Origin of the sequence: Gallibacter intestinalis, from assembly GCF_014982745.1 — a bacterium.
Taxonomy (GTDB): Bacteria; Bacillota; Clostridia; order Peptostreptococcales; family Anaerovoracaceae; genus Gallibacter; species Gallibacter intestinalis.
In genome coordinates, this window is the sequence record NZ_JADCKA010000001.1 from 115,344 (window position 1) to 230,686 (window position 115,343).

Here is a 115,343-nt window from a genome sequence, read left to right on the forward strand (position 1 = left end):
GCCCAGGTGTCCATTACAACGGTACGAATCTGCACTTCCACAGGAACCTTTTCCACTCTGTCGGAAAGGAACACCGGCACAAGCACTACTATGTGCAGGCTTCGGTAGCCGCTTTCCTTAGGGTTTTGGATATAGTCCTTTTCCTTTATAAGCTCAATATCGTTTTGCTTAAGGAGCATATCTCTCACTCTGTAGATATCCTGAGAGTATTTACAAATTACACGGATACCGGCGATGTCCATGATTTTAGTAAAGGCATCGTCTTCCATATCGTAGCCCTTTCGTATTATCTTGTCGAAAATGCTTTTTATGGACTTAACACGGCATTCCATGTGATGTATAGGGTTATAATCGTGATTTACATGAAATTCATCATCGAGGATTTCAAGTTTAGTACTTACCTCTTTGATGGCTGCATGGTACAGGTTTCTCACTTCCAGAAAACGCTGCGCCTGCATTGCCATCGGCTTAAACTCCTCCGGCATCTTATCTAAATCGATTTTGAGACTTTCTTTCTTTTCAATTATCATTTTGTTTGTTGCCCTCCCGGCATCATTGTTTTGCTGTAAAATTACTGTCCTGTACAGTATACAGCAAATCAGGACTAAAAGACAGTTTCAAAACAGTCACAAATCATTCAACTATATTTTCATAACTTAGCCCTCATTTCTTATTTCTTTAATAAGAGCCATGACAGCATCTTCGGTTTCGAGATTGGCTTCTTTAGCTGCGCCTTTCATTTCTTTTTGAAGAACTTCCATTGCATAAACAGCGGAATTAACGATACGCACATTTTTGCCATCAACAATAAAGGTTACTCTGTCACCGCTGGATATGCCTAATCTTTCTCGCACATCCTTTGGTATGGTGACCTGACCCTTTGACATGACTTTTGCGTTTTCAATGAAAGTATCAGCCATTATACTCGCCTCCTTTCAGTAGGATAAGTAGGGAATTCCCTACTTATATTTTATTATATTATCCTACGCTGTCAACTAATAACTGTCTTATTATTCAATGATTCATCACAAATCAGTCGCAGAGGCATCTTAAATACTTTCCAAGCCATATTTCGTTATCGATGGCGTGGTCGTACTCGCCGCCTTCGAGCTTCATTGCAAGCTGAGTTTCATACCAGAACTTTCTTGCTTCTCTTCCGTCGATCATGTCCATTATTTCATTTATGTAAGTCATTTTATCTTCCTCCTTTTCAGGTGCTGATGTTGTTATCTCTTTGTTATGTGCAGAGTATATGATATTTTACCCTGGGTACTTGTCATAAATTTGTGACATGTTAAAATATTTTTGAAAAAATTTTAAAAAACTTATGCGAGAGGAAAAGTTCATGAGCGACAATAAAAAAGCTCTTATATACACAGGGCAAATTTTAAAGAGAACGGATGCCCGTCACCCGATAACAGCAGGGCGCATATGCGACATTTTGGAAAATGAATATGGCATAATAACTGAGCGCCGCACTGTGGGCAGGAATATAAAGACACTTATGGATGCGGGAATGAAAATTAAATACTGCAAGGATAACAGGCTCGGCTGCTATCTGGCGGAAAGAACATTTAGCGATGTTGAGCTAAAATTCCTTTTAGATAGCGTCGATAAAAGTGAAATTCTCAGCAAAAGCGAAGAGGAACAGCTGAAAACAAAAATACTATCCCTTGCTTCAGAGAGCATGAAAAAAATTCTATCCGATGCTACAAGGGGTGGGGCATCTAGTAAGCGTTCCGAAAAAAGCGGTGAGAATTCGGTCCTGGACACGATGAAGCTTATAATAAATTGCATGGAGGAAAGAAAAAGACTTTCCTTTATGTACGGAGACAGAGATCGAAAGCTGCAGCTTAAGCCTCGCCGAGGTGGAGCTGTTTACACCGTTGATCCCTATGCCCTAACGCAGATGGACGGTAGATATTATATTGTATGCCGCTACAGCGATATGCAGGATTTATCATATTATCGTTTAGACAGAATGATGCAGCCACAGATTTCAGAGGAAGCGATTACCAATCCAAAGGAACTGTTAGGAGAAAACTGGAGAGAGCGTATCGCGGATTTCATCGAGGGCTCTGTACGAAATTACGGCGGAAGCAAAAAGACGATAATAGTACTGAGAGCAGCAGCTTCCATGATTGGTTACATGTACGATGAGTTTGGAACCAACATACTAAGAACCCAGGAAGTGAAATCAGAACAAGAGAAACTACTGGATATATACATCAGCACTGCGGAAAATGACGGCTTGTATTATTTGCTGTTTCAGTACGGCAGCAACATACAGGTGATGTCGCCTGAGCATATCAGAGAAAAGTATGTAAATATGCTTCAAAAGATGATAAGTAAGTATGATAAAATGGGATAAAGTGAGTAAGGAGAAAAAGTCAAATGAGAATAAGAGAGAAAGATAAAGATAAAGGTGCAATAAAGGTTTATCAAACATCGGAGCATCGCATTACTGCGGCTACCCTTGCTTTAGTGGGAGGCTTTTTAGATGTTTATACATTTCTGTGCAGAGGATATGTTTTTGCAAATGCACAGACAGGTAATATAGTGCTTATGGCTGCGTCATTGGCAACCTTAAATTTTAATATGGTGCTGACATATTTCACACCGATTATATCCTTTGTTGTTGGAATAATAATATGTGAAATCATAAGAAGTAAAATAAAGAATCGTGCTGATATTAAATCCCACTGGAGACAAATTATAATCGCCATTGAAATAATAGCGCTTGCAGCAGTTGCATTTATACCAATCGGTAGTGGGAATTTCGCAGCAAATATAATAGTTTCCTTTGTATGTGCGATGCAGATGGAAGCTTTCAGAAAAGTGCAAGGGATTACATATGTATCGACTATGTGCACCGGCAATTTGAGAAGTGCAACCGCATATATTTATACATGGAAGAAAACAGGAGATAAAAAAATACTTGAAAACGGTTTGAGATATTTTAAAGTAATTTTATGGTTTGTAATCGGTGCAGCGGCAGGAGCGTTATTGGTGCCTTTGATAGGCGAAAAGGCGGTGCTGGTGGCAGCCGCCCTTTTGGTTGGAATTCTTTTACTGATGAGAAAAGAATACATAAGTTAGATTAGTATATAAGGCCCGCCCGGCGCGGGGAAAGATGTTAGCATATATAAAGCCAGGCGGGATTGGAAATATTTGACAATTAAAAAATAACCTTTTATTTCCAAAAGGTCAATAGATAAAAGAACTTAAGACATATAAAGACAATTTAAATACATTTGATGTGAATAAAGGGTCAAATTATGAAAGGAGCTGACATTAGACCGAAGAAAACTGAAGAAAATATAAAATAAAATAATAATTGTTCGCAATATAACGAAATATTATTTGCTAAAATCCAAAAAACAGAGGTAACAGGTAAAGTTTTATGATATTATATTTTGAGACGCGAAAAGATGGACAGCTAAGTGTTTGTTTTTGTATCAAATTTGTATAAGATTAAGTCAAATTAAGGAGTATAAAAATGGTAAGAAGGATATTTGTCGAAAAGAAAAAAGGCTTTGATGTGGAAGCTCAGGGACTTTTTGAAGACATAAAGACAAACCTTCACATCGCAGGTCTCACAGGGGTGAGAGTAATCAACAGATACGATGTGCAGGGTGTTGACGAAAAGACCTACGAAATGGCAAAGTATTCAGTATTTGCAGAACCGGCAATCGACAGCGTATACGAGGAAAAACTGGACGATGCCATGGTTTCTGCTAATTTTTTTGCTGTGGAATTTTTGCCGGGCCAGTACGATCAGAGAGCCGATTCGGCGGCTACATGTATAAGGCTTATTGAGCCTTCTGCAACACCTGTTGTTAAATTTGCAAGGGTTATCATGCTGGAAGGTGAGCTTTCCGAAAGCGAAGTTGAAGAAATTAAAAAATACTGCGTAAACCCTGTGGACAGCCAGCAGGCTTCCATGGAAAAGCCGGAAAGCCTGGATATGGAAACTACGATTCCTGATGATGTAGCAGTAATCGAAGGCTTTACGGAAATGAACGAAGAAGAACTGGAACAGTTCAGAAAAGATATGGAATTTGCCATGAGTGCCGATGATATCAAGTGCATTCAGGATTATTTCCGCGACGATGAAAAGAGAAATCCTACAGTGACGGAGCTTAAGGTTATCGACACCTACTGGTCCGACCACTGCAGACATACTACCTTTAACACAGAGCTGACTGACATCTACTTTGAAGACGGAAGATACGGCGATATGATAAAGGAAGCCTTCAACGAATACCTTGAAATGAGAAAGGAAGTTTACGGAAATCGTCAGAAGGACATTTGCCTTATGGACATGGCCTGCATAGGCGCTAAGTACCTTAAGAAAGAAGGAAAGGCAGACGACCTGGACGAGTCTGAAGAAATCAACGCATGCTCAATTAAGGTTAAGGCTGAAATAGATGGAAAGGAAGAAGACTGGCTTGTGATGTTTAAAAACGAAACTCACAACCATCCTACTGAAATCGAGCCTTTTGGCGGTGCTGCCACATGTCTTGGCGGAGCCATCAGAGACCCATTATCGGGAAGAGTTTATGTTTATCAGGCAATGAGGGTTACCGGTGCGGCGGATCCGAGAAAGCCAATCAGCGAAACTCACGAAGGTAAACTGCCTCAGAGAAAGATTACAAGAGAGGCTGCTGCGGGATATTCTTCCTACGGAAACCAGATTGGTCTTGCTACAGGTCAGGTTGACGAAGTTTACGACGAAGACTATGTAGCAAAGAGAATGGAAGTAGGTGCGGTTATAGGTGCTGCCCCTGCCGACCATGTTATAAGAAAGAGACCGGAACCGGGCGATGTAATTATCCTGGTTGGCGGCAGAACAGGCCGTGACGGCTGCGGCGGAGCTACAGGTTCTTCCAAGGAACACGACCTTGATTCCATAAACGAATGCGGCGCAGAGGTACAGAAGGGTAATCCTCCTGTGGAAAGAAATATCCAGAGACTTTTCAGAAGAAAGGATGCCGCAAACCTCATCAAGAGATGTAACGACTTTGGAGCCGGCGGCGTTTCCGTTGCCATAGGCGAGCTTGCCGAAGGTCTTGACATCAACCTCGATTTGGTACCTAAGAAATACGAAGGCCTTGATGGAACTGAGCTTGCCATTTCCGAATCCCAGGAAAGAATGGCAGTTGTGGTTGCCGCAGAGGACGAAGATACATTCAAAAAATACGCAACAGAGGAAAATCTGGAAGCCACTACAGTTGCCGTTGTAACTGACAAGGGCAGAGTGTGCATGAAGTGGAGAGGTAAGACAATCCTCGACCTTTCCAGAGCATTCCTTGATACTAACGGAGCTAAGCAGACTGCCACAGTAAAGGTAAAGAGCATTGGTGCTGTGGAAGACGCCCTGATGACAGGAGATGCAGATCAGTGCTTAAAGGATCTCAACTGCTGCTCCAAGAAAGGACTTATAGAAAGATTTGACAGCACCATAGGTGCAGCTACAGTGCTTATGCCTCTTGGCGGAAAGTATCAGCTGACACCAGAAGCCGGAATGGCTGCAAAGCTTCCTGTAAGAAACGGCGAAACAAATACAGCAACTCTTATGGCATACGGCTTTGACCCTAAGCTGGCAAAGGCTTCTCCTTATCACGGAGCGGCGTATGCAGTTGTGGATTCCGTAACAAAGATTGCTGCCATGGGCGGAAACATAAGAAAGATAAGACTTACTTTCCAGGAATACTTTGAAAAACTTGCAAGCGACGAAGCATGGGGTAAGCCAATGGCTGCTCTGCTTGGAGCTTTGAAAGTTCAGAAGGAACTGGAGATACCTGCCATTGGAGGTAAGGATTCCATGTCCGGAACATTTATGGATATCCATGTTCCGCCTGCACTGATTTCCTTTGCCGTTGACACATGTCAGGCTGACAAGGTAATGAGTGCGGCATTTAAGAAGGCAGGAAGCACTCTGGTTTACCTGGAAATGAATAAGGATGCGGATCTTATGCCTGAATTTGCTTCTTACAGAAAGACCATGGATAAGGTTTACGAACTCATCCACGCAGGCAAAGTGCTGGCAGCTGAGCCTGTAGGCAAGGGCGGAGTATTTATGGCAGCCGTAAAGATGGCAGTAGGTAATATGATTGGTGCTGAAATCACAGGTATTACAGAAAAGCAGATGCTGGCATCAGGCTACGGCTCAATGATACTGGAAATTCCTGCAGGAGAAGATGCGGCGTCACTCTTTGGAGATATTCCTTACATGGTAATCGGTAAGACTGCCGGCGAAGGGGAAAAGGCTAAGATAAGCATCGCAACTGAGGATGGCAAGGGCTTTGAAAAGAGCCTTGGCGAAATCGTAAAAGAATGGGAAGAACCTTTGGAAGGAGTATTCCCAACAAGAACAGCTGATGCTAAGGATAAAATAGAAGAGACTGTTCCTGCGGTAAATTATGCAGATAGAAACACTGCAAAGCCTAAGGTGAAGGTTGAAAAACCACAGGTTGTAATTCCGGTATTCCCTGGAACAAACTGCGAAGTTGATTCTGCTAGAGCCTTTGAAAGAGCAGGAGCGATTGCGGATATACATATAATAAATACACTTTCTGAGGAAAGTCTCAACGCTTCCATAAGAGAGCTGGCAGAAAAGATTAAGAAGGCAAACATCATATTTATACCGGGTGGCTTCTCCGGCGGTGACGAGCCTGACGGTTCTGCTAAGTTTATCACAGCGGTATTCAGAAACCCTCTGGTAAGCGAGGCGGTAACAGACCTTCTGGACAACAGAGACGGACTTATAATAGGTATCTGTAACGGATTCCAGGCCCTTATAAAGCTTGGTCTTGTGCCTTACGGAAAGATTACAGAGCCTGATGAAAACAGCCCTACACTGACATACAACAGAATCGGAAGACATGCTTCATGCCTTGTAAGAACAAGGGTTGGCTCAGTTAAGAGCCCATGGCTTTCCGAAAGCGAAGTCGGTGATATATACACAATTCCTGTTTCCCACGGAGAAGGTAACTTCATCTGCGACGAAAAGCTGTTAAATCAGCTCATTGAAAACGGTCAGGTTGTAACTCAGTATGTGGACTTTGACGGAAATCCGTCCATGGACATCAAGTACAACCCTAACCATTCTGTAATGGCAGTTGAAGGTATCTGCTCACCGGACGGTAGAGTGTTCGGTAAGATGGGACATTCCGAGAGAATCGGAAAGAGCGTGTTTGTAAATGTGCCGGGTGAAAAGGACATGAAGCTCTTTGAAGCGGCCGTGAAATATTTCAGAGACTGATGACTGGAGGATTTTATGAAAGTTGGAGTAGTGATGGGAAGCAAATCAGACCTTCCTGTCGTTGAAAAAGGTATACAAATTTTAAAGGACTTTGGTGTTGAGCCGGTGGTAAGAATACTGTCGGCCCACAGAACACCTTCTCAGGCAGAGGCTTTTTCAAAGGAAGCTGAAGCTAATGGCATCGAGGTTATAATCGCCGCTGCGGGAAAGGCTGCCCATCTTGGCGGAGTGCTTGCAGCAAACACACCTCTTCCGGTAATAGGAATTCCTATGAAGACTAGCGATCTTGGCGGCATGGATTCACTTCTTAGCACAGTTCAGATGCCAAAGGGAGTGCCTGTTGCAACGGTTGCCATAGGCGGTGCGGAAAATGCGGCTCTTTTGGCAATACAGATGTTGGGACTGAAGTATCCGGAGATGAGAGAAAAATTTAGAGATTATAAAAAGCAGCAGGAGGAAGATATCCTCAAAGCTGACAGCGAAATAGAATATTGATAGGTTAGATATCAATCGAAAACAGTAACAGGAGGAGATATAGAATGGGAAAACTAACTTATAAAGACGCGGGCGTCGATACAAAAGAAGGCGAACGCGCAGTATCCCTCATGAAGGAGCATGTTAAAAAGACATTTAACGATAATGTGCTCACAGGGCTGGGCAGCTTTGGCGGACTGTTCAGACTCCCTGTAGAAGGAATGAAGGAGCCTGTGCTTGTCAGCGGTACAGACGGCGTAGGTACAAAACTGCAGATTGCCTTTATGATGGACAGACATAATACTGTTGGTATAGACTGCGTTGCAATGTGTGTAAATGATGTGCTCTGTCAGGGAGCGACACCTCTGTTCTTTCTGGACTACATTGCAACCGGTAAAGTTACAGCTGAAAAAATCGCTGATATCGTAAGCGGTATCGCAGAAGGATGTGCACAGGGCAGAAGTGCTCTTATCGGTGGTGAAACAGCGGAGATGCCGGGATTTTACGGTGAAGACGAATATGATATGGCAGGGTTTTCCGTTGGTATCGTAGATAAGGAAAAAATCATAACAGGTGATGCTATCGGTGAAGGGAACGCAATCATAGGTATTCCTTCCAGCGGTATACACAGTAACGGATATTCTCTGGTTAGAAAGATATTCTTTGAAAAGATGGGATATACCGTTGATACTGAGATTGAAGAGCTTGGTGAAACTTTAGGAGATGCTCTTCTGAGACCTACAAGAATTTATGCAAACGCTTGCGATGCTGTAGTTCCGAATTTTGATGTAAAGGGTATCGTTCACATCACAGGCGGCGGATTTTTTGAAAACATTCCGAGAGTTCTTCCTGAAGACATAGCCGTAAGCATCGACAGAGGCACATGGAATGAGCTTCCTATTTTCGGGCTCATCCAGAAGTGCGGAGAAATTGAGGACATGGAAATGTTCAGCACATTTAACATGGGCATAGGCATGATGATGTTCGTAGATGAAAAGGATGCTGACGCAGTTGTCAGCGCTCTTAAAGACGCCGGTGAAGAAGCGTCTGTTATAGGCAGAACTGTAAGATTTGAAAAGGAAAAGGTGATTATAAATGGGTAAGAAAAAAGTTATAAGAATTTCAGTGCTGGTATCCGGTAACGGTTCAAACCTTCAGGCTCTCATCGACGCCATAGAAGAAGGTTCTATTGAAAACGCTAAAATCGTGCAGGTTATCTCATCTAATGCTTCTGCATATGCTGTTGAAAGAGCTCAGGAACACGATATTCCTGTAAACATCATAACAAAGCATGACTATGCTGATATCAGAGACAGAATGGATGCAATTCTGGAAGCTCTCAATAACGAATCAACAGATCTGGTTGTTCTGGCAGGATATCTGTCTATACTTCCAAAGAAAGTTATCGATGCATATGAAGACAGAATTATAAATGTGCATCCTGCACTGCTTCCTAAGCACGGCGGAAAGGAATGCTACGGCATTAAAGTTCATGAAAAGGTTATTGCAGCCGGAGAAACAGAATCCGGTGCGACAGTGCATTATGTAGATGAAGGAATAGACACAGGAAGAATAATCATACAGGGTATCGTTCCGGTAAAATCAAGCGATACTCCTGAACTGCTCCAGGCCAGAGTTCTTAAAAAAGAACATCAGATACTGCCTGAAGCGGTAAGAATGGTTATGAGAGAGAAAGGCTGGTAAAAAGAAGCATGGGTGGAGTATTTGGAGTAGTATCTAAAAATGACTGCGTTATGGATATATTCTTCGGTACCGACTATCATTCACATCTGGGTACTAAAAACGGAGGAATGTGCATACTGCAGGAAGACGGATTTCACAGGACTATCAGAAGCATAGCAAACAGCCCTTTCAGAGGCAAATTTGAGGACGAACTGGATTCGATGGTAGGAAATTACGGTATAGGAGCAATTTCTGATGGAGACCCTCAGCCTCTGACGGTAAAAAACAAGTTCGGCAACTGGGCCATTACAACAGTCGGCCGCATCAATAATAAAGATGAACTTGTCGACTGGCTCATAAATGAAAGCAACGCTCATTTCATGTCAAAGAGCGGCGGCGATGTGAATAATACCGAGCTAGTAGGAGCGATAGTTTCCACAGGAAAGGACATTACAGACGGAATCAGAATCGCTCAGGAAAAAGTGGACGGCTCAGTCACAATGCTTGTGCTTACGGAAGACGGAATGTATGCTGCAAGAGACCGATACGGCAGAACACCTCTGATACTCGGTAAAAAGGAAGGAGCATACTGCGCAGCTTCCGAAAGCTTCGCATTCATCAATATCGGTTATGAATATGACAGAGAACTTGGACCAGGAGAAATAGCATTTCTGACTCCTGACAGCGAAAAAACTGTAAAACCGGCAAACGATAAAATGAGAATATGCACTTTCCTCTGGTCATACTTCGGTTACACAACTTCCATTTACGAAGGACAGAATGTGGAACTGATGAGAAACAGAAACGGCGGACTTATGGCAAAGGCCGATAAGGAAGCCGGAATGCCGGAAGTTGACTATGTGGCAGGAGTACCTGATTCTGGTACAGCCCACGCTTTGGGATATGCCAACGAATCCAATATCCCATATTCAAGACCGCTTATAAAATACACACCGACATGGTCAAGAAGCTTTATGCCGACAAACCAGAAGGCAAGATCTCTGGTGGCTCAGATGAAGCTTATACCGGTGTTCAACATCATAAAAGACAAAAAGTTCGTGCTGATTGACGACTCCATCGTAAGGGGCACACAGCTTTCCGAAACCGTTGCCTACCTTATAGATAACGGAGCTAAGGAGATTCATGTAAGGTCAGCTTGTCCGCCGATTATGTACGGCTGCAAGTATCTTAACTTCTCAAGAACAATCAGCGAAATGGAGCTTATAACAAGACGTACCATCAAGGATCTTGAGGGAATCGATGCAGAAGCGGAAGTTCCTCAGGATGTACTCGACAGATACGCCGATCCAAATACAAAGGAACATGAAAACATGGTTGATTCCATAAGAAAACAGCTGCATTTTGACAGCTTGAGATTCCAGAAGCTTGACGATCTGCTGGAAGCCACAGGCGTGGATAAATGCAATCTGTGTACTTACTGCTGGGACGGAAAGGAGTAAAAGATGAGAGCGCTTATAAGTGTTTCGGACAAGACAGGTATAGTTGAATTCGCAAAGGGACTTGCGGATATGGGTGTTGAGATTATCTCCACAGGAGGTACCCACAAAAAACTTGAAGAAGCAGGTATAAAGGTTACAGGAGTTTCCGATATTACAGGATTTCCTGAATGCCTAGACGGAAGAGTGAAGACTCTGCATCCGGCTGTGCATGGCGGACTTCTGGCAAGAAGAGATGTGCCTGCACACATGGAGCAGCTGAAAGAACTGGGCATCACACCGATTGATATCGTTGCTATCAATCTCTATCCGTTCAAGGAAACGATAATGAAGCCGGACGTTACTCTGGCAGATGCTATCGAAAATATTGATATAGGCGGACCTACAATGCTCAGATCCGCAGCGAAAAATCACAAGGATGTTATGGTAATCTGTGATCCTGCAGACTATGACAGAGCTCTGGAAGAACTCAAAAAAGGTGAAGTGCCTTATGAATTTAAGTATGAACTGGCTCTCAAAGTATTCCAGCACACAGCTGCCTACGATGCGATGATTTCAGACTACCTGAGAAAGCAGATAGACGCTCCGCTGCCTGACAACCTGACTCTTACATTTGAAAAGGTTCAGGAACTCAGATACGGAGAAAATTCCCATCAGAAGGGACTTTACTATAAAGAAATTCAGCCGTTTAGCGGTGCTCTTGTTAACGCAAAACAGCTTCACGGTAAAGAACTTTCCTTTAACAACATCAACGATACTCAGGGAGCCCTGGGATGCCTCAAGGAATTTGAAGAACCTGCAGTTGTGGCAGTTAAGCACGCAAATCCATGTGGTGTTGCTGTCGGAGAAACTATTGCAGAAGCATATAAAAAAGCGTATGCCTGCGACCCTACATCCATATTCGGCGGCATAATCGCATGCAACAGAGAAGTGGATAAGGAAACGGCAGAGGAAATTGCAAAGATTTTCGTTGAAATCGTAATCGCACCTTCTTTCTCTAAGGAAGCTATGGATGTGCTGACTCAGAAAAAGAATGTAAGACTTCTTGAGCTGCCTGATATCTTAGGTCAGCCGGACAAGCACACCATCGACATCAAGAAGGTTAGCGGCGGATTGTTGGTACAGGATGCTGATAACACTCTCTTTGATGAGCTTAAGGTGGTAACAAAGAAGGCTCCTACAGACAAGGAAATGAAGGATCTTGAAATCGCCATGAAGGTTGTGAAACATACAAGAAGCAACGCTATCGTATTTGTTAAGGACGGCATGACTATCGGTATCGGACCTGGACAGACAAACAGAATCTGGGCTGTTGAAAATGCCATCAGACAGTCAAACTTTGATACAAAGGGCAGTGTAATGGCATCGGATGCGTTCTTCCCGTTTAATGACTGTGTGACAGCTGCGGCAGAAGCCGGTGTAACTGCAATCATACAGCCGGGAGGTTCAATCAGAGACCAGGAAAGCATCGATAAAGCAGATGAAACAGGTATCGCTATGATATTCAGCGGATACAGACATTTTAAACACTAAAATACAAAAGGGCGGAGCCGGGCATAAAGTCCGGCTTTCGGCCTGTAATTTTACGGGAGAAACAAACTATGAAAATACTGGTTGTAGGAAGCGGCGGCAGAGAACATGCCATTGCCTGGAAACTGGCACAGAGCCCGAAGGTAGATGAGCTCTATTGCGCGCCTGGAAATGCCGGCATAGCTCAGGTGGCTCAGTGTGTGGACATAAAAGCAGAAGATATTGACGGTATCAGAGATTTTGCAGTGGAAAACAGGATAGATATGGCAGTAATCGGTCCTGAAGTGCCGCTTGCAATGGGCATTACCGATGAACTGGAATCTGCCGGATTAAAGGTATTCGGCCCTAATAAAAAGTGTTCGCAGCTGGAAGCCAGCAAGGCATTTACAAAAAGCTTTTTAGCAAGACACGATATACCTACCGCAAAATATAAAGAATATACGGACAAGGAAGCGCTTAAGGCAGATATAGGAATATACGGATATCCTATGGTTATCAAAGCGGATGGACTTGCTGCCGGCAAGGGTGTGATTCTTGCAGAAAACGCTGAAGATGCGGAAAAAGCCATTGAAGAAATGATGGGCGAAAAGGTGTTCGGCGATGCCGGAGACAAAATAGTCGTAGAAGAATGTCTTAAAGGCATTGAGGCTTCATGCCTGTGCTTCGTAGATGAAAATACAATAGTTCCTATGGAATCTGCTCAGGATTACAAGAGAATATTTGATGGAGATCGAGGACCTAACACAGGCGGAATGGGCACATATTCTCCTTCTCTTATATTCACACCGGAACTGGAAAAGAGAATAATGGACGAAATCCTCGCACCGACACTTGAAGGTTTCAAGGCGGATGGCCTGGATTTTAAAGGAGTTCTTTTTGTAGGCCTGATGATTACAGAAGATGGACCAAAGGTGATTGAGTTCAACAACCGATTCGGTGACCCTGAAACACAGTCTGTACTTATGAGGCTTGAAACAGATCTGTACGATATATTTGAAGCTGTCTGCGACAACAGACTGGATGAAATAGAAATTGAATGGAGCGACAGAAAAGCTGTCTGCGTGGTTATGGCTTCCGGAGGATATCCGGGAGATTATGAAAAAGGTAAAGTCATAACTGGCCTTGATGATGTAGATGATGATGTTGTGGTATTCCATGCCGGAACTAAAGCTGGAGAAAACGGCGAAATTCTCACGGCGGGAGGTCGTGTGCTCGGTGTTACTGCGACTGGGGAAACACATGATGAGGCAAGAGCGAAAGCCTTTGCAAATGTTAAGAGGATTTCTTTTGAGGGTGCGCAGTATAGAAATGATATAGGAATTATTGTAAATAAAGATAAATAGCAAAAGGGAGGAAATAAACATGCTGGATAAAAAAGTCACAGAACTGCTGGTGGATCAGGTGAATAAAGAGTTTTATTCGTCATATCTGTATCTTGCTTTTTCAAATTATTATACTGATGAAGGTCTGGACGGATATGCAAACTGGTATATGATTCAGGCACAGGAAGAAAGAGATCACGCTCTGCTGTTTATGAAGTATCTTCAGAATAACGGAGAAAGTGTTGAACTGGAAGCTATCGCAAAACCTGATATAAAACTTGAAAAACATATTGATCCTCTTGAAGAAGGATATAAGCACGAGCAGTATGTTACATCGCTTGTTCACAATATATATGAGGCTGCAGCAGGATGCAAGGATTACAGAACAATGCAGTTTTTAGACTGGTTTGTTCAGGAGCAGGGAGAAGAAGAGAGAAATGCCGAAGATATGATTAAGAAATATCAGCTTTTCGGAACAGATGCAAAAGGTCTCTATGCTCTTAACGAGGAATATAAGGCGAGAGTTTATTCTGCACCTTCGTTGGTATTGGACTAGTAACTTAGAAGTTTATGAAATAAGTGGAGATATGTGACGAGCATATCTCCTTTTTATTTTCTCGTCATTTGTTTGTCAATAATTGACGAGATTGACGAGAAAGGATATGATTAGAGCATAAAATGATAATTGTGAAAAGAAAGAGAAAGAGGTAAGATATGAATTTCAGAGAAAGCGAAGTTGTCGAGTTAAAAGAAATAGATACTGAAGATATAAAAAAAGAATTGATTAGAAGAATGATAAAAGAAACAGATGGCGATAGATTTGAGGGAATGCGTTCCGTGGAGCAGGAACTCACATTTAATGCAACAGAGCAGGAGTTTGCTTTAAGAGGTATAGAATTTGGAAAAAGTCAAGAGAAGACATTGGGCATCATAAATAGCGATGGCATTTATACAAATCTGGGACTACTGATGTCAGATCAATGTAATTACACCATAAAAACAGCAATATTTCAGGGAAACGACCAAATGGTGTTTAAGGACAGACAGGAGTTTTCCGGATCTTTGCTAAAACAGATGAACGATGTTTACAGATACCTGGAACTCTACAATAAAACTCGCGGAGAGATAAACGGCTTAGTTAGAGTAGATACAAGGGATTATCCGCCGGTGGCTTTAAGAGAGGCTCTTCTTAATATGTTGGTACACAGAGATTATTCTTTCAGTGCCAGTGCAATGATTAAAATCTTTGATAACAGAGTTGAGTTTATTTCCATAGGCGGCTTGGCAACTGGAGCTGAGCTTAGCGATATAATGACAGGGGCATCTTTTTGCAGAAATCAAAATCTTGCCAATGTATTTTTCAGATTAGAGCTTATAGAAGCTTACGGTACCGGCATACAGAAAATGATGCAGTCTTATGAAGAATATGGCATGAAGCCTAAAATAGAAATCACAAGTAATACTTTTAAAGTAACATTGCCAAATGTAAATGCTTTTGAAGATGAAATAAAACAACTTCAAAATGTTTCCGAGGAAGAAGCATTAGTTCTTTCGTATCTAAAAGAACATTATAGGATAACAAGAGCGGATGTCGAAAAAATCTTTGATGTGAGTCCATCTACGGCATCAAGGCTGCTTAGACGTATGTCGGAAGAAAATTTGCTGCAACAGCAAGGCAAGGGAAGAAGTGTTCGCTATATATTGCCGAGAGAAAAGTAAATAAGATATAATATAAATGTCAGCAGGCGGAAAATCGCCTGCTCAGACCACAAAGGTCCAATCTCAAAATTGAGATTGGACCTTTGTCTACAGTCTGAAGCGGGGACAATAAGTCTCCGCTTCTTGCATTGTGTGCATTGATATCTATCGAATCTTAACAAAACTACCCTTTTGTTAAGCCAATGTAAAGTGGCAGTAAATTGTTTGTTAAATAAGCGCAAAACTTGTGACAGAATAGAGCCTTTTGATTATAATCGTGAAGGAAGTGTAAATTAGTAAAGTTTATGTTAAGAGAGGTCAAAGTATGACGATTTCGTTTTTATCGTTTTTTGAGCAGGTTATAAGCAATCCTGTTCTGGCCATAACCGTACTGCTGACTCTGGCGGTAATATTGGTAAATGGATGGACCGATGCGCCTAACGCCATCGCCACATGCGTTTCCACCAGAGCCATAGGAGTGCGTAAAGCCATTATAATGGCGGCGGTATTTAATTTCCTGGGCGTATTTGTAATGACCATGATAAACGCCAGCGTAGCCGCTACCATCTACAACATGGTTGACTTTGGAGGCAACAGCAGGGAAGCGCTGATAGCCCTCTGTGCGGCTCTATTTGCCATCGTATCATGGGCAACTGCCGCATGGTGGTTTGGTATACCGACCAGCGAAAGCCACGCCCTTATAGCCGGAATTTCCGGTGCTGCCATCGCTCTGCACAGCGGTCTTGACGGCATCAATGGAGCTGAGTGGATAAAGGTTATATACGGTCTTGTGCTTTCCACAATACTGGGATTTGCCTTCGGATGGATATGCTCCAAGGTTATCAACACCATATGCAAAAATATGGACAGAAATAAGACTACGGGATTTTTCGGAGGAGCTCAGATTGCCGGCGGAGCCACCATGGCATTTATGCACGGCGCTCAGGACGGACAGAAGTTTATGGGCGTGTTCATGCTGGGAGTTTTCCTGGCCAACGGACAGAGCAATGTTGAGACATTCCAGATTCCTATATGGCTTATGCTCCTGTGCAGTGCTGTAATGGGTCTTGGAACTTCCATAGGCGGATACCGCATCATCAAATCCGTAGGTATGGACATGGTAAAGCTTGAAAAGCATCAGGGCTTTGCGGCGGATGCGGCAGGCGCAGGATGTCTGCTTCTTTCATCCCTTACGGGTATTCCGGTATCTACAACCCATACAAAGACAACTGCTATTATGGGTGTAGGAGCCGCTAAAAGACTTTCCAGCGTAAACTGGGGCGTTGTAAAGGATATGGTGCTCACTTGGGTGCTGACATTCCCGGGATGCGGAATCATCGGATTCCTTATGGCTAAACTGTTTATGTGGTTATTTTAACGGAGGATAAATACAATGGGACGCAAAAAAGATCACGATTATTTTGCTATGCTGGTGGAAGGCGTTAACTATGCCTGCGAAGCGGCAACAATGCTTAAGACAACATTTGAAAATTTTGAGCCTGAAAAGCTTCAGGAAAATATAAACAAGGTGCATCATGTGGAGCATACGGCTGATATGGCTAAGCATGATATGATGGAAAAATTGGTAAAGGAATTTATAACTCCAATCGACAGAGAGGACATTTTAGAACTGGCAGATGTTATCGACGATGTAACAGATGATTTGGAGGAAATCCTGCTTAAACTGTACATGTACAATATTAAAGAACTTAAGGAAGAAGCCGTAGAATTTGTAGACATCATCGTAAGATGCTGTGGAGAAATCAAGGTTATGATGGAGGAATTTCCAAACTTCAGAAAATCCAAATCCATCGGTGCTACAATCGTTTCCATCAACGATATGGAAGAAGAAGGAGACAAACTGTACTTTAAGGCTATGCACAGACTCTACGCAAACAGCAGCGACTCTGTGGAGCTGATGAAGTGGACGCCGATGTACGAGCACCTGGAACTTTGCTGCGACTCCTGCGAGAAGGTGGCAAAGGTAGTGGAAAGAGTTATACTGTCAAACAGCTAATCCATAAAAAAACACTCAACCAAAGGCCCGGAAATTATTTTCCGGGCTTTTGCATGCATTGAAAAATACCGTCTTTTGTGATATTCTTAAACCATTCACACAACCTATTATTTTGTAGCCGGGTCTCATTAGCCCGGGAAAGGAAGGTAAGATAATGACAGAGAAAAAAGGAACTTTTTACATCACCACGCCAATTTATTATCCGAGTGCTAACCTTCATATAGGTCACACTTACTGTACGGTAATGGCGGATGCCATGGCAAGATTTAAAAGAGCCACAGGCTACGATGTTCGTTTCCAGACGGGAACAGACGAGCACGGTCAGAAAATCCAGACCATAGCCATCGAAAAGGGCGTTACACCTCAGGAATACGTGGACGAAGTGGTTGCCGGCATAAAGGATTTATGGGCAACAATGGAAATCTCCTACGATGATTTCATCAGAACCACCGAGCCTCGCCACAAGGAAAGAGTACAGAAGATATTTATGGAGATGTACGAAAAGGGCGATATATACAAGGGCGTATACGAGGGACTTTACTGTACGCCATGCGAATCCTTCTGGACAGAAAGCCAGCTGGACGAAAACGGCTGCTGCCCTGACTGCGGCAGACCTGTACAGTACGCCAAGGAAGAAGCCTACTTCTTTAAGCTCAGCAAGTATCAGGACAAGCTGTTAGATCTGTTTAAGAACAATCCTGAATTCCTGCAGCCTGAGTCCAGAAGAAATGAAATGATCGCCTTTGTGGAACAGGGCCTTGATGACCTTTGTATTTCCAGATCATCCTTTGACTGGGGTATTCAGGTGCCTATTGACGAAAAGCACGTAATATATGTATGGCTCGATGCCCTTGCCAACTATATCACAACCTTAGGTTATCCTGATAACAGAGAGGAATACGACAAATACTGGCCTGCGGATTATCATCTGGTAGGTAAGGAAATCGTAAGATTCCATACGGTAATTTGGCCTGCAATGCTTATGTCTTTGGGTCTGCCTTTGCCTAAGCATGTGCTCGGTCATGGCTGGCTGCTTATAGACGGCGGCAAGATGAGTAAATCCAAGGGCAATGTGGTTGACCCTGTAAAGCTCATCGAAAGATACGGAGTTGACGCTCTTAAATACTTCCTGCTCAGAGAATACACCTTCGGTCAGGATGGTAACTTCACCAGCGAGGTTATGCTCAAGAGACTTAACTACGATCTGGCCAATGACCTGGGTAACCTAGTAAGCAGAACTGTTTCAATGATTGAAAAATACTGTGGCGGCAAGGTGCCTGCCCAGGGAACCGAAGAGGAAGTTGATAAGGAACTTAAGGAAATAGCCACAGGCGCAGCTGCCAAGGTTGAAGAGGAAATGGATAAGTTCAGATTCAACTATGCTCTGGAGGAAATCTGGGTACTGGTAAGAAGAGCCAATAAGTACATCGACGAAACTACACCTTGGGTACTTGCCAAGGATGAAGCAAACAAGGCAAGACTTGATGTTGTAATGCACAATCTGGCAGAAGCTCTCAGAACTGTTTCCGTGCTGATTCATCCGTTTATGCATGAGACTGCAACAAAGATCAGAAATCAGATTGGTCTTGAAGGGGTTGAAGCTAAATGGGATGATGCTTCCGTATTTGACATGATGAACGGCGAAACAGTTTGCAAAGGTGATCCTATATTCCCTAGAATGGACATCGAAAAGGAACTGGAAGAGCTGGAAGCTATGAAGGGCGGAAAGAAGGAAGACGAAAACATTCCTTTGGAGCTTAAGGATACAATCCAGTACGAGGACTTCGATAAAATCGATTTCAGAGTAGGAACGATTGTAGCTGCCGAAAAGCATCCTAAGGCTGATAAGCTTTTGGTATTCCAAGTTAAGATGGGAACAGAGACAAGACAGATTATCTCCGGCGTTGCGGAAAGATTTACTCCGGAGGAAACAATCGGAAAGAAAGTCGTAGTTGTTGCAAATCTGGCCCCAAGAAAGCTGAGAGGTCTTGAGTCCAAGGGTATGTTGCTCTTTGCAGATAACGAAATCGACGGCAAGATGAGCTTTGAATTCGTTACAACGGAAGCCGACGACGGCAATGTAGTTTGCTAAAAGATTTATAAGTAAATAAGGTAATAAAAAGAAAACAATCCATGCATTTGGGTTGTTTTCTTGATTTTTAACTATTTATGTCATTTTAGCTATTTAAGTTATTTAAGCTTACCGAGTTTTCGCGCATAATGGGCACAGGATTCTTGGAAAATCTTTCTGGCTGCATAGGTTGATGCCAGTGAAGGGTCCAAGTCCGGAGCCATTTCCACTATATCCATTCCTATAATATTTAGATTTCTGAACAGCTCGTGGAGTATATTTAAAAGCTGCCTTCCGTAAAGCCCTGCAAACTGTGGATGGGAAACCCCTGCGGCATAGGCAGGATCGAGGCAGTCAACATCCAAAGTAAGGTATACCTTGTTGTAATCCTTAAGTTTCTTTGCGGCCATGGTTCCGATACGGTCGCTTTCTATGCGGTGGCACAATACGGAGTTAAAGCAGTTCAGCTCGCGGGAGGTCATAAAAGCATGTTCCTCTCTGTCCACCGTCCTCGTTCCGATAAATACGATGTTTTCAGGTCCGGAAATATTTTTAAGCTCAAGGGCTCTCCTGGCAACGGAGGTTGCTGCAAATTTATCACCTCGTACCTCATCGTGGAGGTCAAAGTGGGCGTCGATATATATGATGCCGAAGTCTTCATCAAGGGCATCGTCGATTCCCTTAAGAACAGGAATGCTTGCACTATGGTCACCGCCAGTCATAATAAAGAAATGGCCGCCACTGACAAGTTCTTTTGTGAAGCTTTCGATGGAAGCAAAGTATTCGTCTATGCCGCCGGAAGGAACAAAATCTCCTGCATCAAATATGGTCAAATCTTCAAAGCTCAAAAATTCCTCATTAAAGGGCGAGGACTGAGCGCTGACTTCCCTTAATACCTCAGGAGCCTTTGCGGTTCCTGACCTTCCTGATATATCGCTGTCGTATGGAATTCCAAATACAGTGAGATCCGCTGTTTCGCAGCTTAAATCCGGTCTGTTTAAGCCGCACCATATGGAACTGTCAGATGATAACTTTCCCGGTTTGAGCATTTTATGCCACCTGCCTTTCGGTGATTGTATATACTTACAGTTTAGCAAACATGACGGTAAATTCAAGTTTAATATGTATCCTCTTTGTGGTAAAATATATTCTGGGTACGCAGTATTAAAAGTCGTATCCAAAAGGAGAAAAAACAATGCTTTTTGATTCACATACACACCTCACCAGTGACGGGTATCTCCAAGAGGTGAGGGAAAAACTGATAAGCGATATAGAAGCTTCCGATGTGGCCTATGTTATGGATGTGGGCTGCGATCTTGAGACATCGGTGATGGCGGTGCAAAATGCCAAGAAATACGACTGGTGCTATGCGGCGGTGGGAGTGCATCCTCACGATGCCAGACTGATGGACGAAACATATCTCATGAGGATAAGGGAGCTTGCCGGAGAGGAAAAGGTTAAGGCCATCGGTGAGATAGGCCTTGATTTTCATTATGACTATTCGCCGAGGGATGTTCAGGAGTATTGGTTTAGAAGGCAGATACAGCTGGCAAATGAGCTTAAGATGCCGATAATAATCCACAGCAGAGAAGCAGATCAGCTGACCATGGATATTCTTAAGGAGGAAGATGCTTTTTCCGAAAGGCGAAAGGACTGGTTTGAAAGAAGGCCTGACGGCAGCGCCGATGCAAAGGTTTTGCTTCACTGCTATAGCGGCAGCGCCGAAATGGCAACAGAATACATAAAGCTGGGAGCGACAATTTCCATAGCAGGCCCTGTGACATACAAAAACAACAGAAAGACACAGAAGGTTGTGCAGACGGTGCCTATGGAGCATCTGCTTGCGGAAACCGATGCGCCGTATTTGACGCCGGAGCCTTTCCGCGGCAAGACTAACAAGTCGCCATATGTGGAGCATACCGTAAGAAGGATAGCCCTTTTAAAGGAAATGGAATACGAGGATGCGGCAAAGGCAACATACGAAAATGCCAGAAGATTTTTCGGTATATGATAAAACCGAATGTTTAAAGTTTTAGAGAGAAGGTAATTATATGAGCAGTGACATTGTACGAGAAGCTGTCAAAAATACCATAGAAAAATATAACCTGATAGAACCGGGCGATGTGGTAATACTGGGACTTTCCGGGGGACCGGACTCAGTATGCCTTTTTAATGTGCTAGTTGAGCTTTCCGGAGAAATGGATTTTACCCTTCACGGAGCCCATCTTAATCATATGTTTAGACCCGGTGCCGCAGAAGAGGATCAGCTCTATGCGGAAAACATGTGCGAGTCGGCAGGAGTGTGCTGCTGGTCCACGGCGGTAGACTGTCCGCAGATGGCAGAGGAACTGGGAATGACATCGGAGGAAGCCGGAAGAAAGGCAAGATACGATTTCTTTGCGGAAATTACCGAATCTCTCGTATTTGACGGAGCTGACAGGGATAAAATAAAGGTTGCCGTGGCTCAAAACCTGGACGACCATGTTGAGACCGTTCTCTTTAGAATGATAAGAGGAACAGGTACCGATGGACTTGCAGGAATTGACTATATAAGAGTAAACGAAAACGGCAATACGGTAATAAGACCGCTTCTTGATGTAAAGAAAAAGGATATACTGGCTTACTGCGATGAAAACAGGTTGGAGCCGAGAATGGACCACACCAATGAGCTTCCCGTATATTCCAGAAACAAGATAAGGCTGGAGCTTATCCCGTATCTTGAAGAAAACTTTAACGCAAATATAAAGGATATGGTTAACAGATTAAGCCAGATTTCAAGGGATGACAGGGACTTTATCTGGGAGCAGGTCAACAGGGATTATGAAAAGCTTCTTGTAAGAAAGGAAGACAACGAAATTTGGCTTGATAAAAACGGACTCATGGACAGGCTGCCTTCCGTAAGGCACAGGATAATCATGAAAGCCTTTTCAGAGGTGGGACTGCCAAGCGATATAACAAATGCCCACCTAAAGCAGGCCGATGAGCTTATAATGAACGGTGTGACACCTCAAAGGGCGGACTTTCCAAAGGGATATCTTATGAGGATTTCCTACGACAATGTCATATGCGGCAAAAACCCATTTGAAAAAGGTGAAAATGAGCACAGAGCGATGCCTAAGCTCATAGTCAACGAACTGGATATAGATCAGTACGAAAAAAGACCGGGTACTGCAGCCTTTGACCTAGATCAGATGGAAGCGGCCTACGGCAGAGCAGGCATGAAGGAGATGATTGAAATTCGCACTAGGATGCCAGGTGACTACATCAGACTTGCTGGCGTTCAAGGAAGAAAAAAGATACAGGACCTGTTTGTGGATATGAAGATTCCAGCTCAGGAAAGGGATATGATTCCACTTGTGGGAATCGGCAACGAAATACTGTGGATACCGGCTGTTTCTCAGAGGGGAAGATACAGCGCCAGCTACAGGATGAATCAAGACACTAAAAGAGTTATTACTGTTGAAATCAGCGATTTCCTGTGATAAAATTTTAATTTACAGGGCGCCTTATTTGTGCCCTGCAACAAATGTATATACAAGGAGAATAAGAATTGAAAAAAATATTTAAAGGTTTCGGTATTTATATACTGATTCTGGCTATTGTGCTGGCCATGGCGCTGTTCTATGATATGACGCCAAAAGAGCAGGTTAAGGATATTTCCTACTCAACTCTTGTGGATTACATCGCCAAGGAGGAAGTAAAGGATATAGAATTCCAGGAGTACGAAATAAATGCGACCCTTGACAATGGAGATAAGGTACATACATACATCCATAACAGCCTCGATGTTGAAAGACTCCACGAGCAGTATCTGGATGCCCAGAGTGCTGAGGGCAAGGTAAAGGTTTCCAACGCAAAGCCTGAAGAGCAGCCTTGGATAGTATCTCTGATACCTACCCTTATTATGATAGGTGTATTGATATTCTTCTGGGTAATGATAATGCGTCAGCAGGGTGGCGGCGGCAAGGCAATGTCTTTTGGCCGAAGCAGAGCCAAGATGCAGACGAATTTGGGCAAGCTGACATTTAAGGATGTTGCAGGTCTTGACGAGGAAAAGGAAGAACTTCAGGAAATAGTTGATTTCCTTAAAAATCCGAGAAAATACCATAATCTCGGTGCAAGAATTCCTAAGGGTGTGCTTTTGGTGGGCCCTCCGGGAACAGGTAAAACATATATTTCCAAGGCAACAGCCGGTGAAGCGGGAGTACCGTTCTTTACGATTTCCGGTTCCGACTTTGTGGAAATGTTTGTAGGTGTCGGCGCTTCCAGAGTCCGAGACCTCTTTGAGCAGGCCAAGAAAAATGCTCCATGTATCATCTTTATCGATGAAATCGATGCGGTTGGTCGTAAGAGAGGCGCCGGAATGGGCGGCGGCCACGACGAAAGAGAACAGACATTAAACCAGTTGCTGGTGGAAATGGACGGATTTGCAGAGCATATGGGTATCATCATCCTGGCTGCAACAAACAGACCTGACATACTTGACCCTGCACTTTTGAGACCGGGCAGATTTGATAGACAGATTGTTATCGGTGTGCCGGACATCAAGGGCAGAGAGGAAATCTTTAGAGTTCATAGCAAAAATAAGCCGCTGGGCGAAGATGTGGATCCGAAGGTGCTGGCGAGAAGAACACCGGGATTCACTCCGGCGGATATAGAAAATATGCTCAATGAAGCGGCTCTTTTGACTGCAAGAAGAAACGGCCGCAAGATCAGGATGGAAGAAATTGAAGAGGCCATAACCAAGGTTATAGCAGGTCCTGAAAAGAAGAGCAGAGTAATTAGCGAAAAGGAAAAGAGACTTACGGCCATCCACGAAGCAGGACATGCTGTTGTGGCTCATTCCATTCCAGATACTGACCCAGTACATCAGATTACAATTGTGCCAAGGGGCAGAGCCGGCGGATTTACCATGATACTTCCAAGGGAAGACAGATACTACAACACTAAAAAGAGCATGGAAGATCAGATTGTTCATCTGCTTGGTGGCCGTGTTGCGGAAATGCTGGTGCTTTCCGATATTTCCACAGGAGCCAGCAACGATATTCAGAGGGCAACGGAGCTTGCCAGGGATATGGTTACAAAATATGGCTTCAGTGAAAAACTTGGTCCTATAAATTATGCATCCTCAGAGGAAGTGTTCCTGGGAAGAGATTTTGGAGCTAAACAGGCTTATTCCGAGGAAACTGCCAACGAGATAGATGAAGAAGTAAAGAGAATAGTTCACGACGGCTACGAAAAGGCTCAGGCTATTATAAATGAGCATATGGACAAGCTGCTGGCTGTTACAGATGCCCTTATGGAACTTGAGACTATAGACGGAGCTCAGTTCGAAAAGCTTTATAGCGGTGAGATGACTGCAGAGGAGCTTATAGCCGAAACGAGGGCTGAAGATGAAAAACGAGCAGCCGAAAACAGACAGGAGGCTCAGGAAACAGAAGAGGAACTTAAAATCCTCGAAAGAGATCTGGCAAGATACGACGAAGACTACCTGAATGACGATAAGGATGGCGATAATGCCGATGATGAGTCACAGGACAACGCATCAGACAGCGTTGAGGAAAACGGGGAAACAGAAACAGACGACAGGGGAGAAAATGAAAACAACATTAAGTGATTGTCTCAGTTTGCCGGTATTTGCAGATGCAAAGGTACTGGCCGGAGAGGACATGACCGACAGACCGATAAGATATATATCGGTACTGGAAGCTGCCGGTGTCGATGATATCGATATGGAAGGCGATAATCCGGGAACCTTGGAAGGCTATATGCTGGTGACAGGGTTTTACGGAATAAGAGATGATGAAAAGGCACAGTGTCAACTGGCGGAGAAGCTGGCTGAGGTCGGGCTCTCCGCCCTTGTGCTGCACGGTGTCGGCAAGATAATAAAGAAGGTTTCGGACGCTCTTATCAATACATGCAAAGAGAAGGGTATAACCCTTATAGCTGTAAAGAGCTCCGGTGGCAGCGTTGCTGCGGAAATGATAGAGCAGGTATCCCATAAGCTCTTTTACGGAGCAGGGGATAAGTTTGACGACAATCTTTTGACAAGCAGCATATATCATCTGCTGAACTTTGAAAAATATCCTGACTTTCCTACTGCGGTAAGGGCTGCAGCAGAGGCAAATGCCTTTCAGCTGGTGCTTTTGAGCAGCGACTTAAATCCGGTGCTTTCCATAGAAACCCAGTGGAAAACAACGGTGGATAGGGCCGTTATGAAAGCCAGGGAAAAGGCAGTGGAAAAGAGAAGGTCCATCTACACCATGATAAATGTTGACGGTGTGGTAACATACTGGGGCTCTGCTACAATTAACGGACAGGAATACTATATGTTCGTGGCAGATAACAATGACTCATATTCCATAGACGAGATAATAAAGCTAGCGGACATAATAGAGCTTTCCATAGGAATGTGGAAATACACACCGGCTTCCGACAGCCGCTCTGAATTTGTCAAAGCTCTGCGCCGAGGCAATGTAAGCACTGCATATTCTAGGAAGGAAGATGCGGGCATAGAAGAGGTTAAGATAATAAGCGTTTTTGTGGGTAAGAGTCAGTATCCAGAAGAGATACTGGTAGCCATGGACAGATACTGTGCGGAAAACAGATTCGTAAATGTTCAGGTTATCGAAAGAGATGAGATATTCGGTATTCTCATGGCAGGTCATGAAAACTGCTCTGTATCCATGTGCGCTAAGCTCTATGATGAAATTAAGTCCATAGGCGGCGTCAAAATATCCCATGTAACGGGAATCGACGGCGTTGAAGGTGCATGCGATGCATTTAGACTTATAAACGAAAATACAAAGGCTGCAAGCACTGTATTCCCTTTCAAGAGAAAGTTTTCAAAATACGATCTTTCTCTGGTGGCCGGATGCAATCGCATTCAGTCCGAGGGAGGATTTATTAAAAAGATGTATCTTAAGCTGCTGGATCCTTTCTTGGCGGACAAAAGCCAAAAGGGCAGAATGCTTTTGGACACATTGGAAACCTTTGTGCTTGATGCGGGAATGAACGGAAGCAAAACCTCGGAGATTATGGAGATTCATGCAAATACCGTTCAGTATAGACTTAAAAAGATAAATGAGATGCTGGGAGTTGAAATCACGGGAAACAGAGTTATACCGGGACTTACTGTAGCTCTGGCTCTTAACAGACTGGAAAAAAGAGACGATGAAAGGAGAACGCGATAGATGCTTCTTGCCTTCGATGTGGGAAATACAAATATAGTTCTTGGTGTTTTTAAAGACGGAAAGCTTCTTGAAAACTGGAGAATGGAAACCGACGCCCGTAAAAGCGCGGACGAATACGGTATGATAATAAATCAGCTTTTTGATTATGCAGGACTTAAGACAACCGATGTAAAGGATATAATCATAGCTACCGTTGTACCTTCGGTGCTTTATACTTTGCAGCATATGTCCATGAAGTACTTTAACAGAAAGGCCATGGTAATCGAGTCCGGCGTAAAAACAGGACTTCTTATAAAATACGATAATCCTAAGCAGGTTGGCTCAGACAGAATCGTAAATGCGGTGGCAGCCTATGCCAAATACGGCGGACCACTGATACTCATAGACTTTGGTACGGCTACAACCTTTTGTGCAGTAACCCATAAGGCTGAATATCTTGGAGGAGCCATAGCTCCTGGACTGAAGATTTCCAGTGAGGCTCTTTTCTCCATGACATCCCAGTTGCCTAAGGTAGAACTGGAAGCGCCTGACACAGTCATCTGTAAAAACACAATTCAGTCCATTCAGTCCGGTCTTATTTACGGGCACATGGGAATGGTGGAATTTGTGGTAAGACACATGAAAAAAGAGCTTGCGGAAATGGGTGAAGACGAAAGTCAGATTAAGGTCATAGCCACAGGCGGCCTTGCTAACCTTATAGACGAAGGTGTGGATTGCATCGACGAGGTGGATAAGCTTCTCACCCTGGAAGGTCTTGAAATTCTTTATGAAAAGAATCGTAGAGATAAAAGGTCTAAAAAATAGCGGATAATTTATAACAGCGACAAATGTGCCATCGGCCGGAGGTTCCGTCCGGTGGCTCAGTTGATTTAAGATAAAAGTGAGGTAATTATGCCACAGATTGGCGGAGTAAAACTTGATAATCCTTTTCTCGCGGCACCTCTTGCAGGAGTGACCGATGCCCCTACGAGGCTTTTGGCAAAGGAAATGGGGGCGGCTTTAGTTTATTCGGAAATGATAAGCGGCAAGGGCCTTATATATAAAAACAAGAACACTGAGGACCTTCTCAGAATATATGAGGAGGAAAAGCCGGTTGCTTTTCAGATATTTGGCTCAGAGCCGGAAGTCATGGCTACAACTGCAAAGCTGCTTAAGGATAGGGAAAATGCAATACTTGATATAAACATGGGATGTCCTGTGCCTAAGGTTGTAAAAAACGGTGAAGGGTCGGCTCTTATGAAGACTCCTGAACTTATCTATGATATTGTAAAGGCGGTTGTATCAGAAGCGGGAAAGCCAGTTACCGTTAAAATAAGAACGGGCTGGGATGAAAACAGCATCAACTGCGTTCAGGTTGCTAAGACTGCCGAAAAAGCTGGCGCTGCTGCTGTGGCGGTTCACGGCAGGACAAGGATGCAGTATTATTCGGGCAAGGCGGATTGGAATGCAATTAAAGAGGTTAGAGAAGCTTTAGATATTCCTGTAATCGGTAATGGTGATATATTTTCCGGTGAGGATGCCATGAGAATGATGGAATACACGGGCTGTGAAATGGTTATGATAGGTAGAGGAATGCTTGGAAATCCGTGGATCTTCCGAGAATGTCTAGCGCTGTGGGAAGGCCGTGAAAAGCCTGCCAAGGTTACAGCCGATGATAGAAAAGCAATGATGATAAGGCATCTGAATATGCTTATGGACATTAAAGGTGAGCGTACCGCTGTAAAGGAAATGAGAAAACATGTGGGCTGGTATACAAAGGGAATGCTAGGCAGTGCTTCCTTCAGAAGAGAAATAAATCAGATTGATGAAGCAGCTCCGCTTATAGAGAAAATAGAGGGGCTTGGAAAATAACAGGAGAACGGAAAATGAGCGTAAGAAGTACATGTAAAGCAATAGTTATACATGAAGGAAAGGTACTTTTAAACAGGTGTCACGATGCGCATAACGGTGAGTATTATTCGCTTCCAGGAGGCGGCCAGGAAACTGAGGAATTTTTAGAGGAAGCCATAATTCGTGAGGTCAGAGAGGAAACCGGGTATACGGTAATTCCTGAAATGTTTGTGGGCATCGGCGAAGAGATATGCGATGATCCTGTTGTTCACGAAAAGTGGCCTGATTACATTCATAAGATGTACCACATATACCGTTGCTCTCTTGACACCGATGTGCCGAGGATTGAGCCCACGGAAGTTGACGATATGCAGGATGACTGCCAGTGGGTTGACCTCGAAAGGATACATGAAGTCGCATTGCTTCCCCAGATGGTTAAGGACAAGTGGGATGAAATGGTAAAAGGACAGCATCCGGTATTTTTGGATTCTGTGCGTTTAGAGTATCATCATGGGTAATATATATAGATAAATTACATTTTTATGTACATTTAAATGCCATAAAAATTGCAATGTTAATGCACATGTGATACTATCAAGAAAAAGGAGGTGCAGTATGTCCAGAATAATACCGATAAAAGATTTGCGAGATACAAGCAATATTTCCAAGATGTGTCATGAAGAAAATGAACCGGTTTTTGTAACTAAACATGGTTACAGTGACTTGGTAATTATGAGTATAGATACATATGATAAAATAGTTAAAATCGCGCAGACTGATCATGCCATAGCATCTGCAGAAGCTGAAATGGCTGCAGGTGGTGAGCCGATAGAAGCAAAAGAAGCCTTTAATGAATTGAGGAGGAAGCATTTTGAACAGGTATAAGGTATTAATATCTCCTCAGGCATATAGGGAGCTTGATTACATATTTGCATATATAAAAAATGAATTTAAGTCAATAGATACAGCGGCAAGCATATTCCTTTCTTTAGAAGAAGCAATTTTGAGCCTTTCGGAAATGCCGCAAAGGGGAGCGGAAAGGAAAAGCGGTGCATATGCTTACCGAGGATATCGTCAATTGTTTGTAAAAAATTACACTATAATATACAGGATAGATGAAGAGATAAAGGAAGTGCTTATAGTGACTATACGGTATGCACATAGCAAGTTTTAGACCGATGAACAGTAGTATTGATATTGTTCAATCGGTCTTTTTTTTTTATTGTTTCAATTTTGAAATTGTCATTGACATATTATAAGCACAAGTATATTATATGAAATATAATATTGCTAATCACATAATGTTATATATAACATAGAAAGAAAGCTCAGGTATATGAAATGAAGATTCAGGAGGTGAACAGGCATGGGTTTTAAAATAGAATCCGCCTTGCTTGAAGCATGCGTGCTTTCCGTAGTTATGAAAGAGGATACCTACGGATATATGCTCACCCAGTCCATGAAAAATGTATTGGATATTTCCGAATCCACCCTGTATCCGGTGCTTAGAAGGCTGCAAAAGGAAGAATACCTAGCAACCTACGACGAGCCTTTTCAGGGAAGGAACAGAAGGTACTACACCATAACGGACAAGGGAAGAGCAAAATATGCAGAGTATGTGCAAGAATGGAAGGAGTATAAAGGTAAGATAGACAAAATGCTTGCCGGAGGTGGAAATGATGAATAGGAATCAGTTTTTAAGCAAACTTGCCGCGGAACTGTCTTCCCTTCCGAAGGAAGAAATTGAAGCGGCAATGGAATTTTACACAGAATTTCTCGATGATGTGGGAAAGGAAAACGAGGAGGAAGCAATAAAAAGCCTTGGAGATCCGAAAAAGATTGCTTCTCAGATAAAGGCAGACTATGCGGTAAGACAGATGGATGAGGAAGCAGAAGAAAAGTCGTATTCTCCAAAGAGAGGGCTTTCAGCGGTCAAGTGGACCCTTTTGGGAATCTTTTCGGCTCCAATCGTGGCGCCATTGGCAATAGCCGCCGGATGCGTAGCAATAGCGCTGCTTATAGCCTTTCTGGCTATTATCGTATCGGCTGGTATATGCGTAGTGGCTCTTGGCATTTGTGCAGTGGTGCTTATAGTAGTCGGCATAATGTCCGTTCCCGTATCGGTACCTGCGGCGTTGCTTTTGGCAGGTGTTGGATTGGCAGCCTTAGGTATGACGGTTTTGGCTCTGTCAGGAGTGTTTGCAGCGGCGAGAGCCATATTTAGAAAAACCGTTATGAGTATGAATAAAACCAGTGAAAAGAGAAGAAAGAGAAAAATCGAAAAGGAAAAAGCCAGACTGATGGCGGAAGGAGGTGCCGACAGTGAACAGTAAGTTTAAGAAGCTGATATGCGTATGCGGTGTAATGATACTGATCGGCATTGTGATGACCGTTGCAGGAATTGCTTCGGGAGGTGCCACAGATGGTCTGAAAAAGGTTGACGAGAGATATGATTTTATTTCCCTGGGCTATGACCATCTAAATCAGGAAACATATAATCTCAGTGATATAAAAAGCATCGATATAAATTATGCCTATTGCGATATAAGATTTGTGGAAGGAGATTCCTTTAGAGTAGATGTGACATATACCGATGACATGCCGACACCGGATGTAACGACAGCAAATGGAACTCTTTCCATAACAGAGGGCAATAGCGGCAAAACTGGAAGCCTTTTAAATATGGAAATGTTCGGGGCAAGGACAAGGTGGCCGGAAATTTTAGTTACATGTCCAAGGGATGCAAAGCTGGACAGTGTATCAATTAACTCTGATTATTCATCGGTAATTCTTTCCGGTACAGTGTCGTCAAAAACAGAAATCAGAAGTGAAAGCGGTGACATAACCCTTAACGGTACACAGCCGGGAGAACTTTCCGTGACAAGTGTAAGCGGCGATATTAATCTTCTTAATCTGACTACAACAGGGCTTAATATAAACTCGGATAACGGAGATGTGGTTTTAAGCGGTACATTTGCGGGTAACAATGTTATAAGCAGTCAGAACGGAGATGTGGAAATGGACAGTGCTCTTTCCATGGAAGAGTATACAATTAACATCGACGGCTTTTATGACCTGGAAGTAAACGGAAGCGATTTCGATTATGATGATAATATAATGAGCGGAATCTATGAGTATGTCGGTCAAAAGGCGACAAATTCCCTAACCATTAATGGCGGTGGCATAGATGCAGAGTTGAGATTTGCTTACTAAAGCAGTATCATATATAGCAGATGGTTAATATAAGTTAGATAAAAGTTGGATGAATTTCCCAAATAGTGAAAAGGAGAGAAAAAATGAGCAAAAACAAGAAAATAGTAACTGGCGCAGTAGCGGCAATAGTGGTATTGGCACTTGCCGGAGGAATATGGTGGTACATTGATGAAAGACCAAAAACGCCGGATATAACTGATCAGGAAGCTCAGCAGATTGCCCTGGAGGATGCCGGTCTGACAGCTGAAAATGCCATGATTACGGTTTCATATGATAATGAGGATAATGAATATGAAGTGGATGTAATAAGCGCTGACGGTTCTCAGGAGTACGAATACACCATAAACGGCAAAAACGGTAAGATAAAGGATAAGGAAATGACAACAAGGTCAATTCCAAGCACACAGAGCGGTAATGCTGGAACTTCACAGAATGGCACTGCAAATTCTGGAAATTCCGCAGCAAATGCTAACGGAGCAGCCTCTGCAGCCACATTAACCTTGGAGGATGCAAAAAATGCGGCTCTAAAGGATGGCGGATTTTCTGCTTCCGATGTTAACTTCGTGAAGCAGGAATTTGATGCCGACAGCAACGAATATGACGTCGAATATATAGCCACAGATAAGAACGATGGCAAGCAGTACAAGTATGAATATGAAATCAACGCTTCCAATGGCAACATCAACAATAAGAGCAAAGATGCGGACATTTACTAAGGCAGATTTAATTGAATATTGATAATTTTGCGAAAACGGGCATACATTGCCCGTTTTTTGATATATAATATATTTATAAAGCGCGTAACTGTGAAAGGAGGAAGACAATATGGCTAAGAAAAAGACGATCCTCGATCTTTATGAAATGAAAGAAAGAGGCGAACAGGCAGTATGGATGGTACTGTATGATTCCATATTTGCAGGATATGCAGAGGCAGCCGGAATGGATATGGTGCTGTGCGGAGATTCACTGGGCATGATGGTTTACGGTAACGAAGGAACGGTTCCAGTAACCATGGACCAGTGCATCGCCCATTGTCAGGGCGTGAGAAAGGGAGCACCGAACACCTACCTTATTGGAGATATGCCTTTTGGAGCATACCATATTAGCTGTGAGGACGCTGTTAAAAATGCGTTGAGATTTTATAAGGAAGCGGATGTTGACGCCATTAAACTTGAAGGCGGAGTTACCGTTGCCGACAAGATTAGAGCTATCACAGATGCGGGCATGGTAGTATTCGGACACATAGGACTTACTCCACAGAGCTCTGCTTCCATGGGCGGATTTAAGGCTCAGGGCAGAACAGTGGAAAGTGCTAAGGCAATTATAGAAGACGCTATCGCTGTATATAAGGCAGGAGCCAGAACACTTCTCCTTGAAGGCGTGCCGGAAGAAGTATGCGCATATGTTCATAAGATGCTTCCGATTCCTGTATATGGCATCGGTGCCGGAGCTGACTGCGATGGTCAGGTTATTCTTGCTGCGGATGCTCTGGGAATGTTCAAGAACTTCACTCCTAAATTTGCTAAAAAGTATGCGGCTATAGCAGAAGTAGCTACAAAGGGTATGGAAGAATACATTAAGGAAGTTAAGGGAAGAGTTTTCCCTGCACCTGAACACAAGTATAAAGTATCCGGCGATCAGGCTGAATTTGATAAGCTGTTTGCCGAAATGGAAGAAAAGTTTAAATAAAAGTAGGGTCTTGTAAAGACCGAAAGGAGGGACAATTATGCCGAAAATGGCTGATAGAATGCTGTATATGGAAGATACGGCCAAGATAATAAGAGGTCTCTTCAATGCCATGGGGGACCCTGAAACAATCTCCTTCGGAGGCGGTGCACCTGCCAGCGAAGGATTGCCTGTAGACCAGGTGAGAGAAATCTGTAACGATGTTATGACCTGGGATAAGAGAGGCGTGGAAGCGCTGCAGTACGGCTCCGTGCTGGGAGTTCCTGATTTGAGGAAAGCAGTATGCGATGTGCTTCTCAAACCGAAGGGAATCGATGCAGATCCCGATGAAGTTATGATTGTAAACGGCGGACTTGAAACTATGAACCTGCTGTGCCAGGTATATATAAATCCGGGGGATGTTATTCTCGTGGAATCCCCTACATTTGTTCACTGCGTGGAGATATTTGAGATGTTCCAGGCAAAGTGCGTTGCAGTTGAGTGTGACGACCAGGGCTTTGTAATGGAAGATCTGGAAAACAAAATTAAAGAGTACAATCCTAAATTCGTATATGTAATTCCGACCTTCCAAAATCCTACTGGCAAGACGCTTCCTGCGGACAGAAGAGAAAAGCTAGCAGAATTGGGAAGCAAATACGATGTTATAGTTCTTGAGGATGATCCTTACAGAGAACTGCGATACAGCGGTGAGGATTTGCCTCCGATTAAAAAGTTTGATAAGACAGGAAATACCGTATATGCCAACAGCTTTTCCAAAGTATTTTCACCGGGCAGCAGACTGGGCTTTGTATATGCGGACAAGAACATTATAGCAAGACTCTTTGATGCAAAGACTGCAACCAACTCTCATACATCAAACTTCGCTCAGGTGGTTTGTGCAGAGTTCTTTAACAGAGGTTACTTCCATGAAAACCTCAAAAAACTCATCGCAATCCATAAGGAAAGAAGAGATGCTATGATAGCTGCCATCGACAAATATCTGCCGGAAGGTACAAAGAGAGTATTCCCTGACGGCGGACTGTTCACTTGGGTTGAACTGCCGGGCGGCATCAATACTACGGAGCTTCTCGAAAAGGCTGCGGATTATCATGTGGCATACATCGCTGGTGCAGGATTCTTTACAGATAAGGATGGAAAGGGTAGCAATGCCATGAGAATTAGTTTCGGTAATGTAAGTCCTGAAAAGATCGACGAGGGTATGAGAAGACTCGGTGAGCTGATTAAGGCGGAAATGAAATAAAGTAATTTTATATATTCCTCGACAAAAAAGGACAGGCGTAAAACCTGTCCTTTAAAGTGCGTATTTGCGTGTTATTTATTTTCCGAAGTATCTCTGGAGAAGTCCTGCAAAAGCTCTTCCATGTCTTGCTTCGTCCTTAGCCATTTCATGAACTGTGTCATGGATAGCATCAAGGTTGAGCTGCTTAGCCTTTGTAGCGAGGACTTTCTTTCCTTCGCAAGCACCGCATTCAGCGTCAACTCTCATCTGCAGGTTCTTTTCTGTGGAGTCTGTAACAACTTCGCCGAGAAGTTCAGCAAATTTTGCAGCATGTTCAGCTTCTTCGTAAGCAGCCTTTTCCCAGTAAAGACCGATTTCAGGGTAGCCTTCTCTGTGAGCTACTCTTGCCATTGCCAGATACATACCTACTTCTGTGCATTCGCCCATGAAGTTGTCTCTAAGGCCCTGAACGATTTCAGGATCAACGTCCTTGGCAACGCCTACAACATGCTCGTCGGCCCAAACCATTTCTCCTTCAACCTTCTTGAATTTATCTGCCGGTACACCGCACTGTGGGCATTTTTCCGGTGGATTGTCGCCTTCATAAGTATATCCGCAAACTGTGCAAACCCATTTCATAATTATTACCTCCTGTTTGTCTTTTCTTATCATTTGTATGCTCATATAAAACAAAATCTACGATATTTATTATACCATTGAGGCGACCATATTAAACATAAAAAATATGTTAATTTACGCTTTTTTGTGGTAATATTTTATGTAGATGTTTGAAAAATACGGAGGTAAGATAAATGGAAGCTAAAATCAAAGAAGTACTTGATCAGATTAGACCGATTCTGCAGAGAGACGGAGGAGATCTGGAATTTGTTGAATACACTGAAGATAAGGTGGTTCGCGTAAGACTTCAGGGAGCATGCGCAGGTTGCATGGGAGCACAGATGACCCTTAAGGGTATCGTTGAAAACATCCTTAAGGAAGCATATCCTGAAGATGTTGCTTACGTTGAAGCTGTACAGTAAAGACAGGAAAGCAGTCTAAAGGCTGCGGATAACGGAGGTAAAAGTGGACGAAATCGGAGCTATAAAGCAGAGATTAAGGGAAAGCCAGGATGAAATGCTTTCCACACTGCAACAGCTGATTGGCATAAACAGTGAAGCTGCGGAGCCCGAAAAGGACTGTCCGTTTGGGAAAGGCGTTTCGGACGCCTTTCTTTATATGCTGAAAAAAGCAGAAGAGGACGGGTTTAAAACGGTGAACACCGATAATTACGGCGGGCATATAGAGCTTTCTGCTGGAGAAAATGCTGACGGCTTAACAATGGGTATCTTGGGTCATCTTGATGTGGTGCCTGCGGGAAGCGGATGGGACTTTGATCCCTTCGGCGGAGAAATAAAAGACGGCCGCATATACGGTCGCGGTGCAGAGGATGATAAGGGTCCTACCCTAGCAGCATATTATGCCATGAAAGCCATAAAGGATTGCGGCATAGAGCTTAAAAAGAATGTAAGGCTGATTCTCGGCCTTGATGAGGAAACCGAGTGGGAAGGTATAAAATACTATTTAGAGCATGAGGAGGCACCGGATTTTGGATTTACACCGGATGCTGATTTTCCTGTGGTGCACGGAGAAAAGGGAATCCTTATCTTTGACCTGGCTCAGAAATTTAAAAAGACAGGAACCACCGGCATCGAATTGCGTAAGTTCACCGGAGGAAATGCTCCGAACATGGTGGCAGACAGCGCAAGGATGGTTATCTACTCTAAGGACCAGAGCCTTTACGATGGCATTAAGGATAAGGTTAAAGATTATCGTGAAGAAACTGGTTATGATGTAAAGGCAAAAGGTGCAGGAAAGAGTCTGGAGATAACGGCGACAGGCATTTCTTCCCACGGGGCAGAGCCGCAGAAGGGGCTTAATGCAATTTCGATTCTTATGGGGTTTGCTGAAAACATTGAATTTGATAACGAAGGAGTTAATGACTTTATTGGCTTTTATAACGAAAGACTTGCCTTTGAAACCGATGGAACAAGACTTGGGATAAATCTTAAGGACGAAGTATCCGGCGGCACAGTTGTAAATGTAGGAATGATTGAAGCGGATAAATATTCTGCAAGGCTTTCAATCAATGTGAGATTTCCTGTAACCCTTGACGACGAAATGGTTTACTCAGCTTTGGGAAAGACCTTGGAAAACTATGATATCGGTGTGGTAAAGAAAAAATATCAGGAACCGCTGTTTGTGGAAAAGGATGACCCTATGGTGGTAACCCTGATGGATGTATATAAAAATGTAACCGGAGATACTGCAGCAGAGCCTATGATAATTGGAGGAGGCACCTATGCAAGGGCTGCAGAGGGCTTTGTGGCTTTCGGTGCTAAATTCCCAGATGAAGAGGAAAAGGCACACCAGAAAAATGAAAGCGCATCTATTGAAAATCTTATGAAGGCGGCGGAAATCTATGCCGAAGCCATTTACAGACTATGCGTCTAGTAGGAGAAAAAATAAAAAATTCATTTAAAATGTCAGATTTTCCTTTCTTGATTCGTATTATCTGTAGAAGACAACAAAAGGAGGATACGAAGATGAAGGGAAATATGAATAAAGTGAAGAAAACCCTGGCGGTAACATGTACGCTGGCTCTGATGTTTGGAGGAGGAATGGCATACGGCATATATGGAACGGTAAGCGCAGATGCGGCCGATAGCGGAGCCGTAAAGGAGATAGTGACTGAGGCGGTAGTTCAGGCTGATTGCCCCTATGACGGTGAATGTCCTTATAATGGGGATTGTCCTAGATATGAAAATTGTCCGAACAACGCAGATTGTCCATATGACGGAAATGGACCGCAGGATGGCACCGGAATGCAGTATTGTAAGGCAGATATAAACGGACATCATGGCGAAGGTAATGGCAATGGATATGGTGCCGCTAATGGAAACGGACACCATGGTAATGGTGCCGGCAACGGCAGGCATATGAACTGCAGATAAAAAAATTCAATTGGCAGATACGAAGTTAAAGAAGTATGAGATCGGAAGAAGATGTAAAAAAAGCGATATACACATATTCGGATTCCATAAAGAGAATATGCATTCTCTATCTTAAAAGTCCTCAGGACACAGAGGATATTATGCAAAATGTTTTTCTTAAGTATGCCATGCATGATAAACCTTTTGAAACCGAAGAACATAGAAAGGCATGGCTTATGAAGGTGGCGGTGAATGCCTGCAGGGATCTTTTGAAAAGCTTTTATCGCAAAAAGATAGCTTTGACGGATGTAATTCCTGAAATGGCTGCTGATGAGGACTCTCAGGACGGATATGTGCTGGAAGCGGTCTTATCACTTCCCGCTAAATACAAGGAAGTAATTTACCTTAAATATTTTGAGGGCTATGATGGCGGAGAAATAGCCCAAATAACCGGAAGAAAACTAAACAGCGTATACAAGCTACTGGACAGAGGCCGCGATATGTTGGCTCAAAGGCTTGGAGGTGATGATCTTGAATAAAATAGAAAAAGCCTTCGGAAATATAAAAGCCGATGATGCCCTCAAAGAAGCGACATTTGAAAAGGTTGCAGCTCAGATGAGAACGCGACCTGAAAAAAGTAAGGTCGTAAAACAGAGAAAAAATGCTCGCAGATTTGCTGCGGTGGCAGCAGTGCTAGTAGTAGCTCTTGTGTTTGCAGGCGGTGGATACCATGTATACGCAAAACCTGTGTCATATATAACCATGAATGTAAATCCATCCGTTGAACTGGGAATTAACCGTTGGGATAAAGTGGTTGAATGTACGGGCCTTAATGACGATGGAAGTGAACTTTTGAATCGAGTTGATGTGAAAGGCCTTAACTACAAGAATGCCATGGAAGAACTGATAGGCGATGAACAGATACAAAGCTGTATAAATAAAGGTGATGAATTTGCTTTTTCTGTGACTTCTGAGGATGACAGCATGGTAAATGAAGTGGAAAGCATCTGCAGCGGCCATGGAATGAAGTATCATTGTAACAGAGAAGGTAATGGAACCGGAGAGCATCATGGACAAAATTCCGAAATAAACTCAAATGGCGGAAATGGACAAAATGGCGGTCACGGGCACAGACATGGCAGATAAAATTTAATTTGGAAATATAAAAGGATGCGCGGCGTTGCGCATCCTCTTTAAGTGGCAATGATATGCTTATTTTTTCATTTCTTTAAATTCTTCTCTGAGTTCTTCCTTGAGCTCCTGCTTCATTTCTTCCATTGATGAAGCGATTGCATCTTTAACGATGGAAGCGATTATGGAAGGATGAGGAGCTGAAGTCTCTCCGTAAAGCTCGCTGGCGTTATTTGCAGCGGAAGGAGCCATTTCGATATTGCTGTCGAAAATGTTCTGAAGCTCTGCCTCTTCTCCCGGATAACGACCTGGATCGTTCTTAAGAGCGATATGTTCTGTGTTCTTAATCTGTTCAAGAACTTCCTTTTCCTCTTTGAGAACATCTTCCAACATTTCATGAGGTACATTATTCAGCAGGAAGAGTTCTTCTAGTTCACGACGTACTTCATAGTTTGTATGGATGATTTCCAAAAACAGCTTGAAGTTGGAGCTCTTTGATGCGTTTTCAAACTGCTCAACGTCCTTTTTAATAAACGAGATGATATTTTCCACAGTTTCGAAACGATAGTTTCTTACAGGATATGGTTCGATCCTCTGGAGATATATTTTTTCCTCGTCTTTAATGTAATAGAAATATGATACGGTAAGCTCAGGATTTATCTCAAACTTAACTACCGCTACTCTTGAAGTGCTGGACTGTATTTTAGTAGCGCCCAGCTGTTTTAAACTCAGATGCAGCATATCTGCCGAAACTGAAGATCTTGCCATTTTCTATTCCTCCTTAACATAAAAAAATCAATTCTTTTATGGCTGTGATCATTATTCACCATTACTTATTTTACACTTTTTTTCTGATTTTGCAATCATATAATTGACGGAGTTTTTCGCCGGTGTTATACTGACATCGTAAGTTAATAAAACGAATGTTTCAGGGCGAGGTGAAAGTCCTCACTGGCGGTGAAGAGCATAGGCTACAAGTCCGCGAGCCGAAAGGCAGAACCGGTAAAATCCGGTACCAACGGTTAAAGTCCGGAAGGAAGAAACGGTAAAGGATTTTCTTTTATTTATTTTTGCGTGTAAGTCCCCGAACATTCGGTTCGGGGATTTTTATTAGGGAGGAAAGAATATGAACGGACAGAATGCTGCAGACAACGGAGCCGGAGCAGTAACACTGACTCAAAAGAAAACGGTAAAGCTGGCAAAAATGGCCATGCTGGTGGCTATATCGCTTTTGCTTGTTAATATACATTTTCCTATATTTCCGCCTATAGCATTTATGGAATACGATCCGGCAGACATTCCTATTTTGATTGGAACCTTTGCTTTCGGACCGGCGGCTGGAATCCTTATTACAGTGGTAACCGCTTTGCTGCAAGGCTTTACTGTAAGTGCAGCCAGCGGACTATACGGTATATTGATGCACATTATAGCAACTGGCACATATGTGCTTGTGGCAGGCTTTATATACAAATTCCATAAGGGTAAAAAGAGCGCTGTAATAGCTCTTATAGCAGGTACATTAGCAATGACTGCAATAATGGTGCCGGCTAATTTAACTATTACACCGTACTTTATGGGAGTTCCAGTGGATGCCGTAACTGCACTGCTGCCTTTTATCATCGCTTTTAACCTTATAAAGGCAGGTGTGAACGGTCTTATTACTTTCCTGGTTTACAAGAGAGTATCTAAGTTCCTTCACAGATAATCAAAAAATGACCGACAAGGATATAGACTCATATGAAGAAGATAATTATAAAAAACGAAGATGAAACAAAAGCCTTTGGCGAAAAGTTGGCTTCTCGCCTGAAAAAGGGTGATATTCTGGCATTGGTGGGAGATCTTGGAACCGGTAAGACGGCTCTGACAAAATATATAGCCAAGGGTCTTGGCATAAAGAGTGAAATAACAAGTCCGACATTTACCATAGTCCGTGAATACAAGGAAGGCAGACTGCCACTGTATCACTTTGATGTGTATCGCACGGGAAGTGTTGAAGAAATGTACGACCTTGGATATGAGGAGTATTTTTATGGCGACGGTATATGCGTGATAGAATGGGCGGATATGATTTCCGAAATAATCCCTGAGGAGGCTTTGATTATAGCCATAGACAGGGGAAGCACACCTGATGAAAGGGTGTACCGATGCAATTTTGATATAGATAGCTTAAACGGCTGATATATACGACTAAAACAACTAAAAATAAAATGATCTTCAGGGCAGGGTGAAAGTCCCTACCGGCGGTAAAGCCCGCGAGCCGAAAGGCATGATCCGGTGAGATTCCGGGGCCGACAGTATAGTCTGGATGGAAGAAGGTCTGAACATACCATTGATATTTATAACAGATATTATAGTTGATATGCGACGATAGCTCTGAACTTAAACCTCAGAGCTATTTTTTTATGACCTAACCCAATTTCTCGAAGAGAAATTGTTGGTAGGTCACCTACGCACCTACGGTGCTACGCTGTCCGTTTTGCATAGCGAATCGCTGACGCTCTTCGTGCAAAAAGGCAAACGACAGAAATTGCGATAATAGTGCGCTTGTGCCCGGAACGGGTATGGCACTCTACGACGCATGACCTAACCCAAAGGCAAACGACAGAAATTGCGATAATAGTGCGCTTGTGCCCGGAACGGGTATGGCACTCTACGACGGAAAATGTACCTAACCCAATTTCTCGAAGTCAAACTATAAATGAAATGAGGTGATTTCTTGATTGAAGAAAAATACATGCAGGAGGCCATTGCTCTTGCAAAGAAAGGAACAGGAAGAGTTTCTCCAAACCCTCTAGTGGGCGCTGTCATAGTCAAGGACGGCGAAGTGATAGGAAGAGGATATCATGAAAAATATGGACAGCCCCATGCGGAAAGAAATGCTCTGTCATCGTGCAGTGTATCACCGGAAGGTGCAGACATGTATGTGACATTAGAACCATGTTGCCACCACGGTAAGCAGCCACCGTGCACCGAAGCCATAGTTGCTGCGGGAATAAAGAGAGTGATAATAGGCTCATCTGATCCCAATCCACTGGTAAGCGGTAAGGGAGTGGTTTTTCTCAAGGAGCATGGCATAGAGGTGGAAGAAGGTTTTATGAAGGAAGAATGCGATGCCTTAAACGATATATTCTTTCACTATATAAGGACAGGAAGACCCTTTGTAACTATGAAATACGCCATGACCATGGATGGAAAAATCGCTGCTTTTACGGGAAAATCAAAATGGATAACCGGCGAAGAGGCAAGGAAGCATGTTCACGGTGAGCGCAACAGGAATACTGCCATAATGGTGGGAGTGGGAACGGTTATAGCTGATGACCCTATGCTCACATGCCGTATAGAGGGAGGAAGAAATCCTGTAAGGATAATATGCGACAGCAGATTGAGAACACCTATAGCTTCATCTTTAGTTTTATCTACCGATGAGGCTCCCGTTATAATAGCAACCTGCTCAAATGATAAAAAGAAGGCAGCAGAATACATTGAAAAAGGCTGCAGGATATTAAATGTCAAAGAAAAGGACGGCAGGATAGATTTGGATGACCTTATGAAAAAATTGGGCGAGGAAAAAATCGACAGCATACTTTTAGAGGGCGGTGGAACCATCAACTGGGAAGCCATTAAAAGCGGTATTGTCAATAGAGTACAGGCCTACATAGCTCCGAAGCTTTTAGGAGGAAAAGATGCTAAAACACCTGTGGAAGGTAAAGGAGCTCCTTCACCTCAGGAAGCAGTCATGCTAGGTGAAAGCAGGATAACAAAGCTGGGAGATGATCTGCTTATAGAAAGCGAGGTGATATCCGATGTTCACGGGAATAGTTGAGGAAATCGGAAAGATATGCGATATCACAAGGGGAAGGCATTCGGCAACACTGACCATTGAAGCAAATAAAGTTCTTGAGGATGCGAAAATAGGCGACAGCATAGCTGTAAACGGCATTTGCCTTACAGTGACTTCACTGCCGTCAGGAAGATTAACAGCAGATGTCATGCATGAGACCATGAACAGGACATCCATGGGGAAGCTGAGGCCCGGTGACAGGGTAGGACTTGAAAGAGCAATGCCTGTAAATGGGAGATTTGGAGGCCATATTGTAGCCGGACATGCGGACGGAACTGGAACAATCGAAGATATTAGAAAAGATGATAACGCCATATGGTACACGGTGAGAACGAGCCCGGAAATAATGAAATATATCGTGGAAAAGGGCTCTGTGGCACTGGACGGCATAAGCCTGACCGTAGCCAAAATCACCGAAAATACGTTTTCCATATCGGCAATACCCCATACCGTGGCCAATACGGTTTTAAAGGACAGACAAAAAGGCGATATGGTGAATATAGAAAACGATATTGTCGGCAAATACATAGAAAAGCTTATAAAATACGACGAAGGCAAAGCTGCAGGAGCAGAAAATAAAAAGAATGCAGAAAGCGGCATAACTAGTGAATTCTTGATGAGACACGGATTTTAGTCCGTATCATATAATAGGAGGTTAAAAATGGAACAGTTTAACACGATTGAAGAAGCTCTTGAAGAGCTGAGACAGGGAAAAATAATAATGGCAACGGATGACCCTGACAGAGAAAACGAAGGTGATTTAATCTGTGCTGCAGAATTTGCTACAACGGAAAATATAAATTTTATGGCAACCCATGCAAAGGGCCTTATATGTATGCCGATGTCCGAAGAATACGTAAAAAAACTGATGATACCGCAGATGGTAACCAATAATACGGACAATCATGAAACGGCTTTTACGGTATCCATTGACCATGTAAGCACAACCACAGGAATATCCGCAGCGGAAAGATCTATTACGGCCATGGCCTGTGTGGAAGAAAACGCAAGACCTGAGGATTTCAGAAGACCGGGTCATATGTTTCCTCTCTTGGCAAAGCCAAATGGCGTTTTAGAGAGAAATGGACATACTGAAGCCACAGTGGATCTGTGTCGCCTGGCAGGACTTAAGGAGTGCGGACTTTGCTGCGAAATAATGCGTGAAGACGGCACAATGATGAGGACCCCTGAACTTAAAGCCATGGCTGAGGAAATGGGCATAAAGTTCATCACTATAAAGGATTTGCAAAAGTACAGAAAGTGCCATGAAAAACTGGTAGATGAAGTCGCAACGGTTTCCATGCCTACAAAATACGGCGATTTTAAAGCAAAGTGTTTTGTTGATCGCGTAAGCGGAGAACATCACATTGCCCTAATAAAAGGTGAAATAGGGGACGGAAAAGACGTTTTATGCAGAGTACATTCGGAATGTCTTACAGGAGATACCTTTGGCTCCCTCAGATGTGACTGCGGTCAACAGTTTGCTGCAGCCATGACTCAGATAGAAAAGGAAGGTAGAGGCATCATGCTCTATATGAGACAGGAAGGCAGAGGCATCGGTCTTGTAAATAAATTCCGTGCCTATGAGCTTCAGGAAAAGGGTATGGATACTCTTGAAGCAAACCTGGCATTGGGCTTTGACGGTGACGAAAGAGAATACCATATTGGGGCTCAGATTCTCAGAGAACTGGGAGTTAAGGAAATGAGGCTTCTTACAAACAATCCAGACAAGATATATCAGCTGGAGGAATTCGGTATAAAGATAACTGAAAGAGTTCCTATCCAGATGGATGCCACTGACTATGACCTGTCATACCTTAAGACAAAGCAGGAAAAGATGGGGCATATGCTCGAATATTGATGGATGAAATAAATGGAGATAATAAGCGATTAGTATAATTAAAGAAAGGATAATTAAAAATGAAAAAATTTGAAGGAAGACTTGTATCGGAAAATATAAAAATCGGAATTGTTGCTTCTCGTTTTAATGAGTTTATAACATCTAAGCTCCTTTCTGGAGCTATGGATGGCCTTTTAAGACACGATGTTAAGGAAGAGGATATCCATGTGGCGTGGGTACCGGGAGCCTTTGAAATCCCTCTTATCGCTTCTAAAATGGCAAAAAGCGGAAAGTACGATGCGGTAATATGCCTTGGAGCGGTAATTCGTGGGGCGACAAGCCATTACGATTATGTATGCAATGAAGTGGCTAAGGGGATTGCCATGGTTTCCTTGGAAAGCGGCGTACCGGTGATGTTTGGAATTCTTACTACAGAAAATATCGAACAGGCCATAGAAAGAGCAGGAACAAAGGCAGGAAACAAAGGCTTTGATTGTGCTACAGGAGCTATTGAGATGATAGATCTCATCAGAAATATGGATAAATAAGAAATATAATATGCATAAAAATGCCGCTCCCGAATCGGGAGCGGTTTTAAGTTACATATTTTTAATAGAATATTCCGTATCTGAGCACCAAATATATGGATGAAATCACTATGGACATAAGCATCATTGGGAAGCCCAATTTGAAGAATGTCGCAAATGAAATCGGATGACCGTGCTTTGCACTGATGTTTGCAAGTACGATGTTTGCTGAAGCTCCGACCAAAGTACCGTTACCACCGAGACAAGCACCCAGGGATATTGCCCACCAGAGAGGGAATATATCCATGCCGCTCTGTCCCATATCGATAACCAGTGGAATGAGGGCTGCAACAAACGGTATGTTGTTGAGTATAGTTGACAGCAGTGCCGATGCCCAAAGTATAACCAGCATAGTCAGTATAGGCTTGTCGGATGTTGCATTTATAACAACCTGTGCCAGCTGACCTACAACACCTGTTTCTACAAGACCGCCTACAACGATAAACAGTGCTGTGAAGAAGATTATGGAAGTCCATTCAACATCTGCAATGATATCCTCTGCCTTCTGCTTACCGATAAGCATCATTATAACAGCAGCTGTAAGAGCTATTGTGCTGGATTCGGCATGAAGCTGAGAGTGGAATACAAATCCCAGAACAACCAGGATAATCATTACGATTCCCTTCTTCATAAGAGCAGGATCTTCGATGGCTTTCTTTTCGTCAAGCAGCATTACCTGATTGATGGCAGACTGTTCAACCTGCATTTTGTTGCCGTATATAAATTTCAGGCATATTATGAATACTATCATTATAATCACGATAGCAGGAGCCGCATGGCATATGAAGTCCATAAAGGACAGACCTGCCTGGCTACCGATCATGATGTTCGGAGGGTCACCGATGAGTGTGGCCGTACCGCCCATGTTGGATGCCAGCACCTGTGACATCAGATAAGGTACAGGATTGAGACCAAGGATTCTTGTAATGGAAATAGTCATTGGACCAATCAACAGTACAGTTGTAACGTTGTCCAAAAATCCGGACAAAACAGCGGTAACGATGACAAAGAGCATCATTATTCGCCACGGGTCGCCTTTGGCGATTTTGGCGGATTTGATGGCGATATACTCGAACATGCCCGAATGCTTAAGCACGTTTACAAAGAGCATCATACCAATCAGTACGCCGATGGTGTTATAGTCGATATAGCTGGCTGCGGTTTCAACATCCAGTACCTGAGTCAGCAGCAGGACCACTGCTCCGGCCACGGCTATAACAGCTTCGTGGAACTTGTTGACCACAATGAGGCCGATAACGGCCAGGAATACGATTATGGAAATAGTCTGTTCCATAAATTTCCCTCCTTCTGAGATAGTATTTATTGCTGTTTTTCACTGTGATATTTTTTGTTTTAACTCACTGGATTATTCTAACTCAATATTTATTTTTTTCAAGCCTTTTTTACCTATAATTTATAATTTATCGCGTGAAAACATTTTTTATGATAAAATAACTTGTTGTATAAGAGAAAAACAGGAAGGTAAAATCTTATGAAAATCCTTGCAATAGAGACTACAGGGCCCTTTTGCAGCGTGGCTCTAATAGATGAAAAAGGAAATATATCAGTTAAAGAATCCAGCGAAAAATTAAACCATTTAAAAACTCTTATGCCCATGGCAGAAGAGCTGCTTAAAGAAAATTCTATAAATATGAAGGAAATATCAGCAATAGCAGCATCAATTGGGCCGGGATCCTTTACGGGGATAAGGATAGGAGTAACGACGGTGCGAAGCCTTGCTCAGATATTGGGTATCAGGTGTATACCGGTTCCTACACTTAAGGCTTTTGCAATAGGCTTGAGGGATAAGGGAAATGCTGGCAGTGACAAGGCTGTATGTCCTGTATTTGATGCTAGACGAAAGCAGATATACGCTTGCTGTCTGATAGGAGATGAAGAGGTGGTTTCTTCCGGTGCATATGACCCCGATGAATTTTTGGATAAGGTCAAAAATGCAATGAATGAAAAAAACATATCCGAAAGCATATTTGCGGGAGATGGAACTGTGCCATATGAAGACCTTATAAATGAAACCATGGAAAAGGATGGCTTTACCACCGATATTAAAAGGGAAACATATCAGGAGGCCGGCGCCGTGGCAAAGCTAGCCCTTGAAATGTATGAAAAAAATGAAACGGTGAATTACGAGAAACTTAAGCCGGAATATATGAGAAAACCGGAAGCGCAGAGAAGACTTGAAGAAAGGTTGAAGGGACTTTAAATGAAAACCTACGATAATATAGTTTTCAGAGAAGCCCTTTCCGCAGATATAGATACCATAGCTGAGTTGGAAAAGGTATGCTTTAAGGATCCCTGGAGCAGGGCAGCCATAAGGGATGAAATTGATAAAAATCCCATGTCACTTTATATGGTTGCTGAAGATACGGATATAAAACAGGTGATAGGATATGCCGGTCTGTGGCAGATTTTTGATGAAGGGAATATAACGAATATAGCCGTCGATCCTAAGCGCAGGAGAGAAGGCATAGGAGACAGGCTTGTGGGAGAGCTTGTGAGAAATTCAATGGAGAGAGGAATGATTTCCTTTACATTGGAAGTGAGAGTTTCAAACAGTCCGGCAATAAGCCTGTATGAACGCCACGGCTTTGAGATTGCAGGCATCCGTCCGGGATATTATGTAGACGGTGAGGATGCATATATAATGTGGCTGTATACTGAAGAGAGAAAGGATAATAAATGAAAGACGGAAAATTCATCACGCTGGCGGTGGAGTCCAGCTGTGACGAGACCTCTGTGGCTATTATGGCAGACGGTCGAGAAATACTTTCAAATATAATATCTTCGCAGATAGATATACATAAGCAGTATGGAGGAGTGGTGCCAGAGATCGCCTCAAGGCATCATTTGGAAAATATAAATCATGTTACAAATCAGGCCTTGTCTGAAGCAGGTTGCTCATTTTCCGATGTGGATATGATAGGCGTGACAAAGGGTCCTGGTCTTGTGGGAGCTCTGCTTATAGGAGTGGCTGCCGCAAAGTCGTATGCGGCGGCGTTAAACCTTCCGCTGGTGGGAGTGCATCACATACTCGGTCATATAAGCGCAAACTTTATAGAGCATAAGGATTTAGAACCGCCATTTACTGCACTAGTAATTTCCGGAGGTCATACATACATTGCGGAAATGGAGAGCTATACTTCTTGCAGGATCTTGGGAAGCACCAGAGATGATGCTGCAGGCGAAGCCTATGACAAGGTTGCAAGAGTGCTAGGCTTAGGATATCCGGGAGGACCGTTGATAGATAAGATAGCAAAGGAAGGCAACCCGGAAGCAGTTCATTTTAAGAGGGTGTTCCTTGAAAAGGATAGCTTTGATTTTAGCTTCAGCGGCATAAAAACCGGTGTGCTCAATTATGTAAATACAGAAAAACAGGCGGGAAGAGAAATAAATGTGGCTGATGTTGCGGCATCCTTTCAGCAGGCTGTGCTTGATGTAACCGTTGCAAAGGCAGTGGGAGCTGCTGAACTTCTTAAAAAGGACAGATTGGTGCTGGCAGGGGGAGTTGCCGCAAACAGCAAGTTAAGACAGATGCTTTCCGATGAATGTAAAAAGAAAGGGATAAAGGTGTACTATCCTTCTCCGGTGCTTTGTACCGATAACGCTGCTATGATAGGCTGCGCTGCCTATTACAGCTATAAGGCAGGTAACAGAGATGGACTGGATATGGATGCGTACGCAGATTTACCGTTATGATAATACTCAGTGCAAAGGACATATGTAAAAGCTATGGAACAGATGTTATCCTGGATAACATCTCCTTTCATGTTAATAAGGGCGATAGAGTTGGAATAGTCGGCTTAAACGGTGCCGGAAAGTCCACCTTGTTAAGAATATTGACCGGTGAGCTTGCCAGCGACAGCGGTGATTTTTTCGTATCTCAGGATACAACCATAGGGTATCTTAAGCAGTCTGATGGCTTTAATCCTGAAAATACGGTGCTTGAGGAAGCTGAAGCGGTCTTTTCGGACTTGGCAGCAAAGGAAAAAAGGATGTTGGAGCTTTCTGAAAGGATGGCAAACATCGATTACGGCAACGGCGACAAGGAAGCAGAATCCCTTATGGCGGAATACGACAGGCTCAACGTGGAGTTTGAAAGGGAAGGCGGATACTCCTACAGAAGCGATATTAGGGGAGTGCTGAGCAGCATGGCCTTTACCGATGAATACTTCAATAAAAAGATTAAAACCCTTTCTGGCGGTGAGAGGACAAGACTATCCTTGGCTTGCTTGCTTTTAAAAAAGCCGGACCTGCTGTTCTTGGACGAGCCAACAAACCATCTGGATATTGCCACGCTAAGATGGCTTGAGCAGTATCTTAAGAGCTATCAGGGAACATTTATGGTGGTTTCCCATGACAGATATTTTCTGGATAAAACCGTAAGCAGAATCTTTGAAGTGAGAAATCACAGGCTCGATATATATGAAGGTAATTACAGCGCCTTCGCCGAAAAGAAAAGAACTCTCAGAGAAAGTGAGCTGAGAAAATACGAAAACCAGCAAAAGGAAATAAAGCGACAGGAAGAAATGATACGCCGCTTTAAGCAAAGAGGCACCGAGAAGCTAGCTAAAAGGGCTAAATCCAGAGAAAAACGTCTTGAGGCTATGGATGTGGTAAAGAGGCCGGATGGCGAAAAGGGACGCATGAAAATCCGCTTTAAAGAGGAATTTCAGAGCGGTAAGGATGTTATATTTGCTGAAGGATTAGGTAAGAGTTTCGGATACGGACCTTCTGCCACAGAGCTTTTTAAGAATGCCGGCTTTGACATTAAAAGGGGAGAAAAGGTTTGCCTGCTAGGCCCAAACGGTGTCGGAAAGACAACTTTGCTCAGAATGATAATGCAGGAAATACAGCCTTCGGAAGGATATATAAAGACCGGGACAAATGTTAAAATCGGATATTACGACCAGGGACAGCGTTTATTAAACGATAATCTATCGGTAATAGAGGAGGTTCATGATTCCTACAGATTGTATTCCGAATCGGAAATAAGAGGAATACTGGGAAGATTTATGTTTAAGGACGACATGATATATCTTCCGGTGGGCTCTCTTTCCGGGGGAGAAAAGGCAAGGCTTTCATTGCTTAAGCTGATGATGTCCGGTGCAAATTTGCTTCTCATGGACGAGCCTACAAACCATCTGGACATAGAGTCCAAGGAAGTCTTTGAAGATGCCCTTTTGGAATTTCCGGGCACTGCTTTGATAGTTACCCATGACAGATATTTTCTTTCCAGAATACCTGACAGGATACTAGAACTCAACAGAGAAGGCATAAGCGAGTATTTGGGAAAATACGATTACTACAGGGAAAAGAAGGAACAACTTGGTAACGGTGGTGAGCATACCGGTGAAATGGGCGAAAGTGCCATGGAAAGGGAAGATGCAGCCAAGGACGGCGAAGCAAAACTCTCTTCCGAGGAGGAAAGGCGCCTTAAAAAGGAAAAGGAAGCTCAAAGAAGGAGAAATCAGAGAGAAAAGGAAGCTTTGGAAAAGGAAATCGAAGAGGATGAACAGGAGTGTGCAAGGATAGAGGAACTCATGTGCGGTGAGGCTGCCGAGGATTATATTAAGCTTGCGGAACTCAGTGAAAAACTCACAAAACTCAAGGATGAGCTTCAAAAAAAATATGAAAAGTGGTTGCAATACGAAGAACTGTAAATTATAATTTCTAATATCATATCAAGGAGGAATACAGATGACGTTTGACAAGATAAAAGAGATAATCGCCGAGCAGCTCAGCGTGGAAGAAGACAGCATTTCAATGGATACAAACCTTATGAAGGATCTTGAGGCAGACAGCCTGGATGCGGTGGAAATTATCATGGCCATCGAAGAGGAGTTCGACATCGAGATTCCTGATGAAGAGGCGGAAAACTTCCAGACAGTTGCTGATCTGGTAAATTACGTGGAGGATAACAAATAAAGATGCCAAACAACAACGGCAATAGTAAAGAACCGGCAAGAATATCCAACGCGGTCATAAAAAGGCTGCCGAGATATAGGCGTTATCTGGCAGAGCTGCGTAAAAAAGGAGTGGAAAAGGTATCGTCCAATGAGCTTAGCAGGCTTATGGGATACACCGCTTCCCAGATAAGGCAGGATCTTAATAATTTTGGCGGTTTTGGACAGCAGGGCTACGGCTACAATGTAAATGATCTTTACGGAGAGATAAGCGGTATCCTGGGACTGGACAGAAACTATAAGATGGTAATAGTCGGCGCAGGCAATCTGGGTCAGGCCATCGCAAACTATACATATTATTACAAGACGGGGTTCATCGTGGACGCTATATTCGAAGTGAACCCGAAGATGATAGGCTTAAGGATAAACGACAGAAATGTCCTTGATTACGAGGATATGGTTCCTTATGTGGAAGAAAACAAAATAGACATAGGAATTATATGCGTTCCGAAGGAAAACGCTCAGGAAGTTGCTGATAAGCTGTGCTTTGCAGGTGTCAGCGGTATATGGAACTTTGCGCCGGTGGATTTGGAAATACCGCCGCATGTATCCATAGAAAACGTTCATCTTTCGGATAGCTTGCACTCGTTGGCATATCATATGTCCAAAAGATAAAATGGCAATAAAAATACCCGTTTCGTATGAAACGGGTATTAGTTATACCGAATTTAATTATTCAGCCTGTGGTGCGTCAACAGGGCAAGCTCCTGCGCAAGCTCCGCAGTCGATGCATTTTTCAGCGTCGATAACGTGCTTTCCATCTGCTTCAGAGATAGCTTCTACAGGGCATTCGCCAGCGCATACTCCACAGTTGATGCAAGCATCTGTAATTTTGTAAGCCATTGTTGTTTCCTCCTTTGTAAGATATATCTTAACTATTGATAGAGTCAGTATAACACCATAAAAGTTGGATGTAAAGAGGTATGTAAAGATGAAAGTTTATGCTCTGGTTGGTAAAAGCGGCACCGGAAAAAGCTATCAAGCAATCAATTTGTGTCGTGACAGAGATATTGAAAGTATAATAGACGACGGCCTTTTTATCTGCAGAGGTAAGGCTATGGCAGGTAAGTCGGCTAAGAGGGAGGCTACTAAAATCGGAGCCATTAAAACAGCCCTTTTTACCGATGAAGAACATTATCTGCAGACCCTTGCAAAGATAAAGGAGATACAGCCGGAGTCTGTTCTTATCATAGGAACATCCGACGGAATGGTGGAAAAAATCGCCAAAAGGTTGGAGCTGGCTCCTATTGATGAAAAGATATATATAGAGGATATAACCACGGAAAATGAAAGAAAAATAGCCGAAAAACAGCGAAAGGGACAGGGAAAGCATGTTATTCCAGTTTCTTCTGTGCAGATTAAGCATCAGTTTTCTGGATATTTTTTAAGCCCACTGAGAATATTTAAGGGCATAGGAGCAGGAAAGGGCAGCTTCACTGAAAAATCCGTAGTAAGACCTACATACAGCTATATGGGTGACTTTATGATTGCCGAAAGAGTCATTGGGGACATCGTAAAATGCACTGCTATGGGCATAAAGGGTGTGAGAGATGTGACAAAGGTTTCCTATGACAACAGCGTAGATGAGCTTGTGATTAATGTAGGACTGGTAATGAGAAGGGGATATTCCGTCATAGAGGCTGCTAGAGAGCTTCAGAAAAAAAGTGCAAATATGATCGTTGAAATGACGGCTTTTAATATAAGTGAAATGAATATAGAAGTGAGAGGAATAGTATGAGCAGAATAGTTTTAGATGAAGTTAAGGATTTTAACCTTGAGCATATATTCGACTGCGGACAGTGCTTTAGATGGAACGCAGAAGATGACGGCAGCTATACGGGAGTTGCCGGAGGCAGAGCAGTCAATGTCGCCCTTTCGGGAAAAAGTCTTGTAATAGATAATGCCACATCCGATGACTTTGAAGAATTTTGGAGAGATTATTTTGATATGGATACGGACTATGGCAAAATCAAAGACGCTCTCAGGGCGCAGGACCCGGTAATAGGGAAGGCCATCGATGAAGGGGAAGGTATAAGACTCTTGGATCAGGAAATATGGGAGACGATAATTTCCTTTATTATTTCCGCCAATAACAATATTCCGAGAATAAAGGGCTGTATAGAGAGTCTATGTGAAAACTTCGGTGAAAAAATAGGCAGATATAGAGGTAAAACAAGATATGCCTTTCCTACTGCTCAAAAGCTGGCTTCCTTGACAACGGACGACTTGGTGCCGTGCCGTCTTGGATACAGGGCAAAATACATTATCAATACGGCGAAGATGTACACAAAGCTTGGTGACAAATATTTTGAAGAGCTTAAGGGTGAAGATGTTTCCTATGAGGATGCCTTTAAAAAGATAAGCCAGCTGCAGGGTGTAGGCCCAAAGGTTGCAAACTGCATACTTTTATTTTCATTGAAAAAGAGAGATGCCTTTCCTATAGATGTGTGGATGAAAAAGGTTATGAATCACCTTTACGGATTTGAAGAAGAGGATGTAAAGGGTATGGAAAAATTTGCATCGGAAACCTTCGGTGATGTGGCAGGAATCGCTCAGCAATATCTGTTTTATTATATGAGAAATAAAGCTCTTGACTGAATGTGTACGCGAATATAAAATCGTATATAATAATTAAAAGGTACTGTTGAAAATGAATTATGTATTATCAAAAAAGGAGTGGAAAAAAATTCAATGGACACGATACCGCAACAAATTTTATTACAGTTGATACTGATATTTTTAAATGCGTTTTTTGCAGCGACGGAAATCGCGGTAATATCCCTAAACGGCGCTAAATTAAGAAAGGAAGCCGAAGAGGGAAATAAAAAATCAGCGAGACTTTTAAAGATGGTGGAAGAACCTTCGGGATTTCTTTCCACGATTCAGATAGGCATAACCCTGGCGGGATTTTTAGGAAGTGCCTTTGCGGCAGATAACTTCTCGGGATATCTCGTAAACTGGGTATATGATGACCTTGGATACAGGGGAATGTCTCAGGAAACCTTGAACACAATATCCGTAATAGTCATCACTATCATACTTTCCTATGTAACGCTTATACTGGGCGAACTTGTGCCTAAGAGAATAGCCATGCAAAAGCCTTATGAAATCGCGAAGTTTACTTCCGGAGTGGTTTCGGCGGTGGCAACGGTTATGAAACCGGTTATAATTTTCCTTTCTCTTTCCACAAACGCAGTGCTTAAGCTCCTCAGAATGAAGACGGAAACTGAAGAAGAGTCCGTAACTGAAGAAGAATTAAAAATGATGATTGAGCTGGGCGGAAAGAAAGGCGTGCTGGATAAGGACGAAAGTGACTGGATTAAAAATGTGTTCGAATTTGACGATATAACCGTAGAGGAAGTGATGACCCAGAGATCCGATATGGTAACCGTTGATTTGGACGATGACGAGGAAAAGATTTTGGAAACCATCAGAGAAAGCAAATGCTCAAGAATCCCGGTTTATGACAGAGAAAAAGATGAAGATGATATTGTAGGTATCCTTCACGCAAAGGACTATCTGCTAGCCGGTGATGAGGAAAGAGAAAAGGGCATTGAGCCTCTTATGAGACAGGCATACTTCGTATCGGAGAATATGAAGGCTTCAGAGCTGTTTAAAAAGATGCAGCTCAATAATATGCACATGGCCATCGTGGTAGACGAATACGGCTCTATAAACGGTCTTGTGACTATGGAGGACCTGCTTGAGGAAATCGTTGGAAGTATCTACGATGAAACGGACATTCCGGAAGTCGAAGAGGACATAGTACAGCTTGCAGAAAACAAATGGAAACTCAGAGGCGATTGCTCCATAAAGAAATTTGAGGCTGCAGCCGACTATGAAATTGAAACCGACAACAACCATTATGTAACCATGGGCGGTCTGGTAATCGAAATCATCGATGAGATACCTGAAGACGGCAAAGAATTTGATGTTGAAATTCAGGATCTTAAGATTCATGTGCTTTCCACTGAAAACAGGAGAATCTCCGAAATGATAGTGGAAAAAACGGAAAAAACTATTGACAATGAATAAATAGAGAGTAAAATATAATTAGCACTCAGAGATAATGAGTGCTAATAAATTTTTCAGATGGAGGTATACAGTATGAGTTTCGGAATCAGGCCTTTAGGCGATAGAGTAGTTATTAAAAGAGTAGAAGCTGAAGAAAAGACTGCCGGCGGCATTCTTCTTACAGGACATGCCAAGGAACAGCCTCAGATGGCTCAGGTCATAGCAGTTGGCCCGGGAACTGAAGATGTTAAAATGCAGGTTAAGGAAGGGGAAACAGTAATCTTTTCCCAGTATGCCGGAACAGTTGTTAAATACGACGGCGAAGAATATATTATCTTAAACCAGAAGGACATTCTGGCAACAGTTGAGTAATTAGTGAATAAGAAGGAGTGAATTAAAATGGCAAAAGATTTGTATTACGGAGAAGACGCCAGGAGAAAGCTCCAGAGAGGCGTTGATAAGCTGGCTAACACGGTAAAAATCACACTGGGACCTAAGGGAAGAAATGTGCTTCTGGAAAGAAAGTACGGAGCACCTCTCATTACTAATGACGGTGTGACAATCGCAAGGGAAATCGAGCTGGAAGATCCCGTTGAAAATATGGGTGCGGCACTTGTTAGAGAAGTTGCCACAAAGACAAATGATGTAGCCGGTGATGGTACAACAACAGCTACACTGCTGGCACAGATTATCATTAACGAAGGATTTAAAAATGTAGCTGCAGGCGCAAATCCTATGATTCTTAAAAAGGGTATTCAGGGTGCTGTAGATGTGGCTATAGAAGAAATTAAAAATAACGCCAAGGAAGTAAGCACAAAGGAAGCTATCGCAAACATCGCTTCCGTATCATCTGCTGATGAACAGATTGGCGAACTTATAGCAGAAGCCATGGAAAAGGTTGGAAAAGACGGCGTAATCACCGTTGAAGAAGGAAAATCCATGGGTACAAATCTGGAAGTTGTTGAAGGTATGCAGTTTGACAGAGGATATCTGTCTGCTTACATGGCAACTGATATGGAAAAGATGGAAGCAGTTTTGGAAAACCCATATATCCTGCTGACAGATAAGAAAATCTCCAATATTCAGGAAATCCTGCCACTGCTGGAACAGATTGTACAGACAGGAAGAAAACTGGTTATCATAGCTGATGATGTTGAAGGTGAAGCACTGGCTACACTGGTTGTAAACAAGCTGAAGGGAACATTTGACTGCGTAGCTGTAAAGGCTCCTGGATTCGGTGACAGAAGAAAGGCTATGATGGAAGATATCGCTGTTCTTACAGGCGGTACAGTTCTTGCAGAGGAACTCGGATATGAGCTTAAGGAAGCTACTATCGATATGCTGGGAACTGCGGCTACAGTAAAGGTTGATAAGGACAACACTGTAATCGTAGGCGGCAGCGGAGATAAGGATGAAATCGACGCAAGAGTTGCATCCATCAGAAAACAGATTGAAGAAACAACTTCTGACTTCGACAGAGAAAAACTCCAGGAAAGACTGGCTAAGCTCACAGGCGGCGTAGCGGTTATCCAGGTTGGAGCAGCAACAGAAACTGAACTGAAGGAAAGAAAGCTGAGAATAGAAGATGCCCTTAATGCCACTAAAGCCGGTGTTGAAGAAGGCATCGTACCGGGCGGCGGAGTTGCTCTGGTTAATGCTATTCCTGCAGTTGCAAAATATGTTAAGACTCTTTCCGGTGATGAAAAGACAGGTGCAAACATCATAATGAGAGCTCTGGAAGAGCCGGTTAGACAGATTGCTGAAAACGCAGGATTTGAAGGCAGCGTTGTTGTTGAAAAGGTTAAGACAGGTAAAGTTGGAACAGGTTTCAACGCTTACAACGAAGAATACATGGATATGATTAGCGCCGGAATAGTAGACCCTGCAAAGGTTACAAAATCCGCACTGGCTAATGCAGCATCTGCATCCGCAATGCTTCTCACTACTGAAGCAGGTGTAGTTGATGTTGTAAAGGACGAACCTGCTGCTGCAATGCCTCAGGGCATGGGCGGTATGCCAGGCATGATGTAATAACTAACTCATACGCGACTATATAACCATAGGTAATAAGACCGCATTCTTTAGGAAGTTCCTAAGGATGCGGTCTTTTGCATTGCGCTCTTAAGAGACTCATGTTATCATGTGGTGTATACGGTACAATGTGAGAGTTGAATAGGACAGAATAAAGAAAAATGGCATTACATGATAATTTAAAGAACTGCAGAGAGGCAAAGGGCCTTTCTCAGATTGATGTGGCAAACAGGTTGCATGTATCCAGGCAGACCATATCCAAATGGGAAACGGGAAAGAGCTTTCCGGATATCGAAAGCATAATAATGTTCAGCGATATATATGATATTTCCCTGGATGAATTGCTGAAAGAAGAAAAGGCAATTGTAATTAACGATCCTGATAATCACCATACGGATGAAAGTCAGTTGATGATGATAATAAGCGTCATATCGCTGATTGCACCGTTGGGATTTTTTATCGCGCTTATGGTGATGTTTTTCAATAAGACCCATTACAGCAAATATCGAACAATACGCATCATATGCATATGCAGCATAGTGATAAACTTTGTGGAACTGGCCCTTAGGATATGGGGAGCCATAGTTTACAATGCATATTATTGATTTGCAGGTAACGGGGCGCCGGGGTGCGTTGATTAGTCGGTTAAGTCAGCGATTTCAAATCTTATAATCTTGGACAAGTCCTCCAAGGAAGTTGAAACCTGATAGCCTATTTTGCCTGCACTGTATATAATGTGGTCAAAGGAAGTTGCGCTGCTGTCTATGAAGGTTGGGAAGTATTTTTTCATTCCTATTGGAGAGCAACCTCCATGTATGTACCCAGTAAGACCGAGTAATTCCTTTGATTTAATCATTTCTATAGACTTTTCACCGGCAGCTTTGGCTGCCTTTTTTAAATTGAGTTCTCGCTCACAGGGGATGACAAAAACAAAATGGTTTCCGCTTTTTCCTACGGTAACCAGGGTTTTAAAGACCTGTGCGGGATTTTGATTTAATACATGGGCGACTTCCACGCCACTGACGGCATCTGTATCTGCATAGCAGTAATGGTCGTACTTTACCTTTTTCTGATCTAAAATTCTCATAACATTGGTTTTCATTTCTTTTTTATTTGTATTTTTGCCTGACATAAAAAGCCTCCAAAGCTTAAATTTCAATGGTTTTACTTTTTGTAAAATTATATCATAAATTTTTTTAAAAAAGTACTTGCAAAAGAAGGCATATGTGATATACTTATAACCAAGTTAGGATAAACTAACTCATCAAAAACACTTTTGGCTCATGACATACCGGGGATGTCTATTGTGACATCCCCAATAAACCCCCTAAAGTGTTAGGTAAGCCTAATATAAATCGAAAGGAGAAGACATGCTGGACAAATACCTTATAGAACACTGCTCGCCGACATTGGCATCATTGAAAACAGCAAATCTGTTTAGTATGAATATAGGTGCCGAAACCGATTTTCAGGCGCAGATAGACAGACTTAACGACGGGCTCAAATCAAAGGGCATAGTGCTGATGGTGCTTAAAAAAGAAGGAAACAGAGCTTTGGTATATGTCTGCAGAAAGTCTTATTTGCAGGAGGACCTTAACAGACCGGGAGTCGCATCCTTTATGAAAAAATACGGTTATGAGAGCACAGATGCCGACAAAGCAATCGAGACATTGGCAAAACGCCTCAAAAATATTGATGACTTTCCCCATGAAATAGGTCTTTTCCTTGGATATCCCCTTGGTGATGTAATAGGCTTTATCGCTAATGCGGGTAAGAACAGTAAATGCAGCGGATGCTGGAAGGTATACTGTAACGAATGTCAGGCTATAAAGAAATTCGCACAGTTTGAAAAATGCCGCAGAGTATATAAAGAAATGTGGCAAAAGGGTAAGTGCGTCTCACAGCTTGCGGTAGCGGTGTGATGCGGATAAGAAAGGAAAAAGATTATGAGTAAAGTAGCTGTAGTGTACTGGAGCGGTACCGGAAACACAGAAGCGATGGCTTTTAAAGTGCTGGAAGGTATCAAGTCGGCAGGCGGAGAAGCTGAAATGTTTACTGCGTCAGAGTTTGCTTCAGACAAGCTTGATGATTTTGATGCGGTTGCATTCGGGTGTCCTTCCATGGGTTCTGAGGTCCTTGAGGAAAGTGAATTTGAACCGATGTTCACCTCATGCGAAGGGAAGCTTCAGGGTAAAAAGATAGCCCTTTTCGGTTCCTACGGATGGGGAGACGGAGAATGGATGCGCAACTGGGAGGAAAGATGTATAAAGGATGGTGCTCAAATGGCCTGTGACTTTGTAATCTGTAACGAAGCTCCGGATGCTGCGGCAGAAGAAGCATGCGTAGCCTTGGGAAAGGCTTTAGTATAAAAATTCATTTATAAACCAAAACAGTGAAAATTTGTATAAAACGGTACGAACGAAATAAAATATATTCAAAAACTGGAATCATAAAACATTTAGATAATAATAATGCCATTTACCTCTAAGATATAATAAATTGACAGAAAAAAAGCTGCTAGCCGAAATGCTCAATCGGTAAGCAGCTTTTTCTGTTTTTTATTTTATGTGTCTAAACTGACTTGTCGAGTTTAGGAAAATGCTTGTCGTCATGTCTATTAAAGTTTTTAAACAGCGGTATGGCTACTATTGCCGTAGCAACTTCCGCAAGAGGGATAGTAGACCATACCCCGTTGATTCCTATTATGAGTGGCATTGTTTCCAAGAATACTACCACAAAGATAAGGGATCTGCAAAATGAAACCAGAGCTGACATGCCTCCGTTACCGATGGCGGTAAAATAACCGGAAATGTAGATATTAAATCCGCATAGGATAAACGCCAGGCAGAAGATTCTAAATGCAGGTACGGTCATTTCCAGTATATCCGGCTCCGTGGAAAAAATCATTACCAGCGGTTTTGCAAATAATAGGCAGATGGCAACGATGACAACAGAGACTGCCGTAATTGACACCATGGACTGTCTTACTATTTCCTTTAGTTTTTTCTGGGCTCTGGCGCCGATGTTATATGAAATCACCGGCTGAGCTGCCACGGTTATACCAAAGTATACCGATGTAAAGAAGTAGTAGAAATATGTGATTATGGACATGGATGCAACTCCGTCTTCACCGGCAATTTTTAAAAGGGTCAGATTGAAGAGGAGAGTTGTCACTCCTGTAGAAAGTTCTGTCATCATTTCAGAGATGCCGTTATAGCAAGCGTGAAAGAGTTTGCCGATTTCCACTTTAGGTTTTACAAATTTCAGATTGCTTCTGCCGGAAACAAAGTGGAAGATACCTATGGCTGCGGAAATATACATGGCAATGGCCGTTGCAATACCGGCTCCAAGGATTCCCATGTTTAACGGAACCACAAAGATAAAGTCCAAAATAACATTGAGTACAAGTCCTGTTACAGACATTGCCATAGCCACGGAAGGGTGACCGTCGGTACGAGTAAAGTATTCAAAAAATAACTTTAATATCATGGCAGGAGTCATTATGACCAGACAGATTCCGTATGGCTTAGTATATGGCATCAATATGTCCGTGGAACCGCATAGACGAAGTATAGGCTCAAGGAACAGTGCACCGACAGTTGTTAAAATTATGATTATGACTATCAGCGCTGTAACCGTAAAGGAAAAAAAGCTGTCCGCTTCATGAAAACGACCTTCTCCCTGTCTGACTCCAACTATGGCGCCGGCACCGGTGGCAAGCATAACCGAAACACCGAAAAATACGCAGGTTATAGGAATGACGATATTTATCGCTGCAAGGGCATCGGAGCCTACAAATCGTGATACGAAAAAACCGTCAACGGTAGTATAAAATGACAAAAATACCATTGAAATCACCGATGGCAGCAGATACCTTATATATTCCTTATAAGTTATTGAATTGGCAAAAGCCGGATTTATTTTTTTCATTAGATATTTCCTTTCATATTTACAGGTAAAAGTATAAAGGGTATAGTAACTATATAGTCAAGGGAGGAAAGCACTTATGGGAAAATATTTTACTGCAGGGGAGTTTGCTGCAATCCATGGAATGTCCAAGCAGACGCTGCTGTTTTACGATAAAATTGGCCTTATAAAACCGGCTTATGTGGATGAAAATAACAGATACAGATACTACAGCGCAAAGCAGATGGAGGTTTTAGATACCATATCAATGCTCAAGGAAGTGGGAATGCCTCTGGCGGAAATTAGAGAATATATGGATGATAGAAGCGTCGAAGGTGCTATTTTGCTGCTGGAAAAGGAAAATGAAAAACTGACTGAAAAGATAAAAAAGCAGAGGAGAATTAATCGTCGTATTAAAGCAAAAATTGCGCAGCTTAAAGAGGCGGCGGAAATATCCGGAACAGACAAGGTCAGATATGAATTTCAGAAAAGACGGTATCTATATGCGGAGGATGTTAAGGAGCCATTTACACTTTTTGATACGGATGTTGCTATAAAAACATTGTTTGAGGAAGCGTCCAGAGAAAAAATAGAGCATAACTATCAGATAGGCTCTGTCATACCTCTAAAAAAGATCCTCGAAGGTAAATATACGGAAGCTTCAAAGGCCTATACGGTAATGGAAAAAACCGCTGAATCTGAGCATTGTCTTGTGGTGGAGGAAGGGGTCTATGCTGTTTTTTATCATAAGGGTGCATATGCTGAAACGCCAAGCACATATGTGAAGGCCATTGAGGAAATAAAAAAAGATGGATACATAATATCGGGCGACAGCTTTGAAGACAGTATAGTTGACAATCTCACCGCAGGAAATGAAAAGGATTATCTCACAAAAATAAGCATTCCTGTCAAAAAGATGGTATAATAGGAAGGCTATGGGATACAAAGTAAAACTTAAGACATTTGAAGGTCCCTTCGATCTGCTGGTATACCTTATAGAAAGCGCTCGAATGGACATCTATGACATAAAGGTATCGGAAATTACCGAACAGTATATGGAACATCTGCAACGGATGCAGGAGCTGGATGTGCAGCCCGCATCCGAATTTATGGTGCTTGCGGCAAACCTTATAGAAATCAAATCAAAGATGCTGCTGCCAAGGCTCGACGAAAAAGGAGAGGAAATCGAAAGCGAAGATCCGAGAAGTGGACTTGTCGAAAGACTCCTTGAGTATAGGAGATATAAAAGGGCTGCTGAACTTTTTTCCCAGATGGAGGATCAGGGAGCGATGGTGGAAAGCAAGCCACAGGAGGATATTTCCGCATTTTTAGATGACCCAGAAGAAATCCTGCAGCTTGATACGGATCAGCTGATAAATGCCTTTGAGGCTTTCCTAGGACGAAGGAAAAAGGTTTCCGAAATTAGAAAAAACTATGAAAATGTACAGAAAAGAAAAATAACCTCTGAGGAAAGAGTAAGCTTCATCAAGATGCTTTTCAGACAGCAGCCTGATGCAGTGTACTCCTTTAGAGAGACTGTAAAGGACAGTCAAGATAAATACGATATTGCTCTTTCCTTTACATCCATAATGGAAATGGTAAAGCAAAGACAGGTGAGGGCGGAGCAGAAAGCACTTTTTGGCGACATCAAAGTAGCCAAGGGCGAACGTTTTGATCAGGAGGAAGAAAACAATGACAAATAAAGAGAGAATAAAATCCGCACTGGAGTCAATGATGTTCGTCTGGGGAGAGCCTTTGGATGTCAAAACTGCAGCTGATGTGGTGGATATGCCGTGGAAGGAAGTATACGATCTTTTCATGGAACTTCAGGATGAATATGAGGCCTACGAAAGAGGTCTTCGCATAAGGCGCGTTGACAAAAGCTTTCAGATCGTGACATACAGCGAAAACTATGAATATATAAGGAAGCTGTGTACACCTGTTAAAAAGAGAAAACTGACTCAGTCGGCACTGGAAGTTTTGGCGATTATAGCCTATAGACAGCCTGTAACAAGAGGTGAAATAGAATCCGTGCGAGGCATAAAATGTGAAAGGGTCATCGACGGACTGGTACAAAAGGGTCTTGTAAAGGAAGCAGGCAGAAGCAGCAGCTTAGGAAGGCCGATACTGTACGCAACCACCGATGAGTTTTTGCGATATATGGATATAGAGAGCATAGATGATCTACCACAGCTTGAAGACAGAGACAGAGAGATTTACGATTATGAAGAGGAAGGCAGTCTGGAAATTCATCAGATTTCCATGGACAGCCTGAGTAATGAAAATAACGATAATAACGATAACAATGAGAATAAGGAAGAATAATAGATGGAATATTTAAAGGGACTTAACGAAAAACAAAAGGAAGCGGTGCTTACCACGGAAGGACCTCTGCTTATACTGGCAGGAGCCGGCAGCGGTAAGACAAGCACTATGACAAGAAGGATAGCCCATCTTGTTAAAGGCTGTAATGTACCACAGTACAACATCCTGGCCGTTACATTTACAAATAAGGCGGCAGGAGAAATGAGAGAAAGGGTTGAAGCGCTTCTCGGAGACGATGCCCGAATGTGGATAATGACATTTCACGCAGCATGTCTCAGAATTTTAAGAAGAGATGCAGAGCGTCTGGGATATACAAATTCCTTTGCGGTTTATGACCCTGTGGACCAGAAAGCGGTTATAAAAAGCGTCATGAAGGAAAAGGGAATCGAAGAAAAGAAGTTTCCAGTAGCAGGCATTCTGTCGGCCATAAGTAAGGCAAAGGAATCGGAAATCAGCCCATATACCATGAAAAGCATGATTTCAAATTACAGGGATGAAGTGGTAGCTTCAATTTATGAAGGTTACGACAGAGTTCTTAAGAAAAACAATGCCATGGATTTCGACGATCTATTGCTCAATACGGTAAAGCTGCTTAAACAGGAACCGGATGTGCTGGAGCATTATCAGGAAAGATTCAGATATATCATGGTGGACGAATACCAGGATACAAATACCTTGCAGTATAAATTTATCAGTATGCTGGCAGAGCAGTATCAGAATATCTGCGTAGTAGGCGATGATGACCAGTGTATATACCAGTGGCGCGGAGCCGATATAAGCAATATATTAAATTTTGAAAAGGATTTCCCAGGAGCAAAGGTAATAAAGCTTGAGCAAAATTATCGTTCTACGGGAAATATTTTGGCTGCTGCCCATTCGGTTATTTCAAACAACAGCAGGCGTAAGGATAAAAAACTGTGGACTCAGGCGGAGGAAGGCAGTAAGGTTGTTTATGCCAGACTGGATGACGATAGGATGGAAGCAGGATATATCGCCCAGGAAATCGACAGGCTTATGAGAAGCGGCAGAAAGTACAGCGATTTTGCAATTCTCTACAGAACAAATGCCCAGTCCAGAACCTTTGAAGATGCCCTTTCGAGAAAGGATATTCCTTACAGGGTAGTAGGCGGAGTCAGATATTATGACAGAGCCGAAATTAAGGATATGGTTGCATATATGAGGCTTGTGGCAAACCCTGCCGATGAATTGGCCCTTATGAGGGTTATAAATTCTCCTAAGAGGGGAATAGGTCAAAGTTCCGTGGAAAAGCTTAGAAATGCTGCGGAATTTAACGGTATCACAATGTTTGATGCATTGTTAGACGAAAATATAACAGATGAGCTTCCGGCAAAGGCAGCAGCAGCGGGAATGGAGTTTGCAAAGACCATTGCTCACTATCACGAGGAAGTGGAAAACCTTAGAGTATCCGATATATATGACGGACTTTTAGTCCAGTCTGGATATCTGAAATATTTAGAAGAGCAAAACACACCGGAAGCCGATGGCAGAACTGAAAACCTTATGGAATTCAAGTCGGTGATTTTCGATTTTGAAGAGGAAGGTGAGCTGTCATTAAGTGAATTCCTTGAAAAGATAGCGCTGCTTTCCGATGTGGATAACCATGATCCAGACGAGGACGCTGTGACCCTTATGACGATGCACAGTGCCAAGGGCCTCGAATTTCCTTTTGTATTTATGCCGGGCATGGAGGATGGACTCTTTCCTGGATGGAGAAGTCTGGACTCTCAGGAGGGCATAGAAGAGGAAAGAAGACTCTGTTATGTGGGAATGACTCGAGCCAAGGAAAGACTTTGCCTAACAAGTGCCGGATATCGCGTGATGTACGGACAGGGTAACTTTACAAGGGAGTCTCAGTTCTTAAGAGAAGTGGATCCTAAGCTTCTGACCGGAGACGGTGTGTTCAAGAAAAAGAATGAGGCATCTTTGGGAGAAAGAAAGCCTTTGGATGGTTACGGAGCATCTCAGCCGTATATGCCTTTTGCAACGGCTCAGGGAGCCAGCAGAGCGGTAAAGAAAAAGGTTAAAAATACGGAAACCTTCAGCGAGGGAGATAGAGTATCCCACGGCAAGTTCGGAGAGGGTACCGTCATTAAGGTTGACGGTAATGTTGCCGTAGTGAGATTTGATACAGCCGGTGAAAAAAAGCTGGCTACGGATATCGCACCCCTTAAGAAAATTTAATTTGCATTTATCCCAAGGGAGAAATTACGGGTATGTCAGATCAGCAAAAGAAGATGAGAGAACTGGCCGATAGGCTCAACAAAGCTTCTGAGGCCTACTATAAAGAAAATATCGAAATAATGTCCAATCTGGAGTACGATGCTCTGTATGATGAGCTGGAAGCTTTGGAAAAGGAGACAGGTATAGTCCTTTCCGGAAGTCCCACTCAGAAGGTTGGCTATGAAACATCGGAAGGACTGCCAAAGGAAGAACATCCTTCAAGGATGCTGTCTTTGGATAAGACTAAAAGCATAGATGAACTGGCTGCCTGGCTGGGAGACAGAGAAGGCTTACTTTCCTGGAAGCTAGATGGTCTTACCATAGTGCTCACCTATGAAGGCGGAAGACTGGAAAAGGCGGTAACTAGAGGAAATGGAGTAATCGGCGAAGTGGTTACACCTAATGCTAAGGTGTTTGAAAATCTGCCTCTGTCAATTCCATTTAAGGGAAGACTTACCGTAAGGGGAGAAGCTTTTATAAAGTATTCTGATTTTGAAAGAATAAATAAAACCATCGATGATGTGGAAGCAAAATATAAAAATCCTAGAAATCTCTGTAGCGGCTCTGTAAGGCAGCTTAACAATGAGATTACGGCTCAGAGAAATGTAAACTTTGCAGCCTTTTCCCTAACGGAAGCCACAAAAGAGGACGGCTCTGAAATGGATTTTGAAAATTCACGGGAAAACCAGATGAAGTTTTTAAAGTCCCAGGGCTTTGAGATTGTGGAATATGTAAGGCTTACGGGAAGGCAGGTGCCTGAGGAAGTAAAGAAGTTTGAAGAAAATATCAACAGTATGGATATTCCTTCCGATGGGCTTGTGCTTATATATGACGATATAGAATACGGCAGATCCTTGGGAACCACTGCAAAATTTCCAAGGGATGCCATAGCCTTTAAATGGCAGGATGAAATCAGAGAGACAACTCTTAAAAGCATAGAATGGAGTCCTTCCAGAACAGGTCTTATAAATCCCGTTGCAATTTTTGAGCCTGTGGAATTGGAAGGCACTACGGTAAGCAGAGCTTCGGTGCACAATGTGAGCATATTAAAGGAGCTTAAGCTAGGCACAGGGGATACAATAAAGGTCTATAAGGCAAATATGATAATCCCACAGATTGAGGAGAACATCACTCAAAGCGGACCGGATCCTCTGCCTGATGCATGTCCCGTATGTGGACACAGGACACAGCTTAAGGCTGAAGCGGGAGTGGAGACTCTTCACTGTGTAAATCCCGAATGTCCTGCAAAAAAAATAAAATCCTTCGCTTTGTTTGTAAGCAGGGATGCCATGAATATGGAAAACCTTTCTGAAGCAACCCTGGAAAAATTTGTTTCAGCGGGATTTGTAAAGACGCCGGCAGATCTTTTTAGATTAGATAGATATAAGGATCAGATTGTAGCTATGGATGGCTTTGGAGAAAAGTCATATGAAAATTTGCAGGAATCTGCAGAAAAGGCTAGGATAACCACTGCGGCAAAGCTTTTATATGCCTTGGGAATACCGGGTATAGGAGCTGCCAATGCTGCTGTTATAGCATCAGCAGCGGATGACGATTTTGAAAGGGCCAGAAATCTGACATACGATGAGCTGGTGGCCATAGATGGTGTAGGAGATGTTCTTGCCGGGGCTTATATAGACTATTTTAGCGATGAGACAAACAACGAGATTGTGGATGATATACTTTCTCAGGTTAATTTTGTTAAAGAGGATAAGGGCTCCGATGAGCTGGGCGGCAAAGTGTTCGTAATAACAGGCAGTCTCAATAGCTTTGAATCAAGAAGTCAGCTAAAAGAATTGATAGAAAAAAATGGCGGCAAGGTGACCGGCTCTGTAAGCAAAAATACAGACTATCTTATAAACAACGACAGTCAGTCGGCTTCCGCAAAAAATAAAAAGGCAAAGGAACTGGGAATTCCGGTTATTACCGAGGAGGAATTTTTGCAATGCTGGAAATTGGAAAGATAGACAGCGAGCTATTAAAGAAAATAGTGTTTGATAAAATCACATATAGAAGGCCGGAAGTAAAAACAAGACCGGGCATAGGAGAAGACTGTGCAGTGGTAGACTTCGGACAGTGCGACTGCGTTATGTCCACTGACCCGATAACGGCAGCTGTCAATGAAATAGGAAGACTTGCTATACACATTACATGTAACGATATAGCCAGCAATGGAGTAAGACCTGTGGGTATTATGCTAGCAGCCATGCTTCCTCCAGGAACCACAGAAGAAGATATTGCTCTTATGATGGAACAGGCGGGAAAAACTGCAGCTCAGGTGCAGGTTGAAATTATCGGCGGCCATACGGAAATAACGGCAGCGGTAAATAAGCCGGTAATAGTTTCCACGGCGATAGGAATATCCCGTGACAGTGAAAAAAATTCCCATAAAAACATGAAGCCTGGTGATGCGATATTACTCACCAAGAGAGCGGGAATAGAAGGTGCTGGAGTTATCGCAAATGATAATGAAGAGGAGCTTAAGGAAGTTCTCACAGATGAGGAACTTGAAATCGCCAAGGGCTTTCTCAATGAAGTAAGCGTTGTTGAGGAAGGCGTTGCGGCGGGCAGCGTAGGCACTTGCGGTATGCATGATGTAACCGAGGGCGGAGTTCTCGGGGCAATATGGGAAATGTGCACTGTGGAAGGAAAGGGTGCCCTTGTATATAAGGATAGAATTCCAGTTGACTCGGTTACAGAAAAGATAGCGAAGTTTTATGATATAGACTGGTTAAGATTGATTTCCAGCGGATGTATGCTGATAGTGGCTTCCAGTGAAAAAAAGGATGCTGTTGTAAAAGCGGTGGAAGATGCCGGCGTTGCGATTAGCGAAATCGGTGTTATAGCTTCGCCAGAAGATGGAATAATGATTGAAGAAAACGGGATAAAAAGTCCTGTGGAGCCCCCTGCCAGCGACGAGCTTTACAAGGCGGTAAAATAGCCTTATGTCTGATGTTGACTTGTAGGTAATTTGCATTTATAATCAACTAATGTGAATTGCCTTTTGGCAGCCTTACAAATACGGTTGGGGTCCTGCGCAATGAGAGTCTGTGAACCTTGTCAGGTCCGGAAGGAAGCAGCAATAAGCGGATAAACTCATGTGCCGCAGATCAGCCTTTTCCGTTTTTTGTAGGGCTACCAAGGGGCAATTTTAGATAGGAGACGAGATAGCAAAATGTATAAAGCACTATATAGAGAATACAGACCGGAAGTATTTGAAGAAATGCTCGGTCAGGAACATATAGTAAAAATACTAAAAAAGCAGGTTGAAAGCGATTCGGTAAATCATGCCTATCTTTTTTGCGGCACTCGAGGAACAGGTAAAACGACCACTGCAAGACTTTTGGCGAAGGCGGTAAACTGTCTTTCTGAGGGCGAAAAACCCTGCGGAAAATGTGATAATTGCAGAGCCATAAAGGAAGGCACATTTATGGATCTCATTGAAATCGACGCCGCTTCTAACAACGGTATCAATGATATAAGAGAATTAAGGGAAAGCGTAAATTTCCCACCGGCAGTGGGAAGAAAAAAGGTGTATATCATAGACGAGGTGCATATGCTTTCCAAGGAAGCCTTTAACGGTTTTCTAAAGACTTTGGAGGAACCTCCGGAAAATGTAATGTTCATTTTGGCAACAACGGAGCCGCAGAAACTGCCTCAGACAATTCTTTCCAGATGTATTAGAATGGATTTTAGAAGAGTATCTGAAGCAGATTTGGAAACAAGAATGAAGGAAATCTGCCAGCGAAAGGGAATAGAAATAGATGAAGATGCTCTTAAACTGGTGGCTACAAATGCCGATGGATCGGTGAGAGACGGTCTTACACTCCTTGAACAGTGCATTTCCGGAAGGGAAGGGAAGGTCACAAGGGATGATGTGCTTGATGCCCTTGGAGCTGTAGGTGAAGAAACATATATAGATATGACAAATGCCATTGCCGATGGCGATGTTTCAAAATGCGTACTTAGCTTAAATGAAATTTTTTCTGCAGGCAAGGATGCAAGACAGGTAATGGGAGGACTGATAAACCATTACAGAAATCTTCTTCTCACGAAATATGTTAAAAAGCCGGAGCATATTTTAAATATGTCCCTAGAAAATGTGGAGAGAGTAAGAGAGCAGTGTCAGAGACTTGATACCGCAGAGATAAATAACGCCATAATACTTCTGTCAAAGACAGCAGGAGAAATGACATATTCCACACAGCCAAGAGTTCTTTTGGAGCTGGCTGTGGTGCAGCTGGCAACGGGAATGTCGCAGATGGTACAGATGCAGCCTGGTACCAAGATGCAATCAAAGCAGCCGGTAAAACAGGCACAGCAGATGAAGCCGTCACCGGAAACCAAAAAAACAGCTCCATCACAGGGTAGCATCGAAGTGAAGCCAACGGATGAACCTGAAAGAGAAGAGGTTAAAAGCGAACCTAAGAATGTGGCTGATATGGACATGGAAGAGGTATGGAGAGATGTGTGCAATGAGGCTGTGTCAAAGAATCCGATGCTGATAGTAGTGCAGCAACATACCTTTCCAAAGAAGATGACATCCGGTGAAATGGTAATCGGTGCTTTAAATACCACAGCTGTAATGATGCTTGAAAAGGAAAAGGAAAAATTAACTGAAATTCTCAGAAAGCAGACTGGCAGCAATATGCATATCGTGATAGCCGGAAATAATGAAAAAGAGGATCAAGGACAGAATGTCGAGGAAACCGCACATATGGTAGAAGATATACTCGGCGTTCATGTAAAGATAGAAGATTAGAGCAAATCGGGAGGAAAAAATGGGTAGAAATATGAGAGCGGGCAAAAAGCCTAAAAAAGCCGGAGCAGGAAATATGAAACAGCAGATGGCTCAGATGCAGGCGGTGCAAAGGCAAATGGAGCAGCTGCAGTCTGAAATAAGTGAAATGGAAACTACAGCCACATCCGGCGGCGGAGCAGTTTCAGTAACTGTGAACGGAGATAAGGAAATTAAAAGCATAACCCTTCAGCCGGAAGTTGTTGACCCAGATGATATTGAAATGCTTCAGGACCTGATTATGACTGCGGTAAACGAAGCAATGAGGCAGATGGATGAAATATCCAGCGGAGAAATGAGCAAGCTGACAAGCGGTCTGGGGCTTCCTCCTGGACTTCTGTAGGAGAAAATCGCAATATGAAATATTATGCTAAACCTTTGAACAGACTTATAGGAGAGCTGTCAAAGCTGCCGGGTATAGGCGGTAAGACGGCGCAGAGACTTGCTTTTTATATTCTTTCTCTGGAAGACCAGGAAGTGGAAAAGCTGACAGGTGCCATAACCGAAGCTAAAGCTAAAATGAGGTACTGTTCGATATGCGGCAATCTTACGGATGAGGATCCGTGCAGAATATGTACTGACCACAGCAGGGATAAAAGCGTAATCTGCGTGGTGGAAAGTCCAAAGGATGTTGCCGCCATGGAAAAGATAAGAGAATACAAGGGACTGTATCATGTTCTCCACGGAGCTATTTCACCTATGGAGGGCATAGGACCTGAGGATATAAATCTCAAATCCCTTATTAAAAGGCTTCAGGGAAATGATGATGTAAAGGAGATAATTCTTGCCACAAACCCGAACATCGAGGGAGAAGCTACAGCCATGTATATAGCAAGGCTTATAAATCCATCGGGGATAAAGGTTACAAGGATTGCTCACGGAATTCCGGTGGGAGGAGATTTGGAATACACAGATGAAATCACGCTGTTAAAGGCGATGGAAGGACGAAAACCCCTGGGATAAAAATGATAAATAGGGCTGTAGCCCACAAAAGAGGCTGTCACGCAAGTGCGAGGCAGCCTCTTTGATTTCTTACCTTATTAAGTTTTACAGTGTCAGCTCCTGGACCTTTCTGAATTTCCTAAATGGTGTAAACAGATAACCAAGTCCTACATTGTAGGCCATAAATCCGTACACTGCAGTCCAGTGCATTTTTCGTGCCATACCCGGTGTTGCTTCGCGTTCGCGACCGCCGGCACCTACGATTCTGTTTTCTCTGACAGCCCTTATTAAATCGTCGTTGCATGTTATATCTTCGTCAAACTCGGTATATCCCATGCCGACATAGTCTGCCTTGTGGGAATCTGAACCTCCCAGTCCAGGCTTACCGTGCTTTTCGGCCAACTGTGAAGCGAGTTCATTGGCCTGGGGCGTCTCACAGGTATTAAAGACTTCGATGAAATCGAATTGTTCTATCAGTGAGGCGTTTTTCCTTGCTGCTCTCAGACTCATAAAGCTGGAACTCTTTACCCCGTAAGGATGGGCAGGTCCTAAAATACCGCCATGCTGATGTACTATCTGTATAAGGTGTTTCAGGGTAAGACCGCGTACATTGAGGAGTTTGAGCTGTACTCCGTCAGGAAGTACCACTATGAAATGACCTGCATCTCTTGTATCGTATTCGATACCTTTGAGAACTACAAAGTCTTTAAACTCTTCTTCGTTGCGGATTTCGTCCCATACCTTCCACCCCTTTGAGGTGGTATGGTCGGTAATCATCATACCGCCGAAACCCTGTTCTTTCAGAAGTCTTATATACTCGTCGAGTGAGATCTTGGAATCGATGGAGCCGGCCCTGGTATGGCAGTGCATATCGATTTTCAATATCCCTTCCTTTCTCCGCTTCAAAAATATAACTTCCTTTTATATTTACAGTATAATCCCCAAATGTGAGCAAATCAAGGATACTTTAAAGAACTGTTTTAATTTAATTGTCGAAGTGGTATAATACGATTACTGTATTGAAATGAAGGAAAAGGGTAGAGGAAAGCTATGTTTGAAGTGATACTGATTATAAATATACTCATAGCCTTGGCCATCATCTTTTTGGAGCGAAAGGACACATCCGCAACGCTGGCATGGATAATGGTCCTTCTTTTTATACCTATTTTAGGAACGATTTTTTATATTGTTTTTTCGCAGAACATTTCAAGACAAAAGATATTTAGATTGTATGAAAACGAAGAGGAGATGATTTCTGCTTCATTAAAAAAGCAAAGTGAGGCAATCGGAGAAGGTACATTTGAATTTGAAAATAAAATCGCAGCAAAATGGACAGACCTTATTAAGCTTAATCAGTCATGCAGTCACGCATATTTTACGCAGGATAACAGCATAGAACTCTTTATCGATGGTAAAGAAAAAATGAAGGCTCTGTTCGACGATATTGAAAATGCAAAATCCTATGTTAATGTACAGTATTTTATTATCAAAAAGGATATAGTAGGTGATGCGTTTTTAAAACTGCTCATCCGTAAGGCCATGGAAGGTGTTGAAGTCAGGCTGCTGGTGGATGCCCTTGGTTCAAGAGGGATAAATAAGGAATTGGTAAGAGAGCTTAAGGCAAGCGGCGGACATTATGCGGAGTTTTTCCCAAGTAAGTTTAAGCTGTTTAATACAAAGCTTAATTACAGAAATCACAGAAAGATTGTGATTATAGATAATGAAATCGGATATGTTGGTGGATTTAATATAGCCAGAGAATACGTTGGACTTAAGCGTAAATTCGGCTATTGGAGAGATACTCACCTGAAAATAAGAGGCGGAAGCGTTCTTGATTTAAATGCTAGATTTCTTTTGGACTGGCGAAGTGCCACAAGAGAAAAATTCAATATGGAAGAAGTGTTCATGGAGGAACAGGAGGGCAGCGGTAATATAGGCGTTCAGATTGTTTCTAGCGGACCGGACAATACAAGAGAAGAAATCAAGCATGGCTTCTTTAAGATGATTACATCGGCTAAAAAAAGCATTTATATACAGACTCCGTACTTTGTGCCAGATGCTCCGATACTGGAAGGACTTAAGATGGCAGCTCAATCCGGCGTTGAAGTAAATGTGATGATTCCGTGTATGCCGGACCACATGTTTGTATACTGGGCCACATATTCATATGTTGCGGAGCTCATGGAAGAGGGTGTCAATGTGTATATATATGATAACGGCTTCCTCCATGCTAAGGTGCTGGCAGTTGACGATGAAATATGTACGGTGGGCTCTACAAATTTTGACAGAAGAAGCTTTAAACTTAACTTTGAAGCAAACGCTTTTATCTATGATGCAGAATTTACAAGTAAGATAGTGGATTCGTTTAAAGAGGATATAAAGCTGAGTTATAAACTGACTCAGGAGCTTTATGACCAGAGAGGCTCGTGGATAAAGATAAAGGAAGTATTTTCAAGAATACTGTCCGATGTATTGTAATGTGATACGGGAGGAAAGAAAGTGAAAAGATTTATGAATCCTGCAGCATTGGTGCTGCTGGTGTTGTTGGCTCTGACATTTAGTCAGGCAATCAGAAGAGATCCGGGCGGATGGATTATCAATGAGTTCCTGATGCTTCCGGGAATTATTATAGGACTTTGTTTTCATGAGTATGCCCATGGTATCGTGGCGTACAAACTGGGGGATCCCACACCTAAGTTTCAGGGAAGACTTACGGTAAATCCCGGTGCTCATTTGGATCCTATAGGATTTTTGGCACTGCTTTTTGTAGGCTTTGGTTGGGGTAGACCGGTGGAAATAAATCCTTATAATTTTAAAAAGCCAAGAAGAGATGAATTTCTTGTGGCAATAGCAGGTGTGGCTATGAACTTTATCATAGCGGTGGTATTTGCCTTTATATACAAGCTGGTTACCCAGTCAGCGGGAATAGGATTGTATACGGACGGCATAGGCGGATATATTTGCTGGATTATATTTTATATAATATATATGAATGTGATACTTATGCTCTTTAATCTGTTGCCGGTACCGCCGCTAGATGGATTTAATATTGTTACGGAGATATTTGATCTTAAGAGATATTCTTGGTATTACACTTTGTATCAGAACGGCTTTTTTATCCTTATGCTTCTGATACTGTTTAATGTGACGGATACCGTACTGACACCGCTTATAAACGGAGTTATGAACTTTATGATGTCCATAGCAGGATTCGGGTTGTTTTAGCGGTAGATGAATGGAAAGGAAAAGATATATTATGAAAGGTATTTTAAAAAAGACTTGTGCAGTATTTATGTCTGCTGCCATAGCAGTGACCATGGCTTCCTGCGGAGCTCAGTTTAACACGGTGGGTGCCACAGTGGGTAATATGTTAAACGGTGGGGAAGTAACTTCTCAAAACGGCTCAACCTATTATCTTAAAGATGGTGACATATATAAAACCGATAGCGTTTCTAAAGAAGGAAAAGTTATAAAAGAAGGCGATATTGGTCTTGTAAATATTGTGGGAGATAAGATTTATTATTACGATAATGAAATAAGCACCATATGTAAGGTTAATTCCGAAGGTGATAGGGAAGAATGGATTGCAGAACTTTACTGTGATGCATTTACTGTGTCAAAGGATAATGTATATGCTTCAGTGCTGACTGGACAGGGCGGCGATGACCTGGAGGATTCGGACAACTACAGCGTTGTAAGGATGAAGGTTACAGACACTAAATTATCCAGCACAATGCCTAAGGTGCTTATTGAAAAAGCAAGACTAATAGGATGTGCTGGTGACAATATATATGTTAAAAAGAAAACCGATAAAGGAGAATTTCTCTACAGCTATGATAACGACGGCAACAACGAAAAGCAGCTGATGGCGCTTCCTGAAGACGGAGAAGTAATCGTGGATTCTTCTGCTATCTATCTAATTGGAACTGTGGATAAAGCCTACGGCATATATAAATACTCAATGTCTGGCGAAGATCAGAAGTTAATTACTGCAGTTAATAAGAATACAAAGACAGGAGCAAATGCAATTAATATCTATGACGGATATATCTATTATGAAGACTGTGTTACGGCTTCTGGTGGAACAGTTACAGACACTATTATCAAAATGAGTGTAGATGGAGCAGAAAAAACAACGGTTATGACTGCCGATAAGGCTTCGGAATACCAGCTTGCAGCCGGTGCTGACGGAATGATGGTTAAGGTCAGAGCAGCAGGAGATATAAACACTCATCCTAACTGGGAAGCTATTTCAGAGGAAGAGGCAAAATAACGGTGATTAAAATATCAAAATTACATGGAACAGGCGTAAGGCCTGTTCTTTTTTTAGAAAACAATAAGGAAGTCCTTTCCCATAAAAGAGAAAATAAAATACTGTTGACAGTGTACTATCTGTCGTAGTACACTAAACGCAAAGAAGAGAAAGGAGACCACCATGATAAGGTTAAAGAACGTTTCAAAGTTCTACTATAGCAAAGGCATGATAACCAGCGGATTTTCAAAGGTAAATCTTGAGCTGAATGTGGGAGAGTTTGTGGTAATCACAGGTGAATCCGGTAGTGGTAAATCTACGCTCTTAAATGTCATATCAGGCCTTGATACCTATGAAGAAGGCGAAATGTATGTCAACGGTGTGGAGACAAGCCATTACACCGAAAGTGACTTTGAAAGATACAGAAAAAAGTATGTGGGAAATATCTTTCAGAACTTCAATTTGGTATACAGCTATACCGTATACCAGAATATTGAACTGATACTGCTAATCAATGGCTACACAAAAGAAGAGGCGGAGCCAAAGGTCAGGGATATTATCAAAAAGGTAGGCCTTGAGGAGTTTACCGACACTAAGGCATCAAAGCTTTCCGGTGGACAGAAACAGAGGGTTGCTGTTGCCAGAGCCCTTGCCAAGGAAACGGATATGATTGTAGCAGATGAGCCTACGGGAAATCTGGACAGCGAATCTGCGGCAGCTGTAATAAAGGTTTTAGGAGAAGCTGCAAAGGACAAGCTTGTTGTGGTGGTAACTCATAACTACGATCAGTTTGAAAAATATGCCACAAGAAGAATCAAGATGAATGATGGCAGAATCACAGAGGATGAAGTGTTTTCAAAACCTAAGCCTAGTCCAGAAGTCCTGGCACGGCTGACAGGAGAAAGAGGCGAGGACAAGAAGGCTTTAAAGGATGCAAAGGCTGCCATCGAAAATGAAGATGGCGAAGGTGCACAGATAAACCTTTCCTCAAAGATAAGGCTTGGCTTGAGGAATGCCTTTAATATTGCTCCTAAATTTGTTCTTCTGTTGCTTGTATTTATGTTCCTGATTTTTTCCGTGGCAGGAGAGTACGCAACACTCAGTAAAAATGAAGCGGAACTCAGTGCCAACGGCAGAAATTCCTACTTTACCAACTACTCAGAAGATAGGATAGTTATAAATCGTGATGACGGTAAAGCTATGACAACAGGCGATTATAATGCTATCAGCGCCGTGAGCGGAATAGAAAGAGTTGAAAAAAATGACATTCTGCAAGACAGTGAATACTGGGCAGGAGGAGATATGTTCAGCCTTACGGTACATCTGTCAAGCCTCGATAATATTAAAAATGTGGATTACGGAAGAATGCCTGAAAATGATAGTGAAACCGTTATTCGCGTCAGCAGTGATAACTGGTATTTTTCAGATCAGGATATGATAAATCAGTCGTTGGATACCAACGTGTATGTGGAGGATTACAGTTCCTCGGCGCAGGATCTCACCATGAGAGATTTAAAGCTTGTGGGAGTCGTAATTGATGACAGCTTGGATACATGGACTGGTACTCTCTATCTTAACGGTGATACTCTGAAAACTGCCGAGGCTGATGTGATACTGACTAATTCACAGATAAATATAACTTCGGGAAACAGTGATATAGATTTAACTGCAGGAGAAATGTATCTGGTGGCATCGGATAAGGTACCTGAAGGAGAGGTTTATTCCACAGAGGCCCTTAACGGTTTCTTTGATGACGGACAGGCAACAGGTAAAAACATAACAGTAAGGACATCAAATATATACGCAGATAGTGAAACGGAGCTTTCCGTAGGCAGGATTATGAACGGAAAAACCATGGAAAGCCTTATGGGAATAGATGATTACGACATGTACAGCAGTGCTATTTTTGTAAATCCAAATGATATGGCAAGGATTGCAGGAGATGCACAGTATCAGTATTCGGCTTATGTTAAGGATTTAAAGGATGTGGATAATGCACTTAAATCCTTAAATGAGATGGGATACAATCCACTTTCCTTAAAGGGAGCTGTGTATGTTGACCAGATTTCCGAAGCGATGTTTAATATCGTGCAGGTGCCTGTGATACTGTTTTTACTGGTAGCGGTATTCTTTATATCATACTTTGTAGTAAAGCTGATACTGCGAAGCAGAAGCGACTACTTTGTAATACTCAGAATACTTGGTATGAACGGCAAGAATACAAAGAGGCTTTTGGACATCGAGCTTATGACAGTTGCCACGGTAGCATATCTGATATTCATTGCTGTTTATATCATAGCTAAAAACGGATTTTTCGGAAATTCCTTTATTGCAACTTTGGCTTCGATGCTCAGCGTGCCGCAGCTTGCAGTGCTGTATCTGATAATAATACTTATGGTATATCTTATTTCTGCAAAATTTGCGAAGAGTATGTTTAAAAAGTCGGCGATGGATACTTTCAGAGAGGAGGCATAGGTAATGATCAGGCTTGAAAAGGTAAATAAATACTTCTTTAAGGGAAAGAAAAATCAGATACATGTAATAGATAATACCGATTTAACCTTTGACGCCAGCGGCCTTGTGGCTCTTCTCGGTCCGTCGGGATGCGGCAAAACGACACTTCTCAATGTAATAGGAGGCCTTGACGGCATAAACAGCGGAGATATTGTAATAAACGGCGTTTCCATAGCGAAAGCAAGGACAGGGAAAAAGGATGCCATAAGAAACGAATATATAGGCTACATTTTCCAAAACTATAATCTGGTGGACGATATGACCGTGTTTGACAATGTGGCAGTTGTCCTTAAGATGCTGGGTATTAAAGATAAGGCTGAGATAGAAGAAAAGGTGAATTATGTTCTTGAAAAGGTAGGCATGTACCGCTACAGAAAGAGATATGCGGGAATGCTTTCCGGCGGCGAGAGACAGAGGGTAGGCATAGCCAGGGCGATTGTAAAAAATCCTCCGATAATAATAGCCGATGAGCCTACGGGAAATCTGGATAGCAGAAACACCCTGGAGGTTATGAATATAATAAAAGCCATTTCAAGAGATAAGCTAGTTATACTCGTTACCCATGAGGAAAACCTTGCAAACTTCTATGCTGACAGGATTATAAAGATAAAAGACGGTAGCGTTATTTCCGATGAGCCGAATAATCATGAAAAGGGTCTTGATTATGTTATGGACAACAGGATTTATCTGGGAGACATGAAAAGGGAAGAACAGTATTCCGGAGATGTCGCCGATGTCAGATTTTACGGCGGTGAAAACGAAAGAGCCAAGGCGGACATCGATATTGTTGTCAGAAACGGAAATATCTATATAAGGAGTAAGGATCCAAACAGCCGTGTGGAAATCGTTGATGAAAACAGCAGCATGGAGATTGTCGAAGGTCATTACAGGGAGATGACTAAAGAGGAGCAGGAGGCATATCAGTTTGATAGAACCGTCCTTGAGCATAAGGCGCCTGTAAAATATTCCACAACCATAAGCTTTGGCGAAATGATAAGGGGAGGTTTTAAAAAGGTAAAAAATTACTCTAGGACAAAGAAACTGCTTCTTGTAGGCTTCCTGGTGGCGGCAATGTTTATGACATATGCCATAAGCAATCTTATGGGACTTATGACTCCAGATGACAAGCAGTTTGTGACAGTAAACAAAGACTATATGAACATTTCAGACTCGGAGATGAGCATAGCTGACTATGAAAAATATCAGGCTGCGGAAGGCGTGAAATACGCAATTCCGGGAGATAGCCGAATAGATACGAAGCTTGTTATGGACAGATATTTGCAGACTGCTTCCGGCTATGAACTGATAAGCGGCTCCTTAGGCGATATTGATACTGTGGCAGATGATGAGATTATCGCAGGAAAGAGACCGTCATCGGATAGAGAAATACTGGTGGATACCATGGCATTGGAAAGTAATTTCAACAGTATGGAAGGCACCGTAAGAGAAGCAGGCTATCTTAAAAAATCCGATTTGGTTGGAGAAAAGGTTACTATAGGGGCTCTTGGAGAATTCACCATAGCAGGTATCGTTGACAGACAAAGTCCGGGAATCTATGCGGACAGCAGTCTCTTTCAAGATATTTTAGCTAGCGCCGGTACTTTTGGAAGCGACAATGAAGACAGTCAAGGTGCCCAGACAAAATATATCAGCGCCGATGCCCTATCAGACAGGTTTAAGCTGGAAGGAGGAAGCCTCCCTGATGAGGATTATGAGGTTTTAATAAATGCTGATTATAAAAACGAGATTGCTATAGGCTCTGTTCTTGAAGATGAAATAAACGGAAAGAAGCTTAAGGTTACCGGCTACTATTCGGGACTTTCCGATGATATTGCCGGTGCTGAAATAAGAATTGTGAATAAGAAAACTCAGGAATACGGAAATATACAAAAGGGTATTAAGAACTGCGGCGGTATGATGATATATGCCGCTGACAGAGATGTAGCTCAGACAGCTTTAGGTGAAATGGGACAGCAACCGGAGGATACATATGAAATAGCAAAGGCGCAGTATATGAGCTCCATAAAAAATCAGACCATAGCCATGATCGTGATGGCGGCGGTAATGTTTGTTATTTCAGTAATAGAGATATATCTGATTATGAGAGCATCCTTCCTTTCCAGAATAAGAGAAGTGGGCGTATATAGAGCTATAGGCATGAAAAAGCGTGATATATATAGGATGTTCACAGGTGAAATAACGGCTATTACAACAATAGCAGGGCTTCCTGGGCTTGCATTTATGTGTTATGTACTTTACAAGATAACAGGTGTTGACACCTTTGCGGAGCAGTTTGTATTTAACCCTATAATGGTAATCACAGCCATTGTGGTAATATACGGCGTAAATCTGATATTCGGTCTGCTACCGGTGTGGAGAACCGTTAGAAAAACACCTGCACAGATACTTGCAAGAACGGATATATAAATCTGCCACATACAGCTCAAAGCCTTTTTATTGATAACGGGCCCTAATAATGATATACTCAATTTAAGATTATTTATTGGAACAGGAGGGCTTTTATATGAAAGGCTACACAAGCGAAACTATCAGAAACGTGGCGCTGGTCGGACATGGCGGCTGCGGTAAGACAACTTTCCTGGAATCGGTACTCAAGGAAACAGGAGCCATAGACAGGATGGGTAAAGTGGACGAAGGTAACACCGTGTCCGACTATGACAAGATGGAAAAGGAAAAGGGATATTCCATCAATACATCGGTGGTGCCGGTAATCTGGAAGGAAAACAAAATAAACTTCATAGATACTCCGGGTTACTTTGATTTTGTGGGAGAAGTAAATGCTGCCCTGAGAGCGGCTGAGGCTGCCATTATCCTGGTGGATGCAGGAGCCGGTGTTCAGGTTGGTACAGAGCAGGCATGGAAAGCGTGCGAAAGATACAAAAAACCGCGTTTCATAGTAATAAATAAAAGAGATAAGGACGAATTTGACTACTACAAGACATTCGACGAACTGAAGGCTAAATTTGGAGATCATCTGATTCCGTTCAGCTGGCCTATTACAACAGAGATAGATGAAGAACTTAAGGAAGCCATTGCCATGACTAGCGATGAGCTTATGGAAAAGTACTTTAACGGCGATAACTTCACTGAAGAAGAAATCAAAAAAGGTCTTGCGGAAGGTATAGCAGACGGTGCCATGGTACCTGTACTGTCCGCAGCATTCGAACTGCAGAAGGGTTCCCAGGGACTTTTGGACCTTTTGGTAACATATGTTCCTACACCTCTTCAGCATGGTCCTTATCAGGGCTTTAACGATAAAAACGAGCCTGTTGAAAAGGTTTCTGTGGTTGACGGACCTGTTTCAGCTTTCGTATTTAAGACTATTATCGACCCGTTTGTTGGTAAGATTTCAATCATGAAGGTGGTATCTGGTAAACTGAATGCCGGTACCGAAGTCCTCAACGAAAGAACAGGCAAGATGGAAAAGATAGGAAAGCTGTTCTTCCTTAGAGGAAATCAGCAGGAAGAACTCAACTACGCAGAAGCAGGAGATATCGTTGCAGCGGCTAAGCTTCAGTATACACTTTCCGGTGATACTCTTTGCGACAAGAGCGATGTTATCAGATATCTGCCTTTGGATTATCCAAAGCCTTCCCTTTATGTGGCTATTGAGGCTGCTGATAAAAAGGATGAAGATAAGGTATTCTCCGGTCTTGCTAAACTGAGAGAAGAAGACCCTTCCTTCACAATCGAAAGAAACAACGAAACACATCAGACTCTCTTAGGCGGACAGGGTGAAATTCAGCTTGGAATCATCATGGCAAAGCTTAAGGATAGATTCGGTGTTGAAGTTAAGACAGTACCTCAGAAGATAGCCTACAGAGAAACAATCAGAGGAACTTCCGATGTACAGGGTAAGCATAAGAAACAGTCCGGCGGTGCAGGACAGTACGGTGATGTTCATATCAGATTTTCACCTTCCCAGGAGGAATTTGAATTTACCGAATCACTGTTCGGAGGATCAATTCCTAAAAACTATGTGCCTGCAGTTGAAAAGGGACTTATTGAATCCATGGAAAAGGGCCCTCTGGCAGGATGTAAGGTAGTTAATATCAAGGCTGACCTTTACGATGGGTCTTACCATGACGTGGACTCCAACGAAATGGCATTTAAGATTGCCGCTTCCCTGGCGTTTAAGAAAGGTATCATGGAAGCAAATCCTTGTCTTTTAGAGCCTATCATGAAGCTGGAAATATATGTTCCGGAAGATTACATGGGCGATGTTATGGGCGATATGAACAAGAGAAGAGGTAAGATTTTGGGTATGGAACCTCAGGCTGACGGCGAACAGAAGATCGTTGCAGAAGCACCTCAGGCAGAACTCTTTGATTATGCCGTTGTTCTCAGATCCATGACACAGGCAAGAGGACATTTTGAAATGGACTTTGCAAGATATGAACAGATGCCTCAGCAATTAGCTGACAAGATTATCAGTGCATATCAGGAAGGACAGAATAAATAGTTTATGTGAATGATTAGGCAAATGCGTGCCTGAACTTAATATCAAGCAGACGAAAGTCCGCACATTTAGGTGCGGGCTTTTGTGTTGACACAAACATGGCAAAATAATATAATACTAAATAAGAACAAATGTTCGCGCGCTTGAATTATAAATTTTGGGAGTTAAATATATGGCTAAAAAGAGTAAGACTGTATTTGTCTGTCAGGAATGTGGATATGAGAGCCCTAAATGGATGGGACAGTGCGTGTGCGGCGCATGGAACTCCTTTGTTGAGGAGAAGATAGTTACAGGGGAAGAAAACGACCCCAGAAGGCGTACAGGTATAGGTGCCAGTCATTTAGGAGGAATAAACAAGGCAGGGCGACTTGCTGATGTAAAGGGCAGTGATGCCGACGAGAGAATTGCAACAGGCTCAAAGGAACTTGACAGAGTTCTTGGTGGCGGTATGGTTAAAGGCTCTTTGACTCTTATATCCGGAGAACCGGGCATAGGTAAATCCACTTTGCTTATGCAGACTGCAGACAGCATATCTAAGGGCGGCCGTAAAGTTCTTTATGTATCCGGAGAAGAGTCTGAAATACAGCTAAAAATGAGAGCTGACCGCATATGCGGTGAAATAAGTGATAATTTTATGGTACTCTCTGAGACAAATATGGAGAACATAGCTCAGTGTGCCGTTGAAACAGAGGCGGGATTTATTATAGTGGACTCCATACAGACCGTTTATTCTTCTGCCCTTGATTCTGCACCGGGAAGTGTATCCCAGGTGAGAGCTTGCGGTAATGAGCTGATGCGTCTAGGTAAAACCTGCGGTATACCTGTGTTTATAGTTGCCCATGTGACAAAGAGCGGCGAACTGGCAGGACCTAAAATAGTTGAGCATCTGGTAGATTGCGTGCTGCATTTTACAGGAGAACGAAATCATGAGCTAAGGATATTGCGTTCTTTCAAGAATAGATTTGGAACCACCAGCGAAATAGGAGCCTTTGAAATGACTCAGGACGGTCTTAAGGGAATAGAAAACCTATCTCAGACCTTTCTTGAAGGCACCGAGGAGGCCAGGGAAGGCTCGACAGTGTCTGCGGTTTACGAGGGAACAAGACCTCTTCTTTTGGAAATACAGGCTCTGACTTCACCGACTAATATTGGTTTTGCAAGAAGAACAGCTATAGGCATTGATCTTTCCAGACTTAACATGATTTTGGCTGTATTAGAGAAAAAAGCCGGAATATCCATGATAAATCAGGATGTATATGTAAATGTTGTGGGAGGACTTCGCCCGGAAGGAACATATACTGATTTGAGTGTGGCCATGTCGGTGTATTCCTCATATAGGGGAAAAGAACCTGAACAAAAAACGATCGTTTTCGGCGAAATAGGTCTTACGGGAGAGCTTCGCGGAGTTCAGCACGCGGATAAGATAGTAAAAGAAGCTGTGAGAATGGGATACAAAAAAATAATTCTCCCGCGGGCAAATGCCGTAAAGTTGGCATCCGCGGCGGGAGAAGATGTTCGTATTATAGGGGTTAGTGAGATCGGTGAAGCAATCCGTGTCTGCTTCCCTTAGAAGCCTTAGGCTCCGGAGCAACCTCCAGTTCAAACCAGAAGGTGGTACCTCGTCCCATCTTACTTTCAACACCAAAGCGGGCGTTGTGGGCTATGAGTATTTCCTTGACTATTGAAAGCCCCAGACCGGAACTCTTGCTGGCACGCACATGATTGTTGCTGGATTTGTAATATCTTTCCCAGATATAAGGTAGCTCTGAGGCTTTTATACCAGGGCCGTGATCCACGACTTCGCAGTGGACGCGCTTGCCCCATTTCTTTACATTGATGAAAATCTTTTTATCATCACCGCAGTATTTAACTGCGTTGGAAAGCAGGTTGGCAACAACCTGTTTTATTCTTTCCGAATCTCCTATTACCTCTACATCCTGTCGGCAGTTAAATACGATGCTGTAGCCTTCCTTTTGCTGTAAAACACCGTATGGCTGTAGCACGGAATCAAACAGACCTTTGATGCTGAATCTTTCTATATTCAGCTGCAAGGTTCCTGCCTGTACATCGGATAAAGTCATCAAATCGTTTACAAGGCTGTTAAGTCTGTCGGCTTCATCTATGATAATCTGCAGATGGGCATTTCTCTTTTCTGGATTGTCTCCGGAAAGATCTCTTATCATTTCCGCATATGATTTTACCATGGTAAGAGGTGTGCGCAGGTCATGGGAAACATTTGCAACTATATCCCTCTGAAGATTTGAAGAACGTTCCAACTCTGAAGATGCCTTGTTTAATGTCTGAGCTAGCTCATTTATTTCTGAGTATGAATATCTGGTAGGGAAGGTGATACCGTAATCTCCCTTTGCCAGATTTTTTGCTTTTTTGTTTATATCGTCAATAGGTCGTGCAATTCTGATGGAAGCATAAACCGCAAAAAGAAGTCCGAAAATCAAAGAGCCCAAGGTGATGTATACCAGCTGATTTTGCATGATCTCAACGGTGGTGCCTACAGGGTAAAGCGGCGATAGCAAATACATGGCTGTATCGTGGGAAGCGTCAAGATATCCGGCATACACCCATGTTTCCCTTTGGGTCTTATCGGTCACCAGTGTAAGGGCTATATCGCTTTTATTTGGAGCAGCTTCGTTTAGACTATCCCTAGCCTGATCAAGCTCCGCCTGGTAACCCTCCGTTCGGCTGTCTGACGAATAAACTGGATTACCCTTATGCTCTATCTGCAGATATATGTCATCGCTGGAAAGTATATCCTGGATGCCGTCGATAAATTCTTTTCTGTTATCGCTGTTGTTGTAAACATCGGTTATAAGAGCGGCTTTTTTTTCGGAACTGATTATCTTCATTTTGTCATAGTAGTTGTTCATGAAAAATATTTGAAGAAACCAGTTTAAAAACAGAATAACTACTACTATCACAAGGAAATAAATCCATATTTTAAAGCGTACGCTTTTAAAGTTAAATTTAGAATTCAAATTTGTATCCTACCCCTCGTAATGTGATGATGTGATCCCTATAAGGACCGAGATGATTTCTGAGATTTTTAATATGAGTGTCTATGGTTCTGTCGTCACCGTAAAAATCGTAACCCCATATATCCTCAAGAAGCTGTTCTCTGGAAAGAGCAATTCCCTTGTGCTCTGCCAGATAGCACAAAAGCTCGTATTCCTTTGGAGTGAGCTCTGCCTTTTCACCGTCAACGGTAACGGAACGGCCTGCCTTGTCAATGTGAAGCCCTTCAAAATTAAGTGACTGCTCCTTTTCTTCCGAGGCACTGGCTGAAGCTGCCGCAGCGGCTCTGGCATTCATAGCCCTGGACCTTGCAATAACGGCATTTATTCTCGCCATCAGCTCCTTCGGACTGAAAGGCTTTATAACATAATCATCGATGCCCAGTTCAAAGCCGAAAAGCTTGTCGTATTCCTCGCTTCGTGCAGAAAGCAATATCACCGGTGTGTTTTTGCTTTTGCGTATTTCTCTGCATGCGCTGTAGCCGTCCAGCTTAGGCATCATTATATCCATTACTATGATATCGTAATCATTGTTATATGCCATTTCAACGGCCTGCTCGCCGTCGGCGGCCTCGTCTACGAGAAAGTCGTTAAATTCAGCGTATTCGCGGATAACCTTTCTGATATTCATTTCGTCGTCCACTACAAGTAATCTGTTCATACTGTTGATATCCTCCTTCTTTCTCCCCTATTCGTAAAAAAGGTCGTTTAATTATAGCACATTTTAAGAGATTTTCACAATTTAACATTGACAGGCGTGCCTAACAAGGGGTAATATTATACTATACCCCGGAGGGGTGTCAGCAACAGACAAAAGGAGTAACTTATGCAGGCGGATAAAAAACAGATAACGAGGCTTTTGAAAACAGCAAGAGGCCAGGTGGACGGTATACTTAAAATGGTGGAAGAGGACCGCTATTGTATTGATATTGTTCATCAGCTGATGGCAACAGAAGCCCTCTTAAACAAAGTTAATAAGGAGATTTTAACGGCGCACCTTAAGGTTTGCGTTAATGAAGCTGAAACCAGGGAAGAAAAGGAAGAAAAAATTGAAGAACTGGTTTCCTTGCTAGGAAGAATAATGAAATAAGGACGGAAAGAAAGAGAATTTCAATGAAAAAGGAAAAATTTGATGTTACGGGCATGACCTGTTCTGCGTGTTCTGCTAGGGTGGAAAAAACCGTGGCAGGGATGGAAGGAACATGTGATGTCAGCGTAAATTTGTTAAAAAACAGCATGGTTGTTTCCTATGATGAGAATGCCGTAAGTGAAGCGGACATCATAGGAGCAGTTGTAAAAGCAGGATACGGAGCCAGCGTGGCAGGCAGTGCTAAAAGTGGCACCGGAGATGCTTCAACTTCTAGCGGAGCAGCGGATGCGGCTTTAGAAGAAGTTAAGCAGATGAAACGCAGGCTTATAATCTCAATTATATTTACCCTGCCTATATTTTATATATCCATGGGGCATATGATGGGATGGCCGCTTCCTGACTTTTTACTCGGCGATGAAAACGCAGTTGTATTTGTATTTACGCAGTTTATATTGATGCTGCCGGTGGTTTTTGTAAACTTTAAATTTTACAGAATAGGATTTAAAACACTGATACAAAGAGCACCTAATATGGATTCTCTGATAGCCATAGGCTCCGGTGCATCCATAGCCTACGGCATATATGCAATATATAAAATAGCCTTTGCTATCGGACAAGGGGATATGGGAACTGTACATCATTTTGCAATGGATGTATATTTTGAGTCGGCGGCTATGATACTGACCCTTATTACCTTGGGAAAATATTTTGAAGCTAGAGCAAAGGGCAAAACCTCCGAAGCGATTACAAAGCTTATGGACCTTGCACCAAAAACAGCCACTGTAATAAGAGACGGCAAGGAGGAAGTTGTAGAGGCTTCAGATGTAGTAAAGGGCGACATTGTCGTTGTTAAAGCAGGAGAGTCAATTCCAGTGGATGGCGTAGTTACCGAAGGCCATGGCTCTGTGGATGAATCAGCTATAACAGGTGAGTCCATTCCCGTTGATAAAGAAGCCGGAGATAGAGTTATCGGTGCCACAGTAAATATGAGCGGATATTTCCTTATGGAAGCTGAAAAAATCGGTGATGAAACAGCTCTGGCTCAGATTGTAAGGCTGGTGGATGAGGCCACTTCTTCAAAGGCGCCTATTGCAAATACAGCAGATAAAGTGAGCGGCATATTCGTACCGGCGGTAATAGCCATTGCCATTGTGACATTTATCATATGGATGATAATGGGCATGGGCTTTGAGTTTTCCCTTTCCATGGGAATTTCGGTTCTTGTGATTTCATGTCCTTGTGCTTTGGGTCTTGCCACACCTACGGCGATTATGGTGGGAACAGGCAAAGGAGCAACAAACGGTATACTGGTTAAATCCGCAGAGGCTCTTGAAACAGCTCATTCTATAGATGCTGTGGTACTTGACAAAACCGGTACCGTAACAGAGGGAAGACCGGAAGTGACGGATGTTGTAGCGGCAGAAGGTATAAAAGAAAAGGAAATTTTAAAGATTGCATATTCCATGGAAAAACTTTCTGAACATCCTTTGGCGGATGCCATTGTAAGATATGCGGAAAGCCGTGGAACATCCCAGGGAGAAGTGACAGAGTTTGAACAAATTCCAGGCAGAGGCCTTAAATGCAGAGTGGATGGTGAGATATGTCTGGGAGGTAATAGATCTCTGATGGAGGAAGAACTTTCTGCAGAGCAGGATGCCGACTTAATTGAAAAGGGTAAAGAATACGCTGACCAAGGCAAGACGCCTATGTATTTTGCAGCTGGCGGTCGCGTAATAGGCATGATAGCTGTGGCTGATGTCATAAAGCAAACCAGCGCTGAAGCGGTGCGAGAACTTAAGGCTATGGGCATAGATGTTTACATGCTCACAGGGGACAATGAAAAGACGGCAAAGGCCATAGCTTCACAGGTAGGAATTGATAAGGTTATCGCTCAGGTGCTTCCTGAGGATAAGGAAAGCCATGTGAGACGCCTTGAGGAAGAAGGCAAAAAAGTGGCGATGGTAGGCGACGGTATCAACGATGCCCCTGCTTTAGCAAGAGCCGATGTTGGAATAGCCATAGGCGCCGGTACCGATGTCGCTATGGAGTCGGCAGATATAGTGCTGATGAAAAATGACCTTTTGGATGTGTCCACAGCGGTACAGCTTAGCAGAAAGGTTATAAGAAACATAAAAGAAAATCTTTTCTGGGCATTTATATACAATATAATAGGAATACCTGTTGCGGCAGGGGTGTTTTATCTGGCATTTGGACTTAAGCTGAGCCCGATGATAGGAGCCGCTGCTATGAGCATGAGCTCGGTGTGTGTTGTTTCCAATGCTTTAAGACTTAGATTTTTCAAACCTAAGAGATTATTCGAAGGTTACGCTGATATGAAAGGAGAAAATAAAATGAAAAAGACAATGATGATTGAAGGAATGATGTGCCAGAATTGCGTAAAACATGTTTTTAACGCACTTTCCAAAGTCGAAGGAGTTGATTCTGTGGAAGTTGATTTGGACGGCAAAAAAGCAGAGGTGGTTCTCAAAGATGAAGTTTCCGATGATGTGCTTAAAGAGGCTGTTACGGAAGCAGGATACGAAGTGCTAGATATAAAATAGCGATAAAATAAAGGCACAAAATAAATGGTCTGCACGTATTGACACTATATATTTTTTATGATAATATTAGAGATTTTTCGTTGACACGAAGCAAAAAAATATATTATACTTTAATCGGGAAGCTGTACTGGCTCCCGAAAGGAGTAGAGATGTATCACGTAGGAGATAAAATTGTATATCCTATGCACGGAGCAGGCATCATAGAAGGTATAGAGACTAAAGAGATACTCGGTGTTCAGAGAGAATACTATGTGTTTAGGACTCATGGCCGTATGAAGGTTATGATTCCGATAGAAAAATGCGAAGAAATCGGAGTTAGAGATATTATAGAAGAAAGCCAGGTGGACGAGCTTATGGAAGTTCTTAAAGCTGAGTCTACACCGATGCCAACCAACTGGAACAGGCGATACCGGGCCAATATGGACAAGATGAAAACCGGAGATATTCTCCAGGTGGCGGAGGTGGCCAGAAATCTTTACAGGGTCGAGCGTGAAAAGAGCCTTTCCAATGGCGAAAAGAAAATGCTGGTGAGCGCCCTTCAGATCATGGAAAGCGAGCTGGTATTGGTTAAAAATATCTCCGAAGAAGAAGCGGAAAAGATGATATGCGAAGTGATCTGACAAAGGTCACTTCTTTGTTATATGCAAAAAAGGATGGAATATGTATAAAGGAAGACGTATTGGAGCAATAATAGCTGCGGCAGGCTCCGGCAGCCGTATGGGAGGAGACAAGCCTAAGCAGTTTTTAAATGTGGATGGAATTCCGGTAATAGCTAAAACATATAGAGCCTTTGCTGACTGCGATATGATAGATGTCATTTATGTGGTGACAGGCGAGGATATGATGCAGCAGTGCAAAAATCATATGGTGCCGTATCTTGATACAAAGCAGTTAAAGAAATTCGGAGGTATAGTTTCCGGAGGAAATGAACGACAGGATTCCGTATATAATGCCCTTATTGCTGTAAAGGAGCAGGGCGGTGTGGATTATGTGCTCATCCACGATGCTGCAAGACCATTTGTAACAGGTAAGATAATTGAAACCACTGTTAAGGCGGCCGAGTCAAGGGATGCGGCGATAGTATGTGTAAGACCTAAGGACACCATAAGAACCGTAGATGAAACTTTGGACAGAAGAAGTCTTATGATCGTTCAGACACCACAGGGATTTCGTTTTGACCTACTCATGAATGCGTACGAAAAGGCATATGCTGATGGATATTACGGTACAGATGATGCCAGTCTTGTGGAAAGAATAGGAGTGCATCCTGCCCTTGTGGAGGGAAGTTATGCTAATATAAAGCTTACAACTAGAGAAGACCTACCGTCTGTCACAAGAATCGGAAAAGGTTTTGATGTACACAGACTTGTGGAAGAAAGAAAATGTATAATAGGCGGCGTGGATATTCCGAATAAAAAAGGTTTGTTGGGACACAGCGATGCAGATGTGCTTACCCATGCCATAATGGATGCCCTTTTAGGAGCAGCAGCTTTAGGCGATATAGGCAGAATTTTCCCGGACAGTGATGAACAGTTTAAGAATGCGGATAGCATAAAAATGCTGGAACAGGTGGGATATATGATAAGGGAAAAGGGATATGGCATTTCGAATATCGATGCTACCGTTATATGCGAAAGACCAAAGATATCCCCTTATGTGGAAGAAATGATTGAAAATATTGCTAAAGCACTTAAAATAGATAGTGATAGAATCAACATCAAAGGAACCACAACAGAAAAGTTGGGATTTACGGGTAGGAAGGAAGGCATTGCCGCAGAGGCGGTCTGCATTTTAAACACCCTATAAATTTCAAAATCGAAGTGAGAACAAATTGTTAACAATTATATAGATGAGGAGAGGAAATTAAACGATGAAACTTTCAAAGATGCATCTGAAAACATTAAGAGAAGTACCAAGTGAAGCGGAACTGCCGAGCCATGTTCTTTTGCTCAGAACAGGCATGATAAGAAAGCTGGTTTCCGGCGTCTACGGATTTATGCCCCTTGGCTGGAGAACTCTTAAAAAAATAGAGGATATAGTAAGGGATGAAATGGATAAAACCGGCGCTCAGGAAATACTTATGAGCGCAATTCAGCCATCGGAGCTGTGGCAAGAGTCTGGCAGATGGTTTGCTTACGGTCCTGAGCTTTGGAGACTTAAGGACAGACACGGTAGAGAATTTTGTCTGGGACCTACCCATGAGGAAATTTTTACAGATATAATCAGAAATGATGTTTCTTCATACAGACAGCTTCCGCTGAACCTCTATCAGATACAGACAAAGTACAGAGATGAGGCAAGACCTCGCTTTGGACTGATGAGATCCAGAGAATTTATAATGAAGGACGCATATTCCTTTGACAGGGACCAGGAAGGTCTTGATAAGAGCTATCAGGAAATGTATGAGGCTTACGAAAAGATATTTACAAGATGCGGATTGACATTCCGTCCTGTTGAGGCTGATACCGGTGCCATAGGCGGCAGCAACAGCCATGAGTTTACTGCAATTTCAGAAGTGGGCGAAAGTGAAATAGCTTACTGTGAGCATTGTCATATGGCAGCTACAACTGAGAGGGCAGAGGTAACAGATGCTGCACCTCAGGATGATATTGAGATGCTTCCGCTGGAAAAGAAGCTGACACCGGGAACAAAGACAATCGAAGATGTGGCTAATTTCCTCGAACTTGATAAAAAGCAGACTATAAAGGCGCTTCTCTTCGTAAAATATGATGATGAAGGTAATAAAGACGGATATGTAGCTGCTTTTGTAAGAGGTGACAGAGAGCTTAACGAGATCAAGCTTGTCAACGCTCTTGGTATACCTGAACATGCAATAGAATTTGCTGATGAATCAGAGATGAGTCAGGCGACAGGCTGTGTAGGCGGATTTACAGGTCCTATGGGTCTTCATGACTGTACCATTGTTGTGGACAGCGAACTTCCGGGACTTAAAAATATGTGTGCCGGTGCATGTGAAGAGGACCACCACTATATAAACATGAATTACGGTAGGGATTATGAAGGTGATATTATCGCTGACATAAAGACCTTGCTGGAAGGTGACCCTTGTCCTGTATGCGGCGCCCCTGTAAAGCATGCCAGAGGCATTGAAGTGGGACAGGTATTTAAGCTGGGAACAAAGTATTCTGAAGCCATGGGTGCATATTACAAGGATGAAAATCAGGAAGAAAAGCCTATTGTTATGGGCTGCTATGGAATAGGTGTTTCCAGAACTATGGCGGCTATAGTTGAGCAGCATCACGATGAAAACGGTATAATCTGGCCGATGTCCGTTGCTCCTTACCATGTAATTATAAGCTTGGTTAAGCCGGGAGATGAAACTCAGGCGAAGGTTGCTGAGGATATATACGAGCAGCTTTGCGCAGCCGGCGTTGAGGTAATGCTGGACGACAGAGATGAAAGACCAGGAGTAAAATTTAAGGATGCGGATCTTTTAGGCATTCCTGTAAGAATCACAGTTGGTAGAGGTGCTGCAGACGGTGTTGTAGAATACAAGCTCAGGCGTGATGCAGAAAAGGAAGAACTTCCAGTGGCCGAAGCAATTGCCAAAGCTATAGAAATAGTAAACAGCGAAAAATAAAGGGAGCGCCGCAATGGAAATACTCTCATTTATGGAAATTGTAGGTACAATTGCCTTTGCAATTACGGGAGCCCTTACGGCAATCAAAAAAGACCTGGATTATTACGGTATCTGTTTCCTTGCGGTTATAACTGCCGTGGGAGGCGGTATAATCCGAGATCTTATCATAGATAGGGATTTACCGGTTTCGGTGGACAATCCTGTGTATGTAATTATAAGCCTTGTGACCGCACTGGTGGTAATTCTCTTTTATAAGAAAATCCTGCGTATGGAGAGTCTTATTACTTGGTGTGATGCCTTGGGATTGGCAGCATTTACAGCTATTGGAGCTGATGCTGCAATAACCAGCGGTCATGACGGATTATTTGTAATAATAACCCTTGCCATGCTTACGGGTACAGGGGGAGGCGCCATCAGAGATGTCTGTGTAGGTAAAGTCCCTTTCGTATTTGAAAAGGAAATTTATGCCGTGGCATCTCTTATCGGAGCATTGGTCTATGCTGCGGCAATTCATTACACCGATGAGATTACTGCAATGTACATATGCTGTGGGGTTACATTTGCAGTGAGGATGATAAGTTTTAAAATGGATATACATCTGGGAAAGGTTTCAAAATAGATTATGGAGAACTCAAAGACACCGAGCCTTTTCGCACTGTTCTGGATGTTTCTTAAGATAGGTCTTTTCACTATCGGAGGCGGGCTTGTTATGATTCCGCTAATATCCAGAAAAGTGGTGGAGGAAAAGAAGTGGATAACCGAGGAGGAAATGCTGGACTGCATAGCATTGGGTCAGTCACTTCCCGGAGTAATAGCCATAAATTCAGCAGCATATGTGGGATATAAAAAACGAGGTGTTAAGGGCGGCATAATGGCGACATTAGGGGTTACCGTACCTTCCCTGGTGATTATAATAGCCCTTGCCAATGTTATAAACGCCGTAAACGATAATCATTTCGTGCAAGGCGCGATGGTAGGAATCAAGGCCTGCGTAGTGGGACTTGTTATCTGCGTTGCCTATGATTTGGGTAAAAAAACATTGAAAAATGCATTTCAGTGGGTAATGGCTGTAGCTGCATTTATATGCGTAGCAATTTTCAATGTTAATGCCATAATAGTGATAATATGTGCAGCCCTGGCCGGTATCATATATTACAATGTGATTAAAGCCAAGGACTTTGAAGAGAGGGGGAAGTCTGAATGACAGAAAGCCTCGCTCTTCTCTTTATCCTATTTTTTAAAATAGGAGCCTTTAGCTTCGGGGGCGGTCTTGCAATGCTCCCGGTAATATTTCAGACAATATCCGAGCACGGTCTGATGACGGCAGGAGAGTTTGCAAATTTGGTGGCTATAAGTCAGGTGACACCGGGGCCTGTGGTGGTAAATGCCGCAACATATGTGGGCTTTAATGTGGCAAGTTTTGCCGGCTCACTTTCGGCAACTATAGGTGTTACACTGCCGGCTCTTGTCATATGCATGACAGCTACTAAATTTTTAGACAAATTTAAGGAAAACCGTATTATAATGAATGTAATGAAGGGTATACGACCGGCGACCATCGGACTGGTGGCATCCGGTGTTATCTTTCTTGCGCGGGAAATGACATTTGCCCCAATACCGCTGATAATTTTTGCCGCGACGGTCGTTATGTCAGGCAAATTTAAGATAAATCCTATAGTTATAACTCTGATCATGGCAGTAGCAGGAGGTTTATTATGTGGGTAGGCGGAGTAAGAGTAATAGTGTTCGACGATGATGACAGACTGCTGATGATAAGACAGCATCACGAGGACAGAGACATATGGATGGTGCCGGGAGGCGGCATCGAAGAAGGAGAAACCGCCGTGGAGACTGCGGTAAGAGAAATGAAAGAAGAAACAAACCTCGATGTTGAAGTGGGCCGTATGGTATGGCATGTGGAGGAAGTTGACCCGAGCCGTCCAGAAAGAGGTCAGAGGTTCGTTAACTTTTTCTTGGCTAAAATAGTAGGCGGTGAACTTAAGATGGGTGCTGATCCTGAATTTGACAGCAAACATCAGCGAATCAGAGAAGTAAGATTTGTTTCCCAGGAAGAAATGCAGGAACTGGAAAACGTATTTCCTCCTCAGCTTAAGGATGAACTGTGGTATCTGAAATATACTGACTATGTGGATAATGAAGTGTTCAGATTCCGCGAATATATATAATATAAATGACGAAAAGGAGAAGACAGATGAAAACATTTATCATAGAAATGGAAAACGGCGATGTTATGAAAGGTGAGCTTTATCCCGATGTTGCACCGATAACTGTTGAAAATTTTGAAAAACTTGCAAACGAAGGATTTTATGACGGCCTGAAATTTCATAGAGTTATTCCTGGATTTATGATTCAGGGAGGAGACCCTAAGGGCAACGGAACAGGAGGTCCAGGATATACAATTAAAGGAGAGTTCACTATGAATGGACATCCTAACGGACTTCTGCATGAAAGAGGAGTTCTTTCCATGGCAAGGGCTATGGACCCGAACTCAGCAGGCTCGCAGTTTTTCATTATGGTAGAGGATGCTCCGCACCTTGACGGTCAGTACGCTTCCTTCGGTAAAGTAACAGAAGGTATTGAAGCTGCTGATAAAATCGTTTCCGTGAAAACGGATTTTGCTGATTGTCCTCTAGAAGATGTGATAATTAAGACAATTAAAGTAGAAGGTTAATTTTAGCGGCGCGCAGGCTTATGTTTGCGCGCCATATTTACAGTTTGCCTAAAGGTAACACTTTGCAAAGGGAAAGAGAAGGATTGTATATGATTTATGAAAATATGATTCAGCTTATAGGAAATACGCCTCTTATGAAGCTGCCGGATATGGGACAGGGTGATAAGGCAGAAATCCTTGTTAAACTGGAAAGACAAAATCCCACAGGCAGCGCCAAGGACAGGGCTGCATTGTATATGATAAAGGATGCAGAGGAAAGAGGCGTTCTCAAGGAAGGCGGCACAATCATTGAACCTACTTCTGGAAATACCGGCATAGGTCTTGCTGCCATAGCTGCTGTAAGAGGTTACAGATGCATTATAGTTATGCCTGATACTATGAGCGTTGAAAGGCAGAGCCTTATTAAAGCCTTTGGCGCGGAAATTGTACTTACAGACGGAGCCGGAGGCATGGTGGCTTCCATAGAAAAGGCAGAAGAAATTGCTGCTAAAACACCTGGCTCATGGATTGCCGGTCAGTTTGAAAACGATGCTAACTCAAAGGCTCATTACATGACTACGGGACCGGAAATCTGGGATGATACGGAAGGCAAAGTGGATATATTTGTAGCAACGGTGGGCACAGGCGGTACTCTGACAGGTACCGGAAAATACCTTAAAGAAAATAATCCGAAAGTAAAGGTTGTGGCCGTTGAACCGTCTGCATCACCGCTTTTAAGCGGCGGCGAGGCGGGAGCCCATGGTATTCAGGGAATAGGAGCCAATTTTATTCCCGATGTCCTTGACAGAAATGTATATGATGAAGTTATATGCATAACCGATGATGAAGCCTACGAAATGACAGATATGCTTGCAAAGAAAGCAGGAATACTCTGTGGTATTTCATCGGGAGCATCAGTGGCAGCGGCGGTAAAGGAAGCTTTAAAAGTAGAAAACAAAGGTAAAAGAATAGTTGCTGTGCTTACGGATACAGGGGAGAGATATCTTTCGACAGGGGTGTTTAAATGAAGATTAAATTTTGCGGAGCGGCGGCAGGTGTTACAGGCTCGTGTCACCTTCTGACCGTCGGTGAACATAAGATATTGCTCGATTGCGGGCAGTTTCAGGGCGGCAAATCCATAGAAGCCTTAAACTATGAGCCGTTTCCTTTTGATCCGGCGGAAATAGAATGTGTTGTACTTTCTCACGCCCATATAGATCATTGCGGCAGATTGCCTCTGTTGGTTAAACAGGGATTTAAGGGAAATATCTATTGCAGTGATGCGACGGCTCAGCTTTTGGATATTATGTTAAAGGACAGCGGCTATATTCATGAAAAGGAAGCCGAGTGGAAGAATAAAAAGGCTGTAAGAGCAGGAAAGCCGGAAGTGCAGCCCCTTTATACATATAATGATGCCGTTGATTCTCTGAAATATGTATATCCTGTGCTCTATGATCAGCTTATAAAGATAAATGATGAAATAAGCATAGTATTTAATGACGCGGGACATATCCTCGGTTCTGCCATAGTTGAAGTCTGGGCAACGGAAAATGATAAAACATCAAAGATTGTATTTTCCGGAGACTTAGGCGTTACAGGAAGACCTATTTTAAGGGATCCGACTATCATAAAGAAAGCCGATGTGGTTATCATGGAATCCACCTACGGTAACAGAGTCCATCCTCCCGGAAAGGACAGCATTGAAGATCTCATAAACATTATTATCAAAACCGCCAAGAGAGGCGGAAGCGTTGTTATTCCTTCATTTGCTGTGGGTAGAACCCAGGAACTTATATATGAATTTAACAGATTTTACGCAGAAAGACCGGAGTTTAAAGAGGAACTGGATAAACTAAAGGTTTATATAGACAGCCCGATGGCCACCAATGCCACTGAGGTGTTTAAGGCAAACGCTCAGGTCTTTGATGAAGAGGCCAGAGATTATCTTATGAAGGGTGATGATCCTCTGGATTTTCCGGGGCTTAAATTTACTAAATCCACCCAGGAGTCAAAGGCTCTTAATGCAAGTATGAGCCCGAAGGTAATAATCTCTGCCAGCGGTATGTGTGAAGCGGGTCGTATCAGACATCATCTCAAGCACTGTCTGTGGGATAGCAGATGCAGTGTGGTATTTGTTGGATACCAGGCAGAAGGCACCTTGGGACGACTGATTATAAACGGTGCTACAGATGTAACCCTGTTTGGAGAGCAGGTACACATAAACGCTGAAATCTATAATCTTGAAGGTTTTTCAGGGCATGCGGATAGAGATGGACTTTTAGCATGGGTTAAGGGATTTCAGAAGCAGCCGGAACAGCTTTTCCTAGTTCACGGTGAGCAGCAGGCAAAGATGGATTTGGCCGAATCCATCAGACAGGAAACCGGTATGAATCCTACGGTGGTAACTGAAGTATCAGAATACGAACTGGAAACAGGTACATTACTAAGCCACGACGAGCGCATTCGTGAGATGGTCGATGAGGAAATGCTCGAAGCCGTAAGAAAGAGAATATCAGATTTGCATTTTGATATGGAAGATCTTCTTTACAGAGCAAGCCTTTCGGCAAATCGCAGCGATAGTCCTGCAAGACTTGCGGAAATCAACAACAAGCTGTTGGAACTGGAAAAGAGCGCCATGGGGCTCAGCAGCGCTTTGTCCGACGAATCTTTGGATAAAGAGGCTAATGCTTTCGGAGATAAGAAAGAAAATGCTGAATCAGACAGTGCATATGCTAACAGCAATTACGAGTGCCCATACTGCGGCGGTTTTATGAATAAGCAGGAGGACGGCACGTTTAAATGCGACTTTTGCGGATGTACTGCTAAAGAGGATGAAAATGGGCAACTTGAAGTGATTCAGGGTGGAATATAAACAGATAAAACGAAAAGCCGGTCGTGTGTGACCGGTTTTAATTTCGTCATTTTAAATTCAATTCAGTCATTTCGTTAAAAATGACTGAATTGAATTATATACAGTTTAATCTAAGATATTATCATTTTCATCCCAATGGATGCCATTGCTGTCCCAGTAATCTCCTCGGCCGATGCTGTTGTAGTTGCCATGTCTGAAATCGTTTTCCGACCATATGTCGTCATAATCATCTAAAGCAAAATCATCATCATCATCTTCGTCATCTTCTTCATTTTCATCATCTTCGTCGTCATCATCAAGATCATCATCTTCGTCTTCACTTATGTAGTTTCCGCTGGCAATGAAATCTAAGTAGTCGTCAATATCGACACGTATAGTTATTGATGGATCTTCCGTGGAAAGCTGCTCTATATATCTGTAATAGAACTCATCCAGAGTAACATTAAGGCCCATGGAAGCAAGTATTTCGTCATCCAGAGGAGGAAATTGTATAACAGTGCAAAGGTTAGGCTGATAGACTTCCCGGTGAAGAGCGTCATTTGTTTCATAATCCTTGAAATAGGAGTTAAACTTGTCCCTGTCGAACTTATCTGCAAAAATCATTTCAAGATAGTCGCCTAAATCTTCGTCATCAGCAAGTTTTTTGCGTAAGCTTTGATTTATAATATACGGAATATGTTCAGGATTTTGTTCAGCGGTTGCCTTACATAGTTCAGGATAATTAATAACTAATTTTATGTAGTTGTCGTCATCTAAGCATGATTTCAATTCTGAAGGTATATCCTGAAAAATCAACTTATAATACAATTTGTCATTGTCATTTAGCTCAGAAGTATTTTTGTATATTTGTGCCAGGTCATCCCACTCGGATGCGGCATAATTCGGGTCTAAAATGAACATATGTCTAAAGTAAAAATCGATATCTATTGGACGAATAAGAGGGCTTGTGAATTTCTCGTTGAAACCATGAATTGAAATATACAATAATTTAAGATTATCAGCTCTTTCAAACAAGAAGTCATAGGAGTTTTCCGATAGATAATCATCAAGCTCTTCTTTTTGCAAAGTGGAGCAGTTATGTTCAGGAACTACTAGATGATCTACCATATAAATCTTTGCGATAGCTAAAGCCTCTTCGGAACATGATTTGAGATTTTTGAGAAGAACGGAAAAAAAGCCGCTTTTTTCAAACCAGTTCAATTCAGTGCTTCTTTCGATAGAAATAACTAAATCCAAAAGAAATCTTTCAAATTCCACTTGATTATTAGTATCTGTAATCGTACTGCGTGAGGCTACTACGGCCAAGGTTTCGTCAAAAGTTTGAAAATCATTAGTGTTGATTACTTCTTCAAGTAATCTATTTATGTATTCTGTTACTTCCTTTAGATTTGTTCTCTCATTCATATTGCTGTAATGCTCCTCTTGCACTTCTGCTACTTTCCTGCTAGCTCTGTAAGTGTATCGCCTGCTATTCTGTAAACGGTCCATTCATCCATAGGCTCAGCGTTTAAAGAAAGGTAAAAATCGATGCTTGGAGTGTTGCTGTCCAGACACCACCATTCTAATCTGCCGCAGCCTCTTTCCAGGGCGATTTGGGCTAGTTTGGAAAGGAGAGCCTTTCCGTATCCCTTTCCGCGGTATTCAGGCATAACATATAAATCTTCAAGATAGATGCCGGCTCTTCCCAGGAAAGTGGAGAAGTTATGAAAAAACAGCGCAAAGCCGACTTCCGTATCGCCCTCCATGGCAAATATAACTTCGGCTTTTTCACGATTAAAAATCCATTCCTCTAAAGTTGCTTCATCTGCGATTACTTCATCTAAAAGACCTTCGTAGTCTGCCAGATCTTTTATAAATTTCAGTATTAAAGGAACGTCATTTCGCTGTGCGTGGCGAAATGACGGTTTGTTGTTTGTTGTATTTGATTTGTTCATAGCGTGTCCTACCTATTTAAATTCGGAGTGTGAATTACAAAAGTATTCCCTGTTCTTTTAGTTTTTCTTTAATTAAATTAAAAATCTCCTCACTTTTGCATCCGATTCTATGCAGATGGATGCCGCCGGAAATGGTGCTGAGGGGTTTATCGTTTTCTCCGCTGACATCTTTTATAAACATGTCGACTTCATATCGGGAGGAAAGATTCAGCAGGCCTGAAATTTCACCATATATGCTGTGTTCGATAGTCACATCTATAACTGTACCGCCGAAATCAACTATGGTGTAAAGCTCGTCTTTCATCTGCCTGCTGTCGTGTCTGCAGGCAATCATTCCGACATATGGATAGTCGGTATCTGTAGCTTTAATAATATATCCTCGCGGAGTAGAAACTATATCGTGGCCTTCTGCACGCAAAAGAGCCACATCTCCAACTATAATCTGTCTGCTCACTGAAAAATGTTCAGCGAGGGTAGATGCGCTGATTGGTGTATTTGAATTTGTCAGCTGAATAATTATTTCTCTTCTTCTTTCGTTAGTATCCATATGTGCAGTATAGCATATATACATAGCAAATTAAAGGTGTCTTGACACATATATTTACATCTGTTATCATTGTCACGTTAGAGTCAAAAAAGAAAGGTTTAGAACGATGGAAGAAACAGTAGAAAAAAAGCAGAGTTTTTTAAAAAGAAAAGACATAGAATTTTCAGCTAAACGCTATCTGCAGGATGCCCTTTCTGCAATGGCGCTGGGTCTTTTTTCATCTTTGCTCATAGGGCTGATAATCAAGACTATAGGTGAACAGACTGTAAACCTCTTTGGTGAAAATATCGTATCGTCTTTTCTGATGGATACAGGTAACCAGGCGATGGACCTGATGGGAGCGGCTATAGGTGTGGCTGTTGCATGGGGACTTAAAGCGCCACCGCTTGTAATGTTTACGAGTGCGATTACCGGTATGCTTGGAGCAGCTTTAGGTGGCCCTGCAGGATCATTTATCGCAGTTGCAGTCGGAGCGGAATTCGGTAAAGCTGTATCTAAAGAAACTAAAGTCGATATTATAGTAACTCCTGCCACCACAATGCTTACAGGTGGTCTAACTGCAACTCTTGTGGGCCCAGCAGTAGGTGCATTTATGGACTGGCTAGGTGGTCTTATTATGACAGCTACGGAATGGCAGCCTTTTGCCTTTGGTATATTTATTTCAGTTATTGTAGGACTTGCGCTGACAGCACCTATTTCCAGTGCAGCTCTTTGCATGATGCTGGATCTTTCCGGCCTTGCGGCAGGTGCGGCAACTGTGGGATGCTGTGCTCAGATGGTTGGGTTTGCAGCCATCAGCTACAAAGAAAACGGTATCGGAGGTATTGTGGCACAAGGTATAGGAACTTCCATGCTGCAGGTTTCAAATATAATTAAAAATCCGTGGATACTGGTGCCGCCGACCTTGGCAGGAGCCATTATAGGACCGCTAAGCACCTGTGTATTTAAGATGACAAATAACGCCATGGGTGCAGGTATGGGAACTTCCGGGCTTGTTGGACAGATAGGAACTTTCACCGATATGGGATTTTCCGTTACAGTGCTGTTAGAGGTATTACTGCTTCAGATAGCGCTTCCGGTGGTGCTTTCCATCATATTTGACAGGCTGCTTAAGAAAGCAGGTAAAATTAAGGTGGGAGACTATAAGTTGGATTTATAATTGCAATATAAGCGTTTATATCCTTCAAGTAATAAACTGTAAGAGGCGGAATACAAGTTCGTAAAGGGCTTTGTTGTTTCGCCTCTTTTAAATTGAACAAATAACTGTAACTAATGTTAAAATACATAAATAACCTGATATATATGGTATAATCAAGAAAAGAGTTTCTTATTACATACATTGAATGGAGGAAGTCGTTATGAGAGAGAAACTTAAATATACGCCTTTGGCGATAGCCTGCATAGTGACAGATATTTGTCTGTTTATTGGTGTTTTATTCACTTATCTGCCATTTGGTAGACTTAAAAGCGGAAATTATTATTCAGCTTTGGGAGCTACGCAGGGTGGATATCAGTTCGTAATTTATCTTATGATGATAGCGGCGGCTGTAATGATTGCCTTGACGGTATTAAGAATTTTGTATTTTATCATGCGTGAAAGAAAACCGGCGGTAATCATAAGTGCGGCAGCAGGATTTGTAGGAGTGGTGCTGATACTGGCATTCTTCTCTAAACTGACATCAATGCTAATGAATATATCATCGCTGCTTTACGGTTCATCTGTATATTCCGGTGTGATGTCTTCCACTGTATTTATGGTTATTGCGCTGATAATTATTGCAGTGGTTGTAGTCTTTGATGTAATCATATTGCTTTGCATGAGAGGAAACATCAAAGCGGAAGGACTTTGCAAGCTTATGCCTTCTCTTAAAAAGAATGAAATAGGTGTATCTGCAAGGCCTGTAATGATGAATATAGTTGGTGCTTTGATATTCTCTTTGGGCATAGTAGTAATTTATATAAGATTAAGCTCCGGTAATGTCATGGGACTTATCAGTGGAATCGTTACATGGGCGATATTCTTGATAGCGGCCATGGCTGGCATTATAGCCATTGCGATTATGATGTTTATGTTTGATCGCAAATACGGAAGAAACAAGCTGATGTTTATAAATACTATTGTAAACACAGTGCTGGGAGTATTGATTCTTTTGTCGGTACTGATGAATCTGCTTGGTGAAAGCGGAGCATCGGGAGCCTTTAGTCTGATAATACTTATAGTGGCCATAGCGGATGCGGTACTGCAGATAGGACTGATTCTGTGCGTTATGGATGTTATCAAGGTAAAGGGAATGGAAGAATATGTGGCGCAGACGGCAGCAGCTGGCGTTGCAGCACAGCCTCAGTTTGCAGCTGCACAGGTGGAAGTTCAGCCTGTAGCTGAAACAACACAGGCACAGCCTCAGCCAGTGGCTGAAATGCAGTCGGAAACAACACCTGAAATTCAGCCTCAGCCTGAAGTACAAAGTCAGCCTGAGACTGCAGCTGATAATGAACCGACAGAACAGGTGGTAGGTGCAGCGATAAATACAGAGACGGAAAATGTTGTCCCTGTATCCGGTGCAGGAAATGAAGGCGGACAAGATGACGGCGGCGGAAATGATGCAACCATCGAAGCAACTGAAGCTACAGCAGCTAGCACAGCGCCTGCAGCAGAAAAGGAAAAGTTCTTTAAGACAAAGAAGGGCAAAATCACTTTGGGTGCTATCATAGCAGCTGCAGTGATAATCGTAGCTTTGATAGTGTGGGCTGTTTTCTTCAACAAGACAGAAATAGATGCCTTTGAAGATATTCAGATAGAATACACTGGCGATAACGGTCAGGGATATGCTTATGTTTCGGCCGGAGATATTGATTATGATATGAATGAACCAGGTGTAGGCTACTTTGTAAACAGTCTGTACTACGATGTTGAAAATAACGGTCAGTTGAGCAATGGAGATAAGGTAAAGATTACCGTTCAGTACTCTAAAGCAACAGCCGACGGACTTGACATAAAGCTCAAAGAGGAAAGCAAAGAGTTTGAGGTATCCGGACTTATCGAAAAATATGCCAGCGCAGCTGATATAGATCCGGAACTGTACGATAAAGCATATCAGGAAGCCATTGAATCCGCTGAAGATCGTACATACGGAGACAATCAGAGCAAATTCTATAAGGCATATTATGTGACAGAGCAGAGAAGTGACGGTACATACGGCAATAACGATCTGGTATTTATTTTCCAGGAAACTTATGAAACCTATGACATCGAAAGCAAAGGAAATGTCAAGAAGACAAGATACATTGGAATGTACACAAACTTCGATTCAGGCTACGATGAAGACGGATATTACATGTACAGCATGACTCTGACAACACCTGGCACATACGATTATGTGGAAAAGGAAGACGGCATACTGCCTGCTCTTCAGGATGAGTTTAAGAGCTACTTTGATGATTACAAGATAAATATTGAAGAAGTCAATATAAGCATGTAATCTGCGAAATTTAATAACAAAATTAAATAACAAAAATACCGGAAAGTAGATTGGGGCTTTCCGGTATTTTCGTATATACGATATCATCATTGGATTGTCAGTTCCAGTAAATCTTTTTCCTAACAGCCGTAAACAATCGCAGCACGGAACCGACGATAAGTATAGCCAGTGCTATTGAGCCCGCTGTAAAGAATGTTTCTGTACCTATTGCTCCTGCCGTGGAATAATCGGATTCGATGATGGCTGACATTGTGTAGTACATTCCAGAACCAGGCACAAGGGGCAGGATCCCCGGAATTATAAATACCGTTGCGGCTTCCTTTACCTTTCGAGAAAGAATGTCACTTACTATAGTTACTATGCAGGTGGCTACAAAGGCGGCCACTGCCTTTGAGTATCCCATGGTCATAGCTGTCTGATATACAAACCAGGCTATACCGCCGGTGGCGGCAGCCGGAATAATTGCTTTTTTAGGTACATTTACAAGAATACAAAAACCCACGCAGGCTATGAGACCGATTACAAGCTGAAGTATATTCATGAAAATACACCTCCTATGGAATTCCACAATGTGAGGATGATACCGGCTCCTGCAGCAAGGGATACGGCTATGGCAACTGCTTCCGTGAGTCTTGAAACTCCGGAAAGCATATCTCCTGTCAGAAAATCCCTGAGGGCATTGGTAAGCGCGGCGCCGGGCACAAAGAGCATTAAAATTCCTATTATAACAAAATCGTGACCAGTGGTTATTTTAAAAGCTTCCGATACTAAAGCAACAAAGGATGCGACTGCAACGCACACGAAATAATTTATAAAATAACTGATTCCATATTTCGAAAGCAACACCGAAAATAGATAAGTAAGAGTGCCGAGTGCGGCAGCAATAACACAGTCTATAATCTGTCCTCCGAAAAGACCGCAAAAGATTGAAGCGGTCAACGCGGCGCCAATTGATATAATCGGCAAAGGGTAAGCTTTTTTTGCATCTATGGCTTTAGCTTCTTTTATGGCATCTTCCACATCTATATCGCCGTTGACGAACTTTCTTGAAAGGTTATTGATTTCCGAAATTTTAGTTAGATTTGTGGAACGCGACTTTATCGATTTCATATATGTTTTAATGTCACCTTCCTCGCCACCAGAGCCTATAGAAGCAAAGATACCTGTGGGAGTTGCAAATACTTCTACGTATTTTATATTGCAGGCTCGGCATATGCGAGTGATTATTTCTTCAACTCTATATATTTCACCGCCGCTTTTCATCATTATTTCACCGGATATTATAGCTAGCATAAAGCCGCGCTGTTGTCGTTGAGTAATCATTTTTAAACCTCCGTTTTTCTTCGGCTTGAGTATATCACAAGGGTATTTTTGATGTAAAGAATATGATGAAAAGAACAGCACAATATGATAATATGTATAGTGTTGTGTGCCCGTACTAGGGCATATAACGGACAGACAAATTGTTTGTAAAACAGGAGAAAAAAATGAGACTTAACAAATATATAGCAGCCAGCGGAACGGCTAGCAGGAGAAAGGCGGATGAACTGGTATTCAACGGAAATGTCAGAGTAAACGGCATGGTGGTTAAGGAACCTGGCTATCAGGTGCAGCCTGATGACACTGTGGAAGTGAACGGCAGCAGAATTATAGCTAGCGATAAAAAGGTGTATATCGCCATGAATAAGCCATTGGGATATGTAACGACAATGAAGGATCAGTTTGGTAGACCGGCGGTGGCTGATTTGGTTACGGATATTGAGGAAAGGGTCTTTCCTGTAGGAAGACTTGATTACAATACCACAGGACTTTTGCTTCTCACCAATGACGGAGATTTGGCATATAAGCTGACACATCCAAAGCATGAGGTACCAAAGACATATAGGGTGCGCGTAGCAGGATGGCTCTCTGATACTAAGCTAGCAAAGTTGAGAAGGGGTGTTGACATAGGCGGCTATGTGACTGCAAGGGCCCAGGTTAAGGTCGTAAAGCAGATGGAACGATCAACGGTTGTGGAAATAACAATCCACGAAGGCAAGAATAGACAGGTAAGAAAAATGTTCAGAGCTGTAGGTTGTCCAGTACAAGAACTTGAAAGAATTTCCATAGGAGATATAAGGCTCGGCAGATTAAGTCCGGGGCATTACCGAAAGCTGACAAAGCAGGAAATAGATTACCTCAAGAAAAATGTTTAAGAATATATAACGAAATGGAGAAAGATAAATGAGCACATGGAAAAAAGCTCTTTACGGAATAGTTGCTTTTTTAAGCATGGTTGTGGCATTTTGGTGTGCTGCACCGCTGCTTATGGGAGTTATTCATATGGGAATGGTGCTGCCGATGCTGTACGCCTTGGCATTGACCTTTTACTGCCTGCTGTCTTTAAAATATCCCATTGAGGATATTCCGTGGAAAAATCAGCAGGATGCCGAATACAAGGCTGAGGTCGCCATGGCAAGATGTGGCGTGCGTAACAAAAAGAGAAGCCTCAGGATGCCTGTTATCTTTGGAGTAAAAAAGGATAGGCTTGAATCCTTTGATGAGGATTATGATATGCGTGCAACTCCGGGTCTGGTGTTTTCCAGAGAGACCAGAATTAAAATCGACAGAGTTGTATGGATAATTACAGGTCTTTTGGCGATTGTCGTAATCGCTGTATCCGTGCTGATATATACGGGAGCGGATAAATTTGACGGAAATTACGAAGGCCAGACCATAGTGACCTTAGGCGCTAAGATTGAAGGTGACAGACCTTCTGTTTCCTTAGAAAAAAGGCTTGATAAGACTGCTGAGCTGATGAAGGAGTATCCGGAGGCACAGTGCATTGTGACCGGAGGCCAAGGCAGAAATGAAATTATGCCTGAAAGCAGCGTTATGGCTCGTTATTTGGAGGAGCAGGGCATAGATAAAAACAGAATACATGAGGAAAACAAAGCGGTAAATACTAAGGAAAACATGAAGCTTTCAGTGGAACTTGCAAAAAAGGAAGGTTTAAGCACAGACTTTATTACTGTAACAGACGGTTATCATCAGTACAGGGTCAGCAGATATGCGGATAAATACGGCGCAACCACAGAAGGCGAAAGCGTTAAAACCATGCAGGGACTGTGGCTTTCCTCACATTTTAGAGAGGTTATGGCATTTTTCAAGACGCTGTGATTGGCGGATTGACGAAATATATGTAGTATATTTAAGGAAAGAATGAGGAGGAACAGAGTGGAAAAAAAGATTATTCAGGTTAATGAAAGAGTGCCTCTGCTTAGGGGAATACCGCTGAGCATACAGCATACCTTTGCTATGTTCAGTGCATCGGTGCTTGTACCTTGGATGTTTGGTATAAGTCCGTCGGTGGTACTGCTGATGAACGGTATAGGTACTTTGCTGTTTATATTCATGACAAAGGGGAAGGCGCCGGCTTATCTTGGCTCCAGCTTTGCGTTTATATCGCCGACCCTTTTAATTATGTCAAATCCAGATATGGGATATGAATACGCGCTAGGCGGATTTATAGTAACAGGGCTTATACTTATAGCGGTGGCTGTTTTGATAAAGTTTGTAGGCACAAGCTGGATAGATGTGATACTTCCTCCTGCTGCCATGGGTCCGATAATCGCTCTTATAGGACTGGAGCTTGCTGGTTCTGCTGCTTCCAACGGTGGACTTATATTAAGCGATACATATACGCAGATAGATCCTAAATTTGTAGCAGTATTTATCATAACTTTGGCTGTTGCAGTATTTGGACAGGTGCTGTTCAGAGGCTTTGCCGCTGCCATAGCGATACTTATTGCAATAATTGTGGGATATGTGGCAGCCCTATGTTTCGGATTGGTGGATTTTTCGGCAGTAACTCAGGCTTCTGTTATAGAAGTGCCTAATTTCTCAGCACCTAAATTCAGTCTTGATGCCATATTGATTATAATACCCGCTTCTCTAGTGGTTATTTCAGAGCATATAGGTCATCAGGTTGTTACAAGTGAAATAGTTGGAAAGGACCTTCTTAAAGATCCTGGTCTGCACCGTTCCTTGGCGGCAGATGGTATATCCACAACTCTTTCGGGATTTTGCGGAGCTGTACCTACAACAACCTACGGCGAAAATATCGGCGTAATGGCTGTAACAAAGGTTTACAGCGTATGGATTATAGGAGGCGCTGCAGTATTTTCAATGCTGTTGGCATGGATAGGAAAGGCATCTGCTCTGATTCAGACAATTCCTTCTCCTGTAATGGGAGGCGTAAGTTTCCTGCTTTACGGTATGATTGCAGCTTCGGGCTTGAGACTTCTTGTGGATGAAAAGGTGGACTACTCAAGACCGAGAAATCTGGCTCTGACTTCTGTTGTATTTGTAACTGGACTTTCGGGTGCATATATACAAATAGGAAGCGTACAGCTTACAGGTATGGCGCTAGCGACAGTTGTTGGAATGCTCCTTGGACTTATCTTTGCAATAATAGATAAGCTGGGCATCGCCAATGATGCATCGGAAGCAAAATAGATAATATTAACTGATATTTAAAATGAACAGTTTGCATAGGAGGGCACAAATGAAACAGTATGTAGTTGACGCCTTCACAGACCATGTATTTGCAGGCAATCCTGCAGCAGTCTGCGTAATGGATAAATGGCTTTCGGAAGATGTGATGATGAAAATAACATGTGAAAATAATCTTTCTGAAACTGCTTTTACGGTCAAGGAAGGCGATAGATATCATTTAAGATGGTTTACGCCGGGAGGAGAAATAGATTTGTGCGGTCATGCCACTTTGGGAACGGCTTATGTAATCATGAATTTCATCGAGCCTGAACTTACAAAGGTAAGCTTTGACACCATGAGCGGCGAGCTGATTGTGGAAAGAAAAGGCGACCTGTACGAAATGGATTTTCCTGCTTATGAGCTTAAACCTGTAGATGTAACAGAAGATATAGTTGATGCACTTGGTGTAACTCCTAAGGCGGCGTATATGGGTAGAGATTGCCTGTGCATTTTGGAAGATGAATCCCAGGTGAGAAATCTCAAACCGGATATGGATAAGCTGCTTAAAACGGAAGGCCTTCTCATGCATGTAACGGCATCGGGAAAGGATTACGACTGCGTATCAAGATCCTTTGCTCCTAAGCTGAATGTCACAGAAGATCCTGTATGCGGCTCAGGCCACTGTCACATAGTTCCATATTGGGCAGATAGATTGGGACGAAATGAGATAAAAGCTTATCAAGCTTCAAAGCGTGGAGGAGAATTATATTGCACCGTTGAAGGAGAGCATATTTTGATGGCAGGCAAAGCAGCCCTTTACTCTGAAGCGGAAATAAATATCGAATAAAACAAAGGCTCAGGAATATTAAACCTGAGCCTAAATTCTATCTAAGCAGCTTTTCCAATGCGTCTGTAAAGAGCATCATACTATCATAGTCAGGGAAAAGTGCGCGGGCATTGTCCTTTCTACCGCCGCCTTTGCCGTTGTATACACCGGCGTTGTCTTTAACCAGCTTGCCGCAGTCATTGGTACCGTCGGAAAATAGTATAAGGGTGTTTGTGTTTAAATCACCGGCAACCACAAGTCCCTTTATATCCTGAAGTATATTTTTACCGATTTTCATTATATCCTCAGGTGTAAATTCGTCATAAAACCTTGAGATAAAAGGAACTCCTGCACTGAGTTCTTTTTTTATTTCCTCGGTCTTCTGTGAAATCAGCACATTGCGTAGTTTGTTGAGGGTGCTTTTAGTTTCCTCATGTCTTTTTTCCTGTTTTTCTATCTTATCTGTAAGCTCATCAATGCCTGTGGAGTATCTGTTGCTTAAAGCGGTGAGAATGTCATGCTTTGCACGGTAGTCTTCCATGGCTCTTTTACCGGCTTCAAAGTAAATGCGGAACATTCCTTTGTTTTTTTCGACTTTATAGATTTTAAGCAGTCCAATCTGCGCCGTTGATGTAGGATGAGTGCCGCAGCAGGCGACGCAGTCTGCGATTACATCGTCATTTCCTATGGTCACGACACGCACATCTTCATCCACAGCAAGCTCCTTTCGCAAAGGCATCTTTGCTGCTTCTTCTCCTGTGGAAAATTCTTCTGCCTTTACGGGAAGATCCTGCCATATATGTGAATTAACCAGTTCTTCTGCTTCCATGGCCATTTCCCATGTAACCTCGGTAAATGAAGGATCCTTTTCAAGGTTGATGTCTGCAGTCATAAAGTGTTCGCCCATATGAAAGCCTCGGTTTACGCCGCCAAAAAGTTTATACATAGCTCCGGAAAGAAGATGCTCTCCACAGTGTCTTTGCATATTATCAAAACGATGGGGCCAGTTGATACGACATATTACCTTGTCACCCACCTGAAGGTTGTGATTGGAGATTTCATGAATTATAGCATCTCCTGATTCTGATGCATGAGTGACAGGATATGTGGTTTCATCGGAAGAATTTATAAGTGTTCCGATGTCGCTACTCTGACCTCCGCCTTCAGGGAAAAATATTGTACGATCCAAGATAACACCTTTTTCAGTGACATCTGTAACAGTTGCAGTGCATTCGGATAAATATACATTATCATTGTATAATTTTATAGTATTCATACATCAGACCTCCTTGTTACAATATTTTACAAATGGCAGAAACCATTGAAAAATTGTAAAAATGTATTTTTTAAGGGCTAAAAATTTCTGATAATTCACTTATTTGACGCTTAAAAATAATTGCGAACAAACTTGTGGATAACTTGTTGGAAAGGATTTACAAAATCCTTAAACATGTTGAAATTATAAATAAAACGAGGTGTGGAGTTATCCACATGCGGCTTTGGATTAAATTGTATACAATTTGTGTATTTCTGTGGAAAATCACTTAAAGCCTTAAAACATCGGGATTTGTTAGCTGTGAAATAAAAAAGCGAACAAAAGAACATAAGTTGACATAATACATAATGAATAATATTGCGCAACTCATATTTCAAAATAATAAAACAGAGCCATGGCTATAGGTCCATGGCGTCCATAAAGTCAATAAAATCAAAGAAATCACTGCCGATAAATTCATTGATTACGGGTTCTCTGAAGGTAAATTTGCCGGCAATATCAAGATACGGACCTATGGAACTGTCTGTAAGACTGTTTTCCAGCATTCTGATGTTTTCGGCAGTATATGCGGATACAACAAACTGTCCCAGAGGGGTAATGAAATATGTGCCGTATATATCGTTGTTTAGTAAAAATACCGGTTCTTTGACATGGTCGTTGTTGTTTTTAAAAACCATTAAAAGCTTACCGTTTGGATAAAATGTGCAGGTTGTCGGAAGATCCAGCTCCAAAGCTGCACTTGGTGGCACTTCGTCCTCAGCAACATCATATACGGAGATGAATTCTCTTCTTGAAAGTATAAGAGCCGCTTCGCTGTGAGATACCTGAAATGATGATAAAGGCTTTGCATAAATGACTTTGCCGTCGGAAATGTTAAGCTCCGTAGTGCATATATAGTAGTTAAAATCATCGTTTATCAGAGATTCGCACAGATAAGCACCATTATCACCGGTTACGGAATTTCTGAACATAGTGCATGGCGGAAATTCCGGAAATAGATTATGGATGCTCGTGTCGGAAACGCTTTCTTCATGATTATTATGATTACCATTGTCATAAATATATGAAGCTCCGTCAAAGTCCTTTCCGAACACTCTCATCATATAATAGTTGGCAACCTGTATATCTGAAACCATAGGAGTGCATATCTTTTCAACAAGCTCCTGATGTTCTGTTTGATTAAGCTCTGTTGCTCTGTCCAAAACGAACTGATACTCAGACCATTCCTTAGGCAGCTCAACATTCCATTTGATGCTCAGATTGTGATAGTGAGCTACAAGGCTGCAGGCTTCTTTTTCAGTAAGACTAATTTGCTTGCCACCGAGACAATCTATGGTTGTGCGTTCGATGTGACGCATACGAGGCATATCGTAGCCCCAGATGCCGAAATAGTTTTCCAGTCCGTATTCTTCTGTATCCAGATAAAAGAACTGCATCAGCTCGTCACATTCGGCACAGTTTACAACTTCCCAGCGTATGAAAAGACCCATGGCACCCATGAGCCTTGTATCTGTTACATATGAAGATATGAAGCGCTTTTCGCATTCTTCCTTGGGGCGGATGCCGCCCTCAATTACTCTTAAATCTGTTTTGTTAATCATAATGTAATTATAACTTAACAGATGGAAAACTCAAAGAAAATCATTTAAGATTGTGTAATTATACTAAAAAATACGGGCGTAGGTTGAAAAACATAAAAAATATAAAAGTTTTTCGGTTAATATTAAGAAATTAAAATCCGGCACTATATATGCCGGATAAATGTTGGCGGAGACGGTGGGATTCGAACCCACGTGCCCGTTAAGGCTAACGCATTTCGAGTGCGCCCCGTTATGACCACTTCGATACGTCTCCAAATATTGGTTTTGTAGGCTTTCAAAGCCGCCATATAATCATACATTAAACCCATGACAAAATCAAGATATAAAAGTTATTGACAGAGCATAGGCTGTCGTATATACTTAACAAAGTATTTAGAACAACTAAATAAAAATCCTTATTACGAGAGGTGGAGGGAATAGGCCCTGTGAAGCCCGGCAACCTGCGCAGATGCGCAACGGTGCCAAATCCTACAGAATTTTTCTGAAAGATGAGGTATAAACTTGAAGCAACTGGCCTCTTCTTTTGAGAAGAGGCTTGTTTATTTACAATGACGGAGGGAGAAAATGAAAAAACTGTTTACATCAGAATCGGTTACCGAAGGACATCCGGATAAAATCTGTGACCAGATATCCGATGCCATCCTCGACGCAATCCTTACAGAGGACAAAAACGGCAGAGTCGCTGCGGAAACCACTGTTAACACAGGATACGCCATGGTAATGGGTGAAATATCCACAAGCTGCTATATTGACATCCAGAAGATAGCAAGGGATGTAATAAATGATATAGGTTATACAAAAAGCGACTACGGCTTTGACGGTCAGACATGTGCTGTAATTACAGCCATCGACGAACAGTCTCAGGATATTTCCATGGGAGTTGACAAGGATAAGGCAAGCTATGAAGATGATTTGGATTCCATAGGTGCAGGAGACCAGGGACTTATGTTCGGATATGCCTGCAACGAAACACCTGAGCTTATGCCGCTGCCTATTTCTTTGGCTCACAAGCTGGCAAGAAGACTTGCAGAAGTGAGAAAGAACGGAACTGTTCCGTATCTGAGACCTGACGGCAAAACACAGGTTACCGTGGAATACGATGATGACAAGGTTAAGAGAATCGACACGGTGCTGATTTCCACACAGCATGACCCGGAAGCAACAAATGAACAGATCAGAGAAGATATCATCAATCATGTTATTAAAGCCGTTATTCCAGCGGAGCTGATGGACGATGAAATCAAAATCTTTGTAAACCCTACAGGCAGATTTGTAATAGGTGGGCCTCATGGAGATTCCGGGCTTACAGGAAGAAAGATAATCGTTGATACATATGGCGGATACTCAAGACACGGCGGTGGTGCTTTCTCAGGAAAGGACCCTACAAAGGTGGATAGGTCCGCAGCTTACGCAGCAAGATATGTGGCAAAGAATATAGTTGCCGCAGGACTGGCTGACAGATGTGAAGTGCAGCTGGCATACGCTATCGGAGTTTCTCATCCTGTATCAATTATGGCGGATAGTTTTGGCACAGGTAAGGTTTCCGACGAAAGACTGGCGGAAATCATAGATAAGCATTTCGATTTGAGACCGGCAGCGATTATCAGAGATTTGGATCTGCTGAGACCTATCTATAGACAGGTGGCTGCATACGGACATATGGGTAGAACTGATATATATGTTCCGTGGGAAAAGACAGATAAGGCTGAAGAACTTAAAAAGGAACTGTAGAAACGTAGAAATATCTGGAAAAGTTCCCTTTAAAGTGGTATTATATAGCATAAAATAGTAAATATTTAGAATATTTAGCAAAAGGAGAAAAATCAAATGGGAATTAAAGTAGCAAAATTCGGAGGATCATCCGTTGCGGATGCAATCCAGATCGGCAAGATAAAGGAGATAATCGATGCCGACAAGGACATTAAGTATGTTATAGTTTCTGCCCCTGGCAAGAGGTTTGCCCAGGACAGCAAAATAACGGACCTGCTTTATTCCTGTATGATGCATAAAGAGCATAATCTGCCTTACGACCAGCTTTTTCAGGTAATCTGTGATAGATTTATGGCGGTGGAAATGAATCTCGGCGTTAAAGCTGGACTTACCGCGGAATTTGAAGTAATAAAGGAAGCAATCGAAAAGGGAGCGACAGAAGACTATCTTGCCAGCAGAGGAGAATTCCTCAATGCAAAGCTCATAGCCGCATACATGGGAATGGACTTTGTTGACGCTGCAGGACTTATCTGCTTTGACGAAAAGGGCAGATTTCTTGCTGACGAAACCAACGAAAAACTGGGAGCGGAGCTTGCTAAACACGAAAAGGCTCTCCTGCCGGGATTTTATGGAAGTAAGCCTGACGGTAGCATAAAAACCTTCTCCAGAGGTGGCTCTGATATTACAGGTTCTCTTGTGGCAAGAGCCGTTGGTGCAGATGTATACGAAAACTGGACAGATGTATCCGGCTTTCTGATGGCTGACCCTAAGATTGTAGATAATCCGCAGCCTATAGAATCCCTTTCCTACAGGGAACTCAGAGAGCTGTCCTACATGGGAGCCTCTGTGCTTCATGAGGATGCAATCTACCCTGCACGAATAGCAAACATACCAATCAACATCAGGAATACCAATAGACCGGAGGATAAGGGCACAATGATACTGGCAGAACCCGAAAATGTGGAAGACAGAGTAATAACAGGCATAGCGGGAAGCAAAGACTTTACAGTTGTGGCTATGCATAAAAACAGACTTATCGCTGAAAGAGGCTTTGTAAGAAGGCTTGCAGGTATCCTTGAGGATATGGATATCGCCCTTGAGCATCTACCGAGCAGCATCGATTCTGTATCGGTAATT

110 protein-coding genes, 1 tRNA gene, 1 other RNA gene and 3 riboswitches (2 of these 115 cut by a window edge) are annotated in these 115,343 nt (G+C 42.6%); of the genes, 91 read left to right on the forward strand and 21 right to left on the reverse strand.

Annotated elements, in window-relative coordinates:
- From INF20_RS00490 to INF20_RS00500, 3 genes are all read right to left on the reverse strand, one after another.
- A protein-coding gene (locus tag INF20_RS00490) for a GTP pyrophosphokinase (RefSeq protein ID WP_404812901.1) crosses the window boundary here: on the reverse strand, nt 1-530 show its 5' portion. Its footprint begins 160 nt before the window's first position; the window shows 530 of its 690 coding nt (coding positions 1-530); its start codon is at nt 528-530; the stop codon falls past the left edge of the window.
- A gap of 126 nt (nt 531-656) precedes the next feature.
- Nucleotides 657-920 (reverse strand): AbrB/MazE/SpoVT family DNA-binding domain-containing protein, encoded by a 264-nt coding sequence (locus tag INF20_RS00495; RefSeq protein ID WP_226384435.1) that lies wholly within the window; start codon nt 918-920, stop codon nt 657-659.
- Nucleotides 921-1,032: 112 nt separating this feature from the next.
- The gene (locus tag INF20_RS00500; RefSeq protein ID WP_226384436.1) at nt 1,033-1,194 is read right to left on the reverse strand and encodes a hypothetical protein; all 162 of its coding nucleotides are present in this window, start codon (nt 1,192-1,194) and stop codon (nt 1,033-1,035) included.
- A 151-nt stretch (nt 1,195-1,345) separates the two neighbouring features.
- On the opposite strand from INF20_RS00500, the gene INF20_RS00505 reads away from it, so the two are divergent.
- The 14 genes from INF20_RS00505 (at nt 1,346) to metG (ending at nt 19,540) form a co-directional block, all read left to right on the forward strand.
- Nucleotides 1,346-2,371, forward strand: a complete 1,026-nt coding sequence (locus INF20_RS00505) for a helix-turn-helix transcriptional regulator (protein WP_226384437.1) — start codon at nt 1,346-1,348, stop codon at nt 2,369-2,371.
- Nucleotides 2,372-2,394: 23 nt separating this feature from the next.
- Nucleotides 2,395-3,099 (forward strand): YoaK family protein, encoded by a 705-nt coding sequence (locus INF20_RS00510; protein ID WP_226384438.1) that lies wholly within the window; start codon nt 2,395-2,397, stop codon nt 3,097-3,099.
- 400 nt (nt 3,100-3,499) lie between these two features.
- Entirely contained in the window at nt 3,500-7,267 is a 3,768-nt protein-coding gene (locus tag INF20_RS00515) for a phosphoribosylformylglycinamidine synthase (protein WP_226384439.1), read from the forward strand.
- Between the two features lie 15 nt (nt 7,268-7,282).
- Complete coding sequence (purE, locus tag INF20_RS00520; RefSeq protein WP_226384440.1) at nt 7,283-7,762, forward strand: 5-(carboxyamino)imidazole ribonucleotide mutase; 480 nt, start codon at nt 7,283-7,285, stop codon at nt 7,760-7,762.
- Nucleotides 7,763-7,806: 44 nt separating this feature from the next.
- A complete protein-coding gene (gene purM, locus INF20_RS00525; protein WP_226384441.1) occupies nt 7,807-8,844 on the forward strand; it encodes a phosphoribosylformylglycinamidine cyclo-ligase in 1,038 nt (345 codons plus the stop codon).
- Complete coding sequence (purN, locus tag INF20_RS00530) at nt 8,837-9,445, forward strand: phosphoribosylglycinamide formyltransferase (protein WP_226384442.1); 609 nt, start codon at nt 8,837-8,839, stop codon at nt 9,443-9,445. The genes purM and purN overlap by 8 nt, the downstream gene beginning before the upstream one ends.
- An 8-nt stretch (nt 9,446-9,453) precedes the next feature.
- Nucleotides 9,454-10,884 carry an amidophosphoribosyltransferase gene (locus tag INF20_RS00535; RefSeq protein ID WP_226384443.1) on the forward strand — a complete coding sequence of 477 codons (1,431 nt, stop codon included), beginning with the start codon at nt 9,454-9,456 and terminating at the stop codon, nt 10,882-10,884.
- A 3-nt stretch (nt 10,885-10,887) separates the two neighbouring features.
- A complete protein-coding gene (gene purH / locus INF20_RS00540; protein ID WP_226384444.1) occupies nt 10,888-12,414 on the forward strand; it encodes a bifunctional phosphoribosylaminoimidazolecarboxamide formyltransferase/IMP cyclohydrolase in 1,527 nt (508 codons plus the stop codon).
- Between the two features lie 68 nt (nt 12,415-12,482).
- Nucleotides 12,483-13,754 (forward strand): phosphoribosylamine--glycine ligase, encoded by a 1,272-nt coding sequence (purD, locus tag INF20_RS00545; RefSeq protein WP_226384445.1) that lies wholly within the window; start codon nt 12,483-12,485, stop codon nt 13,752-13,754.
- A gap of 19 nt (nt 13,755-13,773) precedes the next feature.
- Nucleotides 13,774-14,289, forward strand: coding sequence for a ferritin (locus INF20_RS00550; RefSeq protein ID WP_226384446.1), 516 nt, complete (start codon nt 13,774-13,776; stop codon nt 14,287-14,289).
- A 158-nt stretch (nt 14,290-14,447) separates the two neighbouring features.
- Complete coding sequence (locus tag INF20_RS00555; protein ID WP_226384447.1) at nt 14,448-15,452, forward strand: ATP-binding protein; 1,005 nt, start codon at nt 14,448-14,450, stop codon at nt 15,450-15,452.
- A 304-nt stretch (nt 15,453-15,756) separates the two neighbouring features.
- Nucleotides 15,757-16,809 (forward strand): inorganic phosphate transporter, encoded by a 1,053-nt coding sequence (locus INF20_RS00560; protein WP_226384448.1) that lies wholly within the window; start codon nt 15,757-15,759, stop codon nt 16,807-16,809.
- Between the two features lie 15 nt (nt 16,810-16,824).
- On the forward strand, nt 16,825-17,448 hold the full coding sequence (locus INF20_RS00565) for a DUF47 domain-containing protein (protein WP_226384449.1): 624 nt from the start codon (nt 16,825-16,827) through the stop codon (nt 17,446-17,448).
- Nucleotides 17,449-17,602: 154 nt separating this feature from the next.
- A complete protein-coding gene (gene metG / locus INF20_RS00570; protein ID WP_226384450.1) occupies nt 17,603-19,540 on the forward strand; it encodes a methionine--tRNA ligase in 1,938 nt (645 codons plus the stop codon).
- A gap of 98 nt (nt 19,541-19,638) precedes the next feature.
- Here metG and speB read toward each other — a convergent pair whose 3' ends face one another.
- Nucleotides 19,639-20,568 (reverse strand): agmatinase, encoded by a 930-nt coding sequence (gene speB / locus INF20_RS00575; RefSeq protein ID WP_226384451.1) that lies wholly within the window; start codon nt 20,566-20,568, stop codon nt 19,639-19,641.
- Nucleotides 20,569-20,714: 146 nt separating this feature from the next.
- Between speB and INF20_RS00580 the strand changes: the two genes are divergently transcribed.
- From INF20_RS00580 to INF20_RS00650, 15 genes are all read left to right on the forward strand, one after another.
- Complete coding sequence (locus INF20_RS00580; protein ID WP_226384452.1) at nt 20,715-21,530, forward strand: TatD family hydrolase; 816 nt, start codon at nt 20,715-20,717, stop codon at nt 21,528-21,530.
- A 40-nt stretch (nt 21,531-21,570) separates the two neighbouring features.
- Entirely contained in the window at nt 21,571-23,001 is a 1,431-nt protein-coding gene (gene tilS / locus INF20_RS00585) for a tRNA lysidine(34) synthetase TilS (RefSeq protein WP_226384453.1), read from the forward strand.
- 68 nt (nt 23,002-23,069) lie between these two features.
- Nucleotides 23,070-25,136 (forward strand): ATP-dependent zinc metalloprotease FtsH, encoded by a 2,067-nt coding sequence (gene ftsH / locus INF20_RS00590; RefSeq protein ID WP_226384454.1) that lies wholly within the window; start codon nt 23,070-23,072, stop codon nt 25,134-25,136.
- Entirely contained in the window at nt 25,117-26,712 is a 1,596-nt protein-coding gene (locus INF20_RS00595; protein WP_226384455.1) for a PucR family transcriptional regulator, read from the forward strand. Before ftsH ends, INF20_RS00595 begins: the two co-directional genes overlap by 20 nt.
- Nucleotides 26,713-27,516, forward strand: coding sequence for a type III pantothenate kinase (locus INF20_RS00600; protein ID WP_226384456.1), 804 nt, complete (start codon nt 26,713-26,715; stop codon nt 27,514-27,516).
- Between the two features lie 87 nt (nt 27,517-27,603).
- Complete coding sequence (gene dusB / locus INF20_RS00605) at nt 27,604-28,563, forward strand: tRNA dihydrouridine synthase DusB (RefSeq protein ID WP_226384457.1); 960 nt, start codon at nt 27,604-27,606, stop codon at nt 28,561-28,563.
- 14 nt (nt 28,564-28,577) lie between these two features.
- A complete protein-coding gene (locus INF20_RS00610; protein WP_226384458.1) occupies nt 28,578-29,060 on the forward strand; it encodes an NUDIX domain-containing protein in 483 nt (160 codons plus the stop codon).
- 97 nt (nt 29,061-29,157) lie between these two features.
- A complete protein-coding gene (locus tag INF20_RS00615) occupies nt 29,158-29,427 on the forward strand; it encodes a type II toxin-antitoxin system Phd/YefM family antitoxin (protein ID WP_226384459.1) in 270 nt (89 codons plus the stop codon).
- Nucleotides 29,414-29,716, forward strand: a complete 303-nt coding sequence (locus tag INF20_RS00620; RefSeq protein WP_264175450.1) for a type II toxin-antitoxin system RelE/ParE family toxin — start codon at nt 29,414-29,416, stop codon at nt 29,714-29,716. Before INF20_RS00615 ends, INF20_RS00620 begins: the two co-directional genes overlap by 14 nt.
- 192 nt (nt 29,717-29,908) lie before the next feature.
- Nucleotides 29,909-30,229, forward strand: a complete 321-nt coding sequence (locus INF20_RS00625) for a PadR family transcriptional regulator (protein ID WP_226384460.1) — start codon at nt 29,909-29,911, stop codon at nt 30,227-30,229.
- Nucleotides 30,219-30,875 (forward strand): DUF1700 domain-containing protein, encoded by a 657-nt coding sequence (locus INF20_RS00630; protein ID WP_226384461.1) that lies wholly within the window; start codon nt 30,219-30,221, stop codon nt 30,873-30,875. Before INF20_RS00625 ends, INF20_RS00630 begins: the two co-directional genes overlap by 11 nt.
- Complete coding sequence (locus tag INF20_RS00635) at nt 30,865-31,755, forward strand: DUF4097 family beta strand repeat-containing protein (protein ID WP_226384462.1); 891 nt, start codon at nt 30,865-30,867, stop codon at nt 31,753-31,755. The genes INF20_RS00630 and INF20_RS00635 overlap by 11 nt, the downstream gene beginning before the upstream one ends.
- A gap of 83 nt (nt 31,756-31,838) precedes the next feature.
- Nucleotides 31,839-32,471: a PepSY domain-containing protein gene (locus tag INF20_RS00640; protein ID WP_226384463.1), complete on the forward strand. Its 633-nt coding sequence runs from the start codon at nt 31,839-31,841 to the stop codon at nt 32,469-32,471.
- A 109-nt stretch (nt 32,472-32,580) separates the two neighbouring features.
- Nucleotides 32,581-33,444: a 3-methyl-2-oxobutanoate hydroxymethyltransferase gene (gene panB, locus INF20_RS00645; protein ID WP_226384464.1), complete on the forward strand. Its 864-nt coding sequence runs from the start codon at nt 32,581-32,583 to the stop codon at nt 33,442-33,444.
- Between the two features lie 37 nt (nt 33,445-33,481).
- Nucleotides 33,482-34,681: an aminotransferase-like domain-containing protein gene (locus INF20_RS00650; RefSeq protein ID WP_226384465.1), complete on the forward strand. Its 1,200-nt coding sequence runs from the start codon at nt 33,482-33,484 to the stop codon at nt 34,679-34,681.
- Nucleotides 34,682-34,756: 75 nt separating this feature from the next.
- Here the strand turns inward: INF20_RS00650 and INF20_RS00655 are convergent, their stop codons facing one another.
- Nucleotides 34,757-35,302, reverse strand: a complete 546-nt coding sequence (locus INF20_RS00655; RefSeq protein WP_226384610.1) for an NADH peroxidase — start codon at nt 35,300-35,302, stop codon at nt 34,757-34,759.
- A gap of 170 nt (nt 35,303-35,472) precedes the next feature.
- On the opposite strand from INF20_RS00655, the gene INF20_RS00660 reads away from it, so the two are divergent.
- The 5 genes from INF20_RS00660 (at nt 35,473) to INF20_RS00680 (ending at nt 38,796) form a co-directional block, all read left to right on the forward strand.
- Nucleotides 35,473-35,700, forward strand: coding sequence for a NifU family protein (locus tag INF20_RS00660; RefSeq protein ID WP_226384466.1), 228 nt, complete (start codon nt 35,473-35,475; stop codon nt 35,698-35,700).
- A 43-nt stretch (nt 35,701-35,743) separates the two neighbouring features.
- A complete protein-coding gene (pepV, locus tag INF20_RS00665; RefSeq protein ID WP_226384467.1) occupies nt 35,744-37,171 on the forward strand; it encodes a dipeptidase PepV in 1,428 nt (475 codons plus the stop codon).
- A gap of 92 nt (nt 37,172-37,263) precedes the next feature.
- Complete coding sequence (locus INF20_RS00670; protein ID WP_226384468.1) at nt 37,264-37,671, forward strand: hypothetical protein; 408 nt, start codon at nt 37,264-37,266, stop codon at nt 37,669-37,671.
- Between the two features lie 35 nt (nt 37,672-37,706).
- Nucleotides 37,707-38,189, forward strand: a complete 483-nt coding sequence (locus INF20_RS00675) for an RNA polymerase sigma factor (protein WP_226384469.1) — start codon at nt 37,707-37,709, stop codon at nt 38,187-38,189.
- Nucleotides 38,182-38,796, forward strand: a complete 615-nt coding sequence (locus INF20_RS00680; protein WP_226384470.1) for an anti-sigma-I factor RsgI family protein — start codon at nt 38,182-38,184, stop codon at nt 38,794-38,796. The genes INF20_RS00675 and INF20_RS00680 overlap by 8 nt, the downstream gene beginning before the upstream one ends.
- A 66-nt stretch (nt 38,797-38,862) precedes the next feature.
- Here INF20_RS00680 and INF20_RS00685 read toward each other — a convergent pair whose 3' ends face one another.
- Entirely contained in the window at nt 38,863-39,549 is a 687-nt protein-coding gene (locus tag INF20_RS00685; protein ID WP_226384471.1) for a hypothetical protein, read from the reverse strand.
- A 152-nt stretch (nt 39,550-39,701) separates the two neighbouring features.
- Nucleotides 39,702-39,830, forward strand: a riboswitch (FMN riboswitch).
- 77 nt (nt 39,831-39,907) lie between these two features.
- Here INF20_RS00685 and INF20_RS00690 point away from each other — a divergent pair.
- The 6 genes from INF20_RS00690 to ribH all read left to right on the forward strand — a co-directional run bounded on the left by INF20_RS00690 (nt 39,908) and on the right by ribH (nt 45,010).
- A complete protein-coding gene (locus INF20_RS00690) occupies nt 39,908-40,486 on the forward strand; it encodes an ECF transporter S component (RefSeq protein ID WP_226384472.1) in 579 nt (192 codons plus the stop codon).
- A 32-nt stretch (nt 40,487-40,518) separates the two neighbouring features.
- Complete coding sequence (gene tsaE / locus INF20_RS00695; RefSeq protein ID WP_226384473.1) at nt 40,519-40,959, forward strand: tRNA (adenosine(37)-N6)-threonylcarbamoyltransferase complex ATPase subunit type 1 TsaE; 441 nt, start codon at nt 40,519-40,521, stop codon at nt 40,957-40,959.
- A 28-nt stretch (nt 40,960-40,987) separates the two neighbouring features.
- A riboswitch (FMN riboswitch) is annotated at nt 40,988-41,102 on the forward strand.
- Between the two features lie 395 nt (nt 41,103-41,497).
- A complete protein-coding gene (gene ribD, locus INF20_RS00700; protein ID WP_226384474.1) occupies nt 41,498-42,604 on the forward strand; it encodes a bifunctional diaminohydroxyphosphoribosylaminopyrimidine deaminase/5-amino-6-(5-phosphoribosylamino)uracil reductase RibD in 1,107 nt (368 codons plus the stop codon).
- Nucleotides 42,585-43,256, forward strand: coding sequence for a riboflavin synthase (locus tag INF20_RS00705; protein WP_226384475.1), 672 nt, complete (start codon nt 42,585-42,587; stop codon nt 43,254-43,256). The genes ribD and INF20_RS00705 overlap by 20 nt, the downstream gene beginning before the upstream one ends.
- A 27-nt stretch (nt 43,257-43,283) precedes the next feature.
- Nucleotides 43,284-44,483, forward strand: coding sequence for a bifunctional 3,4-dihydroxy-2-butanone-4-phosphate synthase/GTP cyclohydrolase II (locus INF20_RS00710; RefSeq protein ID WP_226384476.1), 1,200 nt, complete (start codon nt 43,284-43,286; stop codon nt 44,481-44,483).
- A 59-nt stretch (nt 44,484-44,542) separates the two neighbouring features.
- Nucleotides 44,543-45,010: a 6,7-dimethyl-8-ribityllumazine synthase gene (gene ribH / locus INF20_RS00715; protein ID WP_226384477.1), complete on the forward strand. Its 468-nt coding sequence runs from the start codon at nt 44,543-44,545 to the stop codon at nt 45,008-45,010.
- 61 nt (nt 45,011-45,071) lie between these two features.
- On the opposite strand, the gene INF20_RS00720 is transcribed toward ribH, so the two are convergent.
- A complete protein-coding gene (locus tag INF20_RS00720) occupies nt 45,072-46,343 on the reverse strand; it encodes an ArsB/NhaD family transporter (protein ID WP_226384478.1) in 1,272 nt (423 codons plus the stop codon).
- Nucleotides 46,344-46,541: 198 nt separating this feature from the next.
- Between INF20_RS00720 and tsaB the strand changes: the two genes are divergently transcribed.
- The 6 genes from tsaB to INF20_RS00750 are packed head-to-tail and all read left to right on the forward strand — an operon-like array spanning nt 46,542 to nt 51,645.
- On the forward strand, nt 46,542-47,270 hold the full coding sequence (gene tsaB / locus INF20_RS00725) for a tRNA (adenosine(37)-N6)-threonylcarbamoyltransferase complex dimerization subunit type 1 TsaB (RefSeq protein WP_226384479.1): 729 nt from the start codon (nt 46,542-46,544) through the stop codon (nt 47,268-47,270).
- The gene (gene rimI, locus INF20_RS00730; protein WP_226384480.1) at nt 47,271-47,750 is read left to right on the forward strand and encodes a ribosomal protein S18-alanine N-acetyltransferase; all 480 of its coding nucleotides are present in this window, start codon (nt 47,271-47,273) and stop codon (nt 47,748-47,750) included. It begins immediately after the preceding gene.
- Nucleotides 47,747-48,763, forward strand: a complete 1,017-nt coding sequence (tsaD, locus tag INF20_RS00735) for a tRNA (adenosine(37)-N6)-threonylcarbamoyltransferase complex transferase subunit TsaD (protein ID WP_226384481.1) — start codon at nt 47,747-47,749, stop codon at nt 48,761-48,763. The genes rimI and tsaD overlap by 4 nt, the downstream gene beginning before the upstream one ends.
- Nucleotides 48,760-50,727 carry an ABC-F family ATP-binding cassette domain-containing protein gene (locus INF20_RS00740; RefSeq protein WP_226384482.1) on the forward strand — a complete coding sequence of 656 codons (1,968 nt, stop codon included), beginning with the start codon at nt 48,760-48,762 and terminating at the stop codon, nt 50,725-50,727. Before tsaD ends, INF20_RS00740 begins: the two co-directional genes overlap by 4 nt.
- 37 nt (nt 50,728-50,764) lie before the next feature.
- Nucleotides 50,765-50,992, forward strand: a complete 228-nt coding sequence (gene acpP, locus INF20_RS00745) for an acyl carrier protein (RefSeq protein WP_226384483.1) — start codon at nt 50,765-50,767, stop codon at nt 50,990-50,992.
- A gap of 2 nt (nt 50,993-50,994) precedes the next feature.
- Nucleotides 50,995-51,645, forward strand: a complete 651-nt coding sequence (locus tag INF20_RS00750; RefSeq protein ID WP_226384484.1) for a redox-sensing transcriptional repressor Rex — start codon at nt 50,995-50,997, stop codon at nt 51,643-51,645.
- A gap of 57 nt (nt 51,646-51,702) precedes the next feature.
- On the opposite strand, the gene INF20_RS00755 is transcribed toward INF20_RS00750, so the two are convergent.
- The gene (locus INF20_RS00755) at nt 51,703-51,873 is read right to left on the reverse strand and encodes a DUF362 domain-containing protein (protein WP_226384485.1); all 171 of its coding nucleotides are present in this window, start codon (nt 51,871-51,873) and stop codon (nt 51,703-51,705) included.
- Nucleotides 51,874-51,961: 88 nt separating this feature from the next.
- Here INF20_RS00755 and INF20_RS00760 point away from each other — a divergent pair, with 88 nt between their 5' ends.
- The 6 genes from INF20_RS00760 to INF20_RS00785 all read left to right on the forward strand — a co-directional run bounded on the left by INF20_RS00760 (nt 51,962) and on the right by INF20_RS00785 (nt 57,680).
- Nucleotides 51,962-52,768 carry an Asp23/Gls24 family envelope stress response protein gene (locus INF20_RS00760; protein ID WP_226384486.1) on the forward strand — a complete coding sequence of 269 codons (807 nt, stop codon included), beginning with the start codon at nt 51,962-51,964 and terminating at the stop codon, nt 52,766-52,768.
- Nucleotides 52,765-53,628, forward strand: a complete 864-nt coding sequence (locus INF20_RS00765) for a DNA-3-methyladenine glycosylase family protein (protein WP_226384487.1) — start codon at nt 52,765-52,767, stop codon at nt 53,626-53,628. The genes INF20_RS00760 and INF20_RS00765 overlap by 4 nt, the downstream gene beginning before the upstream one ends.
- A gap of 93 nt (nt 53,629-53,721) precedes the next feature.
- Nucleotides 53,722-55,065: a hemolysin family protein gene (locus tag INF20_RS00770; protein WP_226384488.1), complete on the forward strand. Its 1,344-nt coding sequence runs from the start codon at nt 53,722-53,724 to the stop codon at nt 55,063-55,065.
- A 72-nt stretch (nt 55,066-55,137) separates the two neighbouring features.
- Nucleotides 55,138-55,416 (forward strand): co-chaperone GroES, encoded by a 279-nt coding sequence (locus INF20_RS00775; protein WP_226384489.1) that lies wholly within the window; start codon nt 55,138-55,140, stop codon nt 55,414-55,416.
- A 27-nt stretch (nt 55,417-55,443) separates the two neighbouring features.
- Nucleotides 55,444-57,075 (forward strand): chaperonin GroEL, encoded by a 1,632-nt coding sequence (gene groL / locus INF20_RS00780; protein WP_226384490.1) that lies wholly within the window; start codon nt 55,444-55,446, stop codon nt 57,073-57,075.
- 161 nt (nt 57,076-57,236) lie between these two features.
- On the forward strand, nt 57,237-57,680 hold the full coding sequence (locus INF20_RS00785) for a helix-turn-helix domain-containing protein (RefSeq protein WP_226384491.1): 444 nt from the start codon (nt 57,237-57,239) through the stop codon (nt 57,678-57,680).
- Between the two features lie 32 nt (nt 57,681-57,712).
- Here the strand turns inward: INF20_RS00785 and ybaK are convergent, their stop codons facing one another.
- A complete protein-coding gene (gene ybaK, locus INF20_RS00790; RefSeq protein WP_226384492.1) occupies nt 57,713-58,207 on the reverse strand; it encodes a Cys-tRNA(Pro) deacylase in 495 nt (164 codons plus the stop codon).
- 238 nt (nt 58,208-58,445) lie between these two features.
- Between ybaK and INF20_RS00795 the strand changes: the two genes are divergently transcribed.
- Both INF20_RS00795 and INF20_RS00800 read left to right on the forward strand, forming a co-directional pair.
- Nucleotides 58,446-58,997 carry a DUF3793 family protein gene (locus tag INF20_RS00795; RefSeq protein WP_226384493.1) on the forward strand — a complete coding sequence of 184 codons (552 nt, stop codon included), beginning with the start codon at nt 58,446-58,448 and terminating at the stop codon, nt 58,995-58,997.
- 24 nt (nt 58,998-59,021) lie between these two features.
- Nucleotides 59,022-59,444 (forward strand): flavodoxin, encoded by a 423-nt coding sequence (locus tag INF20_RS00800; RefSeq protein WP_226384494.1) that lies wholly within the window; start codon nt 59,022-59,024, stop codon nt 59,442-59,444.
- Between the two features lie 202 nt (nt 59,445-59,646).
- Here INF20_RS00800 and INF20_RS00805 read toward each other — a convergent pair whose 3' ends face one another.
- Complete coding sequence (locus INF20_RS00805) at nt 59,647-61,005, reverse strand: MATE family efflux transporter (protein ID WP_226384495.1); 1,359 nt, start codon at nt 61,003-61,005, stop codon at nt 59,647-59,649.
- Nucleotides 61,006-61,081: 76 nt separating this feature from the next.
- Here INF20_RS00805 and INF20_RS00810 point away from each other — a divergent pair, with 76 nt between their 5' ends.
- From INF20_RS00810 to recR, 10 genes are all read left to right on the forward strand, one after another.
- A complete protein-coding gene (locus tag INF20_RS00810) occupies nt 61,082-61,906 on the forward strand; it encodes a MerR family transcriptional regulator (protein WP_226384496.1) in 825 nt (274 codons plus the stop codon).
- A 10-nt stretch (nt 61,907-61,916) separates the two neighbouring features.
- The gene (locus INF20_RS00815) at nt 61,917-62,684 is read left to right on the forward strand and encodes a segregation and condensation protein A (RefSeq protein WP_226384497.1); all 768 of its coding nucleotides are present in this window, start codon (nt 61,917-61,919) and stop codon (nt 62,682-62,684) included.
- Nucleotides 62,674-63,306, forward strand: coding sequence for an SMC-Scp complex subunit ScpB (scpB, locus tag INF20_RS00820; RefSeq protein ID WP_226384498.1), 633 nt, complete (start codon nt 62,674-62,676; stop codon nt 63,304-63,306). The genes INF20_RS00815 and scpB overlap by 11 nt, the downstream gene beginning before the upstream one ends.
- A 3-nt stretch (nt 63,307-63,309) precedes the next feature.
- The gene (locus INF20_RS00825; protein WP_226384499.1) at nt 63,310-65,508 is read left to right on the forward strand and encodes an ATP-dependent helicase; all 2,199 of its coding nucleotides are present in this window, start codon (nt 63,310-63,312) and stop codon (nt 65,506-65,508) included.
- Between the two features lie 32 nt (nt 65,509-65,540).
- Complete coding sequence (gene ligA, locus INF20_RS00830; RefSeq protein WP_226384500.1) at nt 65,541-67,514, forward strand: NAD-dependent DNA ligase LigA; 1,974 nt, start codon at nt 65,541-65,543, stop codon at nt 67,512-67,514.
- The gene (locus tag INF20_RS00835; protein WP_226384501.1) at nt 67,493-68,488 is read left to right on the forward strand and encodes an AIR synthase family protein; all 996 of its coding nucleotides are present in this window, start codon (nt 67,493-67,495) and stop codon (nt 68,486-68,488) included. The genes ligA and INF20_RS00835 overlap by 22 nt, the downstream gene beginning before the upstream one ends.
- An 83-nt stretch (nt 68,489-68,571) precedes the next feature.
- An RNA gene (gene ffs / locus INF20_RS00840) (signal recognition particle sRNA small type) lies at nt 68,572-68,671 on the forward strand.
- A 51-nt stretch (nt 68,672-68,722) separates the two neighbouring features.
- Complete coding sequence (gene dnaX, locus INF20_RS00845; RefSeq protein WP_226384502.1) at nt 68,723-70,309, forward strand: DNA polymerase III subunit gamma/tau; 1,587 nt, start codon at nt 68,723-68,725, stop codon at nt 70,307-70,309.
- 31 nt (nt 70,310-70,340) lie between these two features.
- Nucleotides 70,341-70,688: a YbaB/EbfC family nucleoid-associated protein gene (locus tag INF20_RS00850; protein ID WP_404812904.1), complete on the forward strand. Its 348-nt coding sequence runs from the start codon at nt 70,341-70,343 to the stop codon at nt 70,686-70,688.
- Between the two features lie 14 nt (nt 70,689-70,702).
- The gene (gene recR, locus INF20_RS00855) at nt 70,703-71,308 is read left to right on the forward strand and encodes a recombination mediator RecR (protein WP_226384503.1); all 606 of its coding nucleotides are present in this window, start codon (nt 70,703-70,705) and stop codon (nt 71,306-71,308) included.
- Nucleotides 71,309-71,392: 84 nt separating this feature from the next.
- Here recR and INF20_RS00860 read toward each other — a convergent pair whose 3' ends face one another.
- On the reverse strand, nt 71,393-72,193 hold the full coding sequence (locus INF20_RS00860; RefSeq protein ID WP_226384504.1) for a PHP domain-containing protein: 801 nt from the start codon (nt 72,191-72,193) through the stop codon (nt 71,393-71,395).
- A 144-nt stretch (nt 72,194-72,337) separates the two neighbouring features.
- Here INF20_RS00860 and cls point away from each other — a divergent pair, with 144 nt between their 5' ends.
- From cls to radA, 7 genes are all read left to right on the forward strand, one after another.
- Entirely contained in the window at nt 72,338-73,765 is a 1,428-nt protein-coding gene (cls, locus tag INF20_RS00865; RefSeq protein ID WP_226384505.1) for a cardiolipin synthase, read from the forward strand.
- Between the two features lie 21 nt (nt 73,766-73,786).
- Nucleotides 73,787-74,512 carry a site-2 protease family protein gene (locus INF20_RS07970; protein ID WP_226384506.1) on the forward strand — a complete coding sequence of 242 codons (726 nt, stop codon included), beginning with the start codon at nt 73,787-73,789 and terminating at the stop codon, nt 74,510-74,512.
- A 31-nt stretch (nt 74,513-74,543) separates the two neighbouring features.
- Entirely contained in the window at nt 74,544-75,560 is a 1,017-nt protein-coding gene (locus INF20_RS00875) for a DUF5050 domain-containing protein (RefSeq protein WP_226384507.1), read from the forward strand.
- 162 nt (nt 75,561-75,722) lie between these two features.
- Nucleotides 75,723-78,014: an ABC transporter ATP-binding protein gene (locus tag INF20_RS00880; RefSeq protein WP_226384508.1), complete on the forward strand. Its 2,292-nt coding sequence runs from the start codon at nt 75,723-75,725 to the stop codon at nt 78,012-78,014.
- A gap of 3 nt (nt 78,015-78,017) precedes the next feature.
- Complete coding sequence (locus INF20_RS00885) at nt 78,018-80,480, forward strand: ABC transporter ATP-binding protein/permease (RefSeq protein ID WP_226384509.1); 2,463 nt, start codon at nt 78,018-78,020, stop codon at nt 80,478-80,480.
- A gap of 97 nt (nt 80,481-80,577) precedes the next feature.
- The gene (locus INF20_RS00890) at nt 80,578-82,536 is read left to right on the forward strand and encodes an elongation factor G (RefSeq protein WP_226384510.1); all 1,959 of its coding nucleotides are present in this window, start codon (nt 80,578-80,580) and stop codon (nt 82,534-82,536) included.
- 169 nt (nt 82,537-82,705) lie between these two features.
- Nucleotides 82,706-84,103, forward strand: coding sequence for a DNA repair protein RadA (gene radA, locus INF20_RS00895; protein ID WP_226384511.1), 1,398 nt, complete (start codon nt 82,706-82,708; stop codon nt 84,101-84,103).
- Here the strand turns inward: radA and INF20_RS00900 are convergent.
- Nucleotides 84,063-85,526 (reverse strand): sensor histidine kinase, encoded by a 1,464-nt coding sequence (locus INF20_RS00900; protein WP_226384512.1) that lies wholly within the window; start codon nt 85,524-85,526, stop codon nt 84,063-84,065. The genes radA and INF20_RS00900 overlap by 41 nt on opposite strands.
- Nucleotides 85,516-86,223 carry a response regulator transcription factor gene (locus tag INF20_RS00905; protein WP_226384513.1) on the reverse strand — a complete coding sequence of 236 codons (708 nt, stop codon included), beginning with the start codon at nt 86,221-86,223 and terminating at the stop codon, nt 85,516-85,518. Before INF20_RS00905 ends, INF20_RS00900 begins: the two co-directional genes overlap by 11 nt.
- 165 nt (nt 86,224-86,388) lie before the next feature.
- On the opposite strand from INF20_RS00905, the gene INF20_RS00910 reads away from it, so the two are divergent.
- The 12 genes from INF20_RS00910 to INF20_RS00965 all read left to right on the forward strand — a co-directional run bounded on the left by INF20_RS00910 (nt 86,389) and on the right by INF20_RS00965 (nt 98,357).
- The gene (locus tag INF20_RS00910) at nt 86,389-86,652 is read left to right on the forward strand and encodes a metal-sensing transcriptional repressor (protein WP_226384514.1); all 264 of its coding nucleotides are present in this window, start codon (nt 86,389-86,391) and stop codon (nt 86,650-86,652) included.
- Between the two features lie 23 nt (nt 86,653-86,675).
- Nucleotides 86,676-89,213: a heavy metal translocating P-type ATPase gene (locus INF20_RS00915; RefSeq protein ID WP_226384515.1), complete on the forward strand. Its 2,538-nt coding sequence runs from the start codon at nt 86,676-86,678 to the stop codon at nt 89,211-89,213.
- Between the two features lie 149 nt (nt 89,214-89,362).
- The gene (locus tag INF20_RS00920) at nt 89,363-89,833 is read left to right on the forward strand and encodes a CarD family transcriptional regulator (RefSeq protein WP_226384516.1); all 471 of its coding nucleotides are present in this window, start codon (nt 89,363-89,365) and stop codon (nt 89,831-89,833) included.
- Nucleotides 89,834-89,873: 40 nt separating this feature from the next.
- Entirely contained in the window at nt 89,874-91,019 is a 1,146-nt protein-coding gene (gene ispF / locus INF20_RS00925) for a 2-C-methyl-D-erythritol 2,4-cyclodiphosphate synthase (protein ID WP_226384517.1), read from the forward strand.
- Nucleotides 91,020-91,083: 64 nt separating this feature from the next.
- Entirely contained in the window at nt 91,084-92,814 is a 1,731-nt protein-coding gene (locus INF20_RS00930) for a proline--tRNA ligase (RefSeq protein ID WP_226384518.1), read from the forward strand.
- Between the two features lie 13 nt (nt 92,815-92,827).
- On the forward strand, nt 92,828-93,433 hold the full coding sequence (locus tag INF20_RS00935; RefSeq protein WP_226384519.1) for a trimeric intracellular cation channel family protein: 606 nt from the start codon (nt 92,828-92,830) through the stop codon (nt 93,431-93,433).
- 45 nt (nt 93,434-93,478) lie between these two features.
- Nucleotides 93,479-94,018: a chromate transporter gene (locus INF20_RS00940; protein ID WP_226384612.1), complete on the forward strand. Its 540-nt coding sequence runs from the start codon at nt 93,479-93,481 to the stop codon at nt 94,016-94,018.
- The gene (locus INF20_RS00945) at nt 94,015-94,539 is read left to right on the forward strand and encodes a chromate transporter (protein WP_226384520.1); all 525 of its coding nucleotides are present in this window, start codon (nt 94,015-94,017) and stop codon (nt 94,537-94,539) included. Before INF20_RS00940 ends, INF20_RS00945 begins: the two co-directional genes overlap by 4 nt.
- Nucleotides 94,530-95,000 carry an NUDIX domain-containing protein gene (locus tag INF20_RS00950; RefSeq protein WP_226384521.1) on the forward strand — a complete coding sequence of 157 codons (471 nt, stop codon included), beginning with the start codon at nt 94,530-94,532 and terminating at the stop codon, nt 94,998-95,000. The genes INF20_RS00945 and INF20_RS00950 overlap by 10 nt, the downstream gene beginning before the upstream one ends.
- Before the next feature lie 26 nt (nt 95,001-95,026).
- On the forward strand, nt 95,027-95,506 hold the full coding sequence (locus INF20_RS00955) for a peptidylprolyl isomerase (RefSeq protein WP_226384522.1): 480 nt from the start codon (nt 95,027-95,029) through the stop codon (nt 95,504-95,506).
- 83 nt (nt 95,507-95,589) lie between these two features.
- Nucleotides 95,590-96,513: a cysteine synthase A gene (gene cysK / locus INF20_RS00960; protein ID WP_318959498.1), complete on the forward strand. Its 924-nt coding sequence runs from the start codon at nt 95,590-95,592 to the stop codon at nt 96,511-96,513.
- A complete protein-coding gene (locus INF20_RS00965; RefSeq protein ID WP_226384524.1) occupies nt 96,510-98,357 on the forward strand; it encodes an MBL fold metallo-hydrolase RNA specificity domain-containing protein in 1,848 nt (615 codons plus the stop codon). The genes cysK and INF20_RS00965 overlap by 4 nt, the downstream gene beginning before the upstream one ends.
- 105 nt (nt 98,358-98,462) lie before the next feature.
- Here the strand turns inward: INF20_RS00965 and INF20_RS00970 are convergent, their stop codons facing one another.
- From INF20_RS00970 to INF20_RS00980, 3 genes are read right to left on the reverse strand one after another with little or no spacing between them, the layout of a single operon-like run.
- Nucleotides 98,463-99,761 (reverse strand): hypothetical protein, encoded by a 1,299-nt coding sequence (locus INF20_RS00970; RefSeq protein WP_226384525.1) that lies wholly within the window; start codon nt 99,759-99,761, stop codon nt 98,463-98,465.
- A 29-nt stretch (nt 99,762-99,790) separates the two neighbouring features.
- Nucleotides 99,791-100,291: a GNAT family N-acetyltransferase gene (locus tag INF20_RS00975; RefSeq protein WP_226384526.1), complete on the reverse strand. Its 501-nt coding sequence runs from the start codon at nt 100,289-100,291 to the stop codon at nt 99,791-99,793.
- Nucleotides 100,292-100,325: 34 nt separating this feature from the next.
- Complete coding sequence (locus tag INF20_RS00980) at nt 100,326-100,862, reverse strand: transcription repressor NadR (protein ID WP_226384527.1); 537 nt, start codon at nt 100,860-100,862, stop codon at nt 100,326-100,328.
- An 82-nt stretch (nt 100,863-100,944) separates the two neighbouring features.
- On the opposite strand from INF20_RS00980, the gene INF20_RS00985 reads away from it, so the two are divergent.
- Both INF20_RS00985 and INF20_RS00990 read left to right on the forward strand, forming a co-directional pair.
- Nucleotides 100,945-101,997 (forward strand): PTS transporter subunit IIC, encoded by a 1,053-nt coding sequence (locus INF20_RS00985; RefSeq protein ID WP_226384528.1) that lies wholly within the window; start codon nt 100,945-100,947, stop codon nt 101,995-101,997.
- Between the two features lie 199 nt (nt 101,998-102,196).
- Nucleotides 102,197-104,317, forward strand: coding sequence for a hypothetical protein (locus INF20_RS00990; protein ID WP_226384529.1), 2,121 nt, complete (start codon nt 102,197-102,199; stop codon nt 104,315-104,317).
- Between the two features lie 97 nt (nt 104,318-104,414).
- On the opposite strand, the gene INF20_RS00995 is transcribed toward INF20_RS00990, so the two are convergent.
- The gene (locus INF20_RS00995) at nt 104,415-104,858 is read right to left on the reverse strand and encodes a threonine/serine exporter family protein (protein WP_226384530.1); all 444 of its coding nucleotides are present in this window, start codon (nt 104,856-104,858) and stop codon (nt 104,415-104,417) included.
- Nucleotides 104,855-105,640: a threonine/serine exporter family protein gene (locus INF20_RS01000; protein ID WP_226384531.1), complete on the reverse strand. Its 786-nt coding sequence runs from the start codon at nt 105,638-105,640 to the stop codon at nt 104,855-104,857. Before INF20_RS01000 ends, INF20_RS00995 begins: the two co-directional genes overlap by 4 nt.
- Before the next feature lie 164 nt (nt 105,641-105,804).
- Here INF20_RS01000 and INF20_RS01005 point away from each other — a divergent pair, with 164 nt between their 5' ends.
- From INF20_RS01005 to INF20_RS01020, 4 genes are read left to right on the forward strand one after another with little or no spacing between them, the layout of a single operon-like run.
- Nucleotides 105,805-106,512, forward strand: a complete 708-nt coding sequence (locus tag INF20_RS01005) for a pseudouridine synthase (RefSeq protein WP_226384532.1) — start codon at nt 105,805-105,807, stop codon at nt 106,510-106,512.
- Between the two features lie 28 nt (nt 106,513-106,540).
- The gene (locus INF20_RS01010; RefSeq protein WP_226384533.1) at nt 106,541-107,476 is read left to right on the forward strand and encodes a YdcF family protein; all 936 of its coding nucleotides are present in this window, start codon (nt 106,541-106,543) and stop codon (nt 107,474-107,476) included.
- A gap of 57 nt (nt 107,477-107,533) precedes the next feature.
- Complete coding sequence (uraA, locus tag INF20_RS01015; RefSeq protein WP_226384534.1) at nt 107,534-108,814, forward strand: uracil permease; 1,281 nt, start codon at nt 107,534-107,536, stop codon at nt 108,812-108,814.
- A 49-nt stretch (nt 108,815-108,863) separates the two neighbouring features.
- A complete protein-coding gene (locus tag INF20_RS01020) occupies nt 108,864-109,640 on the forward strand; it encodes a PhzF family phenazine biosynthesis protein (RefSeq protein WP_226384535.1) in 777 nt (258 codons plus the stop codon).
- 37 nt (nt 109,641-109,677) lie between these two features.
- Here INF20_RS01020 and INF20_RS01025 read toward each other — a convergent pair whose 3' ends face one another.
- The 3 genes from INF20_RS01025 to INF20_RS01035 form a co-directional block, all read right to left on the reverse strand.
- Entirely contained in the window at nt 109,678-110,895 is a 1,218-nt protein-coding gene (locus INF20_RS01025) for an alanyl-tRNA editing protein (protein WP_226384536.1), read from the reverse strand.
- 398 nt (nt 110,896-111,293) lie between these two features.
- The gene (locus INF20_RS01030; protein WP_226384537.1) at nt 111,294-112,496 is read right to left on the reverse strand and encodes a hypothetical protein; all 1,203 of its coding nucleotides are present in this window, start codon (nt 112,494-112,496) and stop codon (nt 111,294-111,296) included.
- A gap of 164 nt (nt 112,497-112,660) precedes the next feature.
- A tRNA-Ser gene (locus INF20_RS01035) sits at nt 112,661-112,749 on the reverse strand.
- Nucleotides 112,750-112,888: 139 nt separating this feature from the next.
- Nucleotides 112,889-112,991: riboswitch (SAM riboswitch) on the forward strand.
- Nucleotides 112,992-113,060: 69 nt separating this feature from the next.
- Between INF20_RS01035 and metK the strand changes: the two genes are divergently transcribed.
- On the forward strand, nt 113,061-114,227 hold the full coding sequence (gene metK, locus INF20_RS01040; protein WP_226384538.1) for a methionine adenosyltransferase: 1,167 nt from the start codon (nt 113,061-113,063) through the stop codon (nt 114,225-114,227).
- Between the two features lie 96 nt (nt 114,228-114,323).
- A protein-coding gene (locus INF20_RS01045) for an aspartate kinase (protein WP_226384539.1) crosses the window boundary here: on the forward strand, nt 114,324-115,343 show its 5' portion. Its footprint extends 315 nt past the window's final position; only the first 1,020 of its 1,335 coding nucleotides appear in the window; the start codon lies at nt 114,324-114,326; its stop codon lies beyond the right edge, outside the window.

Coding starts and splice junctions, on each gene's coding strand:
- INF20_RS00495 (WP_226384435.1), bottom strand. CDS start 920: ATGGCTGATACTTTCATTGAAAACGCAAAAGTCATGTCAAAGGGTCAG.
- INF20_RS00500 (WP_226384436.1), bottom strand. CDS start 1,194: ATGACTTACATAAATGAAATAATGGACATGATCGACGGAAGAGAAGCA.
- INF20_RS00505 (WP_226384437.1), top strand. CDS start 1,346: ATGAGCGACAATAAAAAAGCTCTTATATACACAGGGCAAATTTTAAAG.
- INF20_RS00510 (WP_226384438.1), top strand. CDS start 2,395: ATGAGAATAAGAGAGAAAGATAAAGATAAAGGTGCAATAAAGGTTTAT.
- INF20_RS00515 (WP_226384439.1), top strand. CDS start 3,500: ATGGTAAGAAGGATATTTGTCGAAAAGAAAAAAGGCTTTGATGTGGAA.
- purE (WP_226384440.1), top strand. CDS start 7,283: ATGAAAGTTGGAGTAGTGATGGGAAGCAAATCAGACCTTCCTGTCGTT.
- purM (WP_226384441.1), top strand. CDS start 7,807: ATGGGAAAACTAACTTATAAAGACGCGGGCGTCGATACAAAAGAAGGC.
- purN (WP_226384442.1), top strand. CDS start 8,837: ATGGGTAAGAAAAAAGTTATAAGAATTTCAGTGCTGGTATCCGGTAAC.
- INF20_RS00535 (WP_226384443.1), top strand. CDS start 9,454: ATGGGTGGAGTATTTGGAGTAGTATCTAAAAATGACTGCGTTATGGAT.
- purH (WP_226384444.1), top strand. CDS start 10,888: ATGAGAGCGCTTATAAGTGTTTCGGACAAGACAGGTATAGTTGAATTC.
- purD (WP_226384445.1), top strand. CDS start 12,483: ATGAAAATACTGGTTGTAGGAAGCGGCGGCAGAGAACATGCCATTGCC.
- INF20_RS00550 (WP_226384446.1), top strand. CDS start 13,774: ATGCTGGATAAAAAAGTCACAGAACTGCTGGTGGATCAGGTGAATAAA.
- INF20_RS00555 (WP_226384447.1), top strand. CDS start 14,448: ATGAATTTCAGAGAAAGCGAAGTTGTCGAGTTAAAAGAAATAGATACT.
- INF20_RS00560 (WP_226384448.1), top strand. CDS start 15,757: ATGACGATTTCGTTTTTATCGTTTTTTGAGCAGGTTATAAGCAATCCT.
- INF20_RS00565 (WP_226384449.1), top strand. CDS start 16,825: ATGGGACGCAAAAAAGATCACGATTATTTTGCTATGCTGGTGGAAGGC.
- metG (WP_226384450.1), top strand. CDS start 17,603: ATGACAGAGAAAAAAGGAACTTTTTACATCACCACGCCAATTTATTAT.
- speB (WP_226384451.1), bottom strand. CDS start 20,568: ATGCTCAAACCGGGAAAGTTATCATCTGACAGTTCCATATGGTGCGGC.
- INF20_RS00580 (WP_226384452.1), top strand. CDS start 20,715: ATGCTTTTTGATTCACATACACACCTCACCAGTGACGGGTATCTCCAA.
- tilS (WP_226384453.1), top strand. CDS start 21,571: ATGAGCAGTGACATTGTACGAGAAGCTGTCAAAAATACCATAGAAAAA.
- INF20_RS00595 (WP_226384455.1), top strand. CDS start 25,117: ATGAAAACAACATTAAGTGATTGTCTCAGTTTGCCGGTATTTGCAGAT.
- INF20_RS00600 (WP_226384456.1), top strand. CDS start 26,713: ATGCTTCTTGCCTTCGATGTGGGAAATACAAATATAGTTCTTGGTGTT.
- dusB (WP_226384457.1), top strand. CDS start 27,604: ATGCCACAGATTGGCGGAGTAAAACTTGATAATCCTTTTCTCGCGGCA.
- INF20_RS00610 (WP_226384458.1), top strand. CDS start 28,578: ATGAGCGTAAGAAGTACATGTAAAGCAATAGTTATACATGAAGGAAAG.
- INF20_RS00615 (WP_226384459.1), top strand. CDS start 29,158: ATGTCCAGAATAATACCGATAAAAGATTTGCGAGATACAAGCAATATT.
- INF20_RS00625 (WP_226384460.1), top strand. CDS start 29,909: ATGGGTTTTAAAATAGAATCCGCCTTGCTTGAAGCATGCGTGCTTTCC.
- INF20_RS00630 (WP_226384461.1), top strand. CDS start 30,219: ATGATGAATAGGAATCAGTTTTTAAGCAAACTTGCCGCGGAACTGTCT.
- INF20_RS00640 (WP_226384463.1), top strand. CDS start 31,839: ATGAGCAAAAACAAGAAAATAGTAACTGGCGCAGTAGCGGCAATAGTG.
- panB (WP_226384464.1), top strand. CDS start 32,581: ATGGCTAAGAAAAAGACGATCCTCGATCTTTATGAAATGAAAGAAAGA.
- INF20_RS00650 (WP_226384465.1), top strand. CDS start 33,482: ATGCCGAAAATGGCTGATAGAATGCTGTATATGGAAGATACGGCCAAG.
- INF20_RS00660 (WP_226384466.1), top strand. CDS start 35,473: ATGGAAGCTAAAATCAAAGAAGTACTTGATCAGATTAGACCGATTCTG.
- INF20_RS00670 (WP_226384468.1), top strand. CDS start 37,264: ATGAAGGGAAATATGAATAAAGTGAAGAAAACCCTGGCGGTAACATGT.
- INF20_RS00675 (WP_226384469.1), top strand. CDS start 37,707: ATGAGATCGGAAGAAGATGTAAAAAAAGCGATATACACATATTCGGAT.
- INF20_RS00685 (WP_226384471.1), bottom strand. CDS start 39,549: ATGGCAAGATCTTCAGTTTCGGCAGATATGCTGCATCTGAGTTTAAAA.
- INF20_RS00690 (WP_226384472.1), top strand. CDS start 39,908: ATGAACGGACAGAATGCTGCAGACAACGGAGCCGGAGCAGTAACACTG.
- tsaE (WP_226384473.1), top strand. CDS start 40,519: ATGAAGAAGATAATTATAAAAAACGAAGATGAAACAAAAGCCTTTGGC.
- INF20_RS00705 (WP_226384475.1), top strand. CDS start 42,585: ATGTTCACGGGAATAGTTGAGGAAATCGGAAAGATATGCGATATCACA.
- INF20_RS00710 (WP_226384476.1), top strand. CDS start 43,284: ATGGAACAGTTTAACACGATTGAAGAAGCTCTTGAAGAGCTGAGACAG.
- ribH (WP_226384477.1), top strand. CDS start 44,543: ATGAAAAAATTTGAAGGAAGACTTGTATCGGAAAATATAAAAATCGGA.
- INF20_RS00720 (WP_226384478.1), bottom strand. CDS start 46,343: ATGGAACAGACTATTTCCATAATCGTATTCCTGGCCGTTATCGGCCTC.
- tsaB (WP_226384479.1), top strand. CDS start 46,542: ATGAAAATCCTTGCAATAGAGACTACAGGGCCCTTTTGCAGCGTGGCT.
- rimI (WP_226384480.1), top strand. CDS start 47,271: ATGAAAACCTACGATAATATAGTTTTCAGAGAAGCCCTTTCCGCAGAT.
- tsaD (WP_226384481.1), top strand. CDS start 47,747: ATGAAAGACGGAAAATTCATCACGCTGGCGGTGGAGTCCAGCTGTGAC.
- INF20_RS00740 (WP_226384482.1), top strand. CDS start 48,760: ATGATAATACTCAGTGCAAAGGACATATGTAAAAGCTATGGAACAGAT.
- acpP (WP_226384483.1), top strand. CDS start 50,765: ATGACGTTTGACAAGATAAAAGAGATAATCGCCGAGCAGCTCAGCGTG.
- INF20_RS00750 (WP_226384484.1), top strand. CDS start 50,995: ATGCCAAACAACAACGGCAATAGTAAAGAACCGGCAAGAATATCCAAC.
- INF20_RS00755 (WP_226384485.1), bottom strand. CDS start 51,873: ATGGCTTACAAAATTACAGATGCTTGCATCAACTGTGGAGTATGCGCT.
- INF20_RS00760 (WP_226384486.1), top strand. CDS start 51,962: ATGAAAGTTTATGCTCTGGTTGGTAAAAGCGGCACCGGAAAAAGCTAT.
- INF20_RS00765 (WP_226384487.1), top strand. CDS start 52,765: ATGAGCAGAATAGTTTTAGATGAAGTTAAGGATTTTAACCTTGAGCAT.
- INF20_RS00770 (WP_226384488.1), top strand. CDS start 53,722: ATGGACACGATACCGCAACAAATTTTATTACAGTTGATACTGATATTT.
- INF20_RS00775 (WP_226384489.1), top strand. CDS start 55,138: ATGAGTTTCGGAATCAGGCCTTTAGGCGATAGAGTAGTTATTAAAAGA.
- groL (WP_226384490.1), top strand. CDS start 55,444: ATGGCAAAAGATTTGTATTACGGAGAAGACGCCAGGAGAAAGCTCCAG.
- INF20_RS00785 (WP_226384491.1), top strand. CDS start 57,237: ATGGCATTACATGATAATTTAAAGAACTGCAGAGAGGCAAAGGGCCTT.
- ybaK (WP_226384492.1), bottom strand. CDS start 58,207: ATGTCAGGCAAAAATACAAATAAAAAAGAAATGAAAACCAATGTTATG.
- INF20_RS00795 (WP_226384493.1), top strand. CDS start 58,446: ATGCTGGACAAATACCTTATAGAACACTGCTCGCCGACATTGGCATCA.
- INF20_RS00800 (WP_226384494.1), top strand. CDS start 59,022: ATGAGTAAAGTAGCTGTAGTGTACTGGAGCGGTACCGGAAACACAGAA.
- INF20_RS00805 (WP_226384495.1), bottom strand. CDS start 61,005: ATGAAAAAAATAAATCCGGCTTTTGCCAATTCAATAACTTATAAGGAA.
- INF20_RS00810 (WP_226384496.1), top strand. CDS start 61,082: ATGGGAAAATATTTTACTGCAGGGGAGTTTGCTGCAATCCATGGAATG.
- INF20_RS00815 (WP_226384497.1), top strand. CDS start 61,917: ATGGGATACAAAGTAAAACTTAAGACATTTGAAGGTCCCTTCGATCTG.
- scpB (WP_226384498.1), top strand. CDS start 62,674: ATGACAAATAAAGAGAGAATAAAATCCGCACTGGAGTCAATGATGTTC.
- INF20_RS00825 (WP_226384499.1), top strand. CDS start 63,310: ATGGAATATTTAAAGGGACTTAACGAAAAACAAAAGGAAGCGGTGCTT.
- ligA (WP_226384500.1), top strand. CDS start 65,541: ATGTCAGATCAGCAAAAGAAGATGAGAGAACTGGCCGATAGGCTCAAC.
- INF20_RS00835 (WP_226384501.1), top strand. CDS start 67,493: ATGCTGGAAATTGGAAAGATAGACAGCGAGCTATTAAAGAAAATAGTG.
- dnaX (WP_226384502.1), top strand. CDS start 68,723: ATGTATAAAGCACTATATAGAGAATACAGACCGGAAGTATTTGAAGAA.
- INF20_RS00850 (WP_404812904.1), top strand. CDS start 70,341: ATGAGAGCGGGCAAAAAGCCTAAAAAAGCCGGAGCAGGAAATATGAAA.
- recR (WP_226384503.1), top strand. CDS start 70,703: ATGAAATATTATGCTAAACCTTTGAACAGACTTATAGGAGAGCTGTCA.
- cls (WP_226384505.1), top strand. CDS start 72,338: ATGTTTGAAGTGATACTGATTATAAATATACTCATAGCCTTGGCCATC.
- INF20_RS00875 (WP_226384507.1), top strand. CDS start 74,544: ATGAAAGGTATTTTAAAAAAGACTTGTGCAGTATTTATGTCTGCTGCC.
- INF20_RS00880 (WP_226384508.1), top strand. CDS start 75,723: ATGATAAGGTTAAAGAACGTTTCAAAGTTCTACTATAGCAAAGGCATG.
- INF20_RS00885 (WP_226384509.1), top strand. CDS start 78,018: ATGATCAGGCTTGAAAAGGTAAATAAATACTTCTTTAAGGGAAAGAAA.
- INF20_RS00890 (WP_226384510.1), top strand. CDS start 80,578: ATGAAAGGCTACACAAGCGAAACTATCAGAAACGTGGCGCTGGTCGGA.
- radA (WP_226384511.1), top strand. CDS start 82,706: ATGGCTAAAAAGAGTAAGACTGTATTTGTCTGTCAGGAATGTGGATAT.
- INF20_RS00905 (WP_226384513.1), bottom strand. CDS start 86,223: ATGAACAGATTACTTGTAGTGGACGACGAAATGAATATCAGAAAGGTT.
- INF20_RS00910 (WP_226384514.1), top strand. CDS start 86,389: ATGCAGGCGGATAAAAAACAGATAACGAGGCTTTTGAAAACAGCAAGA.
- INF20_RS00915 (WP_226384515.1), top strand. CDS start 86,676: ATGAAAAAGGAAAAATTTGATGTTACGGGCATGACCTGTTCTGCGTGT.
- INF20_RS00920 (WP_226384516.1), top strand. CDS start 89,363: ATGTATCACGTAGGAGATAAAATTGTATATCCTATGCACGGAGCAGGC.
- ispF (WP_226384517.1), top strand. CDS start 89,874: ATGTATAAAGGAAGACGTATTGGAGCAATAATAGCTGCGGCAGGCTCC.
- INF20_RS00930 (WP_226384518.1), top strand. CDS start 91,084: ATGAAACTTTCAAAGATGCATCTGAAAACATTAAGAGAAGTACCAAGT.
- INF20_RS00935 (WP_226384519.1), top strand. CDS start 92,828: ATGGAAATACTCTCATTTATGGAAATTGTAGGTACAATTGCCTTTGCA.
- INF20_RS00940 (WP_226384612.1), top strand. CDS start 93,479: ATGTTTCTTAAGATAGGTCTTTTCACTATCGGAGGCGGGCTTGTTATG.
- INF20_RS00945 (WP_226384520.1), top strand. CDS start 94,015: ATGACAGAAAGCCTCGCTCTTCTCTTTATCCTATTTTTTAAAATAGGA.
- INF20_RS00950 (WP_226384521.1), top strand. CDS start 94,530: ATGTGGGTAGGCGGAGTAAGAGTAATAGTGTTCGACGATGATGACAGA.
- INF20_RS00955 (WP_226384522.1), top strand. CDS start 95,027: ATGAAAACATTTATCATAGAAATGGAAAACGGCGATGTTATGAAAGGT.
- INF20_RS00965 (WP_226384524.1), top strand. CDS start 96,510: ATGAAGATTAAATTTTGCGGAGCGGCGGCAGGTGTTACAGGCTCGTGT.
- INF20_RS00970 (WP_226384525.1), bottom strand. CDS start 99,761: ATGAATGAGAGAACAAATCTAAAGGAAGTAACAGAATACATAAATAGA.
- INF20_RS00975 (WP_226384526.1), bottom strand. CDS start 100,291: ATGAACAAATCAAATACAACAAACAACAAACCGTCATTTCGCCACGCA.
- INF20_RS00980 (WP_226384527.1), bottom strand. CDS start 100,862: ATGTATATATGCTATACTGCACATATGGATACTAACGAAAGAAGAAGA.
- INF20_RS00985 (WP_226384528.1), top strand. CDS start 100,945: ATGGAAGAAACAGTAGAAAAAAAGCAGAGTTTTTTAAAAAGAAAAGAC.
- INF20_RS00990 (WP_226384529.1), top strand. CDS start 102,197: ATGAGAGAGAAACTTAAATATACGCCTTTGGCGATAGCCTGCATAGTG.
- INF20_RS00995 (WP_226384530.1), bottom strand. CDS start 104,858: ATGAATATACTTCAGCTTGTAATCGGTCTCATAGCCTGCGTGGGTTTT.
- INF20_RS01000 (WP_226384531.1), bottom strand. CDS start 105,640: ATGATTACTCAACGACAACAGCGCGGCTTTATGCTAGCTATAATATCC.
- INF20_RS01005 (WP_226384532.1), top strand. CDS start 105,805: ATGAGACTTAACAAATATATAGCAGCCAGCGGAACGGCTAGCAGGAGA.
- INF20_RS01010 (WP_226384533.1), top strand. CDS start 106,541: ATGAGCACATGGAAAAAAGCTCTTTACGGAATAGTTGCTTTTTTAAGC.
- INF20_RS01020 (WP_226384535.1), top strand. CDS start 108,864: ATGAAACAGTATGTAGTTGACGCCTTCACAGACCATGTATTTGCAGGC.
- INF20_RS01025 (WP_226384536.1), bottom strand. CDS start 110,895: ATGAATACTATAAAATTATACAATGATAATGTATATTTATCCGAATGC.
- INF20_RS01030 (WP_226384537.1), bottom strand. CDS start 112,496: ATGATTAACAAAACAGATTTAAGAGTAATTGAGGGCGGCATCCGCCCC.
- metK (WP_226384538.1), top strand. CDS start 113,061: ATGAAAAAACTGTTTACATCAGAATCGGTTACCGAAGGACATCCGGAT.